Source organism: Desulfatitalea tepidiphila, assembly GCF_001293685.1.
Lineage (GTDB): Bacteria > Desulfobacterota > Desulfobacteria > Desulfobacterales > Desulfosarcinaceae > Desulfatitalea > Desulfatitalea tepidiphila.
This window is the reverse complement of sequence record NZ_BCAG01000006.1, coordinates 171,563-284,759: the sequence shown is the minus strand read 5'-3', so window position 1 is coordinate 284,759 and position 113,197 is coordinate 171,563. Positions and strand designations below refer to the sequence as shown.

Annotated in this window: 118 protein-coding genes and 1 pseudogene (2 of these 119 cut by a window edge); 83 read left to right on the top strand and 36 right to left on the bottom strand. The window is 57.7% G+C overall.

The window, feature by feature from the left end; translation table 11 throughout:
- The 7 genes from DFT_RS21255 to DFT_RS21225 all read right to left on the bottom strand — a co-directional run.
- Positions 1-258 carry the 5' portion of a cupin domain-containing protein gene (locus tag DFT_RS21255; protein ID WP_235506295.1) on the bottom strand. 63 nt of this gene lie to the left of the window's left edge, so only the first 258 of its 321 coding nucleotides appear in the window; it begins with the start codon at positions 256-258; its stop codon lies beyond the left edge, outside the window.
- A gap of 191 nt (positions 259-449) precedes the next feature.
- Entirely contained in the window at positions 450-956 is a 507-nt protein-coding gene (locus DFT_RS21250) for a cyclic nucleotide-binding domain-containing protein (RefSeq protein ID WP_054033246.1), read from the bottom strand.
- 29 nt (positions 957-985) lie between these two features.
- Complete coding sequence (locus tag DFT_RS21245; protein ID WP_439950918.1) at positions 986-1,696, bottom strand: ABC transporter ATP-binding protein; 711 nt, start codon at positions 1,694-1,696, stop codon at positions 986-988.
- Positions 1,680-2,450 carry an ABC transporter ATP-binding protein gene (locus tag DFT_RS21240; protein WP_054033245.1) on the bottom strand — a complete coding sequence of 257 codons (771 nt, stop codon included), beginning with the start codon at positions 2,448-2,450 and terminating at the stop codon, positions 1,680-1,682. The genes DFT_RS21245 and DFT_RS21240 overlap by 17 nt, the downstream gene beginning before the upstream one ends.
- A gap of 20 nt (positions 2,451-2,470) precedes the next feature.
- Positions 2,471-3,448 carry a branched-chain amino acid ABC transporter permease gene (locus DFT_RS21235; protein ID WP_054033244.1) on the bottom strand — a complete coding sequence of 326 codons (978 nt, stop codon included), beginning with the start codon at positions 3,446-3,448 and terminating at the stop codon, positions 2,471-2,473.
- 2 nt (positions 3,449-3,450) lie between these two features.
- Positions 3,451-4,311: a branched-chain amino acid ABC transporter permease gene (locus DFT_RS21230; RefSeq protein ID WP_054033243.1), complete on the bottom strand. Its 861-nt coding sequence runs from the start codon at positions 4,309-4,311 to the stop codon at positions 3,451-3,453.
- A 131-nt stretch (positions 4,312-4,442) separates the two neighbouring features.
- Positions 4,443-5,639: an ABC transporter substrate-binding protein gene (locus tag DFT_RS21225; RefSeq protein WP_054033242.1), complete on the bottom strand. Its 1,197-nt coding sequence runs from the start codon at positions 5,637-5,639 to the stop codon at positions 4,443-4,445.
- 93 nt (positions 5,640-5,732) lie between these two features.
- On the opposite strand from DFT_RS21225, the gene DFT_RS21220 reads away from it, so the two are divergent.
- The 4 genes from DFT_RS21220 to DFT_RS21205 all read left to right on the top strand — a co-directional run bounded on the left by DFT_RS21220 (position 5,733) and on the right by DFT_RS21205 (position 9,172).
- The gene (locus DFT_RS21220; RefSeq protein WP_054033241.1) at positions 5,733-6,050 is read left to right on the top strand and encodes a hypothetical protein; all 318 of its coding nucleotides are present in this window, start codon (positions 5,733-5,735) and stop codon (positions 6,048-6,050) included.
- Between the two features lie 58 nt (positions 6,051-6,108).
- On the top strand, positions 6,109-6,600 hold the full coding sequence (locus DFT_RS21215) for an acyl-CoA thioesterase (RefSeq protein ID WP_054033240.1): 492 nt from the start codon (positions 6,109-6,111) through the stop codon (positions 6,598-6,600).
- A 29-nt stretch (positions 6,601-6,629) separates the two neighbouring features.
- On the top strand, positions 6,630-7,304 hold the full coding sequence (locus DFT_RS21210) for a CehA/McbA family metallohydrolase (protein ID WP_054033239.1): 675 nt from the start codon (positions 6,630-6,632) through the stop codon (positions 7,302-7,304).
- Positions 7,305-7,717: 413 nt separating this feature from the next.
- The gene (locus DFT_RS21205) at positions 7,718-9,172 is read left to right on the top strand and encodes a 4-hydroxyphenylacetate 3-hydroxylase N-terminal domain-containing protein (protein WP_054033238.1); all 1,455 of its coding nucleotides are present in this window, start codon (positions 7,718-7,720) and stop codon (positions 9,170-9,172) included.
- 66 nt (positions 9,173-9,238) lie between these two features.
- Here DFT_RS21205 and DFT_RS21200 read toward each other — a convergent pair whose 3' ends face one another.
- On the bottom strand, positions 9,239-11,371 hold the full coding sequence (locus DFT_RS21200) for an HDOD domain-containing protein (protein ID WP_054033237.1): 2,133 nt from the start codon (positions 11,369-11,371) through the stop codon (positions 9,239-9,241).
- A gap of 334 nt (positions 11,372-11,705) precedes the next feature.
- Between DFT_RS21200 and DFT_RS21195 the strand changes: the two genes are divergently transcribed.
- The 26 genes from DFT_RS21195 (at position 11,706) to DFT_RS21070 (ending at position 35,043) form a co-directional block, all read left to right on the top strand.
- Positions 11,706-12,578, top strand: coding sequence for a 3-hydroxyacyl-CoA dehydrogenase family protein (locus DFT_RS21195; protein WP_054033236.1), 873 nt, complete (start codon positions 11,706-11,708; stop codon positions 12,576-12,578).
- Positions 12,579-12,729: 151 nt separating this feature from the next.
- Positions 12,730-13,509 carry an enoyl-CoA hydratase/isomerase family protein gene (locus DFT_RS21190; protein WP_054033235.1) on the top strand — a complete coding sequence of 260 codons (780 nt, stop codon included), beginning with the start codon at positions 12,730-12,732 and terminating at the stop codon, positions 13,507-13,509.
- 90 nt (positions 13,510-13,599) lie between these two features.
- Positions 13,600-15,045: a 4-hydroxyphenylacetate 3-hydroxylase family protein gene (locus DFT_RS21185; RefSeq protein ID WP_054033234.1), complete on the top strand. Its 1,446-nt coding sequence runs from the start codon at positions 13,600-13,602 to the stop codon at positions 15,043-15,045.
- Positions 15,038-15,742, top strand: coding sequence for a YybH family protein (locus tag DFT_RS21180; RefSeq protein WP_054033233.1), 705 nt, complete (start codon positions 15,038-15,040; stop codon positions 15,740-15,742). The genes DFT_RS21185 and DFT_RS21180 overlap by 8 nt, the downstream gene beginning before the upstream one ends.
- Before the next feature lie 113 nt (positions 15,743-15,855).
- Positions 15,856-16,359, top strand: a complete 504-nt coding sequence (aroH, locus tag DFT_RS21175; RefSeq protein WP_054033232.1) for a chorismate mutase — start codon at positions 15,856-15,858, stop codon at positions 16,357-16,359.
- Positions 16,360-16,449: 90 nt separating this feature from the next.
- Positions 16,450-16,989: a bacterioferritin gene (locus DFT_RS21170; protein ID WP_054033231.1), complete on the top strand. Its 540-nt coding sequence runs from the start codon at positions 16,450-16,452 to the stop codon at positions 16,987-16,989.
- A gap of 158 nt (positions 16,990-17,147) precedes the next feature.
- Positions 17,148-18,323: an inositol-3-phosphate synthase gene (locus DFT_RS21165; protein ID WP_054033230.1), complete on the top strand. Its 1,176-nt coding sequence runs from the start codon at positions 17,148-17,150 to the stop codon at positions 18,321-18,323.
- A 31-nt stretch (positions 18,324-18,354) separates the two neighbouring features.
- Positions 18,355-19,200: a sugar phosphate isomerase/epimerase family protein gene (locus DFT_RS21160; RefSeq protein ID WP_054033229.1), complete on the top strand. Its 846-nt coding sequence runs from the start codon at positions 18,355-18,357 to the stop codon at positions 19,198-19,200.
- A gap of 215 nt (positions 19,201-19,415) precedes the next feature.
- Positions 19,416-22,361: a 4Fe-4S dicluster domain-containing protein gene (locus tag DFT_RS21155; protein ID WP_054033228.1), complete on the top strand. Its 2,946-nt coding sequence runs from the start codon at positions 19,416-19,418 to the stop codon at positions 22,359-22,361.
- 96 nt (positions 22,362-22,457) lie between these two features.
- Entirely contained in the window at positions 22,458-23,780 is a 1,323-nt protein-coding gene (nrfD, locus tag DFT_RS21150; protein WP_054033227.1) for an NrfD/PsrC family molybdoenzyme membrane anchor subunit, read from the top strand.
- Positions 23,770-24,327, top strand: coding sequence for a DUF3341 domain-containing protein (locus DFT_RS21145; protein ID WP_054033226.1), 558 nt, complete (start codon positions 23,770-23,772; stop codon positions 24,325-24,327). The genes nrfD and DFT_RS21145 overlap by 11 nt, the downstream gene beginning before the upstream one ends.
- Positions 24,324-25,550, top strand: a complete 1,227-nt coding sequence (locus DFT_RS21140) for a hypothetical protein (RefSeq protein ID WP_054033225.1) — start codon at positions 24,324-24,326, stop codon at positions 25,548-25,550. Before DFT_RS21145 ends, DFT_RS21140 begins: the two co-directional genes overlap by 4 nt.
- The gene (locus DFT_RS21135) at positions 25,550-26,179 is read left to right on the top strand and encodes a cytochrome c3 family protein (protein ID WP_235506294.1); all 630 of its coding nucleotides are present in this window, start codon (positions 25,550-25,552) and stop codon (positions 26,177-26,179) included. Before DFT_RS21140 ends, DFT_RS21135 begins: the two co-directional genes overlap by 1 nt.
- Before the next feature lie 173 nt (positions 26,180-26,352).
- On the top strand, positions 26,353-27,714 hold the full coding sequence (locus DFT_RS21130) for a cbb3-type cytochrome c oxidase subunit I (RefSeq protein ID WP_054033224.1): 1,362 nt from the start codon (positions 26,353-26,355) through the stop codon (positions 27,712-27,714).
- Complete coding sequence (locus DFT_RS21125) at positions 27,711-28,646, top strand: cbb3-type cytochrome c oxidase subunit II (protein ID WP_054033223.1); 936 nt, start codon at positions 27,711-27,713, stop codon at positions 28,644-28,646. Before DFT_RS21130 ends, DFT_RS21125 begins: the two co-directional genes overlap by 4 nt.
- 3 nt (positions 28,647-28,649) lie before the next feature.
- Positions 28,650-28,907: a cbb3-type cytochrome oxidase assembly protein gene (locus tag DFT_RS21120; RefSeq protein ID WP_054033222.1), complete on the top strand. Its 258-nt coding sequence runs from the start codon at positions 28,650-28,652 to the stop codon at positions 28,905-28,907.
- Between the two features lie 72 nt (positions 28,908-28,979).
- On the top strand, positions 28,980-29,255 hold the full coding sequence (locus tag DFT_RS21115; protein WP_054033221.1) for a hypothetical protein: 276 nt from the start codon (positions 28,980-28,982) through the stop codon (positions 29,253-29,255).
- Entirely contained in the window at positions 29,252-29,485 is a 234-nt protein-coding gene (locus tag DFT_RS26370; protein WP_054033220.1) for a hypothetical protein, read from the top strand. Before DFT_RS21115 ends, DFT_RS26370 begins: the two co-directional genes overlap by 4 nt.
- A 4-nt stretch (positions 29,486-29,489) precedes the next feature.
- Positions 29,490-30,008 (top strand): c-type cytochrome, encoded by a 519-nt coding sequence (locus tag DFT_RS21105; RefSeq protein ID WP_054033219.1) that lies wholly within the window; start codon positions 29,490-29,492, stop codon positions 30,006-30,008.
- Between the two features lie 113 nt (positions 30,009-30,121).
- Complete coding sequence (locus DFT_RS21100) at positions 30,122-30,553, top strand: hypothetical protein (RefSeq protein WP_054033218.1); 432 nt, start codon at positions 30,122-30,124, stop codon at positions 30,551-30,553.
- Between the two features lie 164 nt (positions 30,554-30,717).
- Positions 30,718-31,779: an NAD-dependent epimerase/dehydratase family protein gene (locus DFT_RS21095; RefSeq protein ID WP_054033217.1), complete on the top strand. Its 1,062-nt coding sequence runs from the start codon at positions 30,718-30,720 to the stop codon at positions 31,777-31,779.
- A gap of 140 nt (positions 31,780-31,919) precedes the next feature.
- Complete coding sequence (locus DFT_RS21090; RefSeq protein ID WP_054033216.1) at positions 31,920-32,438, top strand: lipocalin family protein; 519 nt, start codon at positions 31,920-31,922, stop codon at positions 32,436-32,438.
- 96 nt (positions 32,439-32,534) lie between these two features.
- Positions 32,535-33,074 (top strand): hemerythrin domain-containing protein, encoded by a 540-nt coding sequence (locus tag DFT_RS21085; protein ID WP_054033215.1) that lies wholly within the window; start codon positions 32,535-32,537, stop codon positions 33,072-33,074.
- A 135-nt stretch (positions 33,075-33,209) separates the two neighbouring features.
- Positions 33,210-33,686: a GNAT family N-acetyltransferase gene (locus DFT_RS21080; protein WP_054033214.1), complete on the top strand. Its 477-nt coding sequence runs from the start codon at positions 33,210-33,212 to the stop codon at positions 33,684-33,686.
- Between the two features lie 139 nt (positions 33,687-33,825).
- Positions 33,826-34,203, top strand: a complete 378-nt coding sequence (locus tag DFT_RS21075; protein WP_083453690.1) for a C-GCAxxG-C-C family protein — start codon at positions 33,826-33,828, stop codon at positions 34,201-34,203.
- Between the two features lie 150 nt (positions 34,204-34,353).
- The gene (locus DFT_RS21070; protein ID WP_054033212.1) at positions 34,354-35,043 is read left to right on the top strand and encodes an aspartate/glutamate racemase family protein; all 690 of its coding nucleotides are present in this window, start codon (positions 34,354-34,356) and stop codon (positions 35,041-35,043) included.
- A 30-nt stretch (positions 35,044-35,073) separates the two neighbouring features.
- Here the strand turns inward: DFT_RS21070 and DFT_RS21065 are convergent, their stop codons facing one another.
- Positions 35,074-35,547: a hypothetical protein gene (locus DFT_RS21065; RefSeq protein WP_054033211.1), complete on the bottom strand. Its 474-nt coding sequence runs from the start codon at positions 35,545-35,547 to the stop codon at positions 35,074-35,076.
- Between the two features lie 280 nt (positions 35,548-35,827).
- On the opposite strand from DFT_RS21065, the gene DFT_RS21060 reads away from it, so the two are divergent.
- The 3 genes from DFT_RS21060 (at position 35,828) to DFT_RS21050 (ending at position 38,481) form a co-directional block, all read left to right on the top strand.
- Positions 35,828-36,337, top strand: a complete 510-nt coding sequence (locus DFT_RS21060) for a shikimate kinase (protein ID WP_083453735.1) — start codon at positions 35,828-35,830, stop codon at positions 36,335-36,337.
- 73 nt (positions 36,338-36,410) lie between these two features.
- Entirely contained in the window at positions 36,411-36,923 is a 513-nt protein-coding gene (locus tag DFT_RS21055; protein ID WP_054033209.1) for a C-GCAxxG-C-C family protein, read from the top strand.
- Positions 36,924-36,978: 55 nt separating this feature from the next.
- The gene (locus tag DFT_RS21050) at positions 36,979-38,481 is read left to right on the top strand and encodes a sensor domain-containing diguanylate cyclase (protein ID WP_083453689.1); all 1,503 of its coding nucleotides are present in this window, start codon (positions 36,979-36,981) and stop codon (positions 38,479-38,481) included.
- Positions 38,482-38,491: 10 nt separating this feature from the next.
- Here the strand turns inward: DFT_RS21050 and DFT_RS21045 are convergent, their stop codons facing one another.
- From DFT_RS21045 to DFT_RS21025, 5 genes are all read right to left on the bottom strand, one after another.
- Positions 38,492-38,746: a hypothetical protein gene (locus tag DFT_RS21045; protein WP_054033207.1), complete on the bottom strand. Its 255-nt coding sequence runs from the start codon at positions 38,744-38,746 to the stop codon at positions 38,492-38,494.
- A 100-nt stretch (positions 38,747-38,846) separates the two neighbouring features.
- On the bottom strand, positions 38,847-39,854 hold the full coding sequence (locus DFT_RS21040) for a hypothetical protein (RefSeq protein ID WP_054033206.1): 1,008 nt from the start codon (positions 39,852-39,854) through the stop codon (positions 38,847-38,849).
- A gap of 51 nt (positions 39,855-39,905) precedes the next feature.
- The gene (locus DFT_RS21035; protein WP_152972109.1) at positions 39,906-41,147 is read right to left on the bottom strand and encodes a hypothetical protein; all 1,242 of its coding nucleotides are present in this window, start codon (positions 41,145-41,147) and stop codon (positions 39,906-39,908) included.
- 84 nt (positions 41,148-41,231) lie between these two features.
- Positions 41,232-42,305 carry an MBL fold metallo-hydrolase gene (locus DFT_RS21030; RefSeq protein ID WP_054033204.1) on the bottom strand — a complete coding sequence of 358 codons (1,074 nt, stop codon included), beginning with the start codon at positions 42,303-42,305 and terminating at the stop codon, positions 41,232-41,234.
- 21 nt (positions 42,306-42,326) lie between these two features.
- On the bottom strand, positions 42,327-43,196 hold the full coding sequence (locus DFT_RS21025) for an SDR family oxidoreductase (protein WP_235506293.1): 870 nt from the start codon (positions 43,194-43,196) through the stop codon (positions 42,327-42,329).
- A gap of 388 nt (positions 43,197-43,584) precedes the next feature.
- Between DFT_RS21025 and DFT_RS21020 the strand changes: the two genes are divergently transcribed.
- Complete coding sequence (locus tag DFT_RS21020; protein ID WP_054033202.1) at positions 43,585-44,964, top strand: sigma-54 interaction domain-containing protein; 1,380 nt, start codon at positions 43,585-43,587, stop codon at positions 44,962-44,964.
- Between the two features lie 7 nt (positions 44,965-44,971).
- Here DFT_RS21020 and DFT_RS21015 read toward each other — a convergent pair whose 3' ends face one another.
- A complete protein-coding gene (locus tag DFT_RS21015) occupies positions 44,972-45,532 on the bottom strand; it encodes a nucleotidyl transferase family protein (RefSeq protein ID WP_054033201.1) in 561 nt (186 codons plus the stop codon).
- Between the two features lie 27 nt (positions 45,533-45,559).
- On the bottom strand, positions 45,560-46,897 hold the full coding sequence (locus DFT_RS21010) for a BPG-independent phosphoglycerate mutase family protein (RefSeq protein WP_054033200.1): 1,338 nt from the start codon (positions 46,895-46,897) through the stop codon (positions 45,560-45,562).
- Between the two features lie 216 nt (positions 46,898-47,113).
- Here DFT_RS21010 and DFT_RS21005 point away from each other — a divergent pair, with 216 nt between their 5' ends.
- The gene (locus DFT_RS21005; protein WP_076750821.1) at positions 47,114-47,788 is read left to right on the top strand and encodes a PHP domain-containing protein; all 675 of its coding nucleotides are present in this window, start codon (positions 47,114-47,116) and stop codon (positions 47,786-47,788) included.
- A 64-nt stretch (positions 47,789-47,852) separates the two neighbouring features.
- Here DFT_RS21005 and DFT_RS21000 read toward each other — a convergent pair whose 3' ends face one another.
- Complete coding sequence (locus tag DFT_RS21000; RefSeq protein WP_054033199.1) at positions 47,853-48,725, bottom strand: enoyl-CoA hydratase-related protein; 873 nt, start codon at positions 48,723-48,725, stop codon at positions 47,853-47,855.
- A 115-nt stretch (positions 48,726-48,840) separates the two neighbouring features.
- On the opposite strand from DFT_RS21000, the gene DFT_RS20995 reads away from it, so the two are divergent.
- Positions 48,841-49,341, top strand: a complete 501-nt coding sequence (locus tag DFT_RS20995) for a GNAT family N-acetyltransferase (RefSeq protein WP_054033198.1) — start codon at positions 48,841-48,843, stop codon at positions 49,339-49,341.
- 84 nt (positions 49,342-49,425) lie between these two features.
- Here DFT_RS20995 and DFT_RS20990 read toward each other — a convergent pair whose 3' ends face one another.
- Positions 49,426-50,391, bottom strand: coding sequence for an ABC transporter substrate-binding protein (locus DFT_RS20990; protein WP_054033197.1), 966 nt, complete (start codon positions 50,389-50,391; stop codon positions 49,426-49,428).
- A gap of 318 nt (positions 50,392-50,709) precedes the next feature.
- Here DFT_RS20990 and DFT_RS20985 point away from each other — a divergent pair, with 318 nt between their 5' ends.
- Positions 50,710-51,855, top strand: a complete 1,146-nt coding sequence (locus DFT_RS20985) for a sensor histidine kinase (RefSeq protein ID WP_161807222.1) — start codon at positions 50,710-50,712, stop codon at positions 51,853-51,855.
- Positions 51,852-52,679 (top strand): amidohydrolase family protein, encoded by an 828-nt coding sequence (locus DFT_RS20980; protein ID WP_054033195.1) that lies wholly within the window; start codon positions 51,852-51,854, stop codon positions 52,677-52,679. Before DFT_RS20985 ends, DFT_RS20980 begins: the two co-directional genes overlap by 4 nt.
- A gap of 30 nt (positions 52,680-52,709) precedes the next feature.
- Here the strand turns inward: DFT_RS20980 and DFT_RS20975 are convergent, their stop codons facing one another.
- Complete coding sequence (locus DFT_RS20975) at positions 52,710-52,928, bottom strand: hypothetical protein (RefSeq protein WP_054033194.1); 219 nt, start codon at positions 52,926-52,928, stop codon at positions 52,710-52,712.
- 179 nt (positions 52,929-53,107) lie between these two features.
- On the opposite strand from DFT_RS20975, the gene DFT_RS20970 reads away from it, so the two are divergent.
- The 10 genes from DFT_RS20970 to DFT_RS20925 all read left to right on the top strand — a co-directional run bounded on the left by DFT_RS20970 (position 53,108) and on the right by DFT_RS20925 (position 66,467).
- Positions 53,108-55,507 carry a cache domain-containing protein gene (locus tag DFT_RS20970; RefSeq protein WP_054033193.1) on the top strand — a complete coding sequence of 800 codons (2,400 nt, stop codon included), beginning with the start codon at positions 53,108-53,110 and terminating at the stop codon, positions 55,505-55,507.
- On the top strand, positions 55,497-57,404 hold the full coding sequence (locus DFT_RS20965; protein WP_054033192.1) for a sigma-54-dependent Fis family transcriptional regulator: 1,908 nt from the start codon (positions 55,497-55,499) through the stop codon (positions 57,402-57,404). The genes DFT_RS20970 and DFT_RS20965 overlap by 11 nt, the downstream gene beginning before the upstream one ends.
- A 312-nt stretch (positions 57,405-57,716) precedes the next feature.
- Positions 57,717-58,328 (top strand): acetate uptake transporter, encoded by a 612-nt coding sequence (locus DFT_RS20960; protein ID WP_054033191.1) that lies wholly within the window; start codon positions 57,717-57,719, stop codon positions 58,326-58,328.
- A gap of 223 nt (positions 58,329-58,551) precedes the next feature.
- Positions 58,552-60,459 (top strand): propionyl-CoA synthetase, encoded by a 1,908-nt coding sequence (locus DFT_RS20955; protein WP_054033190.1) that lies wholly within the window; start codon positions 58,552-58,554, stop codon positions 60,457-60,459.
- A 259-nt stretch (positions 60,460-60,718) separates the two neighbouring features.
- Positions 60,719-62,113, top strand: coding sequence for a type IV pilus biogenesis protein PilM (locus DFT_RS20950; protein WP_152972108.1), 1,395 nt, complete (start codon positions 60,719-60,721; stop codon positions 62,111-62,113).
- Positions 62,110-62,682: a hypothetical protein gene (locus DFT_RS20945; RefSeq protein WP_054033188.1), complete on the top strand. Its 573-nt coding sequence runs from the start codon at positions 62,110-62,112 to the stop codon at positions 62,680-62,682. The genes DFT_RS20950 and DFT_RS20945 overlap by 4 nt, the downstream gene beginning before the upstream one ends.
- On the top strand, positions 62,679-63,203 hold the full coding sequence (locus tag DFT_RS20940; RefSeq protein ID WP_054033187.1) for a hypothetical protein: 525 nt from the start codon (positions 62,679-62,681) through the stop codon (positions 63,201-63,203). Before DFT_RS20945 ends, DFT_RS20940 begins: the two co-directional genes overlap by 4 nt.
- Positions 63,204-63,232: 29 nt before the next feature.
- Entirely contained in the window at positions 63,233-64,741 is a 1,509-nt protein-coding gene (locus DFT_RS20935) for a secretin GspD/PilQ domain-containing protein (RefSeq protein ID WP_054033186.1), read from the top strand.
- Between the two features lie 177 nt (positions 64,742-64,918).
- Entirely contained in the window at positions 64,919-65,500 is a 582-nt protein-coding gene (locus DFT_RS20930; protein WP_054033185.1) for a type II secretion system protein, read from the top strand.
- Between the two features lie 70 nt (positions 65,501-65,570).
- Entirely contained in the window at positions 65,571-66,467 is an 897-nt protein-coding gene (locus DFT_RS20925; protein WP_161807221.1) for a type II secretion system protein, read from the top strand.
- Here the strand turns inward: DFT_RS20925 and DFT_RS20920 are convergent.
- The 7 genes from DFT_RS20920 to DFT_RS20885 all read right to left on the bottom strand — a co-directional run bounded on the left by DFT_RS20920 (position 66,464) and on the right by DFT_RS20885 (position 73,839).
- Positions 66,464-67,678 (bottom strand): type II secretion system F family protein, encoded by a 1,215-nt coding sequence (locus DFT_RS20920; protein ID WP_054033183.1) that lies wholly within the window; start codon positions 67,676-67,678, stop codon positions 66,464-66,466. The genes DFT_RS20925 and DFT_RS20920 overlap by 4 nt on opposite strands.
- Positions 67,671-69,323, bottom strand: a complete 1,653-nt coding sequence (locus DFT_RS20915) for a GspE/PulE family protein (protein WP_054033182.1) — start codon at positions 69,321-69,323, stop codon at positions 67,671-67,673. The genes DFT_RS20920 and DFT_RS20915 overlap by 8 nt, the downstream gene beginning before the upstream one ends.
- The gene (locus DFT_RS20910) at positions 69,320-70,420 is read right to left on the bottom strand and encodes a tetratricopeptide repeat protein (protein ID WP_054033181.1); all 1,101 of its coding nucleotides are present in this window, start codon (positions 70,418-70,420) and stop codon (positions 69,320-69,322) included. The genes DFT_RS20915 and DFT_RS20910 overlap by 4 nt, the downstream gene beginning before the upstream one ends.
- Complete coding sequence (locus tag DFT_RS20905) at positions 70,404-71,471, bottom strand: ExeA family protein (protein ID WP_054033180.1); 1,068 nt, start codon at positions 71,469-71,471, stop codon at positions 70,404-70,406. Before DFT_RS20905 ends, DFT_RS20910 begins: the two co-directional genes overlap by 17 nt.
- 278 nt (positions 71,472-71,749) lie before the next feature.
- Positions 71,750-72,490: a lysophospholipid acyltransferase family protein gene (locus DFT_RS20895; protein ID WP_054033178.1), complete on the bottom strand. Its 741-nt coding sequence runs from the start codon at positions 72,488-72,490 to the stop codon at positions 71,750-71,752.
- 123 nt (positions 72,491-72,613) lie between these two features.
- Complete coding sequence (locus tag DFT_RS20890; protein ID WP_054033177.1) at positions 72,614-73,354, bottom strand: epoxyqueuosine reductase; 741 nt, start codon at positions 73,352-73,354, stop codon at positions 72,614-72,616.
- Between the two features lie 47 nt (positions 73,355-73,401).
- Positions 73,402-73,839, bottom strand: a complete 438-nt coding sequence (locus tag DFT_RS20885) for a MarR family winged helix-turn-helix transcriptional regulator (RefSeq protein ID WP_054033176.1) — start codon at positions 73,837-73,839, stop codon at positions 73,402-73,404.
- 195 nt (positions 73,840-74,034) lie between these two features.
- Here DFT_RS20885 and DFT_RS20880 point away from each other — a divergent pair, with 195 nt between their 5' ends.
- On the top strand, positions 74,035-74,937 hold the full coding sequence (locus DFT_RS20880; RefSeq protein ID WP_054033175.1) for a haloalkane dehalogenase: 903 nt from the start codon (positions 74,035-74,037) through the stop codon (positions 74,935-74,937).
- Here the strand turns inward: DFT_RS20880 and DFT_RS20875 are convergent.
- Together DFT_RS20875 and parA are read right to left on the bottom strand one after the other, a co-directional pair.
- A complete protein-coding gene (locus tag DFT_RS20875) occupies positions 74,924-75,379 on the bottom strand; it encodes a hypothetical protein (RefSeq protein WP_054033174.1) in 456 nt (151 codons plus the stop codon). The genes DFT_RS20880 and DFT_RS20875 overlap by 14 nt on opposite strands.
- A 91-nt stretch (positions 75,380-75,470) precedes the next feature.
- On the bottom strand, positions 75,471-76,223 hold the full coding sequence (gene parA, locus DFT_RS20870; RefSeq protein WP_054033173.1) for a ParA family partition ATPase: 753 nt from the start codon (positions 76,221-76,223) through the stop codon (positions 75,471-75,473).
- 734 nt (positions 76,224-76,957) lie between these two features.
- On the opposite strand from parA, the gene DFT_RS20865 reads away from it, so the two are divergent.
- The 15 genes from DFT_RS20865 to DFT_RS20800 all read left to right on the top strand — a co-directional run bounded on the left by DFT_RS20865 (position 76,958) and on the right by DFT_RS20800 (position 89,203).
- The gene (locus tag DFT_RS20865; RefSeq protein ID WP_054033172.1) at positions 76,958-77,497 is read left to right on the top strand and encodes an SH3 domain-containing protein; all 540 of its coding nucleotides are present in this window, start codon (positions 76,958-76,960) and stop codon (positions 77,495-77,497) included.
- A gap of 61 nt (positions 77,498-77,558) precedes the next feature.
- Positions 77,559-78,581: an aldo/keto reductase gene (locus DFT_RS20860; RefSeq protein WP_054033171.1), complete on the top strand. Its 1,023-nt coding sequence runs from the start codon at positions 77,559-77,561 to the stop codon at positions 78,579-78,581.
- Between the two features lie 32 nt (positions 78,582-78,613).
- On the top strand, positions 78,614-79,102 hold the full coding sequence (locus DFT_RS20855; protein ID WP_054033170.1) for a hypothetical protein: 489 nt from the start codon (positions 78,614-78,616) through the stop codon (positions 79,100-79,102).
- Positions 79,103-79,177: 75 nt separating this feature from the next.
- Positions 79,178-79,333, top strand: a complete 156-nt coding sequence (locus tag DFT_RS26365) for a hypothetical protein (RefSeq protein WP_161807220.1) — start codon at positions 79,178-79,180, stop codon at positions 79,331-79,333.
- A gap of 31 nt (positions 79,334-79,364) precedes the next feature.
- Entirely contained in the window at positions 79,365-80,645 is a 1,281-nt protein-coding gene (locus DFT_RS20850) for a B12-binding domain-containing radical SAM protein (protein ID WP_054033169.1), read from the top strand.
- Between the two features lie 170 nt (positions 80,646-80,815).
- Positions 80,816-81,667 carry a CheR family methyltransferase gene (locus DFT_RS20845; RefSeq protein WP_054033168.1) on the top strand — a complete coding sequence of 284 codons (852 nt, stop codon included), beginning with the start codon at positions 80,816-80,818 and terminating at the stop codon, positions 81,665-81,667.
- Between the two features lie 126 nt (positions 81,668-81,793).
- A complete protein-coding gene (locus tag DFT_RS20840; protein ID WP_054033167.1) occupies positions 81,794-82,435 on the top strand; it encodes a DapH/DapD/GlmU-related protein in 642 nt (213 codons plus the stop codon).
- Positions 82,419-82,931: a phosphonate C-P lyase system protein PhnG gene (locus DFT_RS20835; protein ID WP_054033166.1), complete on the top strand. Its 513-nt coding sequence runs from the start codon at positions 82,419-82,421 to the stop codon at positions 82,929-82,931. Before DFT_RS20840 ends, DFT_RS20835 begins: the two co-directional genes overlap by 17 nt.
- A 14-nt stretch (positions 82,932-82,945) precedes the next feature.
- Positions 82,946-83,536 (top strand): phosphonate C-P lyase system protein PhnH, encoded by a 591-nt coding sequence (phnH, locus tag DFT_RS20830; protein WP_161807219.1) that lies wholly within the window; start codon positions 82,946-82,948, stop codon positions 83,534-83,536.
- 4 nt (positions 83,537-83,540) lie between these two features.
- The gene (locus DFT_RS20825; protein WP_054033164.1) at positions 83,541-84,644 is read left to right on the top strand and encodes a carbon-phosphorus lyase complex subunit PhnI; all 1,104 of its coding nucleotides are present in this window, start codon (positions 83,541-83,543) and stop codon (positions 84,642-84,644) included.
- Positions 84,641-85,558 carry an alpha-D-ribose 1-methylphosphonate 5-phosphate C-P-lyase PhnJ gene (locus DFT_RS20820; protein WP_305791197.1) on the top strand — a complete coding sequence of 306 codons (918 nt, stop codon included), beginning with the start codon at positions 84,641-84,643 and terminating at the stop codon, positions 85,556-85,558. Before DFT_RS20825 ends, DFT_RS20820 begins: the two co-directional genes overlap by 4 nt.
- 17 nt (positions 85,559-85,575) lie before the next feature.
- Positions 85,576-86,439 carry an ATP-binding cassette domain-containing protein gene (locus tag DFT_RS20815; protein WP_054033163.1) on the top strand — a complete coding sequence of 288 codons (864 nt, stop codon included), beginning with the start codon at positions 85,576-85,578 and terminating at the stop codon, positions 86,437-86,439.
- A gap of 18 nt (positions 86,440-86,457) precedes the next feature.
- Entirely contained in the window at positions 86,458-87,150 is a 693-nt protein-coding gene (locus tag DFT_RS20810; RefSeq protein WP_054033162.1) for a phosphonate C-P lyase system protein PhnL, read from the top strand.
- Positions 87,147-88,331, top strand: coding sequence for a phosphonate metabolism protein PhnM (gene phnM / locus DFT_RS20805; RefSeq protein WP_054033161.1), 1,185 nt, complete (start codon positions 87,147-87,149; stop codon positions 88,329-88,331). The genes DFT_RS20810 and phnM overlap by 4 nt, the downstream gene beginning before the upstream one ends.
- Before the next feature lie 14 nt (positions 88,332-88,345).
- Positions 88,346-89,203: an inositol monophosphatase family protein gene (locus DFT_RS20800; protein WP_054033160.1), complete on the top strand. Its 858-nt coding sequence runs from the start codon at positions 88,346-88,348 to the stop codon at positions 89,201-89,203.
- 18 nt (positions 89,204-89,221) lie between these two features.
- On the opposite strand, the gene phnE is transcribed toward DFT_RS20800, so the two are convergent.
- The 8 genes from phnE to DFT_RS20760 form a co-directional block, all read right to left on the bottom strand.
- The gene (gene phnE / locus DFT_RS20795; RefSeq protein WP_054034073.1) at positions 89,222-90,019 is read right to left on the bottom strand and encodes a phosphonate ABC transporter, permease protein PhnE; all 798 of its coding nucleotides are present in this window, start codon (positions 90,017-90,019) and stop codon (positions 89,222-89,224) included.
- A 106-nt stretch (positions 90,020-90,125) separates the two neighbouring features.
- Positions 90,126-91,139: a phosphonate ABC transporter substrate-binding protein gene (phnD, locus tag DFT_RS20790; protein WP_054033159.1), complete on the bottom strand. Its 1,014-nt coding sequence runs from the start codon at positions 91,137-91,139 to the stop codon at positions 90,126-90,128.
- Positions 91,140-91,230: 91 nt separating this feature from the next.
- Entirely contained in the window at positions 91,231-92,076 is an 846-nt protein-coding gene (gene phnC, locus DFT_RS20785; RefSeq protein ID WP_054033158.1) for a phosphonate ABC transporter ATP-binding protein, read from the bottom strand.
- Positions 92,077-92,225: 149 nt separating this feature from the next.
- Complete coding sequence (locus tag DFT_RS20780) at positions 92,226-92,999, bottom strand: amidohydrolase family protein (protein WP_054033157.1); 774 nt, start codon at positions 92,997-92,999, stop codon at positions 92,226-92,228.
- Positions 92,996-94,951, bottom strand: coding sequence for a B12-binding domain-containing radical SAM protein (locus DFT_RS20775; protein ID WP_054033156.1), 1,956 nt, complete (start codon positions 94,949-94,951; stop codon positions 92,996-92,998). The genes DFT_RS20780 and DFT_RS20775 overlap by 4 nt, the downstream gene beginning before the upstream one ends.
- A gap of 63 nt (positions 94,952-95,014) precedes the next feature.
- Positions 95,015-95,686 (bottom strand): protein-L-isoaspartate(D-aspartate) O-methyltransferase, encoded by a 672-nt coding sequence (locus DFT_RS20770; protein ID WP_268750714.1) that lies wholly within the window; start codon positions 95,684-95,686, stop codon positions 95,015-95,017.
- A 220-nt stretch (positions 95,687-95,906) separates the two neighbouring features.
- On the bottom strand, positions 95,907-96,641 hold the full coding sequence (locus DFT_RS20765; RefSeq protein WP_054033154.1) for a dienelactone hydrolase family protein: 735 nt from the start codon (positions 96,639-96,641) through the stop codon (positions 95,907-95,909).
- Between the two features lie 184 nt (positions 96,642-96,825).
- The gene (locus DFT_RS20760; protein ID WP_054033153.1) at positions 96,826-97,767 is read right to left on the bottom strand and encodes an integron integrase; all 942 of its coding nucleotides are present in this window, start codon (positions 97,765-97,767) and stop codon (positions 96,826-96,828) included.
- Between the two features lie 748 nt (positions 97,768-98,515).
- Here DFT_RS20760 and DFT_RS20750 point away from each other — a divergent pair.
- From DFT_RS20750 to DFT_RS20670, 19 genes and pseudogenes are all read left to right on the top strand, one after another.
- Complete coding sequence (locus tag DFT_RS20750; protein WP_152972106.1) at positions 98,516-98,776, top strand: hypothetical protein; 261 nt, start codon at positions 98,516-98,518, stop codon at positions 98,774-98,776.
- Between the two features lie 24 nt (positions 98,777-98,800).
- A complete protein-coding gene (locus tag DFT_RS20745; RefSeq protein ID WP_054033150.1) occupies positions 98,801-99,271 on the top strand; it encodes a hypothetical protein in 471 nt (156 codons plus the stop codon).
- A gap of 83 nt (positions 99,272-99,354) precedes the next feature.
- Positions 99,355-100,971, top strand: a complete 1,617-nt coding sequence (locus DFT_RS20740) for a hypothetical protein (RefSeq protein ID WP_054033149.1) — start codon at positions 99,355-99,357, stop codon at positions 100,969-100,971.
- Positions 100,972-101,040: 69 nt separating this feature from the next.
- A complete protein-coding gene (locus tag DFT_RS25285; protein ID WP_076750819.1) occupies positions 101,041-101,931 on the top strand; it encodes a restriction endonuclease in 891 nt (296 codons plus the stop codon).
- Positions 101,932-102,076: 145 nt separating this feature from the next.
- Positions 102,077-102,817 carry a toll/interleukin-1 receptor domain-containing protein gene (locus tag DFT_RS20730; protein ID WP_054033147.1) on the top strand — a complete coding sequence of 247 codons (741 nt, stop codon included), beginning with the start codon at positions 102,077-102,079 and terminating at the stop codon, positions 102,815-102,817.
- Positions 102,818-102,927: 110 nt separating this feature from the next.
- The gene (locus DFT_RS20725; protein WP_054033146.1) at positions 102,928-103,626 is read left to right on the top strand and encodes an RraA family protein; all 699 of its coding nucleotides are present in this window, start codon (positions 102,928-102,930) and stop codon (positions 103,624-103,626) included.
- Positions 103,627-103,710: 84 nt separating this feature from the next.
- Positions 103,711-104,139 carry a hypothetical protein gene (locus DFT_RS20720; protein WP_054033145.1) on the top strand — a complete coding sequence of 143 codons (429 nt, stop codon included), beginning with the start codon at positions 103,711-103,713 and terminating at the stop codon, positions 104,137-104,139.
- A 224-nt stretch (positions 104,140-104,363) separates the two neighbouring features.
- Positions 104,364-105,097, top strand: a pseudogene (locus DFT_RS25605) (IS5 family transposase); the annotation flags it as partial.
- 112 nt (positions 105,098-105,209) lie between these two features.
- Complete coding sequence (locus DFT_RS25275; RefSeq protein ID WP_200907122.1) at positions 105,210-105,398, top strand: hypothetical protein; 189 nt, start codon at positions 105,210-105,212, stop codon at positions 105,396-105,398.
- Entirely contained in the window at positions 105,349-105,786 is a 438-nt protein-coding gene (locus DFT_RS20710; protein ID WP_054033143.1) for a DUF6036 family nucleotidyltransferase, read from the top strand. Before DFT_RS25275 ends, DFT_RS20710 begins: the two co-directional genes overlap by 50 nt.
- An 83-nt stretch (positions 105,787-105,869) precedes the next feature.
- Complete coding sequence (locus tag DFT_RS26025; RefSeq protein ID WP_152972104.1) at positions 105,870-106,646, top strand: SIR2 family protein; 777 nt, start codon at positions 105,870-105,872, stop codon at positions 106,644-106,646.
- Between the two features lie 3 nt (positions 106,647-106,649).
- Complete coding sequence (locus DFT_RS20705; RefSeq protein ID WP_054033142.1) at positions 106,650-107,009, top strand: hypothetical protein; 360 nt, start codon at positions 106,650-106,652, stop codon at positions 107,007-107,009.
- A gap of 146 nt (positions 107,010-107,155) precedes the next feature.
- Positions 107,156-107,383 (top strand): RH3 domain-containing protein, encoded by a 228-nt coding sequence (locus DFT_RS20700; protein WP_235506292.1) that lies wholly within the window; start codon positions 107,156-107,158, stop codon positions 107,381-107,383.
- Positions 107,370-107,627, top strand: a complete 258-nt coding sequence (locus DFT_RS20695) for a type II toxin-antitoxin system RelE family toxin (RefSeq protein WP_054033140.1) — start codon at positions 107,370-107,372, stop codon at positions 107,625-107,627. Before DFT_RS20700 ends, DFT_RS20695 begins: the two co-directional genes overlap by 14 nt.
- A gap of 70 nt (positions 107,628-107,697) precedes the next feature.
- Positions 107,698-108,261: a DUF4231 domain-containing protein gene (locus DFT_RS20690; RefSeq protein WP_054033139.1), complete on the top strand. Its 564-nt coding sequence runs from the start codon at positions 107,698-107,700 to the stop codon at positions 108,259-108,261.
- Between the two features lie 499 nt (positions 108,262-108,760).
- Positions 108,761-109,591: a universal stress protein gene (locus tag DFT_RS20685; RefSeq protein ID WP_054034070.1), complete on the top strand. Its 831-nt coding sequence runs from the start codon at positions 108,761-108,763 to the stop codon at positions 109,589-109,591.
- Positions 109,592-109,598: 7 nt separating this feature from the next.
- The gene (gene mbhE, locus DFT_RS20680; protein ID WP_083453683.1) at positions 109,599-112,289 is read left to right on the top strand and encodes a hydrogen gas-evolving membrane-bound hydrogenase subunit E; all 2,691 of its coding nucleotides are present in this window, start codon (positions 109,599-109,601) and stop codon (positions 112,287-112,289) included.
- 1 nt (position 112,290) lies between these two features.
- Positions 112,291-112,692, top strand: coding sequence for an NADH-quinone oxidoreductase subunit K (locus tag DFT_RS20675; RefSeq protein WP_054033138.1), 402 nt, complete (start codon positions 112,291-112,293; stop codon positions 112,690-112,692).
- On the top strand, positions 112,689-113,197 hold the beginning of the coding sequence (locus DFT_RS20670; protein ID WP_054033137.1) for a Na+/H+ antiporter subunit D. Its footprint extends 985 nt past the window's final position; the window shows 509 of its 1,494 coding nt (coding positions 1-509); it begins with the start codon at positions 112,689-112,691; its stop codon lies off the right edge, out of view. The genes DFT_RS20675 and DFT_RS20670 overlap by 4 nt, the downstream gene beginning before the upstream one ends.

The following is a 113,197-nucleotide window of genomic DNA, read 5'->3' as shown; positions in this document are numbered from 1 at the left end:
TTCAGCGATATCCGATACCAGCACATCACCGGTCTCGGCCGGCAGGGTCTTTCCCTCCTTGGCCAGAAACTCTCCGCGGCCCTCCATGACGCTGAGGCACAACTGACCTTCGATGTCATGGCTGTGAATGGGAAGTTCCTGGCCGGCCTTGAGATTGAAATTGATCACCTTCATGTATGGCGAGTCGTGCACCAGAAAATTGGACAGAGCATTGTCCTTGAAACCGTTTTCTCTGAACATTTCGATTCTTTTCAGCATGGCCCCTCCTTTTCGTATCGGTTGAGGTAGTTGACGGCGTTCATTCTATTCCATCATAAGCGCTTGGCACAGATTTACCAGCCCTTGTGCAAAGCTTCCTTGACCTGGGTCAATTGATACGAAACAGTGGTGCCGTCTGGGTTTGCTGTAGCCTCGGTCCTGGGCCCAAGGGCCTTGAGGCCGCGTCATGTTCAGGTAATGGGCAGCGCCGGCATATAATCGGCCAACTGGGAAGAGGTGCGACGCAGGTTCATGCTGACCAGAGAGGCGATTTTTTTAAGGATGGCGGCGCCGATGGCCGGGTTCTCCTGGAGAATGGCTTCAAAACCGCGCTTGGTCAACGCCACGATGGCGGCGTCGCTGTGGGCGGTCACCGTGGCCGAACGGGTGTACTCGTCGATGACCGCCATCTCGCCGATGGACTTGTTTTTCGTGACCGTGGCGATGAGGACATGCTGACCGGGTGTGGAGGTCTCTTTGAAGACATCCAGCGATCCCCGGATGACAAAACAGACCGAATCGCCCGGATCGCCCTCCTTGAACAGCGTCTCGCCCTTTTTGATCTCATAGTAGTTCATATGATTGGCCACGACGCCCAACTGGCGGGCGTCCAGCATGGCAAAAAAGGGGACATCCATGATGATGTCGATGAGGATCGAGGTGGTGCGGGCTGATTTTTCCTGTTTCATGATGGTCATATCGGCCGTTCGGGCCGAAACATGAGTGTCTAAACGCCCAGGTAGGCCTGTTTGATCTTGTCGCTGCGTTCGAGTTCGTCGCGGGTGCCGGCCAGGACGATCTCTCCGTTTTCGAGCACATATCCGCGGTTGGCGACCTGAATGGCCATGGCGGCGTTTTGTTCCACCAGGCAGACGGCGGTGCCCTGGCGGTGGATGTCTTCGATGGCCTCGAAGATGCGGGCGACCACCAGCGGCGCCAATCCCAACGAGGGCTCGTCGAGCAGCAGCAGCCGGGGGCGCGCCATCAAGGCCCTGCCGATGGCCAGCATCTGCTGTTCGCCGCCGCTCATGGTGCCGGCCAGCTGGCTCTTGCGTTCGTCGAGAATCGGGAAGAGATTGAAAACAGTCGTCAGGTCCCGCTCGATCCCTTTCTGGTCGTTGCGGTGCACGAAGGCGCCCAGCATCAGGTTTTTCAGGACGGTCATGCCGGGAAACAGCCGCCGCCCCTCCGGGCACTGGGAGATGCCCAGCTTGACGATGGCATCGGTCTTCAACTGCTGGATCGGCCTGCCGTCGAAGACCATCTCGCCCGATCTGGGCTTCAAGATACCCGAAATGGTGTTGAGCAGGGTGGTCTTGCCCGATCCGTTGGCCCCGAGGATGGTCACCAGTTCGCCTTCGGAAATCTGCAGGCAGATTTTCTTGAGGGCTTGCGCACGTCCGTAATAGGTATCGACGTTTTCAATCTTTAGCAGCATATCCCGGTCCCAAATAAGCTTCGATGACGTTTTCGTTGCGGCTCACCGACTGGGGATCGCCTTCGGCAATTTTGCTGCCGTAGCTGAGCACCACCACCCGATCGGAAATACCCATCACCACTTTCATTTTGTGTTCGATCAGGCAGATGGTCACCCCTGACGCCTTGATTTTCTGGATGATGCGGATGAGGCTGTCGTCCTCCTCCAGGTTGACACCGCCGGTGGGTTCATCCAGCAGCAGCAGTTTGGGTTCGGTGGCCAGGGCGATGCCGATGGAGAGCCGTTTCTGGGCCTCCTGGGGGATGTTGCCGGCCGCCTCGTCGCGATAGTGTTCCAGATCGAGAAAAGAGAGCAGCTCTTCGGCCTTGGCCATGCTTTTTTTGCGGTCCCCGCGCTCCCGGCCGCTGACCAGCAGGGCGCTGAAAAGGCCGCTGCCGGTGCGCAGCCGATGGCCGATGACCAGGTTTTCAAACACCGTGTCCTGGCCGAAGACCGTGGTGGATTGAAACGTCCTGGCGATGCCCTGACGGGCCACCTGGTAAGGCTTGAGGCCCGTGATCGATCGGCCCATCAGCTCGATGCGGCCGGCGGTGGGGTGATGTACCCCGGTCACCAGGTTGAACACCGTGGATTTGCCGGCCCCGTTCGGTCCGATGACGCTGACGATCTGGCCTTCTTCGATGCCGAAGCTGAGGTCGTTGACGGCGGTCAGACCGCCGAAACTTTTGGTTAGTCCCATGGTTTGGAAAAGCATGTCACCCCGCCTGTTGGTTTCTATTTCCTGGTGATGCACCTGGCCCACAAAATTTTTAAACCGCCCATGATCCCTGTCGGCAGGAAGATGATGACCACAATCAGCATGATGCCGTATGCGACCATCCGATAGGCGGCCAACGCATGCAGGGTCTCTGAGATCACCGGCAGAATGGTGGCACCGATGATCGGGCCGGCCATCGTGCCGATGCCGCCGAACATCACCTGGATCAGCACTTCGAAGGTGACGTGAAAATCGGAGATGTCAGGGCTGAGAAACCCGATATAAGAGGCGTAGAGCCCCCCGGCCAATCCGGCGAAAAAAGTGCTGGTCACGAAGGCGATCAATTTGGTTCGAAAGGGGTTGATGCCGATGGAGGCGGCCAACTCTTCGTTGCCTTTGACGGCCCGGAAATCCTTGCCCATCAGAGAGATGACGATGCGCCGGGTCACGAACAGGGTGAGCAGCAGCATGATCAGGAACAGGTAGTAGGTGGCCACCATGTTGTTGTCGAATCGAACCGTCAGACCGAATGGCAGAGGAATCGCCGATGGCGGCGGGATGCCGAGCAGTCCGCGCTGTCCCTCGGTGAGATTCTCCCACCGGTCGATGATGACGGTGACGATGACATTGAAACAGAGCGTGCCGATGGCGAAATAGGCGCCCTTGGTGCGCAGGGATGGCATGCCGATGAGCAGTCCGAACAGGGCGGCGGCCAGGCAGGCCAGGGGCAGGGCGATCCAGAACCCTATTCCCAGTTTGAGCATGAGCAGTCCCGACGTATAGGCGCCGATGCCGAAAAACGCCCCGTGGGCGAGGTTGACCTGGCCGGCATACCCCATGACCAGATTCAGGGCGGTGGCCGCGATACCCCACACGCAGGCCATGATCATCAAATGATGAAGGTATCGGTTTTCGGAGAGCAACGGAGCGACGACGGCCAGTAGGAGGATGGCTGCCGGTATCAGAAAGCCGGGTTTCAGGGGCGATGTGTTCACTTTCAGTGTGCCTTTCCGAATAACCCGGTCGGCTTGATGGCCAGAACCGTGACCAAGAGGCCGAATGCCAGGACTTCATGGTAATTGGTGGTGAGGTAGGCCCCGCCGATGCTTTCGATCAGCCCCAGGATAAAGCCGCCCAGGATCGCGCCGGGGATGCTGCCCATGCCGCCCAGAATGATGATGACGAACGCCTTGAGAGTCACCGCCCCGCCCATGGCGGGATAGACCAGCAGGATGGGCCCGATAAGCGCACCGGCCGCGGCCGCCAGGGAGGTGCCCAGGCCCAAAGTCCACATGTCCACCCGCGTGACGTTGATGCCCGAAAGGCGGGCGCCCACCCGATCCTGGGCCGTGGCCTCGATGGCGGAGCCGATGGTCGTTTTCTTGATGAACAGTTCGAGCAACACAATGAGCACGACCGCCGTGACGACGATGATGATGCGATGCAGGGTGATGGTCACGCCCAGGAAGTGATACAACTGGTCATACAGGGGGGGGAAGCGTTTGAAATCAGGGCCCCAGACGATCAGCGCCACGTTGTCGATGACATAAATCAGGCCGATGGCCGCGATGAAACTGTTGAGATGGGGGGCGTTGACCAGCGGCCGGAAAACGATGCGCTCGATCACCATGCCGATGACGGTCAGAGCGGCCATGGAGATGAGGATGGCCAGCCAGTAGTTGACGCCGCCGGCCGTGACCAGCAGAAACGAGAAATAGGCACCCAGCATGTAGAGCGACCCATGGGCGAAGTTGGGAACGCCCAGAATACCATAAATGATGGTGAGCCCCAGCGCCACCAGCGAATAGACGCTGCCGACCATGATGCCGTTGATCACCTGCTGCAAAAAAAGATCCATGCTCTGCCTCGCTGCGGAATGGAAGCCCGGCGGCGACCGTTGTCACGATGCCGCCGGGCGCTTTCTCGTCAGTGCCCATCCACAAATGGTTGCCTGTTTGTGCACGGGCGCTGGTTGAACGGGCCACGGGGCTATTCCGGCATCCAGGTGGCCCCGTATTTTTCATACCACGGACCCGGATCGATATTGATGGGGTCGGTGAACTTGCCGTCCAGGATCTGGATGGCGAAATAGCCGGAGATAAACTGACCCTCCGGCGTCACCTTGTACATGCCGCGTATGGCGTGATCGCCCACTGGCAGGACATCATCGATCGCCTTCCGGATCTTGTAGGGATCGGTGACCGTGCCGGCCTTTTTCATGGCTTCGGCGAAGATGTACATGACCTCGTAATTGAAGGCCGACTCCGACGTTGGAATGGCATCCTCACCGAATTTGGCTTTGTGGCTGGCATTGTATTTCTGCATGAGGGGCAGGGGCATCATGCCCACCGGGCATACGCCGACCGAGTTGTTCAACGCCTCCATGGGCGCGATCTTGGCCATTTCGTCCATCTTGCACTGTGAGCCGAGCAGAAAGCCGCCCTTGAAACCCAGTTCGCGCGCCTGGCTGACGATCATGGCCGACGGTTCGGAAGGCCCATAGAGGTAGATGCAGTCCGGGTTCTTGGAGAGCGCCTTGGTCAAGTAGGGATAAAAGTCGGTCACGGTTTTGAAATCGATACTGGCCACCTCGAGAATTTCACCGCCTTTGTCCTTCCATTGGGCGAGAAAGAGCTTTTCCGCCATTTTGCCGGCTTCGTGGGAGCCGCAGAGCAGGGCCGCCTTGCGGTAGCCTCGCTCCCAGCCGATATCCACCGGACCCGAGTTGTAGAAAGCCATGGACATGGGCGCCTTGACCACCAGTTTGTTGCCCTGCTTGATGACGGCCACGTTGTCCGTATAACCGTGCATGAGGAACCCTTCGGTTTCGTTGAAGCGCTCCATGGCCAGAATGCCGCCGCTGTGGGGACAGAAAACGGCGATGGGTTTGGGCGACATGGTGGACATGAGCCGCCTCGCGTTGGCAACGGTTTCCGCGGGTTTGTACTTGTCGTCCAGGGCCGTCAACTTGAAGGTGTATGGTTTGCCGGCCACGGTGATGCCACCGGCCGCGTTGATTTCATCGATGGCATGCTGGATGCCCTGCAGGTTGTTGTTGCCGTATTTGGCCGCACCGCCGCTCAATGGCCCCGTGTAGCCGATGGAAATAGTATCCGCCGCGAAACAAGGTGCCGCCAGGAGTAAAACCAGAAACCCCATGATCAACTGGATCATTTTCTTCTTCATTTTCTCCTCCTTTTTTCTTGTGGTGATGCAATACCCAAGCTTGCCGGATCAATCCGGTAATGGCCGTTCGATACGTCGATCCCCATGGGGGGAATGACGGGCGAGGCAGTTGTCGATGCGTTGATTTGGTATGGCAAGGTCATTCAGCCGCCTCATTTATGCGTCGTTGGCCGGGGCGCGAACCTGATCTCCGCGACTCGGTCCATGGGCTTGAAATGGAACGTGAATGATAGCTTTGTCGAAGAGTTCAAGCATACGGTCAATCGCGTGCTGAGTCAATCCATAATGAGTTGTGGATGTCAAAAGGCATATGATATGGTCGAACATATCGTGCGGCACCGCATCGACTGTCGCGGCTTGTTTTTCTCTGGGAGCCGCTTTTTTCTTGCCAAACAGGGGACGGGTCAATAGGTTTCCGGGTTCACATCGTGGAACACAAAATAGCAAGGTCAATGTGGAGGAAACTGCTATGGAGAGAAAAAGCGCCAAAGATACCAGCCTGGTCGTCTCCTACCTGGTGATGCCGGCGGACACTAACCCGGCGGGCAATGTGCATGGCGGCGTCATCATGAAACACATCGACAATACCGCCGGCATTGTCGCCTACCGCCATGCGCGGGCCAACGTGGTGACGGCTTCCATCGATCGGCTCGATTTTCACAACCCGGCTTTTGTCGGTGAACTGTTGACGCTCAAGGCGAGTCTGAATTATGTCGGTCGCTCCTCCATGGAGATCGGCGTGCGGGTCGAAGCCGAGAATCTGCTCTCCGGCGAAGTCCGTCACATCGCCTCGGCCTATTTGACCTTCGTCAGCCTGGACGAGAACCATCGCCCCAGGGCCGTGCCCGAGGTGCGATTCGACTCCGAGGAGGCCTGTCGGCGCAACAACGAGGCGATCGAACGCAACAGACTGCGCAAATTGGAAAAACAGAAGGAAAAAGCCCATACGCTCAAATGTTGATGAAGTGAAAATAAGGCGGCAATAGCGACATGTTCAAGATCGATTTACACATTCACACGCTACTGGGGGGCGACTCGGCGATTCGGCCGGACGAGGTGGTGGGCAGGGCCAGGCAGGTGGGGTTGGATGCGGTGTGCATCACCGAACATCATGCCTATGACCTGAGCGCACCGTTCGTTCAAATTGCAGCGCAGGAGAATTTTCCCATTTTCAGGGGCCTGGAGTATCGTGCCGAGGAGGGCCATTTGTTAATCTACGGCGTGACGGCGGGCCGGGGCGATCTACTGCCCGGTCTGCCCATGCAAACGGTCGTAGATTGGGTGAATCGCAGAGGCGGTGCCGCGGTGCCGGCCCACCCCTACCAGGAAGGCATGGTCACTCGTGCTCTGGGGGACCGGATTTTGGGATTAAAGGGAATCGCCGCCATCGAAACCCTCAACGGTAGCGTTCGGTCCGATAAAAACGAGCGCGCCCAGTGGGCGGCCCGGCAGATGGGCTTGCCGGGTACCGGCGGATCGGATGCCCATGGGATTCAGGCCCTCGGCAACGCCTACACCTGTTTCGAGGATCTCTTTCATACCGAGTGGCAACTCGCCCAGGCCCTGCGAGACGGCCGCTACACGGTTCGAGGAAGCAGCGCAGACCACCGTTCCCAAGCTCTGGGCATTTCCGGAGAAACCGGTTCCGGCGCCCAATTCCCCTAAACCCCATCAACAGGCGTTCTGTCATGGACCGGTGGCCTGCCGGCCCATCTCCCCTGCCTTGGCGGACTTGATATCTCTATCGGATGTCATAGTTTGATCCGGTGAACGAGCCAATATGGCGCAGGGCGGCTGCCTTTCCTCGAAGATGAATCCGCCGCTATCTGTCAGTGCGCATCCAGAACCAGCCAAATTGGCCATTTGTGGATGGGCGCTATTTACGCTTTCATAAACTGTTATATCATTATACATTCATTCAGTTTGTTCTGTTGGATACGCGACATCGGGTCGCATGGGTATGGTTGCATTCCTTCCTTGCCTGCCCGGCCAGTGCCAATTTAACTCTTCTCCTATGGCCCGGCGATGGCAGTCCAAGGGTCGGTCTAACGGACACCTTTAAAAGAAAGGGGCGCATTATGGGGATTCGCACTATTGAGGAGTACAGGGAAAGTTTACGGGATGGGAGAAAAGTCTACATCAGCGGTGAACGGGTGGAAGACATCACCAAACACCGCGTCCTTGGCCTTACCGTGGAAACCATCGGCGCCGCCTATGAGCTCGCCCAGAAAGGTGACCAGGCGACAAAGGATTTGCTGATTGCCAAACACCCGGAAACCGGCGAACCGATCAATCGCTTTTTCGTCACGCCCAAGACACCGGAAGACCTGGCCAATCGGACCAAGGCCATCCATACCTTGATGCGCAAGACCGGCGGATTGCCGTTCGGCAAAGACATCGGCACCGATTGCCTGAACGCGGCCATGGCCGTGGCCAAGCAGATGGGCAACAAGCAATATGAGGAGAACGCCAAGAACTTCCTCGAGCATCTGCGCAAGAACGATCTGCACACCTGCGGCGCGATCACCTGCGTCAAGGGCGATCGTTCCAAAGAGCCCGCGCATCAGAAACATCCGGACTACTATCTGCATGTGGTGGACAAGAACAAGGACGGGATCATCGTCAAGGGCGCCAAGATCCACATTACCAGCGCGCCGGCAGCCAACGAGATCCTGGTGGTGCCCACCCGTCAGATGCGTGAAAACGAGGCCGATTACGCGGTCAGTTTTGCCATACCGGCCAACACCAAGGGCATCACCTTCATCTGCCGCAATGGTCGCGGCCCCTGGTCGGACAAGGAGTTCCATGCCGATCGGCCGGTGCGCGAGCTGACCGAGGCCATGATCGTATTCGACAACGTCTTCGTGCCCTGGGATCGCGTCTTCATGTGCGGCGAATGGCAGTACTCCATGGCCATCGCTTACACATTCGCCACCTTCCATCGTTTCACGGCCATCAGCTACAAGGTGCCCAACGTGGAAGTGATGGCCGGCTGCGCCGTGGCCATGGCCAAGTACAATGGCCTGTTCAAGGTCGGCCATATTCGCGAGAAGCTGGCCGATATCGCGGCCTACGTGGAAACCTTGCGCGCCCTGGCCGATGCCGCTGCCATGAAACCGGTCATGTTCGGTGACATTGCGGTGCCCAACCCCCTTATCGCCAACATGGCCAAGCTCCATTTCGCCAGCAAGTATCACGAGTTCGTCAAGTTGATTCAGGATATCGGCGGCGGCATCCTGGCGACTTCTCCCGACAAGCGCGACTGGGACAACCCCGAGATCCACGATTACCTGGATCACTATCTGGGCGGAACGGCCGACAGCACGACCGAGGAGCGCCTGCGCATGATTCACGAAACCATGCGCCATGTCGCCTCCCACGAGTCGGCCTTCCACGAGGTGACCACCGTGCATGCCGAAGGCTCCATGGCTGCGCAGAAGATGATGATTCTGCACGAATCGCCGTTGAAACAATATGAAATGCGGGCCAAGGTGGCGGCGGGCATTCTTCCGCTGGACACCAAGATCGATTAGACGATGGTTTCGAGTATGTTTCGTTGTTCGAGGGCCTGCCGGCGCAGGCCCTTTTTTTGTGACCGATCACTCGACCATGTCGGTGCCTTCAAAATCGCGACCCACTTTTTCCATGAGTGGGGCATGTTGCTCGGGTGACAGGCCCATGATGTTCAGGAGATGTCCGGTTTGAGCCAGGCTCTTTTCGGTTTCGGGCTGGGGATGGCGGCCCAGGGTGTGGCTGAGATGGTTGGCATAGGCCACGATGGCCGACAGGACGGTGTGGGGGCCGGCCTGATCGGGCGAATGGTGAAATTGGGTGCAGACCTGGACCGCTTCGGGCATACGCCATTTTTCCATGAGCAGACGCCCCAGTTCGGTGTGGGTCGAACCGAGCATCTCGTTCTCGGCCGCCAGGTCGGTGATGTTTTCCGTAATCTGTACCCGTTGAATTTCCATGAACTTCTTTTCGTCCACCATCAGAATGGCCAACTTGCCGATGTCGTGCATGATGCCGCCGATAAAGGCCTGTTCCGAGTCTTCATAACGGCAGGCCGCCGCAATCCGCCGCGCCGCGAAGCCGCACTCGACCGAATGTTGCCACAAAATAGGGCCCCAGGCCTTCAGCCCCTTGCGCTCCTTGAAAAAGTAGCCGCGGGTCGAGGCGGCCAGGATCAGGCTCTTCGTCGTTTTGGCGCCCAACCGCGTGAGGGCCTGGCGAAGCGTGTTGGCCTTTTGGTAGCCGCCATAGAGCGCGGAATTGCTCACCTTGATGATTTTGGCCACCAGGGCCTGGTCGTGGGCCAGGGTTTTTTCCACCGTTTCCATGTCCGTTTCCGGATCGGAAAGCAATTGCAGCGTCTTGGATGCCATGGCGGGCAACGGCGGCAGCTCTTCGATTTTGGCTACCAGCTGCACGGCCACATCCCGGGATGAGGGACCGGTCGGCGACGCCGGGCCGGATTCGGCGCCGACCGAGGTCGGGGATGGGACCTTTCCCGCGCTTTTGTCCGAGGGCGTGATCAGCCACGACAACAGCTCGAGATAGTGGTGCGGGGAAAGCCCCGGGTATTGGGTCGCGGAAAAGGCATAGAAGAACATCGACAACTGGGGCTTGTTGACGATGGGCAGCAGGGCGCATTCGCCGGCAGCCGGGGTTTCGGCCACCCGGTCGATGAGCGGGGACTGAAAAATTTTTCCGAAAAAGCCGATACCCGTGCGCTGCACCGCCTGAAACATAGGGTCTCGTTCGATGGTTCCCAGATCGCCTTTGATCGTTTTTTGGCCGATGTTGCGGCCCTTGTCGATGGTGATCATCTTGCAGTGAATCACCCGCTGCTCCTTGGCCGTCAGGATCAGGATGCCGTCATAGAAGTTTTTGCAGAAGCCGATAACCGCCTCGACCTTTTTGAGCACCTCATCGGTGCGGATCAGCATCTTGAATGCCTGCTTATAGGCGCCGAACAGCGGGTCCACAGAGGTGGCCGAGGCGGACTGAGCAGGGATGTTTTCTTTTTCGGACAGCGGCCCCAGGACGAATAGACCATCGGTCAGCAGTTTTTCGACCGACTGCATGGCCCCATGGGTGTAGACAGGGGCCTGTTGCATGAGGTGGCGTACGCTCGATGCCTTGAGGGCAAGCTGCACCAGGGCCCGTTCCTCGCTCGACAGGGCGGTGATGAGCGCCTCAGGGGCCGCCTTCGGTTGGATCCTGCGGTCCAGGGTGACGATGGACTTTTCAAAGCTGCGCAATTCGTCGGCATGGGAGAGAATTCGGATGGCCGCGGCGCCCGTGTCCAACTTGATGCCGGACCCATCCGGATCCACGGGCGTGTCGGTGAAGTGGAATTGACCCTCCTGAAGCATGAACAGTTCCAGCAGCACCTCGCTGATACCCAGCTCCAGGATTTTTTTGATCTGCGACAGAGGGAAAAGCTCCAGTTCCGCCAGCACCTGGCGGACCGGCATGCCGGTTTCGGCCTGGACATGTCGGATTTGCCGCTCCTGGTCGTCGGTCATCACCCGTTGGCTTCGCAGCGCCCCCAAGATTTTTTCATCACCGGCCGCCGACTGGGCATCGATCAGATGGCCGTCATTGAACGCCAGGGTCAACATTTGTGGACCGCAGGCAACGGACAAGACACCGCTCAGACTCAACTGGGAAAGGAACATGAGCGCGTCGGCCGGATGATATTTACTGACATCACCTTGAAAAATCATAGTTTTTCCACATTTATAGTTGCCGTTTCCCGGGGTCGTCGCAGACCACCCGACTCCCCTTACTATTATTGACCCAACCTGCCGGAAAGTTTAGGTCATGCCCATCCACAAACTGCGAATGGCCCGATTTTGATTTTTTAAATACCTTTATCTCGCCTTGACCTGGCCATAAGGGTGGTGCTATAAAATCGAACGTTCGCTCGGATAGAGACTCGCCGGCGTGTACGCGTATCATCGTTCTCCCTTGATTCATCTGGTTCGCTGGGTTCGGCTGACAAAAATTCGGGGGGCAAATCGATTCCCTTCACTTTATTCACCACACAAGGAGGATGTCATGAAAATCGAGGATGTCAAAAAAATCGTTGTTGTCGGTGCCGGAAACATGGGGCACCAGATCGCCACCTTGAGCGCCATCCAGGGTTTCAAAGTGGTCTGCACGGATATCAAGGAAGATATTCTTAAAAAGGCCGAAGCTTTCGTGGACAAGTACCTGCCCGGTCGCGTGGCCAAAGGCAAACTGACCGAGGAGCAGGCCAAACAGGCCCGGGCGAACATATCGTTCACCTCCAGTCTTCAGGAGGCCTGCAAGGATGCCGATTACGTCATCGAAGCGGTCCTCGAGATTTTGGACCTGAAACGCAAGATCTTCGCAGACCTGGACAAATTCACCCCCCCGCACGCCATTCTGGCCACCAACAGCTCGTTCATCGTCAGCTCCAAAATCGCCGATGCCACCAAACGCCCCGACAAGGTGTGCAACCTGCACTTTTTCAACCCGGCGCTGGTCATGAAACTGGTCGAAGTGGTACAGGGACCCCATACTTCCGATGAAACCAGAGAAATCTCCATGGACCTGTGCAAGAAGCTGGAAAAGGTACCGGTCCATCTGAAAAAAGAGGTCGACGGCTTTTTGCTCAACCGAATTTTCAAGGCCATTTCGCGTGAAGCCATGTGGATCCTGGAAATGGGCGTGGCTTCGGTGGAAGACATTGACAAGGCGTGTGTCTATGGCGCCGGACATCCCATGGGCCCGTTCCGTCTCAACGACCTGACCGGCATCGACCTGAGCTACATCATGGGCATGGAGGCCTTCCGGGCCACCGGTGACCGTTCCCAGTTGCCCACCCCCAGCCTGGTGGAGAAATATGTCCAGGGACACTACGGCGAAAAGACCGGCAAGGGCTGGTACGATTACACCAAGAAGTAGCAGGCCGCTCGGACCTGTCGCTTAGACGCTGATGCCGCCCGATCTCCGGAAATATCACCGGATCGGGCGGTTTGCGTTTTGCGTGTTGATCGGGTCGTCGGGAATACGGGTGGGGGTGTGTCGAGGACACTTTTTCCAAAGGAGGGGAATGATGGAGATGCAGCATCTGTTGCTTTCGGTGGCGTCCCGGGTGGCGACCGTAACGATTCACCGGCCGGACAAGGGAAACAGCCTGTCGCCAGAGGTGCTGGTGGAGGTCGAGACGCTCTTTACCGAGTTGAGCGCCAGGGAAGATGTCCATGTGATCGTCTTTACCGGCGGGGAGCGTTATTTTTCGGCGGGTTTCGACCTCAACGAGATCCGCAAGCTCGAAAAGGTTTCCAATGAGAGCTACACGGCCCTTTTTCACCGGGCTTACCGCGCCATCCTGTTCTGCAGTCAGCCTGTGATCTGTGCCGTGGGCGGTCCCGCCATCGCCGGCGGATTCGATCTGACCATGATGTGCGACATCCGCTACGCTTCCGAGCGCGCCAAGTTCGGCCAGCGCGAGATCGTGCTCTCTCTTACCCCGATCATGGATCCGCTATGGCGCATCATCGGCCTGGGTCGGGCCAAGGAGGTCGCCTTGACCGGGCGGATTTACGATGCCCACGAGGCCGAGCGTATGGGTTATGTGAGCAAGGTGTTTCCCGAAGGCGAACTCCTCTCCTCGGTGGATCGCATCGCCGTTGAAATGGCCGCCTACGATCGCGGCTGCCTCAAGGAGACCAAACAGCTGGGTAACATGATTCTCGACCAGGACCTGGACGGTGCTCTTCGCCTCCAGGAGTGGCTCTTCAGAAGCTACATCGGTTCCGAAGACAACCACCGGCGCATCGACGCCCTGCAGGCCCAGCTGGCCGCCCGGCGCAAGAAGCAGGCGCCGCCTTGACACGCCCATTCGTTTGCTCATATAGTGGTGCCTTCCCACGCAACATAACAATAACCTATTGAAATCCATATGGAAAGGTAATCGACCGCCATGATGACCCCCCAGCAATACGAAGAGAGCCTGCGCCGCCTGAACCTCGTGGTTTACATGTTCGGCAAGCGCGTCGATAACGTGGTGGACGATCCGATCATTCGTCCCTCCATGAATGCCGTGGCCAAGACCTACGAAATGGCCATGCGGCCCGAGTACGAAGATATCATGACCGCCACGTCGCACATCACCGGCAAGCGGATCAACCGTTTTACCCATATCCACCAGAACATCGACGACCTGGTGAAAAAGAGCAAGATGGGCCGCCTGCTGGGACGGGCCACGGGTTGCTGCTTTCAGCGCTGCGTGGGCATGGACGCGCTCAACGCCTTGTCCATCGTCACCTACGACATCGACCAGAAGCACGGGACCTCCTATTGCAAGCGCTTCATCGACTATCTGACCTATGTGCAGGAAAACGATCTGACCTGCGACGGCGCCATGACCGACCCCAAAGGCAATCGCGGCCTGCCGCCCCACAAGCAGACCGACCCCGACATGTTTCTGCACGTGGTCGAGGAGCGTGCCGACGGCATCGTGGTGCGCGGTGCCAAGGCCCATCAGACCGGCGCGGTCAACTCCCAGGAGGTCATTGTCATGCCCACCATCGCCATGCGCGCCGAAGACAAGGATTACGCCGTTTCGTTCGCCCTGCCCAGCGATGCCGAAGGCATCATCTATATTATGGGACGCCAGTCGTGCGACACGCGCAAATTGGAAGCCGGGCAGCTGGATCGGGGAAATCCCTTTTTCGGCGGTCACGAGGCCCTGGTGGTCTTCGACAATGTCTTTGTACCCTGGGAGCGCGTGTTCATGTACAAGGAGTATGAATTCGCCGGCAGCCTGGTGGAAAACTTCGCCGCCTATCACCGCCAGAGTTATGCCTGCAAGGTCGGGGTCGGCGACGTGCTCATCGGAGCGGCCCAGACCGTGGCCGAATATAACGGCGTCGAGCGCGCATCGCACGTCAAGGACAAGATCATCGAGATGAACCATCTCAACGAAACCCTCTATTGCGGCTGCATCTCCTGCGCCAGCGAAGGGCATAAGGAGCCGAGCGGCACCTATGCAGTAGACAAGCTCCTGGCCAACGTGCACAAGCAGAACGTCACCCGTTTTCCATACGAGATCGCCCGCCTGGCCCAGGATATCGCCGGCGGCCTGATGGTGACCATGCCGGCCGAGGATGATTTCAAGGCGCCGGCGACTGCCAAGTGGTTGGAAAAATACTATGCCGGCGATTGCGACGTGCCCACCATGAACCGCATGCGGATCCTGCGCTTGATCGAAAACCTCACCCTGGGAACGGCGGCGGTGGGCTATCTGACCGAGTCCATGCACGGGGCCGGATCGCCCCAGGCCCAGCGCATCATGATTTCCCGGTTGGTCAACCTGGCCGAAAAGAAGCGGGCGGCCCAAAAGCTCTCCGGCATCGAAGATGCGTGATGCCCACCCTTTGAAGATCGGTTTGAAGTATTGCGGGGGGTGCACGCCCGATTACGATCGCGTCGCCCTGGTCGAGGAGATCGCGGCGCGCATCGCCCCGGATGCCGTTCTCGTGAGGCCGGACAGCGGGGAATTGGATCTCGTCCTGGCCGTCCAGGGGTGCCCCACCGCATGTGCCGATCTGACGCCTTTCACGCATTTGCCGGTCTGGACCATCACCTGTCCGGAAGGGGCCGAGGCATTCATTCAACACATTGAAACTTTTTTGCGGAAGGAGACCGCCATGAAGCTGTCTAGAGACGCGCTGCAACGCGCCATCGAGAATTGGAACGTCGCCTGGGCCAATTACGACCTGGAAGGCGTCCTGGCCCTGATGAGCGAGGATATCGTCTTCGACAACTGGACCGGAGGCCAGGCCAGGGGTAAAGAGAAGTTGCGCCAGGCATGGGGTCCCTGGTTTGCCCAGGGCGATTTCAGCTTCATTCATGAAGATCTTTTCATCGACGAAGCCGCGCAAAAAGTGCTTTTTCGATGGCGGCTCGAATGGCCATGCCGGGAAAAGGGCTTTGAGCGCCGATTGGAAAAACGACGCGGCGTGGACGTGATGCATTTCAGGGATGGCCGCATGGTCGAAAAGTTGACCTACTCGAAGACCACCATCGAGATCGACGGCCAACGACACGCGCTGCACGTTTGATGGCGCAACACTCGAATCCGCGGGATCGGCGTAAAACATCACTTTAACACACACCCGATAGTGTGCTATCTATTTGCTCGATGGTGCCGACAGGAAACATGAAGAGGGGGGCGATGACGGGTAAGGTACAAGCCGGAGAGGGCTATCCGCCGGCTGTCAGGTGCCGCGGTATTCGCGGCGCCACCACGGTGACCGAAAACAGCAGCGAGGCCATTCTCGAGGCCACCCGCGAGATGTTGTTCATCTTGATCCGCGCCAACGGTGTCGACCCCGAGGATGTGGCCAGCGCCTATTTTACGACCACGGTGGACTTGACGGCGACCTATCCGGCTCTGGCGGCCCGCCAGTTGGGCTGGTATGATGCGGCCCTGCTCTGTGGGCACGAAATGCAGGTGCCCGGCGGCCTGCCGCGCTGCATACGGGTGCTCGTGCACTGGAATACGGGCAAGAGCAGCAAAGAGATCGTGCATGTCTACCTGAGGGACGCACGGCGTCTGCGGCCCGACCGCCTTTCCTTGCCGGAAATACCTTGGGAGGAAATAGAGGCGGCGGCCAAAAACATCGACTTCGACGAATTGAAGTATAATCCGGACGGCAATCCGCAGAATCAACAGTGAGGCGGCGGGCCCATGGGCAGAATCGCTTCCGGACCGGCCGGTTGCCGCATCCGTTTTTGAAACGAACGCATCCAAAGGAGGATACCCACCATGCCGAAACCCGCGAAAAACGACAAGAAAGCCAAGGTCATCGACGTGTTGAACAAGGCCCGCGCCATGGAGTTGCAGGCCATCACCCAGTACATGAACCAGCACTACAACCTGGACGACATGGATTACGGCCAGTTGGCGGCCAACATCAAACTGATCGCCATCGACGAGATGCGCCATGCCGAAATGTTCGCCGAACGCGTCAAGGAACTGGGCGGCGAACCGGTAACCGAACCCGCCGCCAAGACCAAGAAGGGCCAACCGGTCGAAGCCATTTTCCCCTTCGATGCGGACCTGGAAGACCATACCATCGACGTCTACAACGAATTTCTTCTAATTTGCCGCGAGAACGGGGACAGCACCAGCATGAAACTCTTCGAGACCATCATCGACGAGGAACAGTCCCATTACAACTACTTCGACAACATCGGCGATCATATCGAAAAACTCGGCCCCGCCTACCTGGCGCGTATCGCCGGGACCTCTTCTTCCACCGGAGGGACGACCAAGGGGTTTGTCATCAGCGGGGCGGTGGAGTAACCGCCCACAAAATTGACACGATCCAGTCACGGGCGCCGTCGCTGACCCGGTCGGAGGCGATGGCGCGCATTTTTGCGCTCGCACGGCCGGCCGGTTAGAAGGCGGTGCCGCTCTGTGCGAGACGCGAAAATCGGTCCACCCCTACGGAAACACCCGCGATGATATCGACAGAACAGACCGCTGAACGCGAACTCCTGCTCATGGTGGCGGGGGCCAACGGTGCCATCGGCACCACCCTGGCCGCCGCCATTGCACAGATGGCCACAGATCCGAACCCGATTCTGTCCGGCCTGACGACCAGAGGCCGACTTCGGGGATGCGGCGTCCCCCAGTCGATGCGGATGACCGGTTGGGATACCGATCCGGTACCGCTGATCCGTTCACTCGAACGGCACGGGGTCATCCCGCAGTCTCAATGGCGTCCGCACGCCGAGGCCCTGGCCGGGGTCGCGGTGCGGCCGGCGCCGGATCAGAATGCCCGTCTCGCCGATCAGGTGAAAGTGGTTCAGCAGGATATGCACCGCTTTCTGTCCGATCATCCCGGTGCCCAACCAGTGCTGGTCAATTTGCTGCCCGCGGCCTGCGATTTCGGGCAGGCCCACCAGCTCCAATCCCTGGACGACCTCGGCCGCATGAACGAACCGGCCCTTCCCGATTTGGGCTATGTTCTGGCCGCCGTATTGATGGGAATCCCCGTCGTCAACTTTACCCCCAACACCGTCGAATTGCCCCTGGTCTGCCGCGAGGCGGACCTGCGCAACATTCCCTTGGCGGGAAGGGACGGCAAGACCGGCCAGACCTACCTGAAGGTGGTACTGGCCTCGGCGCTCAAGGCGCGTTCATTGTATGTGGATGGCTGGTACAGCCTCAATATTCTGGGCAATGCCGATGGCCGGAATCTGATGGATCCGGACCGGGCCTGCGGAAAACTGCGGAACAAGACCAACCTGCTGGATGAGATTCTTGGATATTGCGTCGGTGAACCCTATGGTGAGGCCAGCCACAAGGTGCATATCGATTACTACCCGCCGCGCGGCGACGCCAAAGAGGCATGGGATGTCATCGATTTCAAGGGTATTTTTGGCATGCCGATGAGCCTGCGACTCAATTTGCAGGGCCGGGACAGCATACTGGCCGCGCCCCTGGTGATCGATCTGGCGTGCTGGGTGGCGGCCTTGAAGAACGCCGAAATGGGGGGCCCCTGTTCCGACCTGGGGTTTTACTTCAAAAAGGCGGTGGGCGAGCATCCACCATTGACCTTTCAGGATCAGCTGGCCGCTCTCGACCGACTGGAAAAACAGATCGTCGAACGGATCTTGGGCCCTTTGGATTGACCTACCATTGAAAACGACAGGATGAATCGAAATGGTTTTTGGATACAGCACCAACGCCTTCGTCAAATTTTCCCTTCTGGACGCGCTGGACAAAATCGCCGAATTGGGATTCAAAGGGGTGGAGATCATGTGCGACCAACCCCATCTCTATCCACCCGAGTATGACACCAACCGTCTGGTCGACGTCAGTGCACGGCTGGCGGCAAACCAGTTGAAACCGACCAACCTGAACAGCTTCACCCTCTTTGCCGTGGGCGACACCTATCTGCCCTCCTGGATCGAGCCCGAGGCCGAGCGGCGCCAGATCCGGGTTGACCACACCCTGGCCTGCCTGGAGATTGCGGCCACTCTCGGTTGCGCCAACATCTCCGTTCCCCCGGGCGGCCCGTTGCCCAGGGGCATGAGCCGCAAGGAGGCTCTGGCCCTGTTTCACAAAGGCCTGGACCAGGTGATTCCCAGGGCCGAAGCGTTGGGCGTCCAACTGCTCATCGAACCCGAACCCAACCTGCTCATGGAACGGACATCGGAAATCAAACCCTTCGTGCGCGAGATCCGTTGCAATGCGGTGGGCGTCAATTTCGATATCGGGCACTTCTTCTGCGCGGGTGAAGATCCGGCCGGCGCACTGGAAGAGCTTTTTCAGTGGGTGGGGCACATGCATATCGAAGACATCGCCGCGGATCGGACCCACAACCATTTGATCGCCGGGTTGGGCGCCATCGATTTCCCGGCCATGTTCCAGGCAATGCGCTCGCTCGGGTATGCCCGCGACATCAGCCTGGAGCTTTACCCTTACGTGGATCGGCCCGAGGCGGCCGGCCGGGAGAGCTTCGACCACCTGGTGCCGCTGATGCAGCAGGCCGGATTGGCCGTTTAAGCAATTGACAATACAGTCCGGCTTCTGTTACCTGATTTGAAGCTATCGTTCATGCTGACTTCGAACATGTTTACCGTTTAAATCATATCGCTCGTTTTCCGGCGCCGTTCACACGCGATGTTTCCCTCTCGGCACGTCTCCATGCAAAGTTGACGGCATGGATCGAACGCACCGGATCAGTTGCCGACGCGCGGCGGTATCGACAGGCAGGGTGTATGGATCGAAGGACCTTCCTCAAATTGGCCGGAATGGGAAGCGTGGCCTTTGCCGCCGGCTGCAATGCACATCCCGAAAAACATCTCTACACCCTGGTGCGTGCACCCGAAGACATGGTGACCGGCGAAGCCACCTGGTATGCCTCCACCTGCCGCGAATGTCCGGCCGGCTGCGGCATCCTGGCCAAGAACCGCGAGGGCCGGGTGGTCAAGCTGGAGGGCAATCCGCTCCATCCGGTCAACCAGGGCAAGTTGTGCGCCCGCGGGCATGCGGCGCTGCAGGGGCTGTATCACCCCGACCGCATTCACGCGCCGCTCCTCAAGGAAAAGGAGGGGTGGCGGAAGATCTCCTTTGCCCAGGCCCTGACCATCGTCCAGCAAAAGGCCCATGCGGCGGCGGCCGCCGGACCGGACCGCGTTGCCATGCTGTCCGAGGTGACCGGCCGCCATCTGCTCGACCTGTTCGGTTCGGTGCTCGCCGGCCATCGCAGCACCGGTCCCCTGATCTTCGAACCCTTTGCCTACGAATCGCTCAAATTCGCCCACGACCAGCTCTTCGGAAGGGCAGAACTGCCCGGTTACCATCTCGATCAGGCCGATCTGATCGTGGGATTCGGCGCCGACTTCCTGGAAACCTGGCTCTCCCCGGTGGAGTACAGCCGCAAATTCAAAATGATGCACGCCTGGGACAATGGCACCAAGGGCTTTTTTGTCCACGTGAACGCCTATCAATCCCTGACGGCGGCCAATGCGGACCAGTGGATCATGTGCCGACCCGGCAGCGAAGCCCTGGTGGCCATGGCCCTGATCGCCCAGCTGTTGGACGACGGCGTTGGCCGGGATCTGCCGGGGCCTTTCCGTGTCGCCTTGATGGAGGCAAGCGCGGGATACCGGCCGGCCGACCTGGCCCAAAAGACCGGCGTTGCGGCCGACACCCTGAGAATCCTGGCCCAACGCCTTCAGACCGCCCGGCGGCCGCTCATCCTGCCCACCGCGGCCGCCTCCTGCGGCGCGGCCTCGGCAGCCGCCGACCTGGCCGTTTTGATGCTCAACGCCATCCTCGATCCCGATTTCGGGCTCTTCGATTTCGACCAGCGCCACCGAGTGGAGATCGCCGCCCCCCGGGCGCAGATCAACGCGTTCTGGCGGCGTCTGGCCGATCGGCCGGTCGATCTGCTGCTGCTGAACCGGGTCAATCCCCTCTATGCGTTGCCGGCCGACCCTCCGGTTCAAAGGGTGCTCGATGACGCGCGCTGTTTCACCGTGGCCTTTGCGTCCATCATGGACGAAACCGCTGCGGCCGCCGATCTGATCATCCCGGTCCAGCACCCCCTGGAATCGTGGGATGCCTACGAGAGCAAACAGGCCATGACCGCCACCCTGCAGCCCACCCTGGGCCGCATCAGTCCGGCGCCCAACATCGGGGATCTTTTCCTGAACCTGCTCCCCGACGACCAGCGTCCGTTGGGGGACTACCGCCACTATCTGACCGAACGCATCGCACGCGAAAACGACATCGACTCTCCGGACCAGTGGTTGCAACTCGTTCAAAACGGTGGACGCTTCGTGGCCGGCCGATCGGCATCCAAACCGATGCCCCGGTTGGAGTCCGCCTCGGTGCGGACGCTGGTCCAAGCCCTGAGCCGCCTGGCACTGCCGGCCGCCGACAAGATGGTGCTCCATGTCGTCTCTTCCCTGCGGTTTTACGACGGCCGCCACGCCGACCGTCCCTGGCTCCCCGAAATTCCCGACCCCGTTTCCCAGGTGGCCTGGCAGTCGCTGGCGATGGTCAACCCCCAGGTCATGACCGCCCGTGGCTGGCAGGATGGCCGGAAAATTCAAGTGGCCACGGCCTATGGCAAGATCGCACTGCAGGCCTATGGCCACCCCGGCGTTCACCCCACAGTCGTGGTGGTTTCCGCTGGACAGGGGCATACCCGGATGGGACGTTACGCCCAGGGGCAGGGAGTCAATCCCGTGGCCCTGCTGGACGGGCAAACCGAAGCCCAGAGCGGCGCTCCCGACTATACGGCCGTGGTCGAAAGTCTCGACGCGTCCGCGGGCAGTACGGCCCTGGCCACCCTGTCGGGCAGCCGCATCCAGCATGATCGCAAGATCGCCTTGAGCGTGCCGCTGGACAAAGCCTCCGATTCCGACCGGCTGGAAGGCCTCACCATGAACGACTTCCCTCTCACCCTGCCGCTGCCCGAGGGCTACGACCACAGCCGCGACATCTACCCGCCCCACGATCACGACGGCTATCGGTGGGGCATGGTGGTGGACCTGGACCGGTGCATCGGCTGCAGTGCGTGCGTGGCCGCCTGTTACGCGGAAAACAATCTGGGCATCGTCGGCGAGGCGCGGATCATCGAAGGCCGGGAGATGGCCTGGATGCGCATCGAGCGCTACCACGACCCCGAGGATCCCACCCGGATGATCTTTTTGCCCATGATGTGCCAGCATTGCGACAACGCGCCTTGCGAATCGGTCTGCCCGGTCTACGCACCCCATCACTCCAAAGAGGGGCTCAACAACCAGATCTACAACCGTTGCATCGGCACGCGTTTCTGCGCCCAAAACTGTCCATACAAGGTTCGGCGTTTCAACTGGTTCGACTGGGAGTGGCCCGAGCCGCTCAACCTGCAGCTCAATCCCGACGTCACGGTACGCAGCAAGGGCGTAATGGAGAAGTGCTCGTTCTGCATCCAACGCATCAAGGCGGCCCACCACCAGGCCAAGAACGAAAGCCGCGACATCCGCGACGGCGAGGTGGTGCCGGCCTGTGTGCAAAGCTGCCCGACCGATGCGCTGATCTTCGGCAACCTGATGGACCCGAACAGCGCGGTGCGCAAGAAGATCGAAGATCCAAGGGCCTACCAGGTGATGGGTTATCTGAACACCAAGCCAGCGGTGATCTATTTGAAGAAAGTGATTCAGAAGCTTTAAAAATTCAAACGGAAGACAAGAGACGGGAGATCCGAAATCAAAATCGACCCCATTCCTTCACTTTAAACTTAACACTTTAGACTTGACCTAACACCCATGACCCAAACCGCACTCACCTATCAGTCCATCGACGACACCGTCATCGATACCCTGGCGCCGCCGGGCCGCAACTACTGGGTGGTCGTGGCGCTGCTGTTCTGCGGCGTGCTCATGGGCGCCGCCTGCTGGCTCTACCAGATCTTCACGGGCATCGGCGTCGGCGGCCAGAACAACCCGGTTCACTGGGGCACCTACCTGATCAACTTCGTCTTCTGGGTCGGAATCGCTCACTCCGGCACTCTCATCTCCGCGATCCTGCATCTGTTCCGCGCCGGGTGGCGCAATCCCATCGCCCGCGCCGCCGAAACCATGACCGTCTTCGCCGTCTGCACGGCCGGCCTCTATCCGTTTATCCACCTGGGCCGGGTGTGGATGGTCTACTACATGCTCCCCATTCCCAATCAGCGCACTTTGTGGCCCAACTTCCAATCGCCGCTCATGTTCGACGTGGTGGCCATCAGCACCTACCTGACCGTGAGCTCGCTCTTCTGGTACACCGGCATGCTGCCCGATCTGGCCGCCATTCGCGATCGGGCCACGGGCGTGCGCCGTAAGATCTTCGCCATCATCTCCCTGGGCTGGACCGGCGAGTACGAGCAGTGGCGCCACTACACCCGCGGCTATCTCTTCTTCGCGGCCCTGGCCACACCCCTGGTCATCTCGGTGCACAGCGTGGTGTCTTGGGACTTCGCTCTGGGCGTGGTGCCCGGCTGGCACACCACGATCTTCGCACCCTACTTCGTTGCCGGGGCCATCCATTCGGGTCTGGCCATGGTGCTGACCCTGATGATCCCTTTGCGCAAGATCTTTCACTACGAGAAGATCATTACCGTGCGGGTTCTGGAAAGCGTAGCCAAAACCATCGTATTTACCGGTCTGATCGTGGGGTTCGCTTACGGCACCGAGGTATTCATCGCCTGGTACAGCCACAACATCGTGGAGATGGAGACCTTCCGATGGCGTATGTTCGGCGACTATGCGGTGGAGTATTGGATCATGGTGATCTGCAACACGGTCATTCCCCTGCTTTTCCTGATCAAGCCGATCCGCACCCATATCAAGTGGCTCTTCGTGATTTCAATCTTCGTCAATATCGGCATGTGGTACGAGCGCTTCGTGATCATCATCGGGTCCGTGGCCCACGATTTTCTTCCTTACGCCTGGGGCTTGTACCGGCCCACCCTGGTGGAGTTCGGCATCATGATCGGCAGCTTCTGCCTATTTTTCTTCCTCTTCGTCCTGTTCGTCAAACACCTGCCCTCGGTCTCCATGACCGAAATGAAAGAGACGCTGCATGAAGGAGGTGCCCATGCCGACTGATCGCGCTTCGATCATGGGGATCTTCGACACCGAGATCCAGGCTGCATCGGCCATCCGCGGGCTGCGCAACACGGCCTACACTCTGGAGCGGGTGCACAGCCCCATCCCCAGCCACGAGATCGCCGGGGCCATTGAGGCGCCCAAGAGCAAGGTGGGCTGGTTCACCCTGGCCGGCGGCATCACCGGGTTTTTCACCGGATTTCTGCTGGCCGCTTTCACGTCCGCGCGCTGGGACATGATCGTGGGCGGCAAGCCTATCGTGGCCCTGGTGCCATTTTTCATCGTGGGCTTCGAGTTCACCATTCTCTTCGCTGTCTTCGGCAATGTCCTGGGGTTGATCTCCCAGGCGCGTCTGCCACGCTTCAAGCAGGACGAGTTTTACGATCCTCGCTTTACCGGCCACAAATTCGGCGTCCTGGCCAGCTGTGACGCCAGTGAATGTAAGGGGCTGTATCGTTTTTTCGAAGCCAAGGGGGCCGACATCAAGACCGCCGAAGATGTACAGGGAGTGCCGGATCAACCGCCGCAAGGAGGGCCAACCCCATGAGCAACGGCCCTAATTCTGCTATCGCAACCGTTTCAAACCGGCCGGTCATGCCGCTGGTGTTTTGCGGCCTGCTGACCGCAGCCGGCCTTGTCGTTTTCGTATCCCAGCTGTTCGGGGACAACGCCGCGCGGGCCTGGCAGTCCTACCTGGTGAGCTTTCTGCTGTTTTCGGCCATCGCCCAGGGGGCCGTGCTCTTTTCCACCCTCATGCATGCCGTGGGTGCCCGCTGGAGCGGTCCGCTGGCCGGCCTGGCCGAGGCGTTCACCTCGTTCTTCCCGGTCTCGTTCGTGCTTTTCCTGCTGCTGTTCATCGGACGCCGCCACATTTTTCCCTGGCTGGGCCACGACCTGCACGGCAAGGAGGTGTGGCTCAACCTGCCTTTCCTCTTTTCCAGGGACGCCGTCGGCCTTCTGCTGCTTTATGGTTTGGGCCTGGCCTATCTCTATCATGCCCTGGGGCTCAAGCTGGCCGTCCGGCAAAGCGGAGGTCCCGTGGCGCAATGGCTTTTCAGCCGTTGGCAGACCCGGCCGCCCGAGCCCGGCCGTTTTCACCGACGTGCCACCGTGCTCGCGTTTCTTTACATGTTCGTCTTCGCCGTGGTGCTCTCCCTGATCGGCTACGACCTGGTGATGAGCATGGATCCCCACTGGTACTCCACCCTGTTCGGCGCCTACTCCTTCGTCAAGGCCATTTACGTGGGGTTCGGGGCCCTGATCATTACCGCGGCGATTCTGCAGCTGGGCGGGCGCACCGGCTTCAGCATCGCGGCCTCCCACTATCACGACATCGGCAAGCTCTTCTTCGCTTTCGGCCTGGTGTGGGCCGATTTCTTCTATGCCCAGTTCGTCGTGATCTGGTACGGCAACATCTCCGAGGAGACGGCCTACGTCATCGAACGCACCATGACCGCACCTTGGAGCTTCCTGGCCTGGGCCGTGCTGGCGATCTGCTTCATCGCGCCGTTCCTGATATTGCTCAACAAGCGCATCAAGACCCTCCCGGCGGCCATGGTCGTGATCTGCGGCGCTGTCATCGTGGGGATGTGGCTGGAACATTTTCTGCTGCTCGGGCCGGTGTTTCATCACGGTGTCGAACGCCTGCCGTTGAGCTGGATTGATCCCCTGGTGGCATTGGGATTTCTGGGGCTTCTGGCGGCGTCGGTGGTAATTTATTTGAGACAGTTTCCCGCGGTGTTGGTGCACCGGTTGGAGGATAAGCGCTGATGGAGATCCTGATCACCGCCATTTCCCTGCTCGGCCTGCTGACCGTCGCCGTCCTGATCGGCACCAAGGGGCATCCCATGCGCTTTCTGACCGCGTTCGGCGACAGCGTCCAAGTGGTCTGGCTCAACCGCGGGCCGCTCTTCTGGGTGGCCTGTTGCGTGGTGTTGTCCCTGGGCTTTCTCTTTTTCTACTACGCGTCGCCCGCCACCCGGGTCGGCGCCGCCCAGCCGATTCCGTTCAGCCATCGGCTGCATGCCGGCCACAAGGCCATCGACTGCCGCTTCTGCCACTCCTATGTGGCGCGCTCGCACCATCCCGGCCTGCCTGCCGTGGAAAAATGTCTTTTCTGTCACAATTACATCATTGCCAACCATCCGGAGATCCGGAAGGAGCATGATTATTTCAACACCAACACCCCCACGCCCTGGGTCAAGGTGTTCTATCTGCCCGAGCACGTGTTGTTCAACCATCAGCGCCATATCCTGAAGGATATCGCCTGCGAATCGTGCCATGGCGAGGTCAGGGAGATGGATCGGCTCAAGGGCGAGCGATTCAAGATGGGCTTCTGCATCGAGTGCCATCGGGAGAAGAAGGCCAACCTGGATTGCTGGCTGGGGTGTCATAGTTGATTGATAGGGAATAAATTTAAAGTGTTAAGTGTTAAGTTTTAAGCGAAGGAATTCTGTCGATGGATAGATGGTATCGCCGATACACGACGGATGAAGGCGAGCCGACATTCATCTGAAATCAATGACGTTGATTTTATAAGGCTCCGCGAAGCGGGACTAGGAGATATCTTCGATTGGAAGCGAAACCGATCTTGAAATACCCGACGGCCACTGCATTTTGCCTGACCTCCGGGTTCTGGATGATGGTGGCGACCTTTTACGGGCTGCTCGGCGCCACCGAGCTGATGGCGCCCGACCTCACCGCCAATATGGGCGGCATCGTCTTCGGCCGGGTGCGGCCGACCCATGTCAACCTGGTGCTGTTCGGATTCGTGACCCCCGGCCTGCTGGGCGCGGCCTTCTACTACATTCCGCGCCTGCTGGGCACAGGGCTCTACAGCGAACGCCTGGGCGTCTTTACCGCCGTCGGCTGGAACGCGGCCCTGGTGGCTCTGGTGGCGACCCTGGCCATGGGCATGACCCAGGGGCGTGAATATGCCGAACTCGTGTGGTCCATCGACGTGGTCGTGGTGGTCGCCTTCCTGCTGATTTTTTTCAACTTCATCATGACCGTCAAGCAGCGCGAGGAGCCGATTCTTTACGTTTCGGTGTGGTACGTGTTGGCCGGCTGCATTCTCACGGCCTGCACCTACATTCTGGGCAATGTCATCTGGCGACCCGATAGCGGTGCCCTGGTGGGTATTCCCGACGCCATTCTGCTCTGGTTTTACGGCCACAACATATTCGGTCTGCTGCTGACGCCCCTGTCGGCCGGTGTGGCCTACTATGTCATCCCGCGGGCGACCCGCAATCCGCTATACAGCCATACCCTGTCGCTGCTCGGCTTCTGGTCCCTGATTGTGGTCTACACCCATATCGGCACCCACCACCTGCTGCAGGTGCCGGTGCCCACCTGGCTCAAGGTGGTGGCCATCGTGGACAGCGTCGCCATGGTGATACCGGTCATGGCTTTCCTCATCAACATCTGGTACACGGCAAAGGGGAAACTGGGCGAGATCCACGCCGACATCGGGGCCAAGTTCGTCTTCACCGGCACCATCATGTACTTCTTTGTCAGCATCCAGGGATCGTTCATGGCCCTGCCCGACGTACAGCGCGTCACCCACTTCAACAACTGGGTAGTGGCCCATGCCCACATCGGTGTCCTCGGCTTTGCCGGTATGATCGCCCTGGGCGGGCTTTACTACACGATCCCCAAACTGACCGGAAGGCCCCTGTTCAGCCGCTTTCTGGCCGATTTTCAATACTGGATGGTCCTGATCGGAATGGTGGGATTCACCATCGTGCTGACCATCGCCGGCCTGATTCAGGGCAATGCCTGGCTCAACGGCGAGACCGTCTACCGGGTGCTGCCAGAAATTCATGTCTATTATGTGGTGCGGGCCGGTTTGGGCCTGATGATTTTCGGCTCGGCCGTGCTGGGCTTTTACAATATCGTTCGATCCGTGTGGGTTGGAAGCGGAGCGCCGTCATGAAGATGACCCCTCTTGCCGTTGTCGTCGGCAGTGTCCTGATATTGGCGACCATCGTCTTTGTCGTGATTCTCTTGCCCTATGCGCATACCAGCAAGACCGTGCCATCGGAGATTTTCCGGCAGCGCAGCGATCCTGAAGCGGCCGGCCGCGAGCTTTATATCGCCAACGGGTGCGTCTACTGCCACAGCCAGTCGGTCCGCACCATCGACTGGGGGTTGGGCGCCGAACGCATCGCCCAGGCCGGAGACTATGTGGCCGATCATCCCATACTGCTCGGCTCCCAGCGCACCGGGCCGGATCTTTCTCAGGCCGGCGGAGAACACCCGGACGACTGGCACTGGGCCCATTTCGCCAATCCGCGGTTCACTCGGCCCCTCTCCCTGATGCCGCCCTTCGCCTTTCTGGGCGAGCTCCGGACCGAGGAGCTGATCCGTTATATCCAGAGCCTGGGCATGAAGGATGCCGATCACCGCATGGCGCGCCAGGATTACTGGAAGGCCAAGGCCATCGCCGCTTACGAGGCCGGCCCGGACGCCAACGTGCAGTGGCTCAATGAGAACATTCCCCAGGGATGGCGGGACGTGCCCAACCCCTATCCCACCACCGACGCAGGGTTGGCCCGGGGTCACAAGATCTACCAGGATTTTTGCATCGGTTGCCACGGACCGGTGGGCGACGGCATGGGGCCGGCCCAGCCGTGGATCTACCCGCCGCCGCTCAACTTCACGATCCTCAAAAACCGGGAGATCAGCGGCGGTATACTCTACTATCAGATCATGAACGGCATCACCGGCACGGCCATGCCCTATTTCAAACGGGAGCTCGAATCGGAGAAGATCTGGGACGTTGGCAATTACGTGGCGGTCTATTTTATCAACCAGAGCGATGCCAACGCCGAACCGCGCGGCATCGATGCAGCCTATGAGCCATAAACCATGTATTATCCTTATTTCATAGCCTACATCGGCATCGGACTGGCCATCAGCCTGGGGGTTTTTTTCTGGGCGCTGAAGAGCGGGCAGTTCCAGGACCAGCAGCGGGCGAGGTTTCTGCCGTTGCGCGACGATCTGGAGTCCCCGCCGTCCAGGACGTCCCGGGCCCACCGTGTGGAAGTGTACGGGCTTTTCTTCCTGGCCGTGGCCGGGCTGGCGGCCAGCGCGGGGGTGCTGCTCTACGCACTCTATTTGAACTGAAGCAGGGGCGCACCATCCCGCCCGCACAGGCCGGCGGGTCGCGCTCGCAACGATCGAACTTTTGGAGGGAATATGCGCTTTTTCGCCCTTCTCAATTTTCAGCATGTCATGGGCTATATCTTCGTCGGCCTGCTCTTCATGGTCGTCTTCGGCCTGGCGCTCTCTTACGCCCATTTCCGCTCCGACGATTCCGCCCGGCGCATGACCGAGGTCGTGGGCCGTTTCCGCGATGACATCCAGGACCGCAACGCCCCCTTTCCCCTGGCCTTGATGCTGATCATCGCCGGGACGTTCATCTGGGGCTTTTTCTACATCCTGTTGCATGGATGGCTGGGGGTGAAGATATGACCATGGACCATGTCAAGGGTTTCGATTCCGAGTTGCGCACCTGGATGTGGCTGGTCATCCTGTTGGGCCTCATCCTGTTCAAGGGCTTTTTCGCCTTCTTCGTGGTTTCCGACCTGGGGCAGCCCACCTGGAGCTACCGGCCGGTGGCCGACGTTCCGGCGTCGTCGCCTTACGCCGAATACCAGTTGCTGCCCTATCCGCAGCACATCCGGGGCGCCAAGGGGGAGTAGACAGATGGTTCGCATACTATGCGTCGCACTGATCGCTTGTGCCGTGGCCCTGGCCGCCTATGCCGTCATCACCCTGTACGACGAGACGCTCCAGGTGGGCCGCATCTGGGAAACACCGGCCGTCAAACCCCACGAACAGCCGATCCCGGTCATGGCCAACATGAGCGTGCCCTTCACCGGCGGAGAGTTGCTCTACCGCACCGCAGACCCCGACGCACTCCAGCCCGGTTTCAGCCTCACCGCCCCCAAGGCCATCGCCCAGGGCCGCCAGGGTTACCAGTACTACTGCGCCCAGTGCCACGGCCAGCAGTTCGACGGCTACGGGACAGTCGGCCAGAGTTTCGCCCCCAAGCCCGAAGATTTACGCAGCGCGCGCGTCCAGAACCTGCCCGTCGGCCGCCTCTTCCACGAAATCAGCTACGGCATCCCAAACGGCCGCCAGCCGGCCCTGGCCACCACCATCGCCGTGGACGAACGCTGGCAGATCGTTGCCTTTGTGAAGTCGCTGGGTGTGCGGGAGTGAGCATTCTCTTAGGTAGATTCAGGCGGGGCGAGCCTTTTGCCATGACCCGCGGATCAATGTATTGAATCGGGCCTGAATTTACCCAAGTATATGGCTGCTGACAGAGAGAAATTATGCAGGGCGAAGACAACACTACCGAATTTCTAATGAAAGAAGCGGAGTATATCCGAAAGGCATACGACGAGCGGATCTCTCAAACCCGGGCGCTCGAGCGCTACGCATTGCTTTCAACGGGTATCGTTTGGTCCTGGTGCGCCACGAACTTCGAATTTCCGGCTGTCAAGATATTGGTCTGGATGCCAGCATTGATCACCTTTCTTTTCGGCATCAGGGCATGGGGCAATGCCAGGGCCATGTATAGTGCCCGGGAATATCTTGTACAGCTTGAAGACAAGCTTTCATTGCCAGAAAATATGGGATGGGCCAGATATCTCACGCGTAACGAGGAGCCACGCTTGGCGTTTACAGCCTATATTTTCTGGGCCGTTCTTCAATTCTTCACCCTGTTCGTCCCGCTATTCTTGCACCAGAAGGAAATCCTCTGATTCTGCGCGGCTCGGCTCCGCTTATTGTACAAAAAGCTATACATCACAGATGATGGGTGTTCAACCCAAATTGGGTGACTCAACACAGGCTTGGACGGGATCGCCGCTCCCCGTGAAGCCTGTCTTTCGACAATATTGAGCCAATGCAAAAAAGGAGGCGGCTCATGTGCGAAATCAATAGATCAAAACCGGTATTGGTTACCGGGGGAACTGGCTATGTCGCTTCCTGGATAATAAAAAGGCTGTTGGAAAAGGGAGTTTGCGTTAACGCAACTGTTCGAGACCCTTCGAATTCAAAAAAAGTCGATCATCTTACGTCCATGGCCAATGAATACTCAGGAAAATTGAGGCTGTTTCAATCGGACCTTTTGGATATCAAAAGCTTCGAACGACCGATGCGCGATTGCGAATTGGTGATTCATACTGCGTCCCCGTTTTTTATGACAGGAATTAGGAATCCGGAAGAAGAATTGATTCGGCCAGCAAAGGAAGGGACAAGGAATGTCCTTGAGTCCGCAAACAGAAATTCAACGGTGAAACGCATCGTACTCACCAGCAGCGTTGCGGCGATTTATGGTGATAACGCAGACATAGAGTTGACCCAAACGGGTATTTTCACTGAAAAATATTGGAACTTAACGAGCAGTGCTGAACACCAACCTTACCCTTACTCAAAGACGATTGCTGAGAAAGAGGCCTGGGCCATCGCCAAGGAGCAGGATCAATGGGATCTGTTGGTAATTAATCCGGGTTGGATTCTTGGACCATCTCTTTCGAAGAGAAAGGACTCAATGAGTATCCAGTTCATGGTTCAACTTGGCGATGGAAAATATAAAATGGGGGTTCCGGAATTGTGGAATGGGATTATTGATGTCCGCGATGTGGCGACAGCACACATTAAGGCAGGGTTCAGCCCAAAAGCAAGCGGGAGACACATCATTGTCAGTCGAGAAGCCACACTTCTGGAGCTTGCAAATATGTTGCGGAAGCATTTCGGGGATACATATCCATTCCCTATAAGGCAAGTTCCCAAATATTTATTCTGGCTCATAGCACCGATGCACGGCCTAACCCGGAAATATGTGGCCAAAAATGCTGCCGTCCATATAAAATTCGATAACTCATACAGCAAGAAAGATCTGGGAATGTCCTATACGCCTATTGAGCAAACAGTCATAGATCATTTCCAACAGATAATAGACGACGGTTTGCTTAAACAATCTTAATTTAAAACCTATATTATATCGAACCAACCGCTGCCAAGGACTTGGGGGCCTAAGGCGACGTTAGTGCTACGGCGTCCCTGAAACCCGATCGGTTAAAGGCGGAAAATTGGATGTGATTAACTTTCCGAGCAAGGAAGACCATGAAACGGCTACTAATAGCAGCAGTCACGTTCCTACTACTATGCGGGTGTCTTGGGTATCCAGCGACCGTCAAGCCAGTGAACGGTTTTGAACTCGAAAAATTCCTTGGAAGGTGGTACGAAATCGCAAGATTCGATCATTCTTTCGAGAGAGGATTAGAAGCCGTCACAGCCGAATACAGTGCCCGAGAGGACGGTGGGGTGCGAGTCCAAAACAGGGGCTTTTCTGTGGAAACAAATGAATGGAAAGAATCGATTGGAAAAGCCTATTTTGTTGAAAACGAAAATATTGGATATCTCAGGGTTTCCTTCTTCGGTCCCTTTTATGGGTCCTACGTTATTTTCGAATTGGACAAGCAAGATTATCAATACGCATTTGTAACCAGTTCAAAACAGTCCTATGTGTGGTTTTTGTCACGCAGTCCCACCGTTTCAAAAGAGCTCAAGAGTCATTTCAAAGCTGTATTGAGAGAAAAGGGTTTTGACCCGAACAAACTGATATGGGTGAATCAAAAATAGGCGCCGAATGATCGCTTGCACGGGAAATCCAACAGCGGATTGTCGCAGTCGGGACCCATGAAGTGCAGACGTTCAGGTAACAAAAGGAGGCATTATATGCAAGCACGAGGCCCTCTCATGATAGAGCACCGTTTGATTGAACGAATGCTTTCAGTCATCAAAGGAGTTTTAGCCAAAATCGAATCGAAACAAGAAGTAGATCCTGTGTTCGTGGATATAGCAGTTGATTTCATCAGGGTTTACGCCGACCGAACACATCACGGAAAGGAAGAGGATATTTTTTTCCGAGAGCTGAGTAAAAAAGCATTGAAACCAGAAGACAGCCAAATCATGAAAGAACTGATCGAGGAACATGTATTCGGTCGACAGACAACCAAAGCGCTTGTTGAAGCCAATACTCGCTACCGGAATGGTGACCAAACCGCCTTGACCGATATCGCAGCCAACCTTAAGACTTTAACCGATTTTTATCCCAGACATATCGATAAAGAAGATAAAATCTTTTTTCCAAAATCCAGAGCTTACTTTACCGATAAAGAGGATCAGGCGATCCTGGCAGAGTTCCGGGAGTTTGATCGGAAAATGATTCACGACAAATACGAATCATTGATCGAAGGATTTGAAAGCCAAAAATGAATCCCGAATATTTTGCTACAGTAGACAATCAGGGCGGGTGGCCTTGGTAGGCTGATATTTCGTATTGCTCTGGCTTCCATTGAGCGATGCGCCGGGGAACCCTTATGATGTTTTCTGATACAGGACTTCAAAAGCATGGATGTTGATCATTCAAATTTAGAGGATTTTGACGCATGGCTTTCTCTTGCATTGGAAGTCGAACCGTTGTTCGGCCCTATGGCACATGAAAGAGCCTTCAAGGAGGCTTTAATGCAAGCCATATCAGAAGGCAGAGCATTTTGCATACGGTCAGACCAGGTTGAAAAAGAGAGCAGTTTAAAAGGTGGCATTATTATTTCAAGGGAGTCAAACGAAATTGCATGGTTTGCCGTTTCAAAACCCTACCGTGGAACGGGGGTCGGCAGGCAACTGCTTGAATTCGCAGTTGGCCAGTTGAACCCTCAGGAAAGTATCGTTGTCGAGACATTTGATGCATCGGTTCCTGAAGGAATGGCTGCAAGAAAGCTGTATATGGATTTTGGCTTTACTGACAATCAAGATGGCGGGCTCAATCCGGCAGGAATACCCACCGTAATCATGAAGCGGGCTGCATTTGAAAAGGGTGATGCATAACCCCAGCATCAGGGAATGGCGAGGAACGTACTACCCAATAACGATACATGCGGGGCCAAAGAAAAGGCAGGAAATGATGTCGTACAGAGAGAAAGTTGCAACGGAAAAGTTCATGAGCGGATACAACTGAGCTCAGTCGATTCTCTATGCTTTCCGGGAAGAAGGCGAATTGGCGGACGACATTGCTCTAAAGATTGCGTGTGGCTTTGGTGCAGGTATGGCTCGAAAAGAGGAGCTTTGTGGCGCTATTTCGGGAGGCATCCTGGTTTTGGGATTGCGATATGGCAGGGGCGTCAACGATGATCGTTCCGCAACGGAGGTGACCTACTTAAAAACAAGAGCGCTCATGGATCTTTTTTCCAAGAAGCATGGTACGTTTATGTGCCGAGAATTGCTCAACGGTTGTGAACTGACTACGGAAGAAGGGCAGAAATATTTCAGAGAGAACGAGCTTCTCAAGAAGACCTGCATCCCATGCGTCCAGAGTGTGGTTGAGATCCTTGAGCGCATCCTGTAAAAAACAGCTCAACCTCTTTTCAGCAGATCGCCAACTACTCCCCAATCTGAGGTCAGGGACAATATCATTGGGACATTTATCGGATGAGATGACGATACAACTGGCTGACGCGCGGCTGATGTCGAAGGATTGGCTATTTCGGAGGTTTTTATGAAAAAGATTGGAATTGTCGGCGGCATCGGGCCGGAATCCACGGTCGACTACTATAAAATGATTATCGGCGCTTTCCATGCGCGTCAAGCCGTGATGGGCTACCCGGAAATCCTCATCTACAGTATCGATCTCACCGCGCTGACCAGATGGGTTGAGGCCGGCGAGTTGGAGCGCCTCGCCGATTGGCTTCTGGAAAAGGTGGTCGCCCTGCATCGCGCCGGCGCCGAATTCGCCGTGATCGCGTCCAATACGCCCCATGTGGTTTTCGATGCCATTCGGTCCAGGTCCCCACTGCCCATGTTGAGCATCGTGGAAGAAACCTGTAAAACAGCCCAGCAAAGAGGTCTTAAGCGACTCGGGCTCTTGGGCACAAGGTTCACGATGGAATCGGATTTTTACAACAAGGCCTTTGCCGACAAGCAGATGACGTTGTTCGTGCCAGACAGGGAGGAGCGGGAGCTCATTCATCATCGGCTTTTTTCTGAAATCGAACTGGGCATTTTCAAAGATTCGACCCGGCAGGAGTTGCTGGCGATCATAGAAAAATTGATGGAGCGGCATTCCATCGAAGCCGTGATTTTAGGCTGTACGGAGCTCCCTTTGATCCTCACGAAAGACAAATTTGGCATCCCTTTTCTCAACACGACCGCCATCCATGCGGAAAGCATCGTGAAGTTTTGTCTTTAACGCGCCCTTCGGCGCAGGGCCTGGTGCGCGTTACGGGCTCAGGTGCCTCAGGCGGAGCACCCGTTCGCCGATGGCGACCACCTCGAATCGCTGGCCATACAAGGTCAACTCCCGGCCCTGGTCTGCGCGGGTCAACTCATTGGCATAGGCATAGCCGGGGTCCAGGGTAGGAATGATCACATCCACCCGGAATTTTCCGGCGCCGGCCGGACCGCGGTACACGATGCTCAGGTTCGCCACCGGGATCGGTTTGCCGATGGGCAGGATCAGTTCGCCGGGGTACAATCCGGGCTGCTGGTTCGTTTCCGAATCCGTGGTTAACGCAGGCTCCTGAACCGCGCGGCGGTAATCGAAATCCCAACTCCACCCGAAACCTGGCGAGGGATCCGCATCAGGCGAAGGGCGGGGGCCTTGGGTGGACTGGTAGGCCGCAGCCATCAGTCCCAGTGCCAAAAGGGTTGCCAGGAAGAGACTGATCCAGGTGTGTCTTGCTTCACTATCCATCGCTGTTACGCATGACCTCCATGGGAGATGCCGCCGCATCGAATTGACTCGATTTTTGATAATAAGGGTTGCCCCATGGGATGCAAGAGACCCGGATCCTGTCAGTGTCTGCGCACCCATCGAAATGGGGGCGCGATAAAGGCGCTCGAGAGCTTTAACCACAGGCATAAAGGTGATAATCCGAGGATTCCATGTTTCGCGCGACACTGATACCAGGTGAATTGGCCGTTTGTGGACGGACACTATTTACTTTTTGACGTTTTCGTGGACAATGTCCTGCATGAAAACCAATATCACACTGATCGGCATGCCGGGTGCGGGCAAAAGCACGGTGGGGATCATCCTCGCCAAGAACCTGGGGATGGGATTCATCGATACGGATGTGCTCATTCAAACGCGCGCGCGCAAGACGCTCCAGCAGATCATGGACACCTGCGGCCACCTCGGCCTGCGAGCCGTGGAGGAGCGTGAAATCCTCGACCTGCGGGTAGCGCACCACGTGATCGCCACGGGCGGCAGCGCGGCTTACAGCCCGGCGGCCATGGACCATTTGGGGCGCATATCCACCATCGTCTTTTTGCAGGCGGGTTTCGACGAGATCAAAAGACGAATCCATAACTTTGAAACGCGGGGCATCGCCAAGGACAAGAACCAGTCGTTCGAAGCGTTGTTTAACGAGCGCCAGGTGCTCTATCGGCAATATGCCGAGGTGACCATCGATTGCAATCGCCTGGACCAGGAGCAGGCTGTGCTGCAGATCGCCGCGGCCTTGCCGTCGTATGGGTTTTGAAGGATTTTTTCCGGCGCGCGGCCATGGGCCGTGACAAGCCGGTTCTGATAATCATGGATAAGGAGTTGATGCGATGACAATGGAACGAGCCGAGATTCTGGAGTTGGCGTTCAGCAATGCCAAGCAATACGAAATGCGAGGCGGCGGATGTTCGCAATGTGCCTTGTCGGGTATTTTCGATGCCTTGGGGGTCCAGAACGACGATATTTTCAAGGCGGCCACCGGTTTGGCGGACGGCGTGGGCCTGACCGGCGACGGTCACTGTGGCGCGCTTTCCGGTGGTGTACTGGCCATCGGTTACTTTTTCGGTCGGGATAAAGCAGATTTCGCAGACATGAAAAAGTTGGTGAAGGGCAATCTGCTGTCGAAAAAACTGCATGACCGCTTCGTGGAAAAGTACGGCACCTGCCGGTGTTTTGATCTACAGACGTCGTTTTACGGGCGCTTCTACAACCTGTATGACCCCCAGGAGATGAAGGCGGCAATGAAGGCGGGTTTGCTGGATACCTGTTCGACGCTGGTGGGCGAGGTGGCTCGCATGACCACGGAGATCATTCTCGACGCCCGGGAGAGGGATGGACGCTGAACCGGGGCATCGGGGAACCCGGTTTTTATGGCTGAGATTCCCGGCGTGATAATACATGGCGCATATGAAACAGACACCTTCAAACGCATCGCTCTCGAATGACCCAGAAGCCCTGTTGCAGCGCATCCGGGACCTGGAAGAGAGATGCCGCAAGGCCGAAGATGCATTGCTCGCGCTTGAAGCCCACAACCGGCTGCTCGGCGACAGTTCGCCGTTCGGCATCATGATCGTCGACCACGATGGCCGTGTGTTCGGGGCCAATCGAAAAATGACGGACATACTGGCCTGGCCCGCGGACCAGGACATCCGCCAGCTGGATACCTTGACCTATCCCCTCCTGGCGGACAGCGGCGTGTCCAGCGTCTTTCAGTCCTGCATCAAGAACAAAAGCCGCATGACCAGCGATCATGCCTGTCTGCAGGGCACCGACGATTGCGCTCACTTGCGTTTTCATATCAGCCCGATCATCGAGCCGAACGGCGGGTTCAACGGCCTGATCGTCTTCGTGGAAGACGTCACGGAACTGAAGATGGCCGAAGAGAGCATCCTGGCCAGTGAACGCAAATATCGCCAGCTTTTCGAATCCGCGCCCGTGGCCATGATCGAACGGGATGCCGCCGAACTGAAAGCCTACCTGGATGGACTTCGGTCAGACGGCATTGCCGATCTCGGCGCCTATTTCGACCAGCATCCCCAAGAGTTGGCCCGCTGTTTCGGGATGATCAAGACCGTCGGCTGCAACAGCGCCTTTCTCGAACTGATGGAGGCCCAGGATCTTCGCGAGTTCGACACCGGCTTCGCGTCGAACAACAGCGACACCGAATTCATGCGTATGGCCCGGGCGGCCGTGCTGATGGTCGCCGATGGCAATGTGTCGGGCGAGCAGGAAGAGACCTTCGTTTCCCTGAAGGGAACCGAGCGAAGCATTTTCTCAAAATACCTGCCGCTCGCCGGCCATGAAGAGACATTGTCGCGGATCATCGTCGCCGTCGTCGATATCACCAACCGTAAACACGCCGAGGAGGCGCTGCGCAAAAGCGAACAGCGTTTTCGGGAACAGGCCATGCGCGACAACCTCACCGGCCTGTACAACCGGCGCTATCTCTACCAGTCGTTGACCGACCTGGTCGATCGAGCCACCCTCAACCAGTCGGTCATATCCGTGATCTTCATGGATCTCGATAACTTCAAAAGCATCGTGGATACCTACGGCCATCTCAACGGCAGCCGCGCGATCAAAGAGGTGGGGCTCGCCATACAGGAGACACTGGAAGATCCGGCTTATGCCGTGGCCTATGCCGGCGACGAGTTCGTCGTGGTGCTTCCGGACTTCGATTCCAATCAGGCCGTGGCGCAGGCCCGGCGGATCCGGGCGGGGATCAGGGATCGGGTTTTTCTAAGCGAGCATGGATTGGATGTTCATATCGAATCCAGCTTCGGGATTGCCACATTCCCGAATGATGCCGACGACATGACGAATTTGCTGGCCGCCGCGGACAAGGCCCTGTTCGAAGCCAAAGGCGACGGCAAGAACAAGATCAAGACCGTCGAGAAGTGATGGGGCCTGTTCACTCCATTCGGGCGATGTGGACTTCACGGACCAGTTCCAGCTTGGTTTTGTTGGTCGTGTCGATACCCAGCTTTTCCGCTTCATCTTCGATAAATTCATAGCATTCGGAAATCATGGGATAAGCGCTCTCGAAGGAGTGGAAATAGTCGGCTTCGGATTGGCCGCGTTTGAACGCGGCGGTGGTCTGACCGATGCAGGTGAGCGCCTTTTGCAGGATCGTCCTGGTGAAAAAGGCTCGTTTGGTCATATCCATAAGGGTGCTTTTTCTCCGTTGCGGTGAATTGGCCTGATGCGGGCTGCCGACTGGCGGTTGTGGAACACGGCGCCGCGAGCCGCAACCTGCTGACCGGCCCTCAACGGTCGGTATAACAGGCGCATAAGTGCGCCCCGTGGTCATGAAAATGGCACGTGCCGAGCTGCCACCAACCGGCGGTTTCCCACTCGGCGTCGTCGGGTCGTGTGGCGCGCCACGTTTCGGTCCATGTCTGCGTTTCCGGGTAGTCCGTGTCGTTGAACCCATCCTGCCAGCATCTCAGACGCTCGGCCGGGTCATGCCCAGCGGCAGCGGGGGGTGGCGAGGTATCCGGAAGGAGCACCAGGCTGCGGCCTGCCAGCTGCCGATCGGACGTTCTTTCGACGCGACCCTCGGCGTGAATCAGAAAACCGGGCATCTCAAACGTATACCCACGGACCTCTCGTACGCACAAGTGCTGGCAATGGAGCAGCGCGCAGACCAGCTTGTCGAGTAAAAGGTGCGCAAGGGACCAGCCGGGCACTGATCGGTCCCTTGCGCCGGCATGGACCGCCTGAAACGGGCGGCCTTCAGGGTCTATCAATTCCAATCCGGCCGGACGAATATCGACCCATTGATCAGCGGCCGTGCAGGCCAGGGACAAGAGGTCGCCGGCCCCGGTCATGATCAGGTCGATATGCCCCACCGTGAAACAGCGCCGCGGCAGGCGTTCTCTGGTATCCAGCGTCGGTGTGCCGCTGGCGTCAAAGGCGTCGCTTAAGAGCGTGATGCGCTCCAACCAGGAAAACGTATCGAAAACCGCTTCATCGGGATGGGGGAAGTAGGCCACGGCAATCCTGACGGCCACCTGTTCCGGGTCGATCGGCCGTCCCGAAGTGCGATCCAGCATGGCGGCATCGTCGATCGAGATACCATAGGCGCCGGCATGTCCCTCGAACCAGAGATACCAGCCCGGCAAACCCTCGTTGGAGTGAAACGGACTGATGCGGGCAAAACCCAAGTGCTGCCGGGCCCCCTCGTTGTTGAAAACGGCGACGAACATGCGGTTCAGGCTGCTTTCGACGATCTCCACCGGATCGATATGCGGAATCAGGGTGCCAGCGGGCATGCGACCTCGTCATGGGCGTCCACCCCGGTCGGGATGGACGCCCGCGTTTTACTATTTCAGTTGATAGCCGGGCCAACGGTCCATGAAGAGGTCCTGGATCATGACGATGTTGATGATCAGGATCAAAAAGGCCGAGGCATTTTCAGACGGATGGGACACGCCTTCGGTGACCCCGAGCAGCGTCGGTCCCCAGTTGTAATAGGCCCATGCGAAGCAAAGACCGAGAATGATCGCCACCACCGTCTTGATGATGCTGCCGACGAGCCGATTCATCTTTTCGTAGGCCGGACCGAAGAAGGTGTTCTGAATGATGGCGATGACCAGCACGAAATTGGCCATGGTGACCGTGTGGCTGTAGCGCCACCCGAAATTGGCCTCGTTCTGGCCGCCGACATAGGCTTCGTACCACAGGTAGTCGAAGATGTAGAGCTGGATGCGGAAGATAACATAACCGATCACCAGGCTGCACAGCGCGAAGTAGAAAAAACGCCAGGGCTGTTTGCCGACGAGGTCGAACGGCCAGCCGTCCCATAGATTCAGGGCCAGAAAGACGCCGATCACCGAACAGAAAAGAATGCCGACGGTGTACTCGGCGCTGTTGGTCTGGGCGATGCTTTCCCACCAGGGCGGCACGGCTGCGTAGATCTGCTTGGGATAGAACATGGAGCCCAGGTGGGGATGAAAAAAGATGACATACATGGGAATGGCGATCACCGCCACGAAGAGCCAGTTGGCCAATCCGAACTTGGGTTGGCCGAGTTCGTAAAAAAGATCTTTTCCGATGCCCAGCATGAACCACACCCCGACCAGGAAAAAGGGAATGGAGAGGCACAGCATGGCCCACGAGGCGGTTTCACGGGTGGAGAGCATGTCCTGACCGAGTTCGCCGTACTTGGCCAGGCTTTGCCAGTTGAAGTAGGTGATGCCCAGGCGGCCGATGATGCACCAGACGATGCCGAAAAGGAGCACCAGATAGACGGCGATGGTGATCAACGTGAACACGGCGCCCTTGGACAGAGGGTGGGCGTTTTCCAGGAACCCGCGGCTCAGGGGCCAGAAGTCGAACAGCTGCGTCTGCCATAGAATGATCAGCAGGGTCCAGATGACCATGGAAAAACCCAGCAGCGGGGTGTAGAGTTTGAAAATGCCTTCTATTGAAAAGAAGACCCACCAGACGATGGCTACGGCGACGATCAAGGCCGCCAAATTTACCAGGCCGGACACCCCGGTGGACCACCGGGGTGCCAATTGTCGTTTTTCCAGCCAAAACAACCGATCCTGAGTGCGCGTCATAAGCCTGAGTCCCCCAATTCTTCTATCATCAACATTAACGTGGCTTGAGCGATCGACAGTTAGCCGAACCATGCGGGACGAGAGCTAAAAGACCATTTCATCCCCGTTGCCAAGATAGACGTTGGAGGTTTTGGCCCGGGACAACGAGCCCACCTTCTTGTAGGAAAGGTTCTTGTCCGTGCCGTGGACGATGGGCAGGCCGGCCTGCTCCGCCTTTTCCGCCCAGATCCAGCCGGTGCAATGGTTGCACCCGATCTTTTGCATGTTGAAGGTTTTCACCCCCTTGATGATGTCGTCGAATTTGGGGTCCCAGTTTTCAAAAACCGAAATGTGCAAGCCGCCGTAGCAGCCGTAATTCTTGTTGCCGTCCTTGAAGTTGCGGCGGGCGTGGCTGAGCAGGGTCAAGATGCCCGGATGGCAGCAGCCCGTCACCGTGACATACCCTTTGTCTTTGATATTGAAATAGAGCACGTTCTCTCCGCGCACCTGCAGGGTGGCCGGGCAGTCGAAGAACTTCAGGGCCATGCCGTCCTGGATCTTGTAGAGTTTGTCCGGGGTGGTCACAACGAGTTCGCCGGTGTGCGGCACGCTGTTTTTGGGGCATCCGGGCGTGGCCGAGAAATCGGCGCCCTTGAGCAGCTCGAAGCTCTTCGGCATGGAGGTGCCGGGGAAGTAGATCTTGATGTCCGGTTGATGCTTCAGTGTGCTTTCGAGGCCGAAATAGTGGTCGATGTGGTCGTGGGAGATGAACAGGGTGTCGATCTCCTTGCTTTGAAGCATCTTGTCGATGCCGTCCTTGGCGAACACATAGTCCACCCAGTCGTTGCTCCAGCCGGTGTCGAGCAGGTACTTCTTTTTGCTGCCGTCCAGGGCCTCGACTTCCACGAGGGCCGCGTATCCCCCCAGGTTTTCTTCGGTGTAGGCCACGTCGTACTGGTTGGTGTTGATGCCGCCGGCCGCCTTGATGTCCTTGCCGAGGGTGGCATTGTCGAACCAGCTGGTTTCCGAGATGCAGTGGACTTTCAGGCTCTTGATTTCGCCGAAGTCTTCTTTACCCCCCTTGGCCGCATGCGCCTTGCTCAGTGTGCCTACGCTGCCAGATAGGGCGATGCCGGTGCCGGTTGCCGCCAGACGCTTCAAAAAGTTTCTTCGATCCATGATATTCCTCCTTTGGGTTGACTAATAGGTCAGCACCATTCCTCCGTCGAAGAGCAGGTCGCTGCCGATCATATATTTGGCGTGCCGGGATATGCCGAAGATGAAGAGGTTGGCCACTTCGATGGGGCTCATCATCTCCTTGACGCGGGATTTGCCCATCATCACGTCGGTGACCACCTGTTCCTCGGTGATCCCCCTCTGTTTGGCTTGAGCCGGAATTTGTCTCAACGCCAGCGGGGTCTTCACAAAGCCGGTGCTGACGGTAAACGATCGGATCCGGCCGGCGCCCTCCGCCGCGATGGATTGGGCCAGCCCCCTGAGACCGAACTTGGTGATGTTGTAAACCGGTTTGTTCATGGTGGTGATATGGCCGTGAATGGATGCCATGTGGCCGATGACACCGATGCCGTCGGCGGTTTTCTTCATGTGCCCGATGGCCAGCTTGGAGAGATAGAAGGGCGCGCGCAGCATCAGGCGCTGCATCTGATCGTACTTTTCCATGGGAAAATTATCGATGGCGTCGATGTGCTGGATGCCGGCGATGTTGATGAGATACTTGAGCGTGCCGAGTCCGGCCGCACGGGCGACCGTCTCCTCGATGGCCTGGTCGTCGGTGAGGTCGGCCTGGAAGAAGACCATCTGCCCGCCCAGGTCACCCGCCATGCGGCGGCTCCTTTCCCCTTCCGTTGCGTTGATATCCACGCCCAGCACGGTCAGGCCGTTGACCGCGGCGGCGATGGCCGTGGCGCGTCCTATGCCTGTTCCGGCGCCGGTGACGATACAGATGTTGCCGGGAGTGAAAAGCGGATCATCGAGGCGCAGGATATCTTGTGGATGGATCGTGGGTTCATTGAGGTCCATAGGTGCGATGCCTTCCGTTGGGATTTGCACGGGATTCTGCAAAAACCGGTCCATTATGGGCATTCGCTCAAAACAAATGATTCGGATTCAGAAAAAAATCATAAATTTCTTTAAGTTAAGCAGTGCATAGGCTTTGCCGGGCGAATGCCCTTCGAGATTTCGATCGACTTTTCGGGTGATGATGTGTCGGTGACTGTAGGCACTTTGATACATCCTGAACTCCGATTTTACTTTACGCATTGACCTTTCGATGGCAACACATATAAATTATTGAAAAACAGGCATGACTAAAGATCGGGTCAAGATGTGTCGTCAATTTGATACATGTCGCACGTTAGGGACATGAAGACAGGGAAATGGCCGATGGTCGGCCGGGACAATCTTGCGGACACATCTTTGAATACAAAGGCAATGCGATATGCTTCGACCCATGGAACTGTATGAGCTGATCCTGGACAACATTTACAACGGCGTCCTGATCACCGATGCCCAGGGTAACGTCATCTATATGAACAGGCCGTACGGGGAGTTCCTGGGGCTCGATCCCCAGGCCCAGGTGGGCAGGCATTGCACCGAGGTGCTCGAGTTCTCCAGGATGCACATCGTGGCCCAAACCGGCCGGGCGGAACTGAACCAGGCCCAGTGGATCAACGGACAGAACATGGTGGTGCAGCGTATTCCCATTCGCAAGGACGACCAGGTCGTGGCCGTCTATGGCCAGGTCATGTTCAAGAATGCCCGTGAAGTCGGGGACCTGGCGGCCCGCCTCTCTCTACTGCAATCCAAGGTCGAGATGTACAAACAGGAACTGATCCATTTGCGTGCGACCCGCTACACGTTCGAAAGCATCGTGGGCGCGACCCCGGCCATCCTGGATCTGAAGAAAACCGCGCGGCGGGCCGCGCATGGCGACGCCGCGGTATTGATCAGCGGCGAGAGCGGCACCGGCAAGGAGCTCTTCGCCCAGGCGATCCATCAGGCCAGTCCCAGGTCCGTGCATCCATTCGTTCGCATCAATTGCGCGGCCATACCCCACGATCTGCTCGAAAGCGAGCTGTTCGGTTATGCCAGCGGCGCTTTTACCGGCGCATCGGCCAAGGGCAAGCCCGGCAAGTTCGAACTGGCCCACCAAGGCACGATTTTTCTGGATGAAATCGGCGAACTGCCCCTGGAGATGCAGCCCAAACTGCTCGAAGCGCTGGAAGAAAAAGCCTTTGAGCGTGTCGGCGGGACCACGGTCATTCAGTCCGATTTCCGTCTGATTGCCGCCACCAATCAACATCTCGAAACATTGATCGAAAAAAACCGCTTTCGTGCCGATCTGTACTACCGCTTGAATGTCATTCCGATCCAGATTCCTCCGCTGCGGGAAAGAACGGCGGATATACCGCTGCTGGCTCGCCATATCCTGGATCAATTGACTCAGGAGTCGGCCCGACCGCCGGTGACCCTCTCCGGCGAGGCGGAACATCTTCTAAATGCCTACCGCTGGCCCGGCAACGTGCGGGAACTCGTCAACGCCATGGAGCGCATTCTGCTCACCCTGGAGGGGAGAACGATCCAGGCCCAACACCTGCCGTTTCATATCCAAGGCACGCCAGAAGCCGCCGCTTCCTATTTTGGCACCCGAAATCTGAAGCAGGTGCTGGAACGAACAGAGGCGGAGCTGATCCGGGCGGTGCTGAGCGACGCCGGCGGCAACAAGGTGGAAGCGGCCCGGCAGTTGGGTATCCACCGGACCCACTTGTACAAAAAGTTGGCGAAAATAGAGGCGACACCGGATCGCCCGGCAAGCTGATGGGCATCTATTGGTCTGCTTTGAGCCTTTTGAGCCGTTCGCGTATCCCCCATTGCTCGATGAGCGGCGGCACGCAAGCCGGCACCAAATGTGTCCACGGTCGGCCGCCCAAGATACAGTTGCGAATGTCGCTTCCGCTGATCCCTTTTTGATCGGGCAGTACTTCCCACAAGACATGGGTGTTCAGTCCCATGCCGTTGAAGTATTTTAGTTTTCGCCGTCCCCAGTCGTCGTAAATGGTCAAAAAAAAGACCGCTTCCATTGGAACATAGTAGGGATAGCGCTTTGGCAGGTTGATGGGGAAGGGGACGACGATGAAATCCTGCCATTGCAGCCCGGCATCGTGCAGCACGGCTTCGACCATGATGTGGCGTTCATAATAGGTCAAGGGGTTTGCCGATGGGTCGCTCCGCTTGGGGTCCGACTTTTCTTTTTTGGTTAAAAATGGATCTGGATTGGTGATGCCCACCACCAGCCTCCGGCAAAGGGCTTTTCCAGAGAGCAGGTACTTGAGATGATCGTTGTGCAGCACCTGAAAGCGACCATGAATGACGCCGATTGGGTACATTTCGTTGTATCCTGGAAGAGATAAAAACTACCTCAAACTCTTTGTGTTTGGATTTACAAGTCGCAGTGCAATTGCATTTCCGGGCCAGTACGGCTGGTCTACGGGCGTGTCCATAAGCCCGTGCAGCTTGGCCCGATCCAGATGATTGAGAATAAGGTACATGAGCTCTTTTCCCCTCACGAAACCCAACGCGCCCCCGGCCGCACTGATTTCATCATATTGCATGATCGTGTCCCGGCGGATGCCTGGTCCGTGAAAAATCAAGGGTACCGGCTCCCCCGAATGGATCAATGGGCCTGCGCTGGGAGTCGAATGATCGGCGGCCACGACAATGAGCAGGTCCGTTTCCGCCAAAAGGGGTTTCAAGGCATTGCCGATACCCCGGTCCAACATCTCGAGCACCTTGGTTTTATAACCCGGATCCTTCATATGGCCCGCCGCATCCGGCATTTTCGTATGGACATGAATAAAATCGTAGTTCTCGAGAGCCTTCAGAGCTGTTTTTAAACGCCGTGACAGGTCGGCCCCTGGCCGGGCGGTATCCTCGGTTTTCATGGCGTCCATGCCGATGTAGGCTGCCAGGCCGTGATAAACGATGCCACTGGCGATACTCAGGCCGAGCAGTCCGAACTTTTCTGCAAAGGGCGTCACCTTCTTGAGTCGCCCCGCCCGCTGGGTCACCAGTCCATTGATCGGCGGTCGGCCCTTTTTTCGCCGTGCGATGTTGACCGGATGGTTTTTCAGGGTATGGTGGACCCATTCCAGGTACGAGCCAAGGGTTCGTGCCGTATTGAGCGTTTCGGGCACCTCGGCGAACTGCTGCCACGGCAGTATCGCCATAATGGGCAGACCTTCCGTAATAGGGTCCGAATCGGTGACGAACGGCGCGACATCGCCGGAAAGGGTCAGAATACCTCGAAAGCCATGGGTATGATGCAGACGGATGCAAACCCCGCTATCGGTGTAGTCGCCGATCGCTTGGACGAGGGATCGGATTTCCTTGTCCGAAGCTTCGGGTTTTCCGTCAACCAATCGAAGTGTTGCATGGGATGAGGGTTCTACCGTGACAAAATGGGCCAGGAGGGCCACCGTAGTGGCATCTAACCGGAGGCCGGCGCCCAATGCCTCCAGGGCACCGCGGCCTGGGAAGGCGTCCATGTCATAACCGAACATGGCAAAGTGCGCATTTTCGCTCGGCAGGGCCTGGCCTTGAAGAGCGGCATGGAATAGCCCGTTGGCGCCGTCCCGGGCAAGCTGGTCCAATACGGGGGTTTGGGCGGCCTGGAGGGGGGTGAGATGGCCAAGTTCGGGGTAAGAACGATCCCCCACCCCATCGAGAAGAATCATGATGCACTTTTTCGACATTTTGTCTGCCGTTCAACCCAAATCGTGGTGTGCATTTATATAATCAGACGATTGCGGTCACCAAAAATTCTATTTGGAACGATTAGACGCTGTCAATGTGAAAACATGGCAAATCGCTGTTGCATTTAGAAATTTGTGCGGCTCATTAGGAAAATCTATTGAAACACGACGGAAAATAAGAACAATGAATTTGCTATTCCCAGTTCATGCTCTATTATGCTCCACATGATTTTCGATCTTCACATTCACACGACCATCTCTCACTGCAGTCGATTGGACATACAGGATGCCATCGTTTGCGCTAGAGAACGCGGACTCGATGGAATTTGTATTACCGATCATCATACCATGGACGTGCGCCATTCGGTGCCAGAAGGCATTCAGGAAAATGGGCTTTATGTGTTCTTCGGGATGGAATACACCACTTCTCAGGGGGATTTCCTTTTATTTGGCCCTTTCGAGCATTTGCCTTCGCGGCTTCCGGCGGATCTCTTGCTGCAAACCGTCGAGCTGCAAGGAGGTATAGCCGTGGCGGCCCATCCCTTCCGCGTGCAGCGGCCAGTGGACGAGCGGCTGATCCATGACGGGTTGTGCGGTGTGATCGAAAGCATCAATGGACGCAATACGCCACTGGAAAACCTGGCGGTCGATGCCTGGCGCCGATCCTACGATTTGACCGAGTGCGGCGGCAGCGACGCGCACTCCCTTGACGAAGTGGGTCGGTTTGCGACCCGGTTCCTCGCACCCGTTAGAACGCGCAGCGATTTGATCCGCAATTTGAAACAACGCATGTGCCGGCCTGTGCTTCACGCCGCGGCGCATGGCCATTGCCGGGATAACCAGAGTGGTGGGATTCGCAGCGCGTCGGCTCAGAAACCTATCTTTTGTTGACTCGCTTTTTTCTTCAGGCACGGAAGTCATCCCTCAATGAACAAGCCGCGAGTACATCCCCGTCCTACCGTTCGTCTCCTGGAGGATTGATCAGGCCCCGTGCCATCAGCCAAGGCTTGGAAGCCTCCAGGTTCCTGCGCGCCGTTGCTGTGCGGGCGAAGCCGCCCTGGTCCGGGGCGGCGTCCGTGTGGGCCCCCAGTCCGTACATCAGGCAGAAGCTGGTGTAGGCGGCTTCGATTTCCGAGCTGAATCCCAGGCTGTCCTGCATGTGGTTGATGGCCGATTTGACGGTGCCGGTCCAGGCCGGCGCCGTGAGATAGTTGTCGGCCACCCGGTCTGCATAGGCCAGGGTTTCGGCTTCCAGACGGTCGGCCGGAAAGAGGCGGTTGACGAATCCGCAGGCCAGGGCTTCGGCAGCCGGCACGAAGCGGTGCTCCAGCAGGATCTCCTTGGCTTTTTTGGGTCCCAGATCCCAGGGCGCGGAGAAGTACTCCACCATGCCCGGCAGAAACAGGCTGTCTTCTGCGGCGAAAAGCACATCCATGGCGGCCGCCACCATCCAGCCGCCGTAAATGCAGTAGCCGTGGACCATGGCAACGGTGGGCTTGGGGCAGGCGCGCCAGTTCAGGGTCGTCTTGACATAATAACGGTACATGTCAGCGACCTTGCGGCGCAGATCCAGGCTCTGGGGTTCGGCCAGGCCGTGCTCCCGGCAATATTGAATTTCTTCCTCGGTCCCCAGGTCGTGGCCGGCGGAAAAGGCGCGGCCGTTGCCCGAAATTACGATCCCACCGCAGCTGTCGTCCGCCACGGCCGCGGCCATGGCGTCGTCTATCTCCTGCAGCATCTGGTAGCTCTGGGCGTTGAGCTGGTTCGGGCGGTTGAGAATGATGCGGGCGACCTTGCCTGCACGATAGAGGATGTGTTTAAATTGCATGGGCTGCTCCTTTCGGCGACAGGGGATGGCTGCGATTGAATCCTGTTGGTGAAACGATTCTGCCTCAAGTCATCATGGCAAATCAAGGGATTAAGCGAAATGGAGGAGGGGTTGAATGAACGGCATCCACATCCGGAAAGGCTATCTGCCCGGTGCGATCGGCCGGGTGGTCGAGCTGCACGGCCGCTATTACAGCCGGCATTGGGGCTTCGGATCGTTTTTTGAAGCCAAGGTCGCTCGCGAAATGGCCCTCTTCATGGATAGCTATGATGACCAAAGGGACGGCCTTTGGACCGTCGCGATAAATGACCGGGTTCAGGGCGCCATCGTCATCGACGGCGCCCATGCCGAGGGCCAGGGCGCCCATCTTCGATGGTTCGTCGTCTCCGAACGGTTGCAGGGCCAGGGCATCGGCGGCCGACTGATCGGCGAAGCGATGGCGTTCTGCCGGAGCAGGGGCTACGGACGGGTCTACCTCTGGACATTCGAAGGGCTGTATGCGGCGCATCGACTTTATGAAAAGGCGGGCTTCGAACTTGTGGCCCAGCAAGAGGGACGGCAGTGGGGGCGCGAGGTCAATGAGCAGCAGTGGGTGCTGCAGGTGCATGGCGAGTAAGGCGCGTTCCCAAAATGCTTTCGAGAACGCGCCCCTATGGTTTTGCGGCCGGTCGCGGGGTCCGGTGTATCCGATGCTTGATGATTATTCGATCACCTGGTCGGCGGACTGAATGATCTCAAAGGGCAGGTTCAGGCCCACAGCTTCGGCGATCTGCATGTTGATGATCAGTTTGCCTTGTTCGTTCTGAGCCACCGGGATGTCGGCCGGGGCGGTGCCGCCCAATATGTTGAGGGCTGCCTTGGTGGCCCAGAATCCTTGCTCCTCGGCCACCTTGGCATAGGTGAATAGGGCACAGTGCGCCATGAAATCGTAGGTCGATCCGGTGGGGATGGTGGTGTTGGCTTTTGCAAATGCGGTCATTTCGTCCTTGTGATTGTTATAGAGACCGCCATCGGAATCGATGATCAGAATATCCACCGACTGTTGAAGCTCCTTGAATCCCTTTTTCCAATCTTCGTAGTCGGCCGCATAGTATTCGGTGAGTTGCATACCGAAGACCTTCTTGTAATTCTGCGCCTCTTTACGCGCGGTTTCCACATCGGGCCCCAGGAAACCGATACGCTCCCCCTTGGCATAGGGTTTTAATTGATCAATCAGCTGGGGAATGGGCGTGACTTCCAGCATACCCGTGACGTTGCTGGTGGGCAGCCCGTAGATGCTGGCATCCCAGTTCAGACCGCAGAAGACAAACGGCAGAGATCCACCTTTATAGAAAGGAACGATCACGTATTGGGCGGCGTTATCATCGGCAGCAACCACGACATCGGGCTTGAACGCGTCGATCTCGGCCTTGGCTTTTCGGCCGGCTTCGGCCTTGAAGGCCTCGTCCGTGTTCCGTTTGGTGTCCAGCCGGACGATTTTCAACTCGGCCCCGGTCTCCTTGAGGGCATTTTCGACCCCCGCGGTGATCCCGTCGCTCCAGGCATACCCCTGGTGATAAGAATCGATAAAGAGCACTTTCTTGCCTTCGTATGGCTTGGCCGACGCCAGCACAGGCAGCACCAGCAGGGCGATGGTTACGATCAGCTTCTTTGAAATGTTCTTCATGTTTTATGAAACTCCTTGGTTTGATTTATGATTTTGGAACGATGGATCGTTTGACGGGATTCCAGGATCACCGATTGAGGCCATCATCGGTCTAATTTTCAGAGACTTTAGTCTTTTTATGGTGGGTGGGTGACGCGCAGATTGAAATACCGCGGCATCCCGTATCCGTCCGAAGCTGCAGCTCGTTGTGCGCGGGTGGGGATCGGTCTGCGGCAGGATGGAAAAAATCTTTTATTTTGGTATGATTTTGTGTCTAAATAGCCTCTGCCTGGAACTGAGTCGTTTGCGGAGCAGCACACACCCAACGGGGAGAACATGATGTCGGTGGACACCTATTTTGCACCGGTCCGTAGGACAGACCGGAGAGAGTTCAAGAACCAGATCGTCGATATCAGCCACAGTCCGCTTATGAACACCCTTCTCAAGGCGGTTTCGGGTCTGATGGTCGTGCTCAACGAGGATCGTCAGATCGTGGCGATCAACCATGCGTTTCTCGAGGCGATCGGCATCCACAATGCCGAAGAGGTGCTCGGCCTTCGTCTCGGGGAGAGCCTGAAATGCGTCCACGCTCATGGAGAGCCCAACGGCTGCGGCACCACGCTGCAGTGTGTCACCTGCGGTGCAGCTATCGCCACGATGGCGGCCATCGAGAACGACACCACCGACGAGCAGATGTGCGCCATGACCACCGAACAAGATGGCGTGAAAAGCGACATCTGCCTGTTGATCCGCTCCCATCCCATGCGTGTGGACGACCACCGGTGGATCCTGCTCTTTGCCCAGGACATCACCCAGGAACAATTCTGGATGAATCTGGAACGGATCTTTTTCCACGACATCAACAATTCTTTGGCTTCGCTGCTCGGTTACAGCGATCTGCTGGCTTCGGAGATGCCGGACCATCCGGCTGTACAACAGATCCGGGCAGCGGCCGTGAGATTGAACGCCGAAGTCTCTCTGCAACGCACGCTTTCCAAGAACAAAGAGGGGCAATACGAGCCCAATCGGGACTATGTGCCGTTGAGCAGAATCAAAAAGGAACTCGGCCTGCTCGTCGACGGGCACACCGCACGTATCGGAAAATCATACGAGGCCGACTGGCCCGAGCCGGACGTCAGCCTCTACACCGATCCCCTGCTGGTTTCCAAGGTGTTGGGCAATATGGTGATCAATGCCCTGGAGGCCACCCCCAAGGGAGGCCAGGTGCGCCTGGCGGTCGAAGTCGTGGAAGAAGGAACCGCAGTCGTATGGAAAGTGTGGAATGCTGCGTACATCGATGAAAAGTACCGGCACAGGATTTTTCAACGTTACTTCAGCACCAAGGCCGATTCGGGGCGGGGGCTGGGTACCTACGCCATGAAACTCTTCGGCGAGCACTATCTGGGCGGCAAGGTCGATTTCTTCTCCGACCCGGCGGAAGGCACCGTTTTCTCCTTCCGCCTGCCGATCGACAGGCCGTCATGAAACGTCTGCCGCCGGCCATCATCGATTTCCACGTGCACCTGTTTCCCGACAAGGGATTCGACGCCATATGGAAATACTTTGCCGCCATGGGTGCCGAGGTGCTGCACAAGCTCTACAGCGGCCCATGCATCGACTATCTTCGTGCGCACGGCGTGAAACGCATCGTCTATTCCAATTATGCCCATAAGGCGGGCATTGCCGCACCCATGAACGACTGGAACATCGACCTGCTGGCACGCCATGACCGGCTATACTGCTTCGCCGCTTTTCACCCGGATGACGACCATGGCCTGGAAGACGCCGCCCGCATGCTCGACCATCCCCGGGTGATGGGCATCAAGCTGCACTTCCAGGTTCAGAAAATCTACCCCCACGATCCGCGCCTTTTCCCCCTGTATGAACTGGTCATGGAGAAGAATAAGCGGCTTCTGCTGCATGTGGGCAACGGGCCCACGACCAATCCATTCGTGGGATTGGAGCAGTTTCTGCCGGTGCTCGGGCGTTATCCCGACCTGCCGGCCAATATTCCCCACATGGGGTGCTACGAGTTTCAAGCCTTCATGGCGCTGCTGGACACCTATCCCCATCTTTACCTGGATACGGCTTACACCTTCTGGCCGGAAACGCCCTTTTCCTTTAACCTGGATACCGTCTGTCTGGAAAAATACAAAGACCGCATCCTCTATGGCTCCGATTTTCCGAACGTCATTCTGCCCCGTCAGGGCGAAATCGACCATCTCCTGAGCCTCGATCTCTCCCAGGAGTTTTACGATGGGGTGTTTTATGCCAACGGGATGGCACTGCTCCACGAGACGTGTCCGTAGACTGCCGGGACACGGGGGTCCCCGATTCCGTCAATACGGCTTCAGAAACTTTGAAATTTTCAGTTTCGACAGGTTCATGCTCGACCACTTGGTCAAGCGTACCCATCCTTCCCTGCGTTCATTGGGGGATCTGCGGTCGGTCGTCTCTCTGTGGTGGGGATCTGCCGCGAAGAGCCGCTTGAGGATGGGAAATTTTCGCCGGTCGTCGCCGCTGCGTCTGTCGATGGAGGAGCGGTCTTTAAGTTGCATGGTGCCCTCCTTTGGTTGAATGATAATAACGAATTATAAACGGGTTCCCGCGCGGGGGGCAATAGAGAATTTTGATATGAAAATTGCGGGTTCTCATTTTTTCCCGGTTGACAGGTCGGCCCGCCTTTCCTTAGGCTGTCATTCCGGCCTGTCGGCCATAACGATTCACAGGGGGGACAATGCTGCAGTTGTCGCGTCGTTTTGCGGATCTCCGCATCCGCTACAAGCTGCTGATCAGCTATTCGGCGGTTTTCGTCCTTTCCCTGTCCATCGGCAGCATCATCATGTTCCATTTCGTCAAGGCAGCCATCCAGGCCAATATCGAGAGCGAGCTTAAAAACACCACCCAGACCATTTTGAACATGGTCAAGACCTCTGCCGGGGTTTCGATCAAGAACCACCTGAGGGCCGTGGCCGAGAAAAATCGTGAGATCGCCCACCATTTTCACCAGCGCGCCCTGGATGGGGCGATGAGCATGGAGGAGGCCAAACGCCGCAGCGCGGAGGTGATGCTCAGTCAAACCATCGGGAAAACCGGGTACATCTATTGTATCGACAGCGGGGGCGTCATTTTGATCCATCCGGAAAACGCCCTGATTGACGTGGACCTGTCAGACTACTCATTCATCGCCGACCAGAAGGCCCGCAAGGTGGGCTACCTGGAATACAACTGGCAGAATCCGGGCGAGAGCCACCCCCGGCCCAAGGCGCTCTACATGACCTATTTCGAGCCCTGGGACTGGATCATTTCGGTCTCCTCCTACCGCAACGAGTTCAGGGAACTGGTCAATGTGGACGATTTCCGCGACAGCATCCTCTCCATCGTGTTCGGCCAGACCGGGTACTCGTATGTGCTGGACCTGGAGGGAAACCTGATCGTCCACCCCTCCCTGGAAGGCAACTACTACGAGGCCATCGACATCCAGGGCCGCCAGTTCATCCAGGAGATCTGCCGGCGCAAGAGCGGCAAGATCATCTACTCGTGGGCGGCGCCCGGCGAGCCCACGGCGCGTGAAAAACTGGTGATTTTCAACTACATTCCCGAATATGAATGGATCGTGGCCTCGTCGAGTTTCCTGGAGGAGTTTTATGCGCCCCTGAAGACCATCTCCCATCTGATCCTCATGACCGTGTTGATCACCTTCGTGCTGGTGCTGCCCATCACCCTGCGGATCAGCTCGTCCATCACCAATCCGCTCCAGAAGCTGATGGGCCGGTTCGAGGCCGGCGCCAAGGGAGACATTTCGGTGCGCATGCAGCGCCAGAGCCGGGACGAGGTGGGCATGCTGGCCAGCTACTTCAACACCTTTATGGAGCGCCTGGAGGCCAATATCCAGGAGTCGCGGCGGGCCGAACAAGCCATGGCCCGCATGCGGCACTATCTTAAGAACTTTGTCGACGCCATGCCGTCGGTCCTGGTCGGTGTCGACCGGGAAGGGCGGGTGACCCAGTGGAACCGCAGCGCCGAGCGCATGACCGGCATCGGGGACGATCAGGCGCTCGGGCGGCCGGTCACCGAGGTGTTGCCGTTGCTGGAGCCCCACATGGAGATGATCTACGCAGTCATCCAGACCGGCCAGGCCCGGCAGGTCGAAAAAACGGTGTGCAGTTACGGCGGAGACACCTTTCATGCGGACATCATGGTCTATCCCATCGAGGCCGGGGAGGTGAAGGGATCGGTGATCCGGGTGGATGATGTCTCCCAGCGGGTGCGCATGGAGAACATGATGGTCCAGACCGAAAAGATGATGAGCGTCGGGGGTCTGGCAGCCGGCATGGCCCATGAGATCAACAACCCGCTGGGCGGCATGTTGCAGAACCTGCAAAACGTGGTTCGCCGCATGTCCCCGGGGCTGCCGGCCAATGACGCCGATGCGGCCGCCTGCGGTACCACCCTGGCGACCATCGGCTGCTATCTGGAAAAACGGGAGGTCTTTCGGTTTCTCGACAATATCCGGCGTTCCGGTGAGCGTGCATCGCGGATCGTCGAGAACATGCTCAGCTTCAGCCGCCGCAGCGAGTCCCGCCAGGCCCTCGTGCAACTATCGGACCTGCTGGACAAGACCATCGAACTGGCGGCCCATGATTACGACCTCAAGAAGAAGTTCGACTTTCGTCATATCCGCATCGATCGTCACTATGCGCCGGACATGCCGCCGGTGCCCTGTGTGGCCACCGAGATCGAGCAGGTGGTGCTCAACCTGCTGCGCAACGCGGCCCAGGCCATGATCGAGGAGGGGCGATCGTCCGATCCGCCCTGCATTGCCCTGCACCTGGGCCGGGAGGATGGTTTTGCCGTCATCCGCATCGTGGACAACGGCCCGGGCATAGACGAGCAGCAGCTCAAACGCATCTTCGAGCCGTTTTTCACCACCAAGGAGGTGGGCGTGGGAACTGGATTGGGGCTTTCGGTCTCCTATTTTATCATTACCAATAATCACAATGGGTTCATGTCCGCCGAATCCGCGCCCGGACAGGGGGCGACCTTCATCATTCGGCTGCCCCTGGCCGACCCGATGGCCGCCTCCCCGACGTTAAGCAACGGTTCCGCAGCCCAGGAGCGTCACCGTGTTCACTGAGCGATCGGCCAAACGCTGTGTGCTGGTGATCGACGATGAAGACATCGTCCGGGACAGCATTTCCACTTACCTGGAAGACAGCGGCTTCATCGTGGCCCAGGCCGCGGACGGCCGCGAGGGACTCGAACGCTTTCGGGCCGTCACGCCCGACGTCATACTGCTGGATCTGCGCATGCCGCGCATGGACGGCCTGGAGGTGCTCGAGGCCATGGCCGGGGAGCTGGCGCGCGTGCCGGTGATCGTGGTGACCGGGGCCGGGGTGCTCCAGGATGCCGTGGCCGCCCTGCGCCTGGGTGCTTTCGATTTCGTCACCAAACCCATCGTGGATATGGCGGTGCTCGAGCACGCCGTCAACCGCGCCCTGGAACGCAACCGGCTGAGGGATGAGAATCAGCGTTACCAGGCTCACCTGGAAACAGAAATCCGTTCCCGCACCCTGGACCTGCAACGGCGAACCGAAGAGCTGCTGGCAGCCAATTTGGAGCTGAAAAAGGAGATCGCCATTCGGGAAAAGACCGCCGCGGCCCTCAAGCAGAGCGAGGCCCGGCTGGCCGAGATCGTCTCCATTTTCGAAGGGTTCATCTATACGTGCGACGCCCAGTTTCGCCTCGATTTCGTCAACCGCAGGCTGGTCGATCACCTGGGTGCAGATCCCACCGGCAGCTGTTGCCATCTTTCCCTCTACGGCCTGGAAAAGCCCTGCCCCTGGTGCCGCCATCCGGACGTGTTCACGGGCCAGACCGTTCACACCGAGTTCTACAATGAAAAGGACGGCCGCTGGTACGATGCCATTCAGGCCCCGGTGTTCGATGCCGAGGGTCAGGTGCGCCATATGCAGGCCGTGGTGCTCGATATCACCGAGCGCAAGGCCACCGAGGATTGGCTGCGCCAGCGGGAGATTCAACTGGCCGAGAAGAACCGGCGGCTGAAATCCTCCCTGCGCACGGCCAGCCGGTTCGGCCAGATCATAGGCAAGAGCCGGGCCATGCAGGAGGTGTACGAAAGCATTCTCAAGGCGGCCGAGTCCACTGCCCACGTGATCATCTACGGCGAGTCGGGCACCGGCAAGGAACTGGTGGCCAAGACCATTCACGATCTGAGCGACCGGGGCAGCAGGAAGTTCGTCACCGTGCACTGCGGCGCCATCCCGGACAACCTGGTCGAAAGCGAGTTTTTCGGCTACCGCAAAGGCGCATTTACCGGAGCGGACCAGGACAAGCCCGGATATCTCGACGCGGCCGACGGCGGCACCCTGTTCATGGACGAGGTGGGCGAGTTGAACCTGACCATGCAGGTCAAGCTGCTGCGGGCCATCGAGGGGGGCGGATACACGCCCATCGGCAGCAGCGAGGTGAAGCAAGCCGACATCCGTATCGTGGCGGCCACCAACCGCAACCTGCGCGGCAGCCTGGAGACGGGCAGTTTCCGCAAGGATTTCTATTACCGGATCCACATCCTGCCCGTCTATCTGCCGGCCTTGAAGTCCAGAAAAGAGGATATCCCCCTGCTGGTCAACCATTTTCTCAGCGATTATCCCCACGGCGATCGGATTCCCGTGGTGCCCCAGCGGGTGATCGCGGCCATGCAGCGCTACGACTGGCCGGGCAATGTGCGCGAGCTGCAAAACAGCGTCCACCGATATATCACCCTGGGGCAGCTCGACTTTTTGGGACTGGGCCAGGCCGCCGAACCCGAGGCGCAGGCCGTTTCGACCGATGAGCTGCTCCTCCAGCCGGACCGGACCGATCTCACGTTGAGCGATGCGGTCCAGGCCTTCGAGAAGCGTTACATCGAGCATCTGCTCAAGGAGAATCAGTGGCACCGCAGCCGAGTGGCCGAATTGCTGGGGATCGACCGCCGCACGCTGTTCCGTAAAATGAAAGGGCTTGGGCTTTAATTGTCCTCAATTGGGACAAAAATGACCCATTATCCCATTGATAATTGAAATCAGTCTGTTAGCGCGTAGTTCCCTCCGGATTGGGACAAAAGAATCCCATTTATTTGCAGAACTCCATTCATTTAAAAAACAGTATTGAAGCCATATCTCTCATAACCTACTGGATTCATTTTATTTAGTTAATTAATGACTGAATGGCATGCCGATTGCTGAGGAATCCTCAGTAAATAGGTTCTTCTAAAGCGGTTCGGCATGGCCACGTTCGGCTGTGCCTCCATTCATGAGTCGTAGTCAACCCCAAAAGGAGGTCCCATGGCAGCAGAAGGTCAAGGCAATCCGGCGGTCGTCGGTCTGGCAGGGTTTGGTCTCACCACCCTGATTCTTCAGTTTCACAACCTCGGCTGGTGCGGCATCGGCCCGGTGCTGGCGCTCGCCCTCGCCTTTGGCGGCGTGGCCCAATTGATCGCCGGCTTCCAGGAATTCAAATGCGGCAACAATTTCGGTTACAGCGCCTTTGTCTCTTACGGCGCCTTCTGGATCGCCCTGGGCATCATCTGGCTGCTGAACCACTTCAAAATCTACACCCTGAACCACACGGACGTGGGGATCTTCCTCGTGGTCTGGACCCTTTACACGATGATCATGTGGGTCGGTGCCATGCGGATCCATAGCGCCATGGCGTCGACCTTCACGCTGCTGGTTATCGGATTTATCGGCCTGGATCTGGCTCATTTCGGTTATCCGGGATTGACCAAGCCGACAGCCGTCATCCTGATTCTCTGCGCCCTGAATGCCTGGTACATGATGGCCGCCGCCATTTATGCCCAGGTTTTCGGCCGCCAGATTCTACCCCTGGGCAAACCGTGGATCGACAACGGGCCGGCCCGTGCGCCCCTGGGCAAACTGGCCAAAGAGTCGGCTTGATCACGGTAAGTATTGTATTCAACGGCCCTCTCCGCCATCCTGCGTGCCCGCAGGAATCCACCATACCTGCCTGGAGCGGCTCGAAGCGCTCCAGGCATTCCTCCCATGCCATGCCCCGGGCATACCTGCGGCACTCTGTGCCCTGGATGCCCCCTGGCCTGGGATGGGGGAACGGAAGCGGTGCGGGCGATGGGCCACGATCACGACATGAAAGGAAATCCACATGACCAATGCATACGACGCCGCATACGCGGAATCCTTGAACCATCCGGAAACCTTCTGGGCCAAAGCGGCCCAGGCCTGCCACTGGTACAAACAGTGGGACAAGGTGCTGGATGACAGCGACAAACCCTTCTACCACTGGTTCAGCGGCGGAGTGGTCAATACCTGCTACAATGCCTTGGACTATCATGTTGAAAACGGCCGTGGCGACCAGGCGGCCCTGATCTACGACAGCCCGGTGACCGACACCATCAAGCAGTACACCTATGCGCAACTGCGCGACGAGGTGGCCCGGTTCGCCGGCGTGCTCATCGATCAGGGCGTGACCAAAGGGGATCGGGTGCTCATCTACATGCCCATGATTCCCGAGGCAGCCATCGCCATGCTGGCCTGTGCGCGCATCGGCGCCATCCACTCGGTCGTCTTCGGTGGGTTCGCGGCCAAAGAGTTGGCTACCCGCATCAACGACGCCAAGCCCAAGGTGATCGTTTCGGCCTCCTGCGGCATCGAGGTCAAGAAAGTCATTCCTTACAAACCGCTGCTCGACAAGGCCATCGACATGGCGGCCTCCAAGCCGCAGGCGTGTATCGTTCTCCAGCGCCCCATGGTAAAGGCCGAAATGATCGACGGGCGCGATGTGGATTGGCAGGCGGGCATGGTCAAAGCGCGGCCGGCCGACTGCGTTCCGGTGGCGGCCACCGATCCGCTCTACATTCTCTACACCTCGGGGACAACCGGGCAGCCCAAGGGCGTGGTGCGCGACAACGGCGGTCACCTGGTGGCCCTCAAATGGACCATGAAGGCGATCTACGACATCGACCCCGGCGATGTCTTCTGGGCCGCTTCGGACGTGGGCTGGGTGGTCGGCCACTCCTACATCGTCTACGCCCCGTTGTTCCAGGGGGCCACCACCATCCTGTTCGAGGGCAAGCCGGTGGGCACGCCCGACGCAGGGGTATTCTGGCGTGTCATCTCCCAGCACAAGGTCAAATCCCTGTTCACGGCGCCCACCGCCTTCCGGGCCATCAAGCGCGAAGATCCCAGGGGCGAGTTGATCAAGAAGTACGATCTCTCCTGTTTCAAGATTCTCTTTCTCGCCGGCGAGCGGTCCGACCCCGACACGATCCAGTGGTCCGAAAAGAACCTTAACGTGCCGGTCATCGACCACTGGTGGCAGACCGAAACCGGGTGGGCCATCGCGGCCAACTGCATGGGCCTGCACCGCTTCCCGGTCAAATATGGCTCCCCCACCAAGGCCGTGCCCGGTTGGAACCTGCAGGTGGTGGACAACGACAACCGTCGGGTGGCCCCTGGCGAAATCGGCGCCCTGGTGGTCAAGCTGCCCCTGCCCCCGGGGACCCTGCCGACCCTCTGGCAAAACGACGACCGGTTCGTCGAGTCGTACCTGGAAGAGTTTCCCGGCTACTACAAGACCGCGGACGCCGGTTTCATCGATGCCGACGGCTATGCCTATGTCATGGCCCGCACCGACGACATCATCAACGTGGCCGGCCATCGCCTCTCCACCGGCGCCATGGAGGAGGTGCTGTCCGACCATCCGGACGTGGCCGAGTGCGCCGTCCTGGGTGTGGAAGACAGCCTCAAGGGCCAGGTGCCCATCGGCTTCCTGGTGCTCAAGGCCGGCGTGAAGCGCGATCATGCCGAGATTCAGCGCGAGGTGGTGCAGATGGTGCGCGACCGTATCGGACCCGTGGCCGCCTTCAAGACCGCCACGGTGGTCAACCGGCTGCCCAAGACGCGTTCGGGCAAGATCCTGCGCGGGACCATCCAGAAGATCGCCGACAACAAGACGTACAACGTGCCGGCCACCATCGACGATCCGGCCATCCTGGCCGAGATGGAAGTGGCCCTCAAGAGCATCGGCTACGCCGGCGCCCGACCCAATTAAGCTTCATCGCTGATCGCAATACGTTTAGACGCCGGGGGCTGTCGAGTCCCCGGCTTTTTTTGATCTTTTGAAACATCGATACCCCCAGCCCTGTTTTTTCCCATTGCATGGCACATCGCCTTCTTTCTCCCATGAGGGGGGAAAGCCACCTATAGTCGGTCGAAAAATTATTTTTTCAAGTATTTATCCAATCATGCCGATAATACCGGCATAATCGGTGATCCACATTCGATGCCATTTCAAGATGCCATGAAAACAGATGCTTAAGAAGAACTCGAACACAGTTTGTGTAGTTCACGACGACGAGGTACTGTGGATTTCCACAGGACTCTCGGATGCCGGCCGCTGCATGTTAAGGCTGCCCATGGATCAGGTCTTATCGGATGAAGGCATCGCCGAAAGGATTCCAAAATCGATCCGAGGCAACCATAAACATCTATGCATCGTGCCGGATCATTGGCTGGGTATGGAACGCTATGCGTTTCAATCCACCCGGCCATCCCTGATCGAGCCCTTCCTGGAACGTAAGCTGAGCGCCGCCTTTCCGGAGTGCCGGCAGATCCAACACTTCTTCAATTACCAGAGTCTTCCTCCAGAGGGATTCGAAGGCGGGCTGATGGCCTATTTTCTCCAGGAAGAGAAGGGCTATCGGCTATACGACGCATTGGAACAACTGGATCTGGCCCCCCGCCGGATCACTGCCCCGGCGTTTCTCTGGCTGGACAAACTGGCCCAATCGGTGGCCGATGTCGATGGTCAAGGCACCCTGCTGATCCATATGGGCGGCTGCGAGTGCCGCCTCTATTTTTATTCCAAAGGGCATTTCATTTTTTCCCGCAACGTGGCTCTGGCCGAGGGCACAGACCGGCTGGAAGCTTTGACGTTCGAGATCAATCAATCCCTTTATATGTTCTCCCAGAAAACCAAGACGGAATTGAACCGGGTTTACCTTCTGGCAGGACCGGGCGAGACGTGTGAATCGTTCAGCGACATGCTCGGGAGGGATGTCATCGATCTTCAGCCAATGCTCAAGGGCAGCCACACCATTGCCAGCGAAGCGGTGCCATTCCTCGATGGGCTGCTCCCGTCGAGACATGCGATTTTTAAAACTTCCTTTTTCAGTCTGGCCCATCGCAGAGTCAAACGTGAGCTCGAATGGGAGCCGGTTCAGTGGGCCGGTATTTTGGTCGGCGCCCTGTTGCTGCTGCCGTTGATGGGTGAAAACCTGGTGCTGAGCAGAATGCTCCGGCAGGAGAACACGGCGTTCAGGATCATCGAGCAGCAGGCAACGCAATCGGCGACGTCTTTGGCCGACTATGAGCAGGCCCTGGACCGGGTGCTCGAGGCGGCCGAGCGCCCGGTGTGTGCCGATGAGGTCCGGCGCCTGCTGGCCGGCCTGCCTGCGGGCATGCAGCTGCAGGCCCTGGACATGGATCTGGAAGAACAGCCGGCCATAAAACTGACGGCCAAGGTCAGGGTGGGAAGCACCGAACAGCTCAAAGCCCTGCTGGCCTCTCTGGTGGCTCGCGTAAAAGCCGATTTCAAATCGGCGCAGCAGTTTTCCATCAATGACATCCAGGTCTCATTGGATCCCGGAGCAGCGACGGAAGCATTGGCCCATTATGTGATTGCCTTGCGCCTGGAGTTGATATGAGCACCCAGATGAAATTGCGATGGGCCGCAGCGGGCTGCATCTGGATCCTGGCATTGGCCGTGACGTTCTGGAACGGGAGTAAAGTCGACCAGGTGGCGGCGTCTCGGCAGAGCAACGAGCAGGCTCGCAGGGAAAACGATTTTCTCCGCCAGAATGCCAAACGCCTGGCAGACACCATGGCCTCCCATGATGGCCGGTTCCTGGCGGTGGAATCCATGGATCTGGGCATCGTTGCCATGCGAAGCCGATTGATGGCCCTGGCAGCCGCTTTCGATCTGGCGGATGTGAAGATCCATCCGGAAATGAGCCAGATGGGCGAAGATCAAGTCCCCTGTGAGATCAGCCTGCGCGGTCCCCTGGGGCAGGCGGTCGGCTTTCTGACCGCGTTGGGTAACTATCCCTATCTGACGGTCAGGCGATTGGGTGTCTCCGCCGCCGCGGGTCCGCATGAAATGGATCTGCAGATCGAGTTTCTGTTCCGATACAGGATCGGCGACCCCACTCCCGCGCCGGAGGTGCTGCCCCACGTCACGACCCATCGGATCGAGACCCAAACCGAGGCGTTATGAAGCTGGTCGGAAGTAAACAACAAGCGTGCATTTGCGGTTGGCTGCTCGCCGCCCTGGCGGTAGCGGGCGTCAACGGATACGGTTTTATCGCCCTGGAAAGCAAACCTCTTCAAGCCAGTTCGGCCACCATCGTGTCGCTGCGTCACAAGTTCGCACGCCTGGAAGGCCGGTTGGCCGAAAATGCCGTCCGTGCGTTCGATGGAATCGGCATCAGTGGCGCCTCCTTTTCGTTGCCCGCGGACAGCCGTGTGAAAGAGGCATCGCCGGAAAAGAATTCGGCAGCGGCTCTACAGGAAAAAGTCGAATTGCCGAACCTGAGCGGCATCATGAGGGTCGATGCACCGACCGGTACGATGCACCACCTGGCCGTCCTCGATGGGCGCGTGTACCGTGAAAAAGACCAGGTGATGGCATTTGTCGTCGAGAAAATTTCCGCGGAAGGCGTTTCGCTGGTGCGTCAAGGCAGTCGATGGTTCATCGAGTCGCCGCGACCGCGATATTCCAGTGATCAAGGCAAGTGAGTGCAATGGCAAAAAAGGAGCCGTTTTAAATGAATACTCCCCGCAATGGCAATGGCTGGCTGGCGATCGCCGTCCTGCTCTGCATGGCACTGGGCAGCGGATGCGCCGCCCGCCAGCCGCAATCTCCGTTGGTCCATTATCCAAACGAGTTGGATCAGATGAGGCCGCAGGAGCAGCTCAACCAGGCCAAGCAACGGCCTCAGCCCGGGCCGCCGCCGTTTTCCGAGCAGATGGCCCCGTTGACCCGTGAAGTGGTTGCGGCCCCTATGCTTTATTCCCTGGTCTTCGACAAGGCGCCCCTGGGCGAAGTTTTGGCTGCCTTGACAAAGGATGCGGAATACAATCTCTCCATCGAAGCGGAGATCGATCTGGGCCGGCCGGTGACCGTGAATCTCAAAAACGTGACCCTTGCCGAGGCCCTGGACATGATCGTGGTCAACGGCGCCGGATACGCCTGGCACATGGAAAAAGGCGCGCTGGCGATACGGAGATTCGTCGAGCGCATCTATCAGTTCGACAGTCTCGACCTGATCGGGGAAACCGTGGTCGATGTGGGCGGCGACATGCTCGGCTCGGGGGTGGACAGCGCCGGCGTGTCGGGTAAATACCAGATCAAGACCAAGAAGCCGGAGCAGAGTTCGGACCTGTGGCAGGCCGTGGCCCAGGCCCTGGACGGGTTGAAGTCCGAGGAGGGCGTTTTGCGGCTCAACCGCAATGCCGGCATCATTTATATGGCCGATACCCCCCGTCGCGTTGATGCCATGGTGCGTTTCCTCGATTCGCTGACCGAATCGCTCAATCGACAGGTGTTCGTAGAAGCCCGGATCATGGAAGTGCGCCTCACCGATGAAAGCAAATACGGCATCGATTGGAGTGAATTGGACGTGGCCTTTACATCGAGCAGCGGCGCGCTGCCCGATGTGTTCCAGTTGGCGTTCAACAACAACGGCGCCATCGTTAAAAGCGGCCAATCCCAATTTTCAGCCCTGCTCGATTTCCTCAAGACCCAGGGAGACGTGAAGGTGCTCTCCAATCCCCATTTGACGGTGATGAACCGTCAGTCCGCCCTGCTCACCGTGGGGTATCAGTTTCCTTACGCCGATGTCGATGGCGTGGACCGCGACCGCGAGACCGGCTTCATCACCATCGGGACCTCCATCCGGCGCGCTGTTCTGGGGCTGCAGCTGGGGTTGACCACCCAGATTTCCTCGGACGGCATGGTCACCTTTCACATCGTACCGGCCTTGACACGCATCCAGCGGGAAGTGGATGTGGAGATTCCCACCGGCGTCTCCACCCAGGCCATCTCCAACCCGGTGATCGACTTGCAGGAACTGGCCACAACGGTTCGGGTGCGCGAGGGCAATTCTTTCGTACTGGCCGGCCTGATCACTAAAATCCGCACGGTCCGCCACGAGGGGTTGCCCTTTTTCGGTGACTTGCCTCTGCTCGGCCGATTGTTCAAACACATGGAAGACAGCGAGGAGAATGTCGAACTGGTGATCTTCGTGACGCCGTACATTCGCCAGCAGGTGTAAAGGAAGGTACGGCATCGGGAGGCGGCCCGGAAGCGCGGATTGTCCGCGCAAGAACAGTGGATGATTATGGAAAAAAATTAAAGTATTGGCCGTTATGATCCGAAAAATCTATCGGATCGAATACTTGTTTGAGCTGATTTGCAACAAGGGACGAAACCAAAACACGGAGGAGCGGATATGCATTTAAAACGGTTGAGAAGAGATCAGGGCGGTTTTACGCTGGTGGAGATCGCCATCGTCATGGTGATAATCGGGTTGCTGATCGGCGGCGTGCTCAAGGGGCAGGCCATGATCGAGAATGCCAAGGTCAAGCGGGTCGTCAAACAGGCCGACGAACTGCGGGCGGCCGTCATGACCTTCTACGACAAATACGGCGTCTATCCCGGCGATGAAAACCTGGCCAACGTGCCCGCCGGCGGCGGCGACGGAGCAGGCAACGGCAACGGGCAGATCGCCACCGGTGCCGAAATGTATGAAGTCTTTCGCGATTTGAGTCTGGCGGGATTGATCAGCGGCACCTACAACGGCACTTCGGATCGTCCCAAGCACGCCTTCGGCGGCAACGTGGATCTCTATTGGGTAGATCCGGCCGGAGCGGCGCCGCCGGCTCACTACCTGCGCTTTTACAATCTGCCGGCGGATGTTTGCCTGGAGATCGACACAAAGTACGATGATGGGAGGAACAACGCGGGTTCCATTGTCGGCAGCACCGCTTATACGATTGGCACCAATGTGCCGACGCTTTATGTGCTCTTCTGATCCTCGAATGGTATTCAGGGATAAGGGGTGTGCCGGGGCGCACCCTGTCCGCTTAAGACAGTTGGACCTTATGGATCGATTTCGCCGCATAACATCGAATGCAAGCGGGTTCACGCTGCTCGAAATCGCCATCGTGATGGTGATCATCGGGTTGTTGACCGGCGGCGGCGTATCGCTGATGAAGATGCTGACCGAACGCAAGGCGCGCAACGAAACCGTCGCTTACCTGCAGCAGGTGCGCGCGTCTCTCGTCAGCTATGCCGCCAGGAACGGGCGTTTGCCCTGGGCCGACGGCAGTACCGCGGGTTCGGTCGACGGCCTGGAGGACGCCGGCGTCACCAACGGCTTTCTGCCTTACAGGACGCTGCAGATGGCGCCTTCGGATCCCTACAAAAGAATTCTGCGTTACGAGGTTAATGCCCATCTGACCGCAAATCGACCGACCTCTTGCGGTGCCCTTCACACCGGACTGCCGGCGTCGGCCCGGCCCCTTGTCATGGACGCCGACGGCGCCGCGGCCGCCTTCAACGTGGCCGTGGTGCTGGTCAGTGCCGGCCCCATGGACGCCGACGGCAACGGCAATGCCTTCGACGATCTGAACAGCGGCGGCTTCCAGGGTGACAACGCCGGCGGCTCGCCCAACTACCTGCGCCACCCCCCGGCCCAGGATTTCGATGACTTGACCCTCTATATCGGCGGCAACGAGCTGTTCGGAGAGATGTGTGAGTATGTCGACCTGGCCGTCAACAATACTTCCGGCGCCAGGGTGTATGTCTATGACGTGAATCAGGGCGCCGATATCGGCTTGGTCGATCACAATGACTCGGCGCTCTACCCTGTGATTTCCGGCACCCGCATCGAGGTGCGCACTGCCGCCCACCGAGGCGGCACCATCGTGTCCCCCTCTTCGCCGCCCACGCCCGTCATCCTGGCCGGGCATGGAGCCACAATCAATTTGACTCCCTAGTACGCTTTCCCCATCGCCCCCATCACATCATACAGAGGCAAGAGGATAGAGAGCACGATCAGGCCGAAGATGGCGCCCAGGGCGATGATGGCCATGGGCTCGATGGCGCTGAGCAGCGCCTGCACCGTGCGTTTGACCTCGGCGTCGAAGTAGTCGCCCAGCCGCTGGAAAGACTGGTCCAGGGTGCCGGTGGCTTCTCCGTTGCGGATGGCGCCCAGCAGCAAGCTGGGATAACCGCCGGCCGCTTCGAAAGCGGTCGCGATGCCTTCGCCGCTTTCGATCTCCTTGTAGACGATCTTTAACCGGTTCTCCAGATGGCGGTTGCCCAATCCGCTGTCGGACAGGGTGCTGAAGATCTGCTGGATCGCCATGCCCGCGCCGAACATGGTGGCGAAGTTGTGGCACAGCCGGGCCAGGGCGATATTGCGCAGCACCATGCCGAGCAGGGGTATCTTCAGCAGCCAGCGGTCGAAGCGGATGCCGCCGTTGTCGGTCCGTTGGTAGAGATACATCGATCCTGCGGCGACGCCGCCCGACAAGCAAAACCAAAGCCAATGGGCTTTCGCGAAATCGCTGACCTGCAGCACCAAGAGGGTCGCGGCGGGGATCACCACCTGCATCTCCGCAAGCACCTTGACCATCTGGGGCAATACGTAGCCGATCCACACGGCCAGGACCGCAACGATGGAGACCACCACGAAGGCCGGGTAGATGGTCGCCTTTCGAATGTGGGCGCGCAATTCCTCTTTCCATTGCAGAAACGCGGCCAGCTGTTTGAGGCAGGCCGGCAGCACCCCGGTTTGCTCGCCCATGCGCACGATGGCCAGATCCAGTTTTGAAAAAATTCGCCCGTGGGCGCCCATGGCCTCAAAGAGCGTGCGGCCGCCTTCAACGGCCGCTTTGATCTCTCCTGAAATCCGGCGCATGGGTTTGGAAGGCAGATAGCGGTTGTTCTCTTCCAGGGCCGACAACAGGGGGAGTCCGATCTCCAGGGTCTGGGCCAGGCGGTGGTAGAATTCGACCACGGTGCGCAGTTTGATCGAAGCGCTCGACCAGCGCGACAGGATGTTTTCCTGGACCGATCGGCTTTGGATCAAAGCCAGGCCGGCATGGCTCAACTTCAGTTCCACGTCCGTTTCATCGAGGGCGACGGCCATCCCCTTGACCACCCGGCCGCTCCGGTCGACCGCTTTGTAGCTGTAGTTAGGCATAGTCCACGATCACCCGCTGAACCTCTTCGAGGGAGGTCAAGTGGCGGCCCACCTTCTTCAAGGCCTGTTTGAACATCAGCACCGTCCCGGCGGCCATGGCGGCATCCTCGATATCGCGGTGCAGGGCGCCGGAGAAGATCATTTTTTCGATGCTGCGGTCCACCCCGATCACTTCGTAGACCCCGGCGCGCCCGCGATATCCGGACTGAAAACAGCCGTCGCATCCCCGGGCCCTGGCCAACTCGGCGGGAGGCGCCATGCCGTTGGCCTGAAACACCGCCCGCTCTTCTTCGGTGATGGGTGTTCTTTCGGCGCAACGCGGACAGAGCAGGCGCACCAATCGTTGCGCCACGATCATGGAGAGCGCGGAGGCCAGGATGCTGGCGTTGATGCCGAGGTCGAGCAAACGGTTGATCGCCGAAGCGGCGTCGTTGGTGTGCAGGGTGGAGAGCACCAGATGACCGGTCAGCGCGGCGCGCATGGCCAGGTCGGCCGTCACCTTGTCGCGGATTTCGCCGACCAGGACCACATCCGGGTCCTGGCGCATAGCCGAACGCAGGGCGTTTTCGAATGTCAGACCGGCCTTGACGTTGACTGCGGTCTGCCGGATGGTGGGGATCACATACTCGATGGGATCCTCAACGGTCATGCAGTTGATGTGCGGGCTGTTGATGGTCATAAGGGCCGTATAGAGCGTCGTGGTCTTGCCCGAGCCGGTGGGGCCTGTGGTGAGGATCAGGCCGTAGGGCCGCTGGATGGTGCGGTTGAAACGCTCCAGGTCCTCGGCTTCGAGCCCCAGATTTTTCAGGTCGCCGACCACCTTGTTATAGATCAGCAAGCGCATGACCACGGTTTCACCCAGTTGGGTGGGAAAGGTGGAGACACGGATGTCGAAGCCGCCCACGTTGCTCTGGTATTTGATCCGGCCGTCATGGGGGATGTTGGGATTTGAGATATCCATATCGGCCATGATCTTGTAGCGGGTCACCAGGGGTTGCTGGAACTTTTTGGCAAAGAGGTACATCTGGTGCAGTACGCCGTCGATACGGTAGTATACCCGCACCAGGTTGACGTCGGGGACGATGTGGATGTCGCTGGCCCCCACCACATAGCCCTTGTCGATCAACAGGCTGGAGAGCTTGATGATGCGGTTGTCCTCGGTGGCGTCGCCGGTTGCCTGGCTGTAGGTAATGGTGTTGATTTCATCGTCCAGGGTCTGGGCGGTCTTGTAGTAGACTTCGATGGCCTTGGCGATCCAGTTCCTGGGCGCGATGAACGTCTCCACGCGCTGGCCGCTCAGCCTGGCCAGTTTGTCTTTGGCAATGACGTCGAAGGGGTTGTTGGTGGCCGCTTTGAGCACCCCATCTTCCTGGGAAAAGGGAAACATGCCATGCTCGTTGACGAACTCGATGGGGATGCGGGCCATCAGGCTGTGATCGATCTCCGCATTCTCGGTGTCAAGGATCTTGGCGCCGCTCTGAACGGCGATGGCCATCTGCAAGTCCTCTTCGGTCACCCATCCGAGACGTTGCAGCACATCTCCGATCATGCTGCCGGTCTTTTTGGTTTCCATCAGGGCGAGCTTGAGCTGGTCGCCGTCGATGAAGCCCATTTCCATCAATATGTCGCCGATGCGCTTTTTCATTGCGTCTTTGCCTTCTCATCGGGGTAGGCGGCCAGGTGGGCGCGTAAGGTGCGGATGCGTCCGCTCACTTCCCTATGGTTCGCTTGATCGTCGCCTTTGGAGGCCTGCAGAAATTTCAGGTAGTAATTCACGGCCGCTTCGTATTTCTGGTCCTGGTCCAATGCCACGGCCATATTGAACAGCAATCGCGGATCGCCGGCATTGAGCTGTTCGGCCTTTTGGTACCACCCCACGGCCAGATCCGGCTCGTCGATGTTGCGGTAGGCCACCCCTTTGTGAAAGTAGATCTCATACAGGGGGGCACGGGGGTCCTTAGCCATTGCGTCCAGCAACGCAATGGCCTGCCGGGGTTGTCCGACACCGATTTGGGAGACCGCCAGGTTCAAGGCCACCTGGGAGTTTTGGGGCCTCTTGCGGTAAAGATCGCTCGCCATGGCATACGCCTTGTCAAAGGCCTGGGTTTGTAAATAGGCCGAGGTCAGATTGAAGGCCGTATCGAAATGATCTGGATCGATTTTGAGCACTTCCCGGTACATGGCGATGGCGTCCGCCATCTGACCCTGGCGGTGATAGGCGACCCCTTTTCGATAGAGGCGCGTCACCGATGCGGCACGGTTGTCGGCTCGGGAGGGCGCGGCGGAACTTTTTTCCGGCGGCTGGACCGTTTGCTTTTGACCGGGAGCGGATCCATGACCGGCAGCCGGTACATTTTTGGCCTGGACTGCGGCCTGGCCGTCATCACCGGCCGGCACCTTGGCCGGTGATGGCGGAGGTTGCACGGCATGGGTTGCTTCTGCTTGGGCGGATTGGTGCAAGGCGGTGTCGGCGTTTTGCTCAATCTGAGGCGCGGCTGCGGGCTGCTCGGATACAGCGGCCGGCATCGGTTCGGGGACCCTGTTCGCAGCGCGGCCGGGGGTCCACCACCACCACCCTGCGGCGACCAACGTCAGCACCAGCGACATACCTGCGAGCGCATGGCGCGCGTTCGGAATCACACGGCGGGGCCGAAGCCGGAACATGGCCGTCTTTAAGGGCTTCGGCGCGCTCGACAGCTGTTCGGCCTTTTTTTTTCGCAGGGCATCATTCAACAGGCTCAAGCCGGTTCTCCATTGCTTGAAGTGTGGCCGCCGATTTCTCCAGACCAAGGGGCGTTTGCCGATGGCTGTAAACCTGGTACCCCAGAACCGCTCCCGAAAGCAGCAAAAGACCGGCCGCAAAATAGGCCATCTTGCGCAACCACGAGAAGCCGGCAGTCAGCGAGCGGCCGACCATGGATCTCTTGGTTGGGGCGGCGATCAATTCCGATCTGGCGGCCGCGACATGCGCCGTGTCGACCAGCGGGCTGTCGGCCGCATAGGCCGCAGTCAAAGCCAGGTCGCACAGCTTGTTGATCATTCGGGGGATTCCTCCGGAAAAGCCATAGATGCGTTGAATGGCCTTGGGGGTGAACCGGACCTGGCCCTGGTTGCCGGCCACGGCGAGGCGCCGTTCAATGTATCCGGCCACCTCTTCAGGGGACAAGAATCCCAGGCTGCAGTGAATGAGAACCCGCTGCCTCAGCTGGCGCAGTTGCGGCCGGTCGATCATGTCGAGGAGCTCGGGTTGACCCGCCAGGAGGATTTGCAGCAATTTGGTCTTGTCGGTTTCCAGGTTGGAAAGCAGGCGCAGGTCCTCCATCGTCTCCAACGGCATGGTCTGGGCGTCGTCGATGACAATGACCACGGGGGATGATCGACCTTCGACCAAAAGAAAACGATTGAGCTGGTCGATCAACTCCTTTTTCGAAAGCCCGCTATCGCAGTAGATGCCCAAATCGTCGAGGATGGTGACCAGCAGTTCGTGCCCGCTGAGCGATGGGTTGATGATGTAGACCGTTTTGGCCTGTTCCTGAAGTCGATCCAGAAGGGCGCGGCACAGGGTCGTTTTGCCGGTGCCCACTTCACCGGTGAGCAGCATGAAGCCCATGCGGCCGCGAATGCCGTATTGGAGTTTTTCAAACACATTCTGATGCGTGTCGGAAAGGTAAAGAAATTCCGGGTCCGGCGTGATGGAAAAGGGCGTTTCGTGAAGATCGAAGAAGTGCGTGTAGATCCGTTCGGGAAAACTTTCCGTCAGATCACATTGAGGATCGATGAAACTCCACGTCATGGGTGCACCATCCTTGTCCATTTCAATCCGGATAAGAGGTTTCGGCTATCTGCAGGCACGGTCGGCAACGTCGAATGCATGTCGCCGGTTATCGGTGCATACCTGGTTTGTGCAGATCAAAGCAATTTTTATGCCGCAGATCGAAATATAAAAAACAACAAAATAACAATGGGTTAAAATGATGATGGGGCAGGGCGAGGTCCGTGGTGCGGTATGCCGCGGTCTGGCGTTGACGGCGCCGCAGGGTGAATGTCAAAAAAACGGCGCTGAAACAGGTGTTATGCGGCCAGGGGGCCGCTGTCCACATGGGCGGCGATCCGCCCACGGACCATTTCGGCGGTCTCCTCCACGCTCAGATCGGCAAAAGCGGCGTAAGGGATCTCCTCGATCACCTCGATGCGAAAGCGATGGTGGCCGTGAAAATTCAGGCTGGCCTTGGGCAGGGCGTCTTTGGTGCCGTTGATGGCGATGGCCAGGATGGGCAGCCGCATCTGGTGGGCCAGGATGAAGGCCCCGGGTTTGAAAGGTTTCAGCTCGCCGGTCCGGGAGCGGGTGCCTTCCGGGAAAAAGTAGACCGACGAGCCCTGGGCGAGGGCGCGCTCGCAGTCGGCCATCATTCGGCGCCGGCTCTCCTGTTCTCCGCGCACGATTTTGATGTAGCGGTTGAGCCGCATGTTCCAGCCGATGAAGGGCACCCGGAACATCTCCACCTTGGAAACCCACTTGAAGTGAAAGAAAAGGCGGAAGGCCACGAGGATATCGAGCCCCGACTGGTGGTTGGAGACGACCACGTAGGTGGCTTCTTTGCGGATCTTTTCGCGGCCCGCGGCCGTGACCGACCAGGCCGGCATGGCCCACAGATAAATACAGGCCCAGAACGAGGTGAACTGGTGCAGCCAGACGAGTCGTCGGTCGAAGGGCGCCGTGAAGAGCCAGATGAGCAGCGCGACGACGAACAAAACAGCCGAGGAGATCCCCATGAAGGCGAGAAACAGCAGGGCAACGATGCGGTTGATCATGTCAGGTCGTTTCCACGGATCATCATACAGTCAAGTTCCATGATAGTGGGTATCGGCCCTTTTAAGAATAGTTTGAATTTTACGCAAACGAAATTTCAGCCGCTGTCAGGTGTCACAGATCGCTTAGCGATTGTTCGGGCAGACCTTCATACACTCATCGCAGTCGAGCCAATAATCATAACCGGCCGTGTTGATCACACGTTCAAGGTGTTTGCGGGCGTTGTCGCCCTTGAGCGCCAGGGGGTAGATGGCATGTTTGATGGTGTGGGCGAGGCAGGTCATCTTTTGAAATTGGCCATCTGGCGCGAAGGCACCGGCCGGGCATCGCTGCTGGCAGGCGCGACAGTGCGCCGGGCAGGGGTCTTTGTCGATCAACGGGTCGCCGGACAGTTCGGCGCTGGTGACCACCGCGGCCAGGCGAAGTCGCGAGCCATGGGTCGGATGGTACATCTGGCCGCTGCGGCCGAAGGCGCCCAGTCCGGCACGCACCGCCGCATGCTTGAGCGAGATCAGGCCCCACGGCTCATATCCCTGGAAAACCATGGGGGCATAACTGGGCACCATCATCGCATGATGCCGGCCCTGGGATTCGATGAAGTTGCTCAGTCCGAGGGCTATTTCATCGAGCTGCCGGTAGACGGTGTGGTAGGAGCGGTGCAGGCCGTACAGATTGTAGTCCGGCGAAGTAAAGATACCGCGTGGTACAGGTGTGCCGAAGACGATGACGGTCCGGGCGCCCCTGCAAACCGTGGCCGGATGATGTTTTTCGGGTGCGTCGTCAAAGCGGTCCACCGGCGCGAAACCGATCGCTGCGACACGGCCGTCTAAGTGATCGATAATTGTTTGCTTCAGGTGTTGGGGCATATTCTCTCCTTTGTTATCCAGATCCTTGCCGCGATGCCTTTTTCCTGTCACGATGCATTTGCCGGCGCCGGGGAAACCGTGCGCACGGCCCGCAGCATGCGGCGCAATTCGTCCTGCTCTTCGGGGCTGAGGGTCGCCAGAAAGGTTTGGTTGGCCCGATCGAGTCGCTCCTGAATCCGGGGCACCATGTCGCGGCCATCGAACGTCAGGCAGACCTGGATAGCCCGCCGATCCTTGGGGTGCGGCCGTCTTTCGATCAAACCGGATGCTTCGAGGCGGTCCAGAACGCCGGTCAAGGTGGCGCTGTCCAGCCCGCTGCGTTCGCTCAGCTCCTTTGAGGTGACACTGTCCTGATGCCCCAGGAAGTTGAGTACCATGGCCTGCACAGCGGTGATGTTCATGTCGGTCAGGCAGTTGTTCCAGTAGCGAGTGCCGGCCTGGTTGGCCCTGGCGAGCATGAAAAAGATACACTCTTCGACGTTCATCTGTGTGTAAATCCCTTGTTTTGTCTTGTATACAAATTATTCGTAGACAAGCTACATCGGTGGGTGCTATGCCGTCAAGCAAAACCTATGAGGCGCTCGGTCTGGATGTTGCCCGATTCAAACCGGAAATCAATGCATTCCTTTTGGTGAAGGCCACTGGACCGCTGCATTCGAACAAGAGAAAGGAAGAGTGACATGCAAGTACTGCGCACGCCGGATGACCGTTTTGTCGATTTGCCGGGTTTCGATTTCAGGCCCCATTACCTGCACGTGCCGGATGGCGAAGGGAGTGAGCTGCGCGTGCATTATATAGATGAAGGCCAGGATTCGGCTCCTCCGATTCTCTTGCTGCATGGGGAACCATCCTGGTGTTACCTGTATCGAAAGATGATAGGGCCGATCGTCGATGCGGGTTTCCGGGCCGTGGCACCGGATCTGGTCGGCTTCGGCCGCTCGGACAAACCCGCCTCGCAGAAGGACTATACCTATCAACGCCACGTGGATTGGATGCGGGCGGTCTTAGATCAATTGGATTTGACGCGAATCACGCTGGTTTGTCAGGATTGGGGCGGCTTGATCGGTCTACGGCTGTTGGCCGATCAACCCGAGCGCTTTGACCGTGTGGTGGTGGCCAACACCGGCCTGCCCACGGGCGATCATCCCATGTCGGACGCCTTTCTGGCCTGGCGCGAATACTCCCGAACCATTCCCGAATTTCACGTCGGCGGCATCGTCAGAGGGGCCTGTGTGACCCCCCTTTCCAATGCGGTGGTCGCCGCTTACGACGCACCCTTCCCCGACGACACCTACAAAGCCGGCGCCCGCATCTTTCCGTCCCTGGTGCCCATTGCACCGGATGATCCGGCCGCCCAGGCCAACCGCGACGCTTGGCAGGCCCTGGCGCGTTTCCAAAAGCCTTTTCTGACGGCTTTCAGCGACGAAGACCCGATCACCCGGGGTGGCGAGATGGTGTTTCGCAAAATGGTTCCCGGTGCCCGGCACTGCCCCCATACCACCATCAAAGGCGGTGGCCATTTTCTGCAGGAGGACCAGGGCGGGCAATTGGCCCGGGTGGTCATCGACTTCATGCGGATGTAGGCGCAACCTTGCCCCATGGGTAGGGGGTCGATTGTTCGGGCCGGGAATCGGTCGCGTCGGTTTGTCCGTTCGTTTTGGGTTCGAGCTCCGGCTTGTTCTGGCCGCTGTCGGACGCCTGAACCGTATGAAATTCCTTCTGCGGGTCGAGTCGCAATTCCGATGGGGCCTGGGGTACCTTGAGCTGGTATGGCAGCTTGATCGTGATCAGATCCGATTCGTTGCCCACTTCGTCGATGGCCGCGATACCCAATTCGATGGGGCCGTTGATGTCGGCCAGGGCCTTCACGTCGTCGGGCAGCACGACCTCGGTGACGTTGCCCAACTTGACGAAGTTGGCGTCATAATCGACACCCTCGCCTTCGGTCCAGTAGAGCTTGTAGCCGACCACCTGAGGCGATGGGGATTTGTTCCAGCTCAATTTGCGTTTTTTTATCTTGGCCACGTTTCACCTCCTGTCATGCGTTGCCGGACCCATGGGGCCGTGACATCGGTCCGAGCCATCATCGTTCTGCCGATCAATGGCGCTTAAGGGATCAGGCCAGTGAATCCCGCCACTCCGGCGGCATATAGGACTGTTCGTCGAAAGACTGCATCACTTCCGATTCTTCTTCTTCCAGGGATGCAGCGGGATAGAGATCTTCTTTGGCGACGGTCCATACCCGGGAAGACATGTCGAGCACCTCGTCGCACAAGGCTTCGATCTCTTCCGCCGCTTTACTGCCGGATGCGAACTGGGTCACCGAGACCCCGTGTTTCATGGCATCGACGTAGGCCACGCGCTGGCCCAGTTCACTGTTCAGCGCATTGACGCCGAAGACCTCCAGCTCATCGTGAATGTCGCGTGCCACGCGGGTGCCGGGAATTTTTTTGGTCACCAGGAAATGAACCTTCAGTTGGGGATTTTGTTCCTGAGCCGCCTTGACCATTTCCAATGTGCCCTGGCAGGACCAGATGTCCAGGGAGCTCGGGCTGACCGGAATGATGGCCGTGTCGGATAGCGCCAGAATGCTCCGGGTCCGACCGCTTTTTCCAGGCGGTGAATCGATGAGCAGGAAATCGCAGCTGTCCGAGAGGATTTCGAACTCTTCCTCGAGAATCGTGTCCGGCAGATCGAAGAGCTCGAACGCCCGGTTGTCCTCAACCGCCTGCCACCGGGTCGCGCTGCCCTGTGGATCGGCATCGACCAGTACGACGCTGAAATTCCGCCGCGCCAGGCTGGCGGCCAGATTGATTGCCGTGGTCGTTTTTCCGACACCGCCCTTTTGGTTGACAAAACTGATAATCATCCGCGGTCATCCTCCTGTTCTTTAGGGTTTCTGATCCATTGGAACCAATTGCCATATGCCGCACTATCTAAGGTAATTTTTGGAGGCAGGGGGTGTGCCGATGCCATTTTCCCGACCAAACCAAACCGGTCAAGTCGTCATCGCACGCTTAAAAAAACACGGGCCGTTACCATCGTTTTCCGGCCGCGTATCACTTGGATCTGCTTTACGTGCATAAGATATGAAAGTCAAGACACAACCACATGATATTGTCAGATTTAGAGCCTCTCAGACTACATGTAGTATCTATTCCCGGTTGGCATCGGGGTTCACGCCAGTTCTATCCGACTGGGATTCACCTTGGAGGGCGTGTATTGCAGAACTTGTTGGATAGAAAAATCGCATCGAAACGGCTTGGCAGGCGTGGGTGGGGCAGGTGGCCGGGGCCACGTGACCGCTTGGCGTGTGGCATCGGCCACCTGCCCCACCCACGCCGGGTTTAATGAATCGGATTCAGTCAGCATCGCTGAAGGGCCCACCCTTGCTTGCTAAAACAGTATGGTTGTATTAGTTTTGTTTTTATAAAGGACAGGCGGATCCACCATCCCCCATTCATCCCGCAGCCATTTTTTTACGCAATCCCCGCCTGTCAAGCGTTAACCGGCCTTTCGAGCGATAGAAGGCCGGTGGCGAAACACATGGCCATATTCATGACCACGTACATGAAGAGCCAAACAGACCGATCAGGAGGGGTTATGAAAAAGTTAATTGCATTCCTGGTTGTTGTCGGTTTTTTATTTTCAATCGCTGCCCCCATGGCGGTGGCCGACCGCAGGGGCCATTACCGGCCCGGATACGGTCACCATGTTCACCACCACAGCCATGTTCGGGTATATCACGCTTCACCCGATCATTTCTGGCTGGGTCTCGGTTTCGGCGTGCTGACCGGCGCCATGGCATCCAGCCTTTATTACTACAGCCCGCCGCCTCAGCGGGTCGTTTATTATGAGCCCCGGACCGTTGTGGTTCCACATTCCCCGGTGGTGGTGCCGCCCGTTCGCCACCGTTTCGGGGAGGCGCCCGAAGCGCTTTACGGCCAAGTGGCGGTGACGGCGGCCGAGCTCAATATGCGCAGTCAGCCGGACAGCGAGAGTGCTGTCACCGGCAGGGTTCGCAAGGGCGAGGTGCTGGATGTCATCGAGAGCATTCCGCAATGGTTTTATGTCCGCACGCCGGCCGGTCGATACGGGTGGGTGATGGATCGATACACCGAGCCGTCGCAACCCGTGGGTTAAGGCGCGCCCATCCAAAAATGACCCCTTCGCCTGTTGGTGGACGGTTACTGAGGAGGAAACGATGGAGTATGTGAGTTTGGGCCGCACCGGCCTTCAAGTGTCGCGCATCTGTCTGGGCATGATGACCTATGGCAGCTCCAAATGGCGTGAGTGGGTGCTCGACGAAGCCGACGCCCGGCCGATCTTCAAACGCGCCGTGGAGTTGGGAATCAACTTTTTCGATACGGCCGACATGTATTCCGGCGGCGCGTCAGAAGAACTGACCGGCAAGTTCGTGCGCGAATTCACCCGCAGGGACGAAGTAGTGGTCGCCACCAAGGTCTTTTTTCCGGTGGATCTGGCCTTTGCCGGCGGTTTTGGAAAGACGGCCCAGCGGTCGCCCAACACCAGCGGCTTGTCGCGCAAACGGATTTTCGCCGCGCTGGATGCATCGCTCAAACGGCTGGGACTCGACCATATCGACCTCTACCAGATCCACCGCTGGGACAACGCCACCCCCATCGAAGAGACCATGGAGACATTGCACGATGTGGTCAGGTCGGGCAAGGTGCGCTACATCGGTGCGTCGAGCATGTGGGCCTGGCAGTTCGCCAAGGCCCAATATGTTGCCCGCAGTCTCGGCTGGACCGAGTTCGTCTCCATGCAGAACCATTACAACCTGCTCTACAGGGAAGAAGAGCGCGAAATGATCCCCCTTTGCCGGGACATGGGAGTGGCCCTGATTCCCTGGAGCCCCCTGGCCAGGGGCTTCCTGGTCGGGAATCGCACCGCCCAGGACAGCACCGAAGGCCGCACCACGCGGGCCAGGACCGATGCGTTCGCCCAACAGCTCTACTACCGTGAGCACGATTTCGCCCTGGTCGCGCGTCTGACCGAGCTGGCGGCCGAGCGCAAGGAGAGCAATGCGCGCCTGGCCTATGCCTGGCTCCTGCACCAGCCCGGGGTGACCGCGCCCATCGTGGGCGCCAGCAAGGTTGCCCACATCGAAGACGCCGTGGCCGCGACCGAGGTGAAACTCGGGCCGGACGAGTTGGAGCGCCTCCAGGCGCCTTATGTGCCCCATCCGGTTCTGGGCCACTCCTGATCTTGGACCCTCTACAGAGAAAGTAATTTGCCATGTTCGCATGCCAGAAGGCCGACGGCCGAGTGTTGATTGCCATTCTATGTTTGATCGCGCTCGCGGGATGCTATCCCAAAGGCGTGGGACCGTCTGGTTCGGACGGCAGGCCGCTCACATGGCCCGAAATGAACCTCGTGCAGCGTCAGGCGCACATGCGTGACGTGGTGGTGCCGCGGGCTGGCGCCGTCTTTCGCGACTGGCGCCCCGAGCGCTTCGCCCGGATCGATTGCCGGCTTTGCCATGGCAACGCGGAAAATACCGGCAATTTCCGTATGCCCACCGACCACTTGCCACGGCTCAGCGGGGCGCTGCTGCTGGGGCCGGAGCGAGCGAAATTTCCCGAAACCACGCAACTCAAGCTCGACCGCCTGGTGCCGGAGATGGCCGACGCCCTCGGCGTGAAGTCCTTCAGCCTGGTTACCCGAAGGGGATTTGGATGCTATTCCTGCCACTTGGGACCCGACGGCCCCATGTTCGGCAACTGAGCCATGCCGGGCCGAGCCGTTTTGCCGCCCGCTACTCACGCCTGCGTCAACGCCCCTATTAATTGGAGGTACGCCATGTCGCTTAAGACGCAAATTCTGCTCTATCTTGTGGTGCTTGCAGTTTTCGATACGATTATCCCTGTTCCGATCACCGCCCTTATCGGGATCTACGTCTGGTTTCAAAAGCCGCAATGGTTCCGGGCATGGGTGGATGAAATTTTTCGCTCTTGAACCCTGTGGAACCCTGGAATGGAGATAGGCCGTGCGCGTCTTGATGATCGCTGACAATACCGAATCGATCAACATGCCGGTTCTGCCCCTCGGCATGGCGTGCGTGGCCAGGGCCGCCGAAGAGGCGGGGCACGAGGTGGCGACACTCAATCTCATGCGCGCAGAAGACCTTCAGCAATCCCTGGTGCCTTTGCTCGCATCGTTTCGGCCCCATGTCATCGGCCTTTCCATTCGCAATATCGACGACCAGGTCTCCCAAGGCACCCGGTTTTTTCTCGAACCGGTCAAGGCGATCGTCGACCGCTGCCGCCGGTATTCCAATGCGATGATCGTTCTGGGAGGGGCGGGCTACAGCATCTTCCCCACCCAGGTGCTGGCCTATCTCGGGGTCGACATGGGCATCCAGGGCGAAGGCGAAGCCTCCTTTGTCATGCTGCTGGAGCGATTGGCCCGCCATGACAACCTCTCGGACATCCCGGGCCTGCACTGCGCGAGTCGTGCCATCTCAAATCCACCGGCCGTCGAGGGTCATATCGATCGATTTCGTCTGCCCGATCCTGATCCGCGGTTTTTTTCCCCTGGGAGCGCCGCCCAGGAGCCGATCTGGATGCCGTTTCAGACCCGTCGCGGTTGTCCCCTGGATTGCATCTACTGCTCCACCGCCGCCATTGAGGGCCGGCGGATCCGCAAGCGGGGCATCGATGAGGTGATCGTTTCCCTGGAAAAGTTCGCGTCGGCTGGCTACGATCATTTTTACTTCGTGGACAATACGTTCAATCTGCCGGTAAGCTATGCACGACGGCTCTGCGAGGCGATCGTTGCCTCGGGGCTGAACATCCGCTGGCGTTGCATCCTGTATCCCTGGAAGGTGGAAAAATCACTCGTGCGGGCGATGGCCGCGGCCGGTTGCGTTGAGGTCAGCCTCGGCTTCGAATCGGGATCGGACACCCTCCTCGAAAAGATGAACAAGCGCTTCCGCACCGCGGATGTGCGGCGTATTGCCGACTTGCTCGGAGAGGCGGGCGTCCGGCGCATGGGGTTTTTACTCCTCGGGCTTCCAGGGGATACCCAAACCACAATTCGACAAAGTTTGGAGTTTGCAGATTCCTTAAACCTGGAAATGGTCAAGGTGACCATCGGCGCGCGCATCTACCCGAATACCGCCCTGGCGAGCTACGCGGTGCGAACCGGCTATCTGTCTGAAGTGGATTCGCTTTTGTTCCCCCGATTTTACCTCGAGAAAGGCATGGACGCCTGGATCAGGGGAACCCTTGCCGCATGGATCCAGGAGCGCCCCAACTGGGTGTGTTAGGGCAGCTCAGCTCGATTCCGTCCTCAAGATAGAGCTTCGCGCCGCTGGCCGAGGCCATCGGATAAGAGGTTGAAATATGCTTGAGTCCTTTATGCGATGGATATTGCCTTTGAAGCCATTGCGCGTACAAATTTGCCTTTCGAACAGCTCTGCCATCCAGGAAGGGCCACATGTTGAGCGATCAAGAATTTCGGCAGCTGTTAGATGACCTGGATCGCCCTTGGGCCGGCTTTCGAAAAGTGCGCAAAGGGGTTAAGAAGCGGGTGCGGCGCCACATGGAACAGTTGGGGTGCTTTCGAATAGAAGACTATATAGAACACATTCACAGAAATCCATACGCACGCGCCGAATGCGAGCGGTGCCTGATGGTGACCATCAGCCGTTTTTTTCGCGATCGGCGGCTTTGGGATTACCTCCAACACCATGTACTGCCCACACTGATAGATCGATATCAAGATGGTTTGGCCGCCTGGTCGGCAGGGTGTGCAAGCGGCGAAGAACCGTATTCGCTGGCCATGATTTATAAAGAGGCGGCGGCATCGTTTCGATTCGCCGCACCCCTTCGCATCCTGGCCACCGATGCCGAAGACGCCGGTCTGCTGCGCGCCGCCGCCGGTGTGTATCCTGCGAGCAGTTTGAGAGAGATCCCCGAACATTTGAAGACCCGGTATTTTCTCAAAGTGCGCAACGGGCGGCACTGGCGCATCGATCCCGGCCTGCGGGAAGACATCACGTGGCAGGTGCATCATTTGCTGGAAGCGCCACCCCAGGGCCCCTTTCATTTGATTTTTCTACGCAACAATCTGCTGACCTATTACCAGGGAGCAGTAATGGAGGACGCTTTGGCACATATTGCGGTAAGCCTGGTCCCTGACGGCGTCCTGATCCTGGGGTCTCACGAACGGCTGCCCACCAATGACCTTGCATTCATACGGAGTCCCGCTTGCCCTTGGGTGTATTTTAGAAACAAGCATAGGCAGCAATGCAACAACCTTAGCGCTTTCAACGATTATCGCGATTGATTCGATAGACTTCTCCTATCCTTCGCCCAACCTTTGATCGCCCTTTCCATTTTCTAACCCAACGCTAATCTCTTTCTAACCGTTCCGGCCGATAGTCCCCGCATGATGACCATTCGGAGCGGGGCTATGGCGGAAACTTACAGCGTTCGGGACTCCTATGGCACGGCCGCCGATCCGTCACCCCGGATTCATGCCTCGGCGGAGGTGACGGCCTCGGTGATCGGCCAATACACCGACATCGGTCCGGGCTGGACGGTGTTGGAATCCTGCGTGGGCGATTACAGCTATCTGGCCGGCAACGACGGCACCCTCATCTATACCGACGTAGGTAAATTTTGTTCGATCGCCTCCCATGTGTGCATCAACCCGGGCAACCACCCCATGCAGCGGGTCACCCAGCATCATTGCACCTACCGCCGCCGGCGTTATGGCTTTGCGCCTACGGACGACGAAGCAGTCTTTCAATGGCGCCGGCAGAGCAGATGCCGCGTCGGTCACGACGTATGGATCGGCGCCGGTGCAAAGGTGATGGCCGGCGTCACCATCGAAACCGGGGCCGTGGTGGGCGCCGGCGCGGTGGTGACCAGGGACGTGGCGCCGTACCAGGTGGTGGCGGGTGTGCCGGCAAGATGGGTCAGGATGCGTTTTGCACCCGACATCGTCGACCGATTGCTGCGCATCGCCTGGTGGGATTGGGACCGCGCCGCCCTGGAACAGTGTTTCGACCACTTGTCGGATGTGGAGAAATTTCTTGAAATATACGGATAGTGAAGATCGACGGACACCGCCAAACGGCGGAGAGAGCATCAAAAGCCGTCTGCTCAGGGTCATCGGGTCGGCGGTTAGCGGCCAGGTCGCGGCGCTGCTCGACGGCCTGTGGGCGTCGGGCCGTTTTGTCGTTCAAAGGGAGCCGCGTTGCGGACTGATCATGTGCACCGTGCGTGACCCCTTCGACACCCCCTTTCATCTGGGAGAGGTGCTGGTCAGCCAGGCGGAAGTCCGGTGTGACAGGCAGCCGGGCTGTGGCGTGGTCTGCGGCGATGCGCCGGAGCAGGCGCTGCTGCTGGCGGCGGTGGAGGCGGCCGAGCTGCTTGGTTGCGCCGAGATGCTCGCTCCTGTCGCTGATGCCGTCAGGCGTCTCGAACAGACAAAGGCAGACCATGCGGCGCGGCTATCCCGGTTGGCCGCCGCCACCCGGGTGCGATTCGACTCCATGAAGAAAGAGCGTGTGGATTTCGATTCCCTGGGCGAATCGTGCGAGTGAGGAATGGAATGGGCATGCTTCAGCGTACGTGTCAGAAGAATTATCGCATCCTGCTCGACGCCATGAGCCGTCCCGGCCGGGTGGCGCGACTGGCGGGGATTGCCGAAGAGACGCCGTTTGCCTCGGCCCTGGCCATCGGCCGTTGTCTGCTGGACCACGAGGTGAGCCTCTGTGCCATCGGAAACGACAGTGCCCCAGCGCTCCAATCCGCGCTGGTCCAGGCCACCGGGGCGGCGACCGGGCCCTCGGAAAGAGCCGATTTTCTCTTTATCGTCGGTGACCGCTGCAACGGGGCCGTCGAACACGCCAAACGCGGCCGGCCGGAATCTCCGGAGGAGGGTGCCACCCTGGTCTATTGTCTGGAAGACGAGCGTAAAAATAGGGCGCCGGCGTCGGTTTCCCAGCGCCTGAGGATTCGGCTGTCCGGACCGGGTATCGCCGGGACTGCGGGGATCATGCCGGAAATGGCCGGAATCCCTCAAACGGAATACGAGATATTGATGAACGTCAATGCCGACTATCCTTTGGGCGTGGATACCTTTTTCGTCCGGCCCGATGGTGGGGTGATGGCGCTGCCGCGCTCAACGCGCATCCAGGTGAGGTGACGACATGGGGTATGTGGCCGTCAAGGGCGGTGCCGCCGCCATCGAAAATGCCGAACAGTTCAGCATGATCCGCCGGGCCGGCGGCGCCTCCGAACTGCTGAAACCCGATCAGATCCGCGAGCAGCTTCATTTCGCGGTGGATCGGGTGATGAGCGAGGGATCGCTCTACGCACCGGAGCTGGCGGCCCTGGCTTTCAAGCAGGCGGCCGGCGATTCCCTGGAAGCCGCATTTATTCTGCGCTCCTATCGCACCACGCTGCCGCGCCTGGGATACGGCGCACCCATGAACACCGACGGCATGCGCCCGATCCGCCGCATTTCAGCGGCCTTCAAGGACATCCCGGGCGGGCAGCTTCTCGGCCCCACACCGGATTACACGCTTCGGCTGCTGGATTTCGACCTGAAGGACGAATCGCCGGACCATACCCGCCGCATGATGGCCCGCCTGTTCAAGGATACCGAGTTGGTCGACCCGCTGCCCGAACGCTTTCCCAAGGTCGTCGACATGCTCCGAAGGGAAGGGCTGCTGGTACCCCGTCCATCGGCTGGCGGAAAAGACGATCGACTCGTGGACATCACCCGTCAGGCGCTCACCTTTCCGGCGCCGAGAAGCGCTCAGTTGCAGACCCTGGCGCGAGGCGAAACGGGCGGCATGCTGGCCCTGGCCTACTCCAACATGCGGGGCTACGGCTCGGTGCATCCGGTCATCGGCGAACTGCGGGTGGGTTATCTGCCGTTGCGATATTGCAATCACGTGACCGGCGAGGTGGAGACGATCGGCGACATGCTGGTGACCGAAGCCGAAGTCATTTCACGCATCGGGGAAACGGATGGCCCCGCGCGATTCAGCCTGGGTTACGGCTTGTGCTTCGGCCATAACGAGACCAAGGCCATCGCCATGGCCGTCCTGGATCGGGCCGTCGCCACCGGCGAGCCGGCCACGCCGTCCGAGGACCAGGAGTTCGTTCTGACCCATGTGGACGGCATCGAGTCCATGGGGTTCTGCAACCATTACAAGCTGCCTCATTATGTCACCTTCCAGTCGGAGCTGGACCGGCTGCGCAACATTCAGGCCGGTCAGGCAAAAGGAGAGGAGATCCGTTCATGACATCCGGTCTGCCATCAGAAGCGATGCCGCCGTTGACGGACTGGCGCGACGCCATGCCTTCGACTCGCCATCGCTATTCCTATGCCTTTCTCGACGAGGGTGCCAAGCGCGAAATTCGCCGCAAGATGCTCAAAGCCGTGGCCATACCGGGTTGCCAGGTCGATTTCGGGTCCCGGGAGATGCCCATCGCCAGGGGCTGGGGGACCGGCGGGCTGCAGCTGACCCTGGCGCTCATCGGACCGGACGACGTGCTCAAGGTGATCGATCAGGGCGCGGACGACAGCGTCAATGCGGTCAACATCAAGAAATTCGTCCAGCGGGTCACCGATGTGCCCCTGACCACCGATACCGCCGCCGCCACCCTGATCCAGACCCGCCACCGCATTCCCGAGTCGCCATTGGGTCCGCATCAGCTCCTGGTGTTTCAGGTGCCGATTCCCGAGCCGTTGCGCCTGGTGGAGCCGTCCGAACGCAGGACCCGCAGGATGCACGCCGAAGCGGATTACAGCCGCATGTGGCTCTACCTTTACGAAGATATCGTCAAGTTCAAGGAGATCACGGTGGGGGCACGCTATCCGGTGATCGTCAACCGGCGCTACCTCATGGACCCCAGTCCCATTCCGCGCTGGGATGTGCCCAAACTCAACCGGGGCGAGGCCCTGTTTCTCTTCTGTGCCGGACGGGAAAAGCGCATCTACGCCATTCCGCCGCACACGGAAGTGACGCCCCTTTCCTTCGAAGACTTTGCTTTCCGGGTCGAGGATTTCCATGGCCGCCGCTGCGAACGCTGCGGCGCGCGCCATTCATTTCTGGATGAAGTCGTGGACGACGAGAGCGGCCGGCGAACCTATACGTGCTCGGATACGGCGTTTTGCGATCAGAGACGCAGGGAAAACCGCCACGGATCTCGATAGTCCGAGGAGAAAACCAATTGAAACCTATCCTTCGCGTCCGTGAGCTGACCAAACGATACGGCCCTGGTTGCCCGGATTGCTTCGACCTCACCGGCGCCGACCGGGGGACCAATCAGTGTCCCCGTTGCAAGTCGATCCTGGCCTGCCGCCAGGTTTCATTCGATCTCTTCCCCAACGAAGTGCTGGGCGTGGTCGGCGAGAGCGGCTCCGGTAAAAGTACGGTGGTGCGGCTGCTTCACTTCGATTTCGAGCCCACCGCGGGCCGGTTTTATCTCGATCTGAAGGCGGGTCAACAGAGCGGCAGCGCGCTGGCGATCGATCCGGACCAGGATCTTTTTGCGCTCAGCGCGTTTCACCGGCGCCGCATTCGCAACGAGCGCATGGGCATTGTCTATCAGAATGCCCGCATGGGCTTGCATCTGAAGGTGAGCGCCGGCGGCAACATCGCCGAGCGCCTGTTGATGGCCGGCTGGCGGCATGTAGGGCGCATGCAGTCCCGGGCGGCGCAATTGCTCGAACAGACCGAGGTGCCGGTGCGCCGCATGAGCGAGCCGCCGCGGAACTTTTCCGGCGGCATGCAGCAACGCGTGCAGATCGCCAAGGCACTCTCCACCCAACCGGCCGTATTGTTGCTCGACGAGGTGACCACGGGCCTGGACGTGTCGGTGCAGGCCCGGGTGCTCGATTTGATCCGCTCCCTGCAGCAGGAATTGGGCGTGGCGACCATCGTGGTCTCCCACGATCTGGGGGTCATCCGGCTGCTGACGTCGCGCACCATCGTCATGCGCCACGGGTGCATCGTCGAGGCCGGGCTTTCCGACCAGATCCTCGAAGACCCCCAGCATCCATATACCCAACTGCTGGTGAATTCCGTCCTCTAACCCAGAACGTTCAGAGCCATGCTGACTGTAGAGAATCTCGAAAAACGCTTTGTCTCCCACGTGCTCGACGGCAAGCAGATCGTCGGCTTCAGCCCCATTTCGTTTACGGTTTCCAATGGCACGGCCATGGGGCTTTCCGGCCCCAGCGGCTATGGCAAGAGCTCGGTGCTCAAATGCATCTACCGCACCTACCTGGCCAGTTCGGGGCGCATTACCTATGACTCCGAAATTTTTGGCCGGATCCATCTCACCGAGCTGCCGGAAAATCAGATCCTGGCCCTGCGTCGCCGGGAGATGGGGTACGTCACCCAGTTTCTGTCGGTACTGCCGCGGGTGCCCGTCCTCGACCTGGTGGCCGAACCGCTGGTCAATGCGGGCGTCGATCGATCCGAAGCGCGAAGAGCGGCCGGTGACCTGCTGCAGCGGCTCAGAATCGATGCCCGGTTGCACGATGCCTATCCGGCCACCTTCAGCGGCGGAGAAAAACAGCGGGTCAACCTGGCGCGGGCCGTGATCCGTCCTCCCCGGCTGCTGCTGCTCGACGAGCCCACGGCGTCCCTCGACGCAGAGGCCATGGGGGTCGTCCTCGAACTGCTCGTGGAGATGAAGCAAAAGGGCACCACCATGATCGCCATTTTTCACGACCGCTCCATCATGGATCGTCTGATGGACGACATCTACCATATGCCGGAGAAGGAAACCCACTCATGAGCACCGCACATGTCACTCCCCCAGATATGATCATCCGCAATGTACGGGTCGTTACGCCGGACGATATACTTCCCGATGCAGCCGTCGCCGTTACCCAGGGAATCATTTGTGACATCACCACCCGGCCCGGCCCGATATCCGGCGGTATCGATATTGACGGGCAGGGATGCCTGCTGATGCCGGGGTTTATCGACATCCACAGCGACGTCATCGAAACCGCCATCCAGCCGCGGCCGGGCGGGCGATTTCCCATCGACGTGGCGCTCCACGAGTTGGACAAGCAATTGGTGGCCTGCGGCGTCACCGCCATCTTCCATTGTCTTTGCTTTCTCAGCAACGATGAGCGTCCGCCCTTTCGCAATGCGGAGATGACCGATTTTCTGATTCATCATCTCCAGGGGCGGAAAGATGAATTCCGCACGCGCACCTATGTGCATGCCCGCTATGAGATCACCAACGACGAAGGCTTTGCGCCGATCGAAAAACTCATTCGCGATCGGCTGATCCATCTCTTCTCCATCATGGATCATACGCCCGGTCAGGGGCAGTTTACCGATGTGGGGCATTTTCGGGCCTACTACGCAAAGGCGCGCGGGTTGTCCGCCGATCATGTGGATCGACTGATCGAGCGGCGCCTCGAGGCCAGCGGCCGGGTCGATTGGGCCGGACTGGCGCATCTGGCCGCCATTTGCCGGGACAATGCCATCTGCATGGCCAGCCATGACGACGACTCCAGCGAAAAGGTGGCCGCCGTGAGCCGGCTGGGGGTGACGCTTTCGGAGTTTCCCGTCAATTTGGAAGCGGCCCGGGCCGCCCGCCGGCACGGCATGATGATCTCCCTGGGGTCGCCTAACGTGCTGCGCGGTGCTTCGTTGACCGGCAACCTTTCCGGTCGCGACGCCATCGGCGCAGGGCTGGGCGACATCCTGTGCTCGGACTACGCCCCCATGTCCCTGTTGCATGCCGCCTTGCAGCTTTTCCAGGAGAAGATCCTCGATTTGCCTTCGGCCGTGCGGATGATCAGTTTAAATCCCGCTCGCGCCGCGGGTCTTGGAGAGTTTACCGGCTCCATCGAGACCGGAAAGGCCGCCGATTTCGTGATGGTGGACGACCGGGGAAGAGTCGCCGACGTGGTGAGAACCTTCGTGGGCGGCCGGGAAGTGTATCGCACGGGGAATTGAAAGGGGGCAACGGAATGAATCCGACATCTCAACTCGTCTGCGACGCGGCACCGCCAGCTGATTTCGTGGATCGCCTGGTGGCCACCGCATCTGCCGCAGCCCATAACGCCGGCAAGATTCAGATCCAGGCGTTCCGCAATTTGAAAGACGGCTGCACCCGCTTGCTGCATGACATCAAGGTCGAAACCGACCGCCGTTGCGAAACCGTCATCGTCGAGACCCTTCGAAACGCATACCCTGACCATGCGATCCTCACCGAGGAGAGCGGCCTCCTGCCGGGCTGCGGTGAATACGCCTGGATCGTCGACCCGCTGGACGGTACGGTGAACTTCTGGCACGGGATTCCCTTTTTTTGCGTGTCCATCGCCTGTTATCATAACGGCGTGCAAGGAACAGCGGACGGCGTAAGCGAAGGCCTGCCGATCGGCAGACCGGTCGCCGGTGTCGTGTTTCTTCCGATGGCGGCGGAGATGTTCGTCGGTATGGCGGGGCGGGGAGCCTTCTTGAATGGTCGTCCGATCGGCGTCTGCCGCGCGGCCCGCACCAGCGACCTGGTCGTTTCGGTCAGTTTCGGCAAGACGCCCGAAGCCATGCAGCGTATGACCCGCAGGCTCGAAGGCCTGCTGCCCCAGGTGCGCAAGGCGCGCTGCCTGGGCGCGGCTGCGGCGGAGTTGGCCTATGCGGCGGCCGGATTTCTGGGCGGGGTGATTTACGAAGGGCTGAAGCCATGGGACTTTGCAGCGGCCCGGATACTTCTGGAGGAGGCCGGCGGATTCATGGAAGCCGTTGAAATCCTGCCGGGCCATTACCGGGTATGGGCCGGGGGGCCGGCCGTTCGGCCCTCCCTGGAAACGCTCATGTCAATAGGGTAAGGCGCAGCAAGTCTGGTTTTAGATAAATTTTTTGCGCACATAGGTCGAGGCCAGATCGAGCAGGCTCACCACGACCACCAGGATGAGCAGCATGGCGGCCGTGGCCCCGTAGTTGAAGCTGCGGATCGCGTCCCACAGCAGCATGCCGATGCCGCCGGCCCCGACCATGCCCACCACGCTGGCCGAGCGGACATTGGATTCGAAGCGATAGAGCGAGTAGGAGATCCACAGCGGCACCACTTGGGGGATGATGCCGTAGGCGATCTCCTGCATCTTGTTGGCACCCGTGGCGCGGATGCCCTCCACGGGCTGGGGATCGATGGCCTCCACCGCTTCGGAAAAGAGTTTGGCCAGGGTCCCCAGGGTGTGCATGAACAGGGCCAGCACCCCTGCAAACGGCCCGAGCCCCACCGCGCTGATGAAGAGCATGGCAAAGATCATCTCGTTGATCGACCGGAAGGCGTCCATCAGGCGCCGCACCGGTTGATAGATCCACACCGGCGCCACGTTGGTGGCCGAAAGCAGCCCGAAGGGCACGGCGCCGGCCACGGCCAGCAGACTGCCCCATATGGCGATCTGGATGGTCACGGCCGTATGGTGCAGGTACTGGCGCCATTCGGTAAAATCGGGCTTGAGGAACCCGGAGAGGTAGGCCGCCATGTTGCCCCGGTAGGTCAGCAGATCCAGGGGCCGCATTTCAGCCCCCTGCCATGCCCACGCCAGGATCATGGCAAAGACCAGCCAGGCCAGCAACTTCAGTAGCTTTCGGCCCAATGGCATGTCCGGTATGTCTAAAGCGTCGCCGAGGGGGGTCATGATGGTCTCACCGGGAATCGAAGGCGGGGGATTGTTGAAAATCGCCCCCCGCCATGGGTTGTCCTGATGGGTGTTCTTCCTGAATCCGGCCATTTGCGGACGATCGCTAATTGAACTTGTCGATCAGCTTGCCATAGGCCTGAAGTTCGCCCAATTGCTTGTCGATTTCCGCCACTTTGGTCGCCTTGGCCTCTGCGGCGATGGCGTCGTTGTTCTGGATCTTCATTCTATCCTTGGCGTAGTTGATCTCCATGATGGGCAGCAGTTGATGATTGGAGGAGTCCTGGAACGGGGCCCATCCGGAGCTCATCCCCTTGAGCACGGCCAGTTCTTTACCCTTGTTCGCACCGATGCGGCCATAGGCCAGGAAAAAGCCTTTGATTTTGCTTTTCCACTCTTTGGGCAGATCTTTGCGCCACACCATGGGGTCGCTGGGAATCAGGGGGCTTTTCCATACGATGCGCACGTTTTTGATCATCTCCGGGTGGGCCTTGGAGAATTTGTCCCAGTTTTCGGTGTTGTTGGTGGCGAAATCCACCTGTTTGTTGGCCACGGCCATCAGGTTGGTTTCATGGTTGGCGTTGCGCACCAGCTTGAAGTGCTTTGCCGGATCGATCCCGTTCTGCCCCCAGATGTAATAGGTGGGGATGAGATAGCCAGACGTGCTGTTGGGATCGCCGTTGCCGAAGGTGAGCGTTTTGCCGTTCTGGATGATGTCGTCGATGCTGTTGAATGGACTGTCTTTGTGAACCACGATGAGCGACCAGTAGCCCGGGTTTCCGGATATATCGACGGTTTGGGCGAAGACTTCTCCGTCGGCGCGGTTGACCGCCTCGATGGCCGATTTGTTGCCGAACCAGGCGATCTGCACCTTGTTGAATCGCATGGCCTCGATCACCCCGGCATAGTCGGGCGCCATGAACAGTTTGACCGGTATGCCCAGGGCCTTTTCCATATCCGCCCGGAACGGCTCGAAGCCTTTCATGGCCGAGGATGACGATTCGGTGGGAATGATGCCGATGGTGAGTTCTTTGAGCTCTTCTTCCGCCGAAGCCGCGCCGGCCCAAAAAAAGACTGCGGCGATCAGCCCCAGGATCAACGCGTGGACTATTTTTTTCATGTGATTTCTCCTTTTTCCAGCTTTTTTGATGGGTTTCGTTTTATAAGAAGGCGAACGCTTTGAGCCGGATCATCCCGATCCTGCGGGAGGGTCAAATCCCGGCGGCAAAGGCGACCCGTCGACCCCCCAACCCCCTGCTCAAGGGCGTGGTGCCGTCGAGATCGACATCGGTGGACTTCAAACCATAGATATTGCGCAGGGCCGTGGGCGTGAGCGCTTCGCTGGGACCGTCGAACACCACCCTGCCGTCCTTCATGGCAATGGACCGCGGGCAGTATTGCAGCGCGAATTGGACCTGGTGAAGGCTGACCAGCACGGTTACGCCATCGTTGTGGTTCAAGGCCGTGAGACACTCCATCACCATGCGCGCCGATTCGGGATCGAGGGATGCGATGGGCTCGTCGGCCAGGATGATGCGGGCCCGTTGCTCGACCGCCCGGGCGATCGCGGCCCGCTGCTGCTGACCGCCCGAAAGGGTGCTGGCCCGCTGGGCGGCATACTCGGCCAGCCCCACGCAGTTCAGGGCATGCATGGCACGCCGCTTTTCGTCCCGGGTGAACCAGCCCGCCAGACTGCGCCAGGTGTTGACCCTGGGCAGCATGCCGACCATGACATTGGTCAGCAGGGGCAGCCGGCCCACCAGATTGAACTGCTGGAAGATGAAGCCGACTTGCGAGCGGATGCGCCGGATGTCGGCCGACACGGCGCCCCTGGCTTGGACCTGACGGCCGAAAATGCGAATCTCGCCGGAATCGCGGTCCCCGGTCAGCAGGCCTGAGATATGGCGCAGCAGGGTCGATTTGCCCGATCCGGAAGGTCCGATGAGCGCCACCATTTCGCCGGCCGAAATGCGCAGGCTGACTGTGTCCAGCGCCCTGCGTCTGCCGAATGTCTTGTTCAGGGTCGCAATCTCGATGGCGGTCCTCTCTGCGGTCATGGCACGCTCCTTTCGAAAGACGATGCTCGATCTCGTTTATCGATCCATATCGATACATGGAATGGATAGACCGGATGCTAAAGGCCGCATGTCAGCATTGGATTAGGATTGGATGTGTTTTGTGTGTGGCGCAGAGAGGGGCAGGGGGGTTAACGATGGTCGACTGCCGCCTGCAGGCGCTTGAAATTTCCGCCCAGGATGGCCGTTTCAACCTGGTCATCCAGGTTCAGGCTGCGGATTTTGTGCAGTTCCTCGGCCGGCTCGCCGAACGGGAAGTCGGACCCGAACATCAGCCGTCGATGGCCGTAGCGCTGGAGGTATTCGCGAATTTCGGCGCGGGAGGCCAGCGCCGTATCGGCCCACACGTGGTCCAGGTCCCAGAGGCCTGCGGCGGATATGGCGCGGAAGCCGCCGTTGAGTCCGCCCAGATGGGGAATGATCACCCGGATCCCCTGGGCCAGGCCGCCGATGAAGCGTACGGTGTGCTCGAGCTCTTCTTCCAATACCACCGGCAGACGGCGGCGGCGGATTTCGTCCAGGGCCGCAAGGCAGCGCGGATCGTCATAGTGGTACTTCGGTTCGCCGGGGTGCCGGTGCCATTTGATGCCGCGATGGCCCGGCGTGAGCTGCTCCACCGCAAAGTCATTCCAGATGAAAAAGTAGGGGAAGACGGACAGGCCGGCCGGGTTCAAAGAGAGCAGGTGGGTGTTGCTCTGCCGACGACGCGCCTGCCAGGCCGGCGTGTCGGCGAAATGGGCGTCGTAGCGGTCGTAGATCTCGTAGACCGGAGAAAAAAAGGCCACGCCATGAATGCCGGTGCCGTCGATGTGGCGTTCATAGTCCTCGCACGATTGGGGCCAGCTTTTGTCCAGCACGCCGCAATGGGCGTGGGCGTCGATGATGGGGGGAAAGTCTGGATTCATCTGGACACGCTCCTTGGATGGTTTGCCGATGGGGCCGATGTCGAGTCCATGCGCCCGACCGGGTCGAGAATGTTCGCCGCCCACTCGTCATGGGCGGTTTGCAGCAGCCAGCGATGCTGAAGGACCAGATGGGCGAAGGCGATCCGGGGCAGGCCGTCCGCCAGGGGGGCAAACCGGTCCTGCCACTGCACCAGCGCCTCCTGGGGAAGGGCCGTATCGATCAGCACCCCGTCAACGGCCAGCAGGTCGTCCAGCGCCGCCCGCGTGGGCAAATTCCCGTGGCGCCACCAGAACACCTGGCGCTCCATCTCTCCGGTTTGGCGCACCTGGCGATCTTCGTTGACGATGGTGAAGATTACCGCCCGGTTGCCGGGCCGGTCATATAGAAACCGCTCTTCGAGGTCCAGGACATGGGGGCGCTTGAGCCGCACGGCGGAGAGCAGGCGGTTACGGTCGGGTCTGTGCGGGGGCGATAGAAATACGACCTCGAAAGGGGTGAAGGGATTGGCGGCGCTCAGGGCCGTGATCACCCGGCCTAGGGCTGCCGCGTCCGTGAATTTCGGATCCACGAAGAGCTGGTAGGGATGGCTCAGCCTCGGTGCGACGGCCTGGAGTTCCTGGGAGGTGCGGGGGCCGGTGAGGTAGAGTTTGGTGTAGATCTCCTGTTCTCCGATGCGGGCCGTCACATCCCGCGGCGCGGCCTCTTGGTGCAGGCGCCAGGCGATGTTCAGGTCCGCAAAGGGATAGAAGGCGGCGTCCAGTTTCACTTCGGCATAGTCTATGGCCGCGAGCATCTCTTCGTGCGAGAAAGTGGGCGTGTCCCATACCGTGTAGGGCGGTGCGGGCGTAAAACGGAGCCCCAGGCTTCGGCTTTGGGCGCGGAATTCGGTGCCCGGCAGCAGGGAGAGGGGAAAGAGCTGGACATCGTCGGCCAGATCGTTGTCCACCAAAAAATCCACCGACCGCCTGAATCCGGCCGGATCGTCGCCAGGCAGGCCCAGGATCAGGTCGATCTGGGGAACGATGCCGCGCGCCTTGAGCAGGTGGGCGCCGGCGGCAAGGCGCGCCAGGTCGGTACGGCGGTTCATGGCGGCCAGGGCCTTGGGGTTGGTCGACTGCAGGCCGATTTCAAACCGGAGAAAACCGACGGTCTGGAACAGGTCGGCCAGGGCCCGGTCGATGGATTCGGCCCGAATCTCGCTCACGAAACCCATGCGCCGGTCCCGGTTGTGCATCGCGAGCCGTTTCAAAAAGGTGTTGAACCTGGGACGGGCGCTCAGACAAGGGTCGAGCAGATAGATTTCGCCGATGCCTTGCGACCCGGCCCAGTCGACGGCATCGAATACATGTGCTTCCGAGGCGAACGTCAATCCGCTGCGGGCCTTGTTGTAGTAGCAGTAGCGGCAGCGATAGGGGCATCCGCGCTGGGTCTCGAGGAGGATGACGTTGCTCAGCCCGGGTTCGAGCAGGCCGGCCAGGTAGGGGCTGGGCAGGGATTCGAAGCCTGTGTCGGCCGGGGCCGAGGCCGAACCGAGGGACCAGAACGCCGGATCGCCGATCAGCCGCTCGAAGACGATTTCGCCTTCGCCATACACCCGGAAATCGATGGGCGCGCCGAGCAACCGGGGGTTGTCCGGGGTGATTTCCGGGCCGCCGAAAACGATGCGCGCCGCGCTGAGCCGTTTGAGCTGTTTGGCCATGTGCAGGGAACGGTCCAGGTTCCAGCAATAGACCGTGAAGCCCACGATGTCCGGCGTTTCGGTCAGGACCAGGTCGACCAGGGCGGCGTCGCCCAGGTAGGAGACGATGCTTTCAGGCAGGATCCGGACCTGCGCAGCGGCCGCAGCCGGGAGGGATGCCTTCAGCCAGGCGGCGGCCAGCGGGGTGTTGCCGGTCTGCCGGCCGAAATTGGTCTGAGGCACGGGCAGTTGGAGCAATACGACCTTGTTCATCGATGATGCGACCATTTTCCGGGATGCGATGGGGTTCCGGACCGGCTGCGCCGGCAGGTTCCATCAGTACGTTTTCCCCTTCTCGTCGACCATGGGCACGAAGCGCACATCCACGATCTTCTCTTCGACCATGCGGCCCTCTGTTTTGGTCAGCCGCACGAGTTTCTGGGCGAACCCGTCGCCCACCGGAATGACCAGCCGGCCGCCTTCGGCCAGTTGCTCGGTGAGCGGTTCGGGAATGTCGCCGGGCGCACAGGTGACGATGATGCCGTCAAAGGGGGCGGCTTCGGGCCATCCCCGATATCCGTCGCCGATCTTGAGGTTTGCCCCTTCGTAGCCCAATTCACCGAGTACCGTCGCGGCACGTCGGCCCAGCTCGGGTATGATTTCGATGGAGTAGACCGTCACGCCCATCTCGGCCAGCACCGCCGCCTGGTATCCCGATCCGGTGCCCACCTCGAGCACCCGCTGACCCGGCCGCACCGCCAGCACTTCCGACATCAAGGCCACGATGTAGGGCTGAGAGATGGTCTGGTCGTGGCCGATGGGCAATGGTTGATCCGCATAGGCCATGGCCTGCAGGGCCTGGGGCACGAAACGGTGCCGCGGTACCTTGGCCATGGCGCGTAGCACGTCGGGGTCCTCGATGCCGCGCCTCTTGAGTTGCCGGGCCACCATCTCCCGGCGTTCCGTGGCCCGGTCATCGGCCGAGGCATCTCCCGGTTCGCCGGCTATGGCGGCGGTCTGAAGAATACCAGGAGGTTCGCCAAGGCGAACAGGGCCATCGTTCGGCGTTTCAATCTGTTCATGGTTTCCTCATCGTCGTGATGGGTTGCAGGGATGGCTTTCTTTTGCCTCTGAAGCCGATGGCTTGTCAAGGCAATGGGCGGCAAAGCCGCAAAAACAAAGCGGGCTCGCGCCGATGCGAGCCCGCAAAGGGCTGAATCGCGGGAGGTCAGCGCAGCACATCCTTGAGGAATTCCGAGAACCGCTGCCACGATTTCCGATCCGCATCCTCGCGGTAGCGATCCTCGCCAAACACGGTGAACGCATGGGGCGCGCCGCCGTAGGCGATCATTTCGTGGGCCACGCCATGTTTTTCCAGCTCCTTGGCCAGCTTGGCAAAATCGTCCATGGAGATGGCGGTGTCGGCCGCACCGTGCAGAATCAGCACCGGCGCCCGGGTCCGGCTGTAGTCCTGGCCCTGGGGCGTGCTCAATCCGCCGTGGAACGAGACGAAGCCTTTCAGGTCCGCGCCTGAGCGGGCCAGTTCCAGCACCGCGGCCCCGCCGAAACAATACCCCATGGCCACGGCGTTGGCCGTATCGGCGCCCTGATCCCGGGCCGCCTTCAAACCGCCGTCGAGCAGGGCGCGCATCTTCTCGCGATCCGCGTACAATTCGCCGGTATGCTGGCGGCGATCTTCCATCTTGGTCGGCCGCACGCCGGCGCCGAACAGATCGACTGCAAAGACCGCATACCCCATCTTGGCCAGCATCTCTGCGCGCCGCACTTCATAATCGGTCAGACCGTCCCAGTCGTGCACCAGCAGCACCAGCGGCGCTCTGCCGCCCGGAGTCGTGTAGTAGCCCTCGTAAGGGGCGCCATTGACCGTGTAGGTCACGGATCGGCCGTCCGCTGCCGCCGTCGTTGCCATCACTATGGATATCAAAAAAATGAATGCTTTCATGGATTACCTCCTGTGCCCGCCGGGTTCGGCGGGTCGAAATCGGCATTTTGAATTTGGAACCCTAAAATAAAGCCGGATCGGCAAAAGGCAAAGAAGGACCTGACGATCAGCATTCGGATGGAGTCGAAGAAACAGGAGCGGTCATTTCGGCCGGCGCCACAATCGAGGCCGCGGTTTCGATGGTTCAAGCGGGCTGATGGTCCAAGGGGCTTCGAACGCCAAAGGCATTCTTTCGGGCCACATGGGTATAGATCATCGTGGTGTTTAAATCCGCATGACCCAGCAACTGTTGGATGGTGCGGATATCGGTCCCATTTTCCAGTAGATGGGTGGCAAAAGAGTGCCTGAGCGTATGCGCCGTTACCCTTTTGGCCAAACCGACTGTCTTGGCTGCGTTACGGATTCCCTTGCGCAATACGTCGCCGGACATGTGGTGCCGGCGAACAACGCCCGAGCGGGGATCCTGGGAAAGCCTGGCGGAAGGAAAAACCCAGTACCAGATCCATTCTTTGGAGGCCAGCGGATATTTTTTTTCCAAGGCGCCGGGCAGTTGAACACCCGCAATGTCGGCTTTGCGGTCGGCTTCATACAAGTGACGAACGTTGCACAGGTGTTGCCGCACCTCATCGACGATGGATTCCGGCAGCAACGTCTGGCGGTCTTTGTCGCCTTTTCCGGCGCGAACGGTGACCGTGTTTCTTTCGAAATCCAAGTCCTTCACTCTCAGGCGCATGCACTCATCCCGACGAAGACCACCGCCGTATATGATTTTTGCCATCAGGCGCGAAACACCGGAGAGATGGTCGATCAAATGCATCACTTCGACGGGCGACAGCACGGTTGGGAGGCGGAATTTGGGCTTGGCCCGAACCGCATTGCGTATTTCGCCCACCTCCTTTTCAAGCACATGCCGATAAAAGAACAGCAAGGCATTGAAGGCCTGGTTTTGGGTGGATTTAACTACATGCCTTTCGACTGCGAGATAGGACAAGAAGTCGATGATGTGGCGATCGGTCAATTCACTGGGAATTGCGGGTTTGACATGGGAATAAAAGCTTCTCAGCCAATGTATGTAGGTCCTTTCAGTACGATATGATCTCTGCTTTAATCTAAGCACGCGCACCATGGTTTCGCCGGCGGTCTTCCAGTCCTTGATGGATTCCGGATGTTCAAGCGACCCGTCTGGTCGATGCGGCCGTTCCAGAAAATAACAATAGTGTTGGATGGCATGCCTGGCCTGGTCTACCTGCCACTACTCATATTTCTTAGCCAAACGAGTCAAAAACCGATCGACCTGCATGGATGACTTTTGCGTATTCGGTTGAGATTGGCAGAACCGAACGAAATCCTGCACCCATTTGATATAAAAGGATGCGTATTTGTTCGGGATGCTTTTGTTGGATCTCAAATAGCGCCGGAATTCGCTTAAGGGCATCGGATAATTTTCCTCAGGAATTAAACGGATGTCCGTTCAATACTGATAATTATGGTCAAAAGCGGAAAAAGCTTTCACTAAAAAGCGCGACCAGCTTTTACGGGAGTGACGTATAATAACCCAGAAACTGCTTGATTTATCAAAATAATCGTGGTGAGATGGCCCAATTTGATCCTGCCATATTCCGACCTTTTAACAAAGCCGTGCGGTTTTTGTCCAGGCTAAAGGCGAAAAAACTGTATGAACTGAATTATTAATAAAGATTTTGGTCGGTTAGCATCATTTTGAAATGTTCATATTTGGTTTAGTGTGCCGCTTTAGTCGTCAAAAGCGGACGTGCTCATAATTTTAATGTTATGCCAGACCGCTGATATTATTAGAAATATTAAAGACACAGGTACAAAGAAATTGCATGGCGAAATTCATTAGAAGGACAAAAATGATAGAAGGCTGGACAGTTGATTTGATCGATGGTAGCAGTGAAGCGTGCTTCGCAGCCGCTAAAACGTTTTGCGTTTTTAGCGGACTTCGAGGCATCTTCACTGCAAGGTCAAATCAACTGTCCAGCCTGAAGAAAATTTTCCGAAAAAAGAATATCGCTTATTTAACTACCGTAAAAGGTGGGTTGTATTGCAGTAATCAGCGGCTGCATAACCTGCGCCTTTACACGGTCGCGCGGAAGATCGCCGCGCGCCGGTAAGGCGCGTCATTATGGAAAGTCTTGATGGATGATAAAGAACGAGATCAGATTCGTGATCATGCATGGAAATATTTTCAGTTGCATGCCGACCAACGAATAAAAACATTTAATTTTTATTTGATTCTTTGCGCCCTGATATCAGGTGCATTAACGGCAATATTGAAAGATGCCTCTGATATTAGAGTTGGAATACCACTCGCCTTGTTGCTTCCGTTTCTTTCATTTATTTTTTGGAAACTGGACCTTCGGAACAAACAGCTAATAGGTCACGGTGAACAAGCTCTAAAACATATCGAAAATCTATTTGAGGTAGATGATGAGGCTGACAAACCTCACCTCTTAAAAATATTCAATTGTGAAGATCACGTAACGAAGGGCTTAAAACGAAGTACACCCTTCTTTACATACTCAACTTGTTTTCATTTGGTATTTTTAACATTTGGCCTCAGCGGAGTAGTGCTAGCTTGGTGGCTATTAGGTAAACCTTTTCCATAACCTCGCGCTTTACCCGGACAGTTCCTCCGCTGTCGCTAAGGACCTGCCGGTAAGCTTGGCGTTGGCCTGAAACCTATAAGCCTATGGAATCAGCAATCAAAAACCTAAGAAAGGTCTGGCACGCTCCGTTGACCGGCGAAGTTAACGCTCGAGCTCGTGAACAAGCACTGAAAGCGTTCCCAACACTTTCCTCTTGTAGCCATGATGCCTATCTGGCACTGGCCAGATATGTCGAAGGGACACCTGAGCGCTTCTACTGTCGTGATTCATTCCGAACCTATACCAACTTCCTGGAGCAAGAGTATGTTCATGATGAGTCTCGGCTAATCGACCTTCTCAACGAGGCCTCGGAGGACATTGACCGGGCGTTTCTCGCGCTCAATGAGATTGGAGATGAGCGCTGGCATGACACGCCCATGGAGCGCGAGGAATATGCCTTCATGCGTCTGTGTGATAAGAGCTTTCATCCTGCATATCTGAAGCTTGCAGAGGGGGTTCTTCATAGACTTATCGCACCCATAGCCACCTGTTCCCGACTCGACAGAGGGAAGTCAACAAATGACCTATGGAAGCTGTCAGCATGTATAGACGAGCTAAGCCGGGGTAACTATTCCTCCCTTTTGGCTCATTGTGACACTATTGTCCGAAACAGCATCGCCCACGGCCGTATTACTTACATGCAAAAACAAGTAGTTTACTTCGACAAGAACGGCAAGCATCGAGAACTCAATGACACGGCCGTAGTCGATATGGTGGATGGACTCGTGGACACATGTAACGGGTGTGCTCTTGCGTTAAAGCTTTTCTATCGCCAGCATCTCGGGGGGAAGATCGATATCCCGAGGCAAGTCATGTTGGAGGAATTGCAGGCTGACACTGAAACTCCGTGGTGGCACATCGAAGGGTGTCTTGTATCCGAATTGGCAGGGAAACCGCAGTTAATCATATACTCTCGCCCTATGTCGCGAGACTACTTCAAGGTCCAGTACATGTGTATCTATTCTGCCATTCTGGCCGAGTATTTCGCTCCAGGCTTTGATCGCTATATGGTGTCTCTGCGATCCCCAATCGCTTGGCCTGGTTGGGCTGCGCTCGATGGCCTGAAACTCAGTGAAATACGCATGCGTGGCGGCCCGAAGTCAATGGAGGAATATAAGGGCGTCCTCGAGAATGATCTCGTCTTCTACAAGCCCAACATCTCTTTGCCTAAACTTCTGTGCAAGATAGAGACGTATGCCATGAGTTTCCGCCTGCATGTCCCCTTGGCGATTAATGAGAGGCGGAAGAACCTTGGCTTGATTTCGCTCAAAGCCCGGCGGGCAGAAATCCACCGCAATGCATGGGGCGCTGTCGTGAATGGCTCAGTGGTGGTCGATATTGAACACCAGAAAGATCCCCAGGGAGCAGTGCGCAAAGCACGCAGACGGATAATCAAATCGGCAAGAGCTCTTGCCCGCAGAAATGCGAAATGGACTAATCTCGCCAAATACCTGCCTCTCGGGTATGCTCGCATCGCTGTCTTCCAAAGTGACAGGCGGCATCGCAAGTTATACGGTCTCAGCTCTGACTTGATCTGCACTGTCCAAATACGACATATATCAAGGATCAAAGCTCCGGATATTGCTGGATCAACAATCGAGATCGTATGGCCATATCGTATCGCATGGAACAAGGCATGGCTTGAGAGGCAGCCAACATGAAGCTGCACAGGACGGAGATTCCGCTGACGCTCCTTCTCCGCCTGTGAGCTAACCGTTCGGTAGGAAACAATGAAACCAGGAAGATCACTTGAAAAGCTTGTTGCATATCTTGAAAGGCACTTTGCGTCCTCTGATACTGTTACGGTAGAATCTCCAAAGCGCCTTTCAGATAAAACAACAGGTAAAAAACGCGAGCATGACGTGGTTTTGAATGTGAAATCTGGCCATCATAGAATGATTGTGGCAATTGAATGCAGGGACAGAAGTCGACCGGTAGGCGTTCCGCATGTTGAAGCTTTCGCTAAAAAATGCTCAGAAACATTAGTCGATAAAGGTGTAATCGTTTCGCAGCGGGGATTCACCTCAACGGCGCTTAGCAAATCCAAAGCACTTGGAATAAGATGTTTTTCTCTAGATCAAGTCGAAACACTTCCATGGGCAATTCCGAATCTGGAAATGAATCAAATCCATTCCTTATATAAACATTTTGATCTTAAGATCATCCCTGAGGAGGATTTTAAGAGTAAGCCCAGGGCGTTTGAAATATTAGATGAGCATGGTAATCCCGTAACAATTGAAAACCTGAAAAACTGTATTTTCAATGCTATAAAAGATCAGGGCCCGACACTTGAAAATCAAAAAGCTGGAGAAAGGACCCAAAGATTTAAAATCATTATTTCAAATCTCACGATAGTTGATAAAGACACGGGGGTCTCTAAAAACGTTAAATATATAGATACCGTTGCCAAAATTGAAACGGCAATAACCAAAACTCCTTTTGTCTTACAAGAATACAAAGATACTGCAGGTAAAGAGGCAATCGCTGAGTTGGCTATTGCAAATTTGGATTTTGGTCCTGTTAAAGGAAGAATGGTAATAAATCATAAGCTTGAAAAAGGCGGAGAGATAGCCTTTATTCCAGAAACAGATAAATCAAAGTCATCAAATAGAAATAAATAATTCGCAATGCCGCCAATTTATAGAGTTACCGAACCACTGCTTTGAGTGGGAAGTTTGCTACGCTATCGTTCCGCAAAAGCCCCTCAAGCATGCGTTGGGCGCCATAGTAAGCGCCATTCTCAAAAAGTAGGTTTGGAGCTTCAATATGAATCCACCCGTCGTTTTTATTTCATACTCGCACGATTCCGCTGAACATAAGGCATGGGTTCTTGATTTCGCGACAACTCTTCGAAATCGAGGTGTCGACGCAGTATTGGATCAGTGGGATTTGCGCCCCGGTGATGACCTACCGCACTTCATGGAGACGCATCTATCTTCATGCGATTATGTGCTAATGATCTGTACGGATAACTATGTTGAAAAGGCAAACGCCGGGGCAGGCGGTGTAGGATATGAAAAAATGATAATGACCTCCTCTCTATTATCAAGAATCAACAGCAATAAGGTCATCCCCATCATTCGACAGAAAGGATCAAGTAAGCTCCCAACCTTTATGCAATCGAAACTATATATAAATTTCTCAAACGACGACGAGGTAGAATACAGTTTTGATGACCTTCTTCGCACCCTGCTAAAAGCGCCGCTCTATGAGAAACCACCGATAGGTAAGGCGCCATTTGCGCCTATGCAGAGTTCTCGACCAGATCGAACGAGTGATGGTATTCGATCAGTTATGGAGGCTGTCGCCGCTACATCCAATGGTTCTCGCGATGGTGTGATATACTTTAACTCAGCAGTCAGAAATTCGAGTCTTCACAGGCTGTCTTTCGAAAGGTATTTTGCAGAAGCAATCAGACTAGGGCTTGTTTCTCGAGACCATGCTGTTGTGCAGCTTACTGATAAAGGGCGCGAATATATCTTTCAAAATGAGATTGTGAAACTATAGGGCAATGACGCCCAACCTCTGTGTTCAGTGGAGCGCGAGGACCGTGCGCCCACTGACACAGGTCGTTCTGCAGGTGTAGCAACCAATTAATTGGGGGAACGAGGTGTCGTATGATTAATAAAACTATCGAAAGGCCTCCTTCTGAGATCGTGCAGGGTTTCAGGGCCCTGCTCTCGTATGATTCGATTACATGCGCTATCTCGGATTGCATGGGGCGATTCAATGCGATGACGTCAGACATGAGACCCCTCTTTGAAGGTATTCGCATAGTCGGCACGGCGGTAACCGTCAAGACCCTTGCCGCTGATCTGGCGGCGGCCTTCAAGGCGATCGATGTCTGCCAGCCTGGTGACATTGTGGTCATCGATTCTCACGGATCGATTAATACCGCATTCTGGGGGGAGAACATGACAATGTCAGCGCTCAATCGGGGAGTGATTGGGGCTGTGATCGATGGCGCCTGCCGAGATGTCGAGGAAATCAGAAAAATCAGGTTTCCCGTTATCTGCAAAGGGGTTGTTCCCAATGTTGGCGCCGTTGCTGGCTATGGTGATGTAAATGTTTCAATCCAATGTGCCGGTGTTGCGGTGTCGCCTGGGGATATTGTGGTTGTCGACGGTAACGGCGTGGTTGTTGTGCCAATAGCCGTGGCTGCTGAGATTCTGCAAAAGGCACAGCGGCTTCTGGAGACAGAGCATCTCCTTCAGGAGAAGATCAAGGCGGGAGCGACAATAGGCGAATTGGTTAACATTGACGAAGTGTTTAAGGCTGCGTTCTCATACCAGAATAAAGCAGTGGAGCGTGACTGAAATGACGGTTAATCCACGTGATGCAGAACAACCACTTGCACACGGACGCGTAAAAAGCAACGCGCCGTTGAAATGGAATGTTAGATGATGGAATTTAAAATGAAATCTTCAATGATTGCAATCATAATTGTATTGAGCTCATCATTAGCGTTCGCCCAGGATGCTCCAGAACGGTTTGTCATTTATTCAACCAGCACTCCCTTTTATGGAAAGGAAATGGTTGTCGAAATTGGTCACGATGAAATTATAGATTCTCCGATTTGCAAAACCTCAGATAAAGAATTTCCAATAAAAGAAAGTGATGCGATTAGCAGAGCTTTAGATTGGGCAAAGAAAGAATTCGATTCATCTAAACAATGGCAAGTGGATTCGGTCAACCTTAAATTTATTTCAATTGAAAGCCAGCACTGTTTATACATTATTGAGCTAAGCCCCAAAAATGAAATGCAATCTTTGAACGTAGGGCTTCTAATGAACGGAAAGCTAATTGCACCTGTGGCTAAAAAGAAATAATTTCATCTAACATTTTGCTTCACCAGATTCGGGCCACAGAGCGGCCCTTGCTGGTGAGCAAATCGTTGGCCTGTGCCACTAAATGATGCATCACATTAGAAGCCATTTCAAAACCTGCTAAATTGTGGTCAATTTATCGCTTGCCACAAAATGTAGTATATACAGTATGTTAGAAAACTAGACTTTCATAGTGTTTTGTGTATTAAGCTGTTGGAGGTGAACCAATGGCCGAATACACACGATTCATAAATGATGAGCAATGGAAACTATTGGCACCACTGCTGCCGAGACCAATAGCAAGTCCAAAAGGAGGACGACCGGCAATCGATAACCGGCAAGTGCTCGAAGGTATATTATGGGTGCTGCGCACCGGCGCCAGATGGCAAGATTTACCGGATCGATACCCGAGCCCAGCCACATGTTGGAGACGACTGCGCTTATGGGAAGACCAAGGTGTTTGGCTTGACGTGTGGCGAAAGTTCTTGTCCATGCTGGATGCAGATGGGCTGCTGGACTGGGAAGAAGCCTTCATCGACGGCAGCTTCGCACCGGCAAAAAGGGGGGCGCCTGCGTCGGAAAAACCAAAAAGGGCAAGGGAACAAAGTGGATGGTGGTGGTCGACGGCCAAGGTGTTCCTTTGGGAAGCGTCCTTGCCTCGGCGTCCCCGGCGGAAGTAAAGCTTGCCGAACAAACTCTTGACGCGGTTAACGTTCCTCCTTCTGGCCGAGGTCGACCGGAAAAACGACCCAAGAGGCTTATTGGCGATAAAGGATATGACAGTGATCCACTTCGAAAACGCCTTAAGCATCTGAAAATAGATTTGATCGTTCCATACCGACGTAACCGGACAAACGATAAAGCGCAAGATGGCAGAAAGCTCAGAAGATATAGAAAGCGCTGGAAGGTGGAACGCACTTTTGCATGGCTCGGTAATTTTAGACGCTTGGTAGTGCGATATGAGCGGCATATAAAAATGTATCAGGCGCTCTTTCACCTTGCCTGCCTTATGATTGTGTTAAATAGGTTTTGAAATGGCTTCTACCAAATTGGAAAACATGTAAGAGGATATCATGAGTATAAGCAAGGTCATTAAAAAATATAAAATAAACGAGCAGCCGAATGATTTTATATTTTGGCAATCAAAAACGATTGAAGAGCGCTTGGATGCTTTAGAGCAAATTCGAAAAGAATATAATCTATGGAGATATAATGCTGAGCAAAGATTTCAAAAAGTTTATCGAATTATTAAACGGGCATAACGTCAGATATCTGGTGGTTGGTGGGTATGCCGTAGCATTTCACGGATATCCGCGCTATACCAGAGATCTTGATGTATGGATCGAGCTCTCGCCGGAAAACGCCGATAATGTTTTAAAGGCACTTGAAGAATTTGGTTTTGGATCATTGGGGCTCAAGTCCGAGGATTTTCTTGAAAGCGAACAGATTATCCAACTTGGTTATCCTCCGAACAGAATCGATATTTTGACGACATTAAAAGAGATAAAATTTGAGGACTGCTATAAAGAAAGAGTTGAGGTTGATATCCAAGGTCTCAAAATTAGTTTTATTGACCTCGAAAATCTAAAACATAATAAACGGGCCACTGGCCGACCACAAGACTTGGCCGATGCAGAAAATTTAGAATAATCAAAGCTGAACGGCGAACCTGGCGCTGGTCGGGGCGGCGAGGACCATGCCGCCCGACAGCTCTTCGTTATGCAGGTCGAAAAATGAATGAATGCCTAAATTGGTTATTTGGGAGAGGGGCGTCAGTTGCATGTGGTTTAGGATGGACAGTTCCTGATGAATGGAACAATTATACTAGAGGGACTCTGGTAGAAAAAATTAAAAATAAAATTAAGATTGAAATGGATGAATCCTCAACAGAGGTATACCACAAATTATTAATATTTTTATCTCGGAATACTAAAGACGGTATTAGGCATAGGTTTATAACGACGAATTGGGATTATTTGCTACAAAAAGCTATAGATGAATTAAATTTGAAGGTTTTACCAAAATGGTTAGATGAAAGCTGGGTATTTCATTTAAATGGGAGCGTTGAGGATCTTCCCGATAATTCGAGACGGAGCCCCTTCCTACTTGAATCAGATGAAGCTTCAACAAGAATACCTTCCGTTGAAGCGAATGCTGCTTATGGAAAGCTAATTTGGTCTTTCAAATTCATCGTCGTTGGGATGTCATTTGAGTGCCAAATAGACAAAGGTTTCTTAGCCGCATTGAACAGAGTTGAGGACGACTTGCCAATTGGTTTTTCCCAATGGATTATTGTAAATTCGAATCCTAAGGCGCTAGAAAAAGTCGAACAGAACCTTAGAGTTGCTTTACCCAGATGCAGGATTGAAACTGTTTGCTCTCGTTTCGAAGAGTGGATTTATGATGGTATGCCAATATTAAGAGAAAAAGGATTCATAAATGCATTACCACGGTGTTCAGCGGATCGCGAGGACCATGCGCCCGCTGACACCGGCCGTTATGTTTCTTGAAATATGTATAAATTACCGAAAGACCAATTTTTAGAAGATTTAGTCGGCCAGGAAATCAATCTTGTATCCATTGGCCCTTATGATGCTCAAATCGCGTTCGATGGGGGTGTCGTGATTCAGTCCCTCTACAAGTTGGAGGGAGAAATCAATGGAAAGAAATCGCTTTGGTTCGATAGAGAATGGCTGAACACCGAACAGCTTCTTCATTTACCTAAAAAAGAGGTTGTTGGTGTCATAAACCAATCTGCAATGGTTTTAAAAATAGTTTTAACAGGAGGTGTCGCGCTCTACGTCCATACCGAAGTTTCCCAATACGAAAGTATTAATATTACCCATAGCAACGGAATACTTGAGATTGTATGAGCAAGCACCAAAACATAACAATTCACTGGTGCAGACGCTAAGGGGCGCGCCGCACAGTTCAACCGTTCCCTTTAAACTGACCACTTTGACGTCATAACGTCTAAGCGTTATAGTGTTATCCTTATGAAGGAGGTGACATTATGACTATGTCAGCCAAACGTGCCACTGTTTATTTCGATCCGAATATTCATAAGGCACTGAAATTGAAATCTATAGAAACATCAAAATCAATCTCCGAGCTTGTCAACGAAGCCGTTAAAAGCGCCTTGGCAGAGGATGCGGAAGATATCATTGCATTCGAAGACAGAGCCGATGAACCGCTAATTGGTTTTTCAGATATGGTAAAAAGGCTTAAGAAAGATGGCCGGATATGAAATCTTTTTTAAAGAATCAGTTTGGAAAGATCTCAAAGGAATTCCCAAAAAGGACCTAAAAAAGATCCTTGCACCTTTCGAAGCGATTGGAAATGATCCCCGTCCTATTGGTGGTGAAAAACTTGCAGGGCATGAATTATTTCGAGTGCGCCAAGGAACCTACAGAATCTTGTACTCAAAACAGGATAATGAGCTCACTATTTGGATTATAAAAGTAGGTCACAGAAAAGAAGTATATCGCTGAAGCAAACATGGGTGTTTAACGGCTCGGTTCACTCGCCGCTAAGACCCGGCGTTGGAGAAGGAATGGAACTATGAATGAGGACGTACAAAAGAGTGAAGCATATGATCCTAGCCTTAAGGCTCGCGATTTTAAAGAAATGTCTCAAAAAGACTATATGGTTGAGAGGTTAAACGATCAGCTTAAATATTATGATAAGGTAGCAAATAGGTCCAAAAAGCGTTATCTACAAAGCAGGACTATTTCAGTTGTGGCAGGCGCATTAGTCCCAGTACTGGTGAACATTACATTTCCTTATTCACAAATTATTACTACAATACTGAGTGTAATTGTCGTTCTGATTGTATCCCTTGAAGGGGTCTGGCATTTCAGAGAACAATGGGTTAACGCTAGGTCAACAAGCGAGGCTTTGAGGAAAGAATATTTCGTTTTCTCCACTGGAGACGGGTCATATAAAAATGTCAAAGATCCTAAAGATGCATTCATACTGTTCGTAGAAAGGATCGAAGCTCTGATAGAGGCTGAAAATAATTCAACTTTACAAGCTATGACGCGAGAGAGTGGGGATAAGTTCTCTACTTGGAAAAGCGATATTCAAACCGTTGAGGAACCAAACACTACCCAACAACAGCATTAATTTGAACCGGCAAAAGCCGCGCCGCTTTGCTATACGGCTGTCTCAATCGGCAGCATAGGAACGCCATAAACGAAAACAGCACCGCAAATGGTTACAAGAAGTTTTCACCGCAACGGACATGACAGCTGTGGGTGGCGCAGGCGGCCCTGGCCGCCTGCGCCACCAGAGCCGGGTTTAATGAGCAGCGTTTAGCCATTATAGCTGAAACAGCACCGGCCGGCTTGACATGGAGGCAAAATGACCTCAGAATTGTGCAATCGGGCAGCCTGCCGGTCACCTCTATCCAACGCGTGTTCAGATGCTTTTTCCTGGGCCGGCGTCGTGTTCCCCGGAGGCCCGAAATCGTGGTTTCTTATAATACGCACTGATAATACGCACGACCGTCGATATCACCGCAAATGCGCCGCTGCCCATTGACGATGCCGTCTCCGACGGTATGGGGGCGCCGGCAGGAGGGGCGGCCGTACCAATGACGATGCCGCCATGGGAGGCACGACCCATGTTAAAACGAATTTTGGTCGGACTGGGCGGCACACCGTTCACCAGCGTGGCCACCCAGATCGCAACGGAACTGGCAAAGGCGCACCATGCGCAAACCACCGGGGTCACCGTGGTCAACAGCCGCAAGCTGGCCAAGCTCGGCCCCGTGCCACTGGGGGGCGACGCCTATGCCCAGCGCATGCGGGAAAAGAAGCAGGACGTCACCCAGGAGGGCATCGAGTCGGCCATCGCGGCGTTCAAAACGCATTGTGCCGGCCAGAACGTGGTCTGCCGCCGAATCATGCACGAAGAGAGCGATCCTTTTACGGCCATGATTTCCGAATCCCGCTACCACGACATGATCATCTTCGGATTGCGCAGCATCTTCGACTATGGCTTCACCGAGGATCCTGACAAGGCCATCATCAAACTGCTCAGCCAGGGGGTGCGCCCGATCCTGGCGGTGGCCGACACCTACCGGCCGATCAAGAAAGCGCTGATCGCTTACAGCGGCAGCATGGAATCGGCCAAGGCCATTCGCCACTTTCTCCATCTGAACCCCTGGCCCGGCATCCGTCTTCACATCGTCCATTTCTACAAAGGGTCGCCCAGGGAGGCCTTCCTGCTTCAGGATGCGGCCGATTTCTGCCAGGCCCATGGGTTCGAAGCCCAGACCGACGCAGTCGATGGCCATGCCCGCACGGAATTGCTGGCGTTCGCCCGTGAAACGGGTGCCGACTTGATCGTCATGGGCAACAGCGCGCGCAATGTCCTGTTGCGGCAGTTGCTCGGCGATACGGTGCTGGAAACCATCAAGTCGGCCGACCGGCCCCTTTTCCTCTCCCAGTAGGGTGGCCATGGCGCTTACGGATAGCCCGTCGCACGGGGCGGGATGCAGCACCATCGGACTGGTGTCGTCGCTCTTGCCGCTGTTCCTGTTTGCCGGCCTGTGCGCGGCGTGGCCGGCCGTGGTCGAGGGCCATGTGTATGAAGTGAGATGGCCGTGGATGCCCGCCCTCGACCTTGACCTGCGGTTTCGGCTGGACGGGCTGGGCCTGCTGTTCGGGTTGATCGTCACGGCCGCTGGTTTTTTCGTCTCCCTCTATGCCGCCGCTTACATGGCCGGCCATCCGCACATCGGCCGCTTCTACTTTTTCCTGCACGCCTTCATGATCGCCATGCTGGGCATCGTCATGGCGGACAATCTGCTGCTCCTGTTTGTCTTCTGGGAGCTGACCACCATTTTTTCCTACCTGCTGATCGGATTCGACCACACCTCCGCCGCGGCCCGGGACAATGCCCGCCAGGCCCTGCTCGTGACCGGGGCCGGGGGCCTGGCGCTGCTCGTCGGCATCGTCCTCCTCAAGGCGGCCGGCGGCTCCTACACGATCAGCGAGTGGATGGACGCCGGAGACACCATCCGCGGGCATGCCCTCTATCCGGCGATCTGCGGCGCGGTGCTGCTCGGCGCGCTGACCAAATCGGCCCAGTTTCCCTTCCATTTCTGGCTGCCCAATGCCATGAGCGCCCCGACGCCCATCAGCGCATTTCTGCACGCCGCCACCATGGTCAAGGCCGGCATCTATCTATTGATGCGGTTTCATCCGCTGCTGGGCGGCACGCCGCTCTGGATGGGCACCCTCGTTCTCGTCGGCGGCATCACGGCCGTTTGGGGAGCCGTGCAGGCCCTGGGCCCGTCGGACCTCAAACGCGTCCTGGCCTATACGACCATCATGGCCCTGGGGGTGTTGTCCCTGTTCATGGGCGGCCGCACCACGCCCACCCTGACCGCGGCGGCCACATTCCTTCTGGTCCATGCCCTGTACAAAGCCGCCCTGTTTCTGGCCGTGGGCAGCATCGATCACGAAACCGGCACCCGCCGGCTCGACCGGCTCGGCGGGTTGTGGCGGGCGATGCCGCTGACCGCCCTGGCCGTGGGCGCGGCCGCCATGTCCATGGCCGGGTTTCCGCTGTTCTTCGGCTTCATCGGCAAAGAGATCATGTACCAGGGCGCGTTGAGCGAGGAGATCTTCCGGCCCTTCGCGACGGCGTCCACCTTGCTGGCCAACGCCCTGATGACCGCGGTGGCCGGGATCATCTTCATGGGGCCCTTTGCCGGCCAGCCGCCGGCGGGCATGGGAACCGTGTGCGAAGCGCCCTGGAACATGCGCCTGGGGCCGGCCGTGATGGGCGTGTTGGGCATCGTCTTCGGCATCTTTCCGGGCTGGGTCGGACACCACTTGATCGCACCGGCCGTGCACGCCATCCACCCGGTCGACGATCCGATCGAGCTGGCCATGTTTCACGGATTCAACGTGCCCTTGCTGCTCAGCGTCATCACCCTGACCCTGGGCGGGTTGATCTACCTGTGGCGCGGCCCGTTGCGGGCACTGGTGGGGGGAGGAATGGATCGTATGCCGCTGACGGCCCAGGGCCTATACCAGGGGGGGCTGGAGCTGTTTCTCAAGGCGGCCGACCGGACCACCGCCACTTTGCAGAACGGCTCCCTGCATCGATACCTGCTGGTGGTCGCCCTGAGCATGATCGCGGCCGTGGGGTGGCCCTGGATCGGACGGATGGGGGCCTCGCTGCGGCTGCCGGCCGCAATCGGCCACGACCGGGCGGGGGCCATCGGGCTGGTCTGTTTCATCGCCCTCGCCACGGCGGCGGTGGTGGCCGCCAGGCACCGTCTGGCCGCCATTGCCGGCCTGGGTGGCGTGGGCGCCGGTGTGGCCCTGATCTTTCTCCTCTTCGGGGCCCCCGACATCGCGCTGACCCAACTGCTGGTCGAGACCCTCACCGTGATTATCGTGTCGCTGGTTCTGCTCAAGCTGCCGCCGCTCGAAAAGGCCCGCCGGCGGCCGTTCTGGCGGCGCTGCCTGGATGGCGGCGCGGCCCTCTGCGCGGGCCTGCTGGTCGCCTCCCTGTTGATGGGGATCGTCGATCTGCCCCTGGACCGCGGGCTGACCGCATTCTTCGAAGCCCGGAGCTATGTCGAGGCCCATGGCCGCAACATCGTCAACGTGATCCTGGTCGACTTCAGGAGCCTGGATACCCTGGGCGAGATCACCGTCGTGGTGCTGGCCGCCTGGGCCGCGGTCGCCCTGATTCGCAAACGCACGACCACCGCGGCCGCGGAGCGATCGATGCGGTCCGTGATTCTGAAGAGCGCCACCCGCCTGATGGTGGGCGTGATCCTGATCTTCGCGGTCTACCTGCTGCTGGTCGGTCACCATCGGCCCGGCGGCGGGTTCGCCGGGGCCCTGGTGGCCGGCACCGCCTTCGCGCTGTTTGCCATGGCCGAGGGGCCCGGACGGGTGCGCCACGCCATTCGCTGGCGGCCTTCGGTCATTGCCGCAGCCGGTTTGGCCGTCGCCGCGGTATCCGGGATGGTGGCCCTCTTCATGCAGGCCCCCTTTCTCACCGGCATCTGGTGGAACATGGGAAAAGGCGCGGCCGTGGGCACGCCGTTGATCTTCGACGTCGGCGTCTTTCTGGCCGTCCTGGGCGCCATCCTCTCCGTACTCCTGGCCCTGGAGGAGGATTGATATGGAGACCCTGCTCGCCGGCCTGGTCGGTCTGCTGTTTGCCGCCGCGATTTATCTGATGCTCTCGGGCGTGCTGGTCCGCTTCGTATTCGGATTCGTGCTCATCGGCAACGCGATCAACCTGCTCATCTTCGCCGCCGGCCGGATGGCCCACACCCGGCCGCCCCTGATTCCCGATGGCCAGGCCGCACTGACCTCGCCGGCGGCCAACGCGCTGCCCCAGGCCCTGATTTTGACCGCCATCGTCATCGGCTTCGCCATGATCACCTTTTTGCTGGTGCTGCTCTACCGCACCTACAGCCAGACCGGCACCCTCGACGCCGATGACGACGCGTTCCTAGAAGAGACCGGCCGGGTAGCTGAGGCCTGCGCTGTCGATTCCGATGCGGAGGTGGGCCCATGATCCTTCTGCCGGCACTGCCCATCCTGCTGCCCCTGGCCGTGGCCATTCTCCTCGTTTTTTTCAGGGGCGACCCGCGACGCGCGCAGGCCGTCGCCATGGCGGGCGCCGTCGGCCACTTGGCCGTGGCCGTGGCGCTCATGGTCGAAGTGGTGCGCCACGAGGTCCTGGTGCTGTGGGTGGGCAACTGGCCGGCACCGTTCGGAATCTGCCTGGCCGCGGATATGCTGAGCGCGGTCATGGTGCTGATCACCGCCGTCATCCATACGGCCGTGACCGTCTATGCCCGCCGGGACATCGATGCGCCCCAGGTGCGCGCCGGTTTTTATCCGATCCTGCAGGTGCTGGCCGCAGGGGTGTGCGGGGCGTTTCTCACCGGCGACCTGTTCAATCTCTATGTCTGGTTCGAGGTGATGCTCATGGCCAGCTTCGGACTGCTGGTGATGGGACCCAAACCCGGACGGCTGGCCGGCGCGGTGAAATACGTGGCCCTCAATCTGCTGGCCAC

Coding starts and splice junctions, on each gene's coding strand:
- DFT_RS21000 (WP_054033199.1), bottom strand. CDS start 48,725: ATGCAATTTAAACACATCCTCTATCGTGCAGGCAAGGTCGCCCGCATC.
- DFT_RS21135 (WP_235506294.1), top strand. CDS start 25,550: ATGGAGATCCTGATCACCGCCATTTCCCTGCTCGGCCTGCTGACCGTC.
- DFT_RS21250 (WP_054033246.1), bottom strand. CDS start 956: ATGACCATCATGAAACAGGAAAAATCAGCCCGCACCACCTCGATCCTC.
- DFT_RS20985 (WP_161807222.1), top strand. CDS start 50,710: ATGTCGGTGGACACCTATTTTGCACCGGTCCGTAGGACAGACCGGAGA.
- DFT_RS20945 (WP_054033188.1), top strand. CDS start 62,110: ATGAGCACCCAGATGAAATTGCGATGGGCCGCAGCGGGCTGCATCTGG.
- DFT_RS20980 (WP_054033195.1), top strand. CDS start 51,852: ATGAAACGTCTGCCGCCGGCCATCATCGATTTCCACGTGCACCTGTTT.
- DFT_RS21010 (WP_054033200.1), bottom strand. CDS start 46,897: ATGTCGAAAAAGTGCATCATGATTCTTCTCGATGGGGTGGGGGATCGT.
- DFT_RS20685 (WP_054034070.1), top strand. CDS start 108,761: ATGTTAAAACGAATTTTGGTCGGACTGGGCGGCACACCGTTCACCAGC.
- DFT_RS21045 (WP_054033207.1), bottom strand. CDS start 38,746: ATGGATATGACCAAACGAGCCTTTTTCACCAGGACGATCCTGCAAAAG.
- DFT_RS26025 (WP_152972104.1), top strand. CDS start 105,870: ATGAATGAATGCCTAAATTGGTTATTTGGGAGAGGGGCGTCAGTTGCA.
- DFT_RS20865 (WP_054033172.1), top strand. CDS start 76,958: ATGAAAAAGTTAATTGCATTCCTGGTTGTTGTCGGTTTTTTATTTTCA.
- DFT_RS21230 (WP_054033243.1), bottom strand. CDS start 4,311: ATGGATCTTTTTTTGCAGCAGGTGATCAACGGCATCATGGTCGGCAGC.
- DFT_RS21105 (WP_054033219.1), top strand. CDS start 29,490: ATGGTTCGCATACTATGCGTCGCACTGATCGCTTGTGCCGTGGCCCTG.
- DFT_RS21205 (WP_054033238.1), top strand. CDS start 7,718: ATGGGGATTCGCACTATTGAGGAGTACAGGGAAAGTTTACGGGATGGG.
- DFT_RS21245 (WP_439950918.1), bottom strand. CDS start 1,696: ATGCTGCTAAAGATTGAAAACGTCGATACCTATTACGGACGTGCGCAA.
- DFT_RS20710 (WP_054033143.1), top strand. CDS start 105,349: ATGCTGAGCAAAGATTTCAAAAAGTTTATCGAATTATTAAACGGGCAT.
- DFT_RS21220 (WP_054033241.1), top strand. CDS start 5,733: ATGACGGGCGAGGCAGTTGTCGATGCGTTGATTTGGTATGGCAAGGTC.
- phnD (WP_054033159.1), bottom strand. CDS start 91,139: ATGAAAAAAATAGTCCACGCGTTGATCCTGGGGCTGATCGCCGCAGTC.
- DFT_RS25275 (WP_200907122.1), top strand. CDS start 105,210: ATGAGTATAAGCAAGGTCATTAAAAAATATAAAATAAACGAGCAGCCG.
- DFT_RS21210 (WP_054033239.1), top strand. CDS start 6,630: ATGTTCAAGATCGATTTACACATTCACACGCTACTGGGGGGCGACTCG.
- DFT_RS21055 (WP_054033209.1), top strand. CDS start 36,411: ATGACAATGGAACGAGCCGAGATTCTGGAGTTGGCGTTCAGCAATGCC.
- nrfD (WP_054033227.1), top strand. CDS start 22,458: ATGACCCAAACCGCACTCACCTATCAGTCCATCGACGACACCGTCATC.
- DFT_RS21060 (WP_083453735.1), top strand. CDS start 35,828: ATGAAAACCAATATCACACTGATCGGCATGCCGGGTGCGGGCAAAAGC.
- DFT_RS21030 (WP_054033204.1), bottom strand. CDS start 42,305: ATGGATCGAAGAAACTTTTTGAAGCGTCTGGCGGCAACCGGCACCGGC.
- DFT_RS21065 (WP_054033211.1), bottom strand. CDS start 35,547: ATGGATAGTGAAGCAAGACACACCTGGATCAGTCTCTTCCTGGCAACC.
- DFT_RS21100 (WP_054033218.1), top strand. CDS start 30,122: ATGCAGGGCGAAGACAACACTACCGAATTTCTAATGAAAGAAGCGGAG.
- DFT_RS20845 (WP_054033168.1), top strand. CDS start 80,816: ATGTTGAGCGATCAAGAATTTCGGCAGCTGTTAGATGACCTGGATCGC.
- DFT_RS20970 (WP_054033193.1), top strand. CDS start 53,108: ATGCTGCAGTTGTCGCGTCGTTTTGCGGATCTCCGCATCCGCTACAAG.
- phnC (WP_054033158.1), bottom strand. CDS start 92,076: ATGACCGCAGAGAGGACCGCCATCGAGATTGCGACCCTGAACAAGACA.
- DFT_RS20720 (WP_054033145.1), top strand. CDS start 103,711: ATGATGGAATTTAAAATGAAATCTTCAATGATTGCAATCATAATTGTA.
- DFT_RS21180 (WP_054033233.1), top strand. CDS start 15,038: ATGCGTGATGCCCACCCTTTGAAGATCGGTTTGAAGTATTGCGGGGGG.
- DFT_RS20935 (WP_054033186.1), top strand. CDS start 63,233: ATGAATACTCCCCGCAATGGCAATGGCTGGCTGGCGATCGCCGTCCTG.
- DFT_RS21200 (WP_054033237.1), bottom strand. CDS start 11,371: ATGATTTTTCAAGGTGATGTCAGTAAATATCATCCGGCCGACGCGCTC.
- DFT_RS20705 (WP_054033142.1), top strand. CDS start 106,650: ATGTATAAATTACCGAAAGACCAATTTTTAGAAGATTTAGTCGGCCAG.
- DFT_RS21170 (WP_054033231.1), top strand. CDS start 16,450: ATGCCGAAACCCGCGAAAAACGACAAGAAAGCCAAGGTCATCGACGTG.
- DFT_RS21190 (WP_054033235.1), top strand. CDS start 12,730: ATGGAGATGCAGCATCTGTTGCTTTCGGTGGCGTCCCGGGTGGCGACC.
- DFT_RS25285 (WP_076750819.1), top strand. CDS start 101,041: ATGAAACCAGGAAGATCACTTGAAAAGCTTGTTGCATATCTTGAAAGG.
- DFT_RS21140 (WP_054033225.1), top strand. CDS start 24,324: ATGAGCAACGGCCCTAATTCTGCTATCGCAACCGTTTCAAACCGGCCG.
- DFT_RS20780 (WP_054033157.1), bottom strand. CDS start 92,999: ATGAATCCAGACTTTCCCCCCATCATCGACGCCCACGCCCATTGCGGC.
- DFT_RS20740 (WP_054033149.1), top strand. CDS start 99,355: ATGGAATCAGCAATCAAAAACCTAAGAAAGGTCTGGCACGCTCCGTTG.
- DFT_RS20975 (WP_054033194.1), bottom strand. CDS start 52,928: ATGCAACTTAAAGACCGCTCCTCCATCGACAGACGCAGCGGCGACGAC.
- DFT_RS20950 (WP_152972108.1), top strand. CDS start 60,719: ATGCTTAAGAAGAACTCGAACACAGTTTGTGTAGTTCACGACGACGAG.
- DFT_RS20695 (WP_054033140.1), top strand. CDS start 107,370: ATGGCCGGATATGAAATCTTTTTTAAAGAATCAGTTTGGAAAGATCTC.
- DFT_RS20700 (WP_235506292.1), top strand. CDS start 107,156: ATGTCAGCCAAACGTGCCACTGTTTATTTCGATCCGAATATTCATAAG.
- DFT_RS21165 (WP_054033230.1), top strand. CDS start 17,148: ATGATATCGACAGAACAGACCGCTGAACGCGAACTCCTGCTCATGGTG.
- DFT_RS20745 (WP_054033150.1), top strand. CDS start 98,801: ATGGATGATAAAGAACGAGATCAGATTCGTGATCATGCATGGAAATAT.
- DFT_RS20760 (WP_054033153.1), bottom strand. CDS start 97,767: ATGGTGCGCGTGCTTAGATTAAAGCAGAGATCATATCGTACTGAAAGG.
- DFT_RS20765 (WP_054033154.1), bottom strand. CDS start 96,641: ATGAAAGCATTCATTTTTTTGATATCCATAGTGATGGCAACGACGGCG.
- DFT_RS20930 (WP_054033185.1), top strand. CDS start 64,919: ATGCATTTAAAACGGTTGAGAAGAGATCAGGGCGGTTTTACGCTGGTG.
- DFT_RS26365 (WP_161807220.1), top strand. CDS start 79,178: ATGTCGCTTAAGACGCAAATTCTGCTCTATCTTGTGGTGCTTGCAGTT.
- DFT_RS20690 (WP_054033139.1), top strand. CDS start 107,698: ATGAATGAGGACGTACAAAAGAGTGAAGCATATGATCCTAGCCTTAAG.
- DFT_RS20925 (WP_161807221.1), top strand. CDS start 65,571: ATGGATCGATTTCGCCGCATAACATCGAATGCAAGCGGGTTCACGCTG.
- DFT_RS20880 (WP_054033175.1), top strand. CDS start 74,035: ATGCAAGTACTGCGCACGCCGGATGACCGTTTTGTCGATTTGCCGGGT.
- DFT_RS20775 (WP_054033156.1), bottom strand. CDS start 94,951: ATGAACAAGGTCGTATTGCTCCAACTGCCCGTGCCTCAGACCAATTTC.
- DFT_RS20800 (WP_054033160.1), top strand. CDS start 88,346: ATGAATCCGACATCTCAACTCGTCTGCGACGCGGCACCGCCAGCTGAT.
- DFT_RS21095 (WP_054033217.1), top strand. CDS start 30,718: ATGTGCGAAATCAATAGATCAAAACCGGTATTGGTTACCGGGGGAACT.
- DFT_RS21125 (WP_054033223.1), top strand. CDS start 27,711: ATGAAGATGACCCCTCTTGCCGTTGTCGTCGGCAGTGTCCTGATATTG.
- DFT_RS21240 (WP_054033245.1), bottom strand. CDS start 2,450: ATGCTTTTCCAAACCATGGGACTAACCAAAAGTTTCGGCGGTCTGACC.
- DFT_RS21035 (WP_152972109.1), bottom strand. CDS start 41,147: ATGACGCGCACTCAGGATCGGTTGTTTTGGCTGGAAAAACGACAATTG.
- DFT_RS20750 (WP_152972106.1), top strand. CDS start 98,516: ATGATAGAAGGCTGGACAGTTGATTTGATCGATGGTAGCAGTGAAGCG.
- mbhE (WP_083453683.1), top strand. CDS start 109,599: ATGGCGCTTACGGATAGCCCGTCGCACGGGGCGGGATGCAGCACCATC.
- DFT_RS21185 (WP_054033234.1), top strand. CDS start 13,600: ATGATGACCCCCCAGCAATACGAAGAGAGCCTGCGCCGCCTGAACCTC.
- DFT_RS20960 (WP_054033191.1), top strand. CDS start 57,717: ATGGCAGCAGAAGGTCAAGGCAATCCGGCGGTCGTCGGTCTGGCAGGG.
- DFT_RS20990 (WP_054033197.1), bottom strand. CDS start 50,391: ATGAAGAACATTTCAAAGAAGCTGATCGTAACCATCGCCCTGCTGGTG.
- DFT_RS21080 (WP_054033214.1), top strand. CDS start 33,210: ATGGATGTTGATCATTCAAATTTAGAGGATTTTGACGCATGGCTTTCT.
- DFT_RS20885 (WP_054033176.1), bottom strand. CDS start 73,839: ATGAACGTCGAAGAGTGTATCTTTTTCATGCTCGCCAGGGCCAACCAG.
- aroH (WP_054033232.1), top strand. CDS start 15,856: ATGACGGGTAAGGTACAAGCCGGAGAGGGCTATCCGCCGGCTGTCAGG.
- DFT_RS21155 (WP_054033228.1), top strand. CDS start 19,416: ATGGATCGAAGGACCTTCCTCAAATTGGCCGGAATGGGAAGCGTGGCC.
- DFT_RS20840 (WP_054033167.1), top strand. CDS start 81,794: ATGGCGGAAACTTACAGCGTTCGGGACTCCTATGGCACGGCCGCCGAT.
- DFT_RS21195 (WP_054033236.1), top strand. CDS start 11,706: ATGAAAATCGAGGATGTCAAAAAAATCGTTGTTGTCGGTGCCGGAAAC.
- DFT_RS21050 (WP_083453689.1), top strand. CDS start 36,979: ATGGCGCATATGAAACAGACACCTTCAAACGCATCGCTCTCGAATGAC.
- phnM (WP_054033161.1), top strand. CDS start 87,147: ATGAGCACCGCACATGTCACTCCCCCAGATATGATCATCCGCAATGTA.
- DFT_RS21215 (WP_054033240.1), top strand. CDS start 6,109: ATGGAGAGAAAAAGCGCCAAAGATACCAGCCTGGTCGTCTCCTACCTG.
- DFT_RS21115 (WP_054033221.1), top strand. CDS start 28,980: ATGCGCTTTTTCGCCCTTCTCAATTTTCAGCATGTCATGGGCTATATC.
- parA (WP_054033173.1), bottom strand. CDS start 76,223: ATGATTATCAGTTTTGTCAACCAAAAGGGCGGTGTCGGAAAAACGACC.
- DFT_RS20905 (WP_054033180.1), bottom strand. CDS start 71,471: ATGACGTGGAGTTTCATCGATCCTCAATGTGATCTGACGGAAAGTTTT.
- DFT_RS21005 (WP_076750821.1), top strand. CDS start 47,114: ATGCTCCACATGATTTTCGATCTTCACATTCACACGACCATCTCTCAC.
- DFT_RS21040 (WP_054033206.1), bottom strand. CDS start 39,854: ATGCCCGCTGGCACCCTGATTCCGCATATCGATCCGGTGGAGATCGTC.
- DFT_RS20675 (WP_054033138.1), top strand. CDS start 112,291: ATGGAGACCCTGCTCGCCGGCCTGGTCGGTCTGCTGTTTGCCGCCGCG.
- DFT_RS21225 (WP_054033242.1), bottom strand. CDS start 5,639: ATGAAGAAGAAAATGATCCAGTTGATCATGGGGTTTCTGGTTTTACTC.
- DFT_RS26370 (WP_054033220.1), top strand. CDS start 29,252: ATGACCATGGACCATGTCAAGGGTTTCGATTCCGAGTTGCGCACCTGG.
- DFT_RS20890 (WP_054033177.1), bottom strand. CDS start 73,354: ATGCCCCAACACCTGAAGCAAACAATTATCGATCACTTAGACGGCCGT.
- DFT_RS21070 (WP_054033212.1), top strand. CDS start 34,354: ATGAAAAAGATTGGAATTGTCGGCGGCATCGGGCCGGAATCCACGGTC.
- DFT_RS21090 (WP_054033216.1), top strand. CDS start 31,920: ATGAAACGGCTACTAATAGCAGCAGTCACGTTCCTACTACTATGCGGG.
- DFT_RS20995 (WP_054033198.1), top strand. CDS start 48,841: ATGAACGGCATCCACATCCGGAAAGGCTATCTGCCCGGTGCGATCGGC.
- DFT_RS21145 (WP_054033226.1), top strand. CDS start 23,770: ATGCCGACTGATCGCGCTTCGATCATGGGGATCTTCGACACCGAGATC.
- DFT_RS21120 (WP_054033222.1), top strand. CDS start 28,650: ATGTATTATCCTTATTTCATAGCCTACATCGGCATCGGACTGGCCATC.
- DFT_RS21160 (WP_054033229.1), top strand. CDS start 18,355: ATGGTTTTTGGATACAGCACCAACGCCTTCGTCAAATTTTCCCTTCTG.
- DFT_RS21020 (WP_054033202.1), top strand. CDS start 43,585: ATGCTTCGACCCATGGAACTGTATGAGCTGATCCTGGACAACATTTAC.
- DFT_RS20820 (WP_305791197.1), top strand. CDS start 84,641: ATGACATCCGGTCTGCCATCAGAAGCGATGCCGCCGTTGACGGACTGG.
- DFT_RS20955 (WP_054033190.1), top strand. CDS start 58,552: ATGACCAATGCATACGACGCCGCATACGCGGAATCCTTGAACCATCCG.
- DFT_RS20725 (WP_054033146.1), top strand. CDS start 102,928: ATGATTAATAAAACTATCGAAAGGCCTCCTTCTGAGATCGTGCAGGGT.
- DFT_RS21015 (WP_054033201.1), bottom strand. CDS start 45,532: ATGTACCCAATCGGCGTCATTCATGGTCGCTTTCAGGTGCTGCACAAC.
- DFT_RS20860 (WP_054033171.1), top strand. CDS start 77,559: ATGGAGTATGTGAGTTTGGGCCGCACCGGCCTTCAAGTGTCGCGCATC.
- DFT_RS20810 (WP_054033162.1), top strand. CDS start 86,458: ATGCTGACTGTAGAGAATCTCGAAAAACGCTTTGTCTCCCACGTGCTC.
- phnH (WP_161807219.1), top strand. CDS start 82,946: ATGCTTCAGCGTACGTGTCAGAAGAATTATCGCATCCTGCTCGACGCC.
- DFT_RS21085 (WP_054033215.1), top strand. CDS start 32,535: ATGCAAGCACGAGGCCCTCTCATGATAGAGCACCGTTTGATTGAACGA.
- DFT_RS20730 (WP_054033147.1), top strand. CDS start 102,077: ATGAATCCACCCGTCGTTTTTATTTCATACTCGCACGATTCCGCTGAA.
- DFT_RS20915 (WP_054033182.1), bottom strand. CDS start 69,323: ATGAAAAAGCGCATCGGCGACATATTGATGGAAATGGGCTTCATCGAC.
- DFT_RS20825 (WP_054033164.1), top strand. CDS start 83,541: ATGGGGTATGTGGCCGTCAAGGGCGGTGCCGCCGCCATCGAAAATGCC.
- DFT_RS20895 (WP_054033178.1), bottom strand. CDS start 72,490: ATGATCAACCGCATCGTTGCCCTGCTGTTTCTCGCCTTCATGGGGATC.
- phnE (WP_054034073.1), bottom strand. CDS start 90,019: ATGACCCCCCTCGGCGACGCTTTAGACATACCGGACATGCCATTGGGC.
- DFT_RS20920 (WP_054033183.1), bottom strand. CDS start 67,678: ATGCCTAACTACAGCTACAAAGCGGTCGACCGGAGCGGCCGGGTGGTC.
- DFT_RS20855 (WP_054033170.1), top strand. CDS start 78,614: ATGTTCGCATGCCAGAAGGCCGACGGCCGAGTGTTGATTGCCATTCTA.
- DFT_RS20940 (WP_054033187.1), top strand. CDS start 62,679: ATGAAGCTGGTCGGAAGTAAACAACAAGCGTGCATTTGCGGTTGGCTG.